110 protein-coding genes (2 of these 110 cut by a window edge) are annotated in these 110,175 nt (G+C 57.8%); 58 read left to right on the top strand and 52 right to left on the bottom strand.

Going from position 1 to position 110,175, the window contains the following annotated elements; genetic code table 11:
• Positions 1-193, bottom strand: the 5' portion of a protein-coding gene (locus tag ACQ4N7_RS06005; RefSeq protein ID WP_430710704.1) for a Uma2 family endonuclease. Its footprint begins 443 nt before the window's first position; the window shows 193 of its 636 coding nt (coding positions 1-193); it begins with the start codon at positions 191-193; the stop codon falls past the left edge of the window.
• 174 nt (positions 194-367) lie between these two features.
• Between ACQ4N7_RS06005 and ACQ4N7_RS06000 the strand changes: the two genes are divergently transcribed.
• A complete protein-coding gene (locus ACQ4N7_RS06000; protein WP_430710703.1) occupies positions 368-973 on the top strand; it encodes a YHS domain-containing (seleno)protein in 606 nt (201 codons plus the stop codon).
• A gap of 1 nt (position 974) precedes the next feature.
• Here the strand turns inward: ACQ4N7_RS06000 and hpxO are convergent, their stop codons facing one another.
• The gene (hpxO, locus tag ACQ4N7_RS05995; protein WP_430710702.1) at positions 975-2,138 is read right to left on the bottom strand and encodes an FAD-dependent urate hydroxylase HpxO; all 1,164 of its coding nucleotides are present in this window, start codon (positions 2,136-2,138) and stop codon (positions 975-977) included.
• A gap of 323 nt (positions 2,139-2,461) precedes the next feature.
• Between hpxO and ACQ4N7_RS05990 the strand changes: the two genes are divergently transcribed.
• A complete protein-coding gene (locus tag ACQ4N7_RS05990) occupies positions 2,462-2,665 on the top strand; it encodes a hypothetical protein (protein ID WP_430710701.1) in 204 nt (67 codons plus the stop codon).
• On the opposite strand, the gene ACQ4N7_RS05985 is transcribed toward ACQ4N7_RS05990, so the two are convergent.
• Entirely contained in the window at positions 2,662-4,629 is a 1,968-nt protein-coding gene (locus ACQ4N7_RS05985; RefSeq protein WP_430710700.1) for a tetratricopeptide repeat protein, read from the bottom strand. The two genes, ACQ4N7_RS05990 and ACQ4N7_RS05985, sit on opposite strands and share 4 nt — an antisense overlap.
• A gap of 273 nt (positions 4,630-4,902) precedes the next feature.
• On the opposite strand from ACQ4N7_RS05985, the gene ACQ4N7_RS05980 reads away from it, so the two are divergent.
• Positions 4,903-5,328, top strand: coding sequence for a thiol-disulfide oxidoreductase DCC family protein (locus tag ACQ4N7_RS05980; protein ID WP_430710699.1), 426 nt, complete (start codon positions 4,903-4,905; stop codon positions 5,326-5,328).
• A 111-nt stretch (positions 5,329-5,439) separates the two neighbouring features.
• On the opposite strand, the gene ACQ4N7_RS05975 is transcribed toward ACQ4N7_RS05980, so the two are convergent.
• Positions 5,440-6,207, bottom strand: coding sequence for a YHS domain-containing (seleno)protein (locus ACQ4N7_RS05975; protein ID WP_430710698.1), 768 nt, complete (start codon positions 6,205-6,207; stop codon positions 5,440-5,442).
• A 296-nt stretch (positions 6,208-6,503) separates the two neighbouring features.
• On the opposite strand from ACQ4N7_RS05975, the gene ACQ4N7_RS05970 reads away from it, so the two are divergent.
• Complete coding sequence (locus tag ACQ4N7_RS05970) at positions 6,504-6,911, top strand: hypothetical protein (protein WP_430710697.1); 408 nt, start codon at positions 6,504-6,506, stop codon at positions 6,909-6,911.
• 96 nt (positions 6,912-7,007) lie between these two features.
• Here ACQ4N7_RS05970 and ACQ4N7_RS05965 read toward each other — a convergent pair whose 3' ends face one another.
• Positions 7,008-9,311 carry a GAF domain-containing protein gene (locus tag ACQ4N7_RS05965; protein WP_430710696.1) on the bottom strand — a complete coding sequence of 768 codons (2,304 nt, stop codon included), beginning with the start codon at positions 9,309-9,311 and terminating at the stop codon, positions 7,008-7,010.
• 297 nt (positions 9,312-9,608) lie between these two features.
• Between ACQ4N7_RS05965 and ffh the strand changes: the two genes are divergently transcribed.
• On the top strand, positions 9,609-11,084 hold the full coding sequence (ffh, locus tag ACQ4N7_RS05960) for a signal recognition particle protein (protein WP_430710695.1): 1,476 nt from the start codon (positions 9,609-9,611) through the stop codon (positions 11,082-11,084).
• A gap of 68 nt (positions 11,085-11,152) precedes the next feature.
• Here ffh and ACQ4N7_RS05955 read toward each other — a convergent pair whose 3' ends face one another.
• The 4 genes from ACQ4N7_RS05955 to ACQ4N7_RS05940 all read right to left on the bottom strand — a co-directional run bounded on the left by ACQ4N7_RS05955 (position 11,153) and on the right by ACQ4N7_RS05940 (position 13,850).
• The gene (locus tag ACQ4N7_RS05955) at positions 11,153-11,803 is read right to left on the bottom strand and encodes an SDR family NAD(P)-dependent oxidoreductase (RefSeq protein WP_430710693.1); all 651 of its coding nucleotides are present in this window, start codon (positions 11,801-11,803) and stop codon (positions 11,153-11,155) included.
• Positions 11,804-11,832: 29 nt separating this feature from the next.
• Positions 11,833-12,384, bottom strand: a complete 552-nt coding sequence (locus ACQ4N7_RS05950) for an antibiotic biosynthesis monooxygenase (RefSeq protein ID WP_430710692.1) — start codon at positions 12,382-12,384, stop codon at positions 11,833-11,835.
• Positions 12,385-12,388: 4 nt separating this feature from the next.
• Positions 12,389-13,285, bottom strand: a complete 897-nt coding sequence (locus tag ACQ4N7_RS05945; protein ID WP_430710691.1) for an SMP-30/gluconolactonase/LRE family protein — start codon at positions 13,283-13,285, stop codon at positions 12,389-12,391.
• 118 nt (positions 13,286-13,403) lie between these two features.
• Positions 13,404-13,850 carry an ester cyclase gene (locus ACQ4N7_RS05940; RefSeq protein ID WP_430710690.1) on the bottom strand — a complete coding sequence of 149 codons (447 nt, stop codon included), beginning with the start codon at positions 13,848-13,850 and terminating at the stop codon, positions 13,404-13,406.
• An 88-nt stretch (positions 13,851-13,938) separates the two neighbouring features.
• On the opposite strand from ACQ4N7_RS05940, the gene ACQ4N7_RS05935 reads away from it, so the two are divergent.
• Both ACQ4N7_RS05935 and ACQ4N7_RS05930 read left to right on the top strand, forming a co-directional pair.
• Positions 13,939-14,856, top strand: coding sequence for a LysR family transcriptional regulator (locus tag ACQ4N7_RS05935; protein ID WP_430710689.1), 918 nt, complete (start codon positions 13,939-13,941; stop codon positions 14,854-14,856).
• Between the two features lie 259 nt (positions 14,857-15,115).
• Positions 15,116-16,351, top strand: a complete 1,236-nt coding sequence (locus ACQ4N7_RS05930) for a glycoside hydrolase family 10 protein (protein WP_430710688.1) — start codon at positions 15,116-15,118, stop codon at positions 16,349-16,351.
• A gap of 46 nt (positions 16,352-16,397) precedes the next feature.
• Here the strand turns inward: ACQ4N7_RS05930 and ACQ4N7_RS05925 are convergent, their stop codons facing one another.
• A complete protein-coding gene (locus tag ACQ4N7_RS05925) occupies positions 16,398-16,640 on the bottom strand; it encodes a hypothetical protein (protein WP_430710687.1) in 243 nt (80 codons plus the stop codon).
• A 13-nt stretch (positions 16,641-16,653) separates the two neighbouring features.
• Between ACQ4N7_RS05925 and ACQ4N7_RS05920 the strand changes: the two genes are divergently transcribed.
• Genes ACQ4N7_RS05920 through ACQ4N7_RS05910 form a run of 3 tightly spaced genes read left to right on the top strand, consistent with a single transcriptional unit; the run spans position 16,654 to position 17,511 of the window.
• Positions 16,654-16,980, top strand: coding sequence for a helix-turn-helix domain-containing protein (locus ACQ4N7_RS05920; protein ID WP_430710686.1), 327 nt, complete (start codon positions 16,654-16,656; stop codon positions 16,978-16,980).
• A 22-nt stretch (positions 16,981-17,002) separates the two neighbouring features.
• The gene (locus tag ACQ4N7_RS05915; RefSeq protein WP_430710685.1) at positions 17,003-17,317 is read left to right on the top strand and encodes a DUF4258 domain-containing protein; all 315 of its coding nucleotides are present in this window, start codon (positions 17,003-17,005) and stop codon (positions 17,315-17,317) included.
• The gene (locus ACQ4N7_RS05910; protein WP_430710684.1) at positions 17,305-17,511 is read left to right on the top strand and encodes a DUF2283 domain-containing protein; all 207 of its coding nucleotides are present in this window, start codon (positions 17,305-17,307) and stop codon (positions 17,509-17,511) included. The genes ACQ4N7_RS05915 and ACQ4N7_RS05910 overlap by 13 nt, the downstream gene beginning before the upstream one ends.
• 32 nt (positions 17,512-17,543) lie before the next feature.
• Here ACQ4N7_RS05910 and ACQ4N7_RS05905 read toward each other — a convergent pair whose 3' ends face one another.
• Positions 17,544-17,774: a hypothetical protein gene (locus ACQ4N7_RS05905; protein WP_430710683.1), complete on the bottom strand. Its 231-nt coding sequence runs from the start codon at positions 17,772-17,774 to the stop codon at positions 17,544-17,546.
• Positions 17,775-17,871: 97 nt separating this feature from the next.
• Complete coding sequence (locus tag ACQ4N7_RS05900) at positions 17,872-18,114, bottom strand: hypothetical protein (RefSeq protein ID WP_430710682.1); 243 nt, start codon at positions 18,112-18,114, stop codon at positions 17,872-17,874.
• A 104-nt stretch (positions 18,115-18,218) separates the two neighbouring features.
• Here ACQ4N7_RS05900 and ACQ4N7_RS05895 point away from each other — a divergent pair, with 104 nt between their 5' ends.
• Positions 18,219-18,449, top strand: a complete 231-nt coding sequence (locus ACQ4N7_RS05895) for a helix-turn-helix domain-containing protein (RefSeq protein ID WP_017299744.1) — start codon at positions 18,219-18,221, stop codon at positions 18,447-18,449.
• A gap of 92 nt (positions 18,450-18,541) precedes the next feature.
• Positions 18,542-18,760 (top strand): DUF2281 domain-containing protein, encoded by a 219-nt coding sequence (locus tag ACQ4N7_RS05890; protein WP_430710680.1) that lies wholly within the window; start codon positions 18,542-18,544, stop codon positions 18,758-18,760.
• 326 nt (positions 18,761-19,086) lie between these two features.
• On the opposite strand, the gene ACQ4N7_RS05885 is transcribed toward ACQ4N7_RS05890, so the two are convergent.
• The 7 genes from ACQ4N7_RS05885 to ACQ4N7_RS05855 all read right to left on the bottom strand — a co-directional run bounded on the left by ACQ4N7_RS05885 (position 19,087) and on the right by ACQ4N7_RS05855 (position 26,315).
• A complete protein-coding gene (locus tag ACQ4N7_RS05885) occupies positions 19,087-20,964 on the bottom strand; it encodes a hypothetical protein (RefSeq protein ID WP_430710679.1) in 1,878 nt (625 codons plus the stop codon).
• A 99-nt stretch (positions 20,965-21,063) separates the two neighbouring features.
• Positions 21,064-22,512, bottom strand: coding sequence for a ferredoxin:protochlorophyllide reductase (ATP-dependent) subunit N (locus ACQ4N7_RS05880; RefSeq protein WP_430710678.1), 1,449 nt, complete (start codon positions 22,510-22,512; stop codon positions 21,064-21,066).
• 27 nt (positions 22,513-22,539) lie between these two features.
• The gene (locus tag ACQ4N7_RS05875; RefSeq protein ID WP_430710677.1) at positions 22,540-22,971 is read right to left on the bottom strand and encodes a DUF5331 domain-containing protein; all 432 of its coding nucleotides are present in this window, start codon (positions 22,969-22,971) and stop codon (positions 22,540-22,542) included.
• An 85-nt stretch (positions 22,972-23,056) separates the two neighbouring features.
• Positions 23,057-23,404: a DUF5331 domain-containing protein gene (locus ACQ4N7_RS05870; protein WP_430710675.1), complete on the bottom strand. Its 348-nt coding sequence runs from the start codon at positions 23,402-23,404 to the stop codon at positions 23,057-23,059.
• Positions 23,405-23,555: 151 nt separating this feature from the next.
• Positions 23,556-24,437, bottom strand: a complete 882-nt coding sequence (bchL, locus tag ACQ4N7_RS05865; RefSeq protein ID WP_106868226.1) for a ferredoxin:protochlorophyllide reductase (ATP-dependent) iron-sulfur ATP-binding protein — start codon at positions 24,435-24,437, stop codon at positions 23,556-23,558.
• A gap of 702 nt (positions 24,438-25,139) precedes the next feature.
• Positions 25,140-25,631: a DUF29 domain-containing protein gene (locus tag ACQ4N7_RS05860; RefSeq protein WP_430710673.1), complete on the bottom strand. Its 492-nt coding sequence runs from the start codon at positions 25,629-25,631 to the stop codon at positions 25,140-25,142.
• A gap of 81 nt (positions 25,632-25,712) precedes the next feature.
• Positions 25,713-26,315: an alpha/beta hydrolase gene (locus ACQ4N7_RS05855; protein ID WP_430710672.1), complete on the bottom strand. Its 603-nt coding sequence runs from the start codon at positions 26,313-26,315 to the stop codon at positions 25,713-25,715.
• Between the two features lie 68 nt (positions 26,316-26,383).
• Here ACQ4N7_RS05855 and ACQ4N7_RS05850 point away from each other — a divergent pair, with 68 nt between their 5' ends.
• Positions 26,384-27,208, top strand: a complete 825-nt coding sequence (locus ACQ4N7_RS05850; protein ID WP_430710670.1) for a nucleotidyltransferase family protein — start codon at positions 26,384-26,386, stop codon at positions 27,206-27,208.
• Positions 27,209-27,253: 45 nt separating this feature from the next.
• Here the strand turns inward: ACQ4N7_RS05850 and ACQ4N7_RS05845 are convergent, their stop codons facing one another.
• From ACQ4N7_RS05845 to ACQ4N7_RS05835, 3 genes are all read right to left on the bottom strand, one after another.
• Positions 27,254-27,622: a DUF760 domain-containing protein gene (locus ACQ4N7_RS05845; RefSeq protein WP_106922775.1), complete on the bottom strand. Its 369-nt coding sequence runs from the start codon at positions 27,620-27,622 to the stop codon at positions 27,254-27,256.
• 288 nt (positions 27,623-27,910) lie between these two features.
• Positions 27,911-28,492 carry an SMC-Scp complex subunit ScpB gene (gene scpB / locus ACQ4N7_RS05840; protein WP_430710669.1) on the bottom strand — a complete coding sequence of 194 codons (582 nt, stop codon included), beginning with the start codon at positions 28,490-28,492 and terminating at the stop codon, positions 27,911-27,913.
• A gap of 324 nt (positions 28,493-28,816) precedes the next feature.
• Positions 28,817-29,668 carry an ABC transporter ATP-binding protein gene (locus ACQ4N7_RS05835; RefSeq protein WP_430710668.1) on the bottom strand — a complete coding sequence of 284 codons (852 nt, stop codon included), beginning with the start codon at positions 29,666-29,668 and terminating at the stop codon, positions 28,817-28,819.
• Positions 29,669-29,909: 241 nt separating this feature from the next.
• Between ACQ4N7_RS05835 and ACQ4N7_RS05830 the strand changes: the two genes are divergently transcribed.
• Complete coding sequence (locus ACQ4N7_RS05830; protein WP_430710667.1) at positions 29,910-30,236, top strand: hypothetical protein; 327 nt, start codon at positions 29,910-29,912, stop codon at positions 30,234-30,236.
• A gap of 311 nt (positions 30,237-30,547) precedes the next feature.
• On the opposite strand, the gene ACQ4N7_RS05825 is transcribed toward ACQ4N7_RS05830, so the two are convergent.
• On the bottom strand, positions 30,548-32,395 hold the full coding sequence (locus ACQ4N7_RS05825; protein WP_430710666.1) for a tetratricopeptide repeat protein: 1,848 nt from the start codon (positions 32,393-32,395) through the stop codon (positions 30,548-30,550).
• A gap of 198 nt (positions 32,396-32,593) precedes the next feature.
• On the opposite strand from ACQ4N7_RS05825, the gene tilS reads away from it, so the two are divergent.
• Complete coding sequence (gene tilS / locus ACQ4N7_RS05820) at positions 32,594-33,601, top strand: tRNA lysidine(34) synthetase TilS (protein ID WP_430710665.1); 1,008 nt, start codon at positions 32,594-32,596, stop codon at positions 33,599-33,601.
• A 151-nt stretch (positions 33,602-33,752) separates the two neighbouring features.
• Positions 33,753-34,784 carry a hypothetical protein gene (locus tag ACQ4N7_RS05815; RefSeq protein WP_430710664.1) on the top strand — a complete coding sequence of 344 codons (1,032 nt, stop codon included), beginning with the start codon at positions 33,753-33,755 and terminating at the stop codon, positions 34,782-34,784.
• Positions 34,785-34,928: 144 nt separating this feature from the next.
• Here ACQ4N7_RS05815 and ACQ4N7_RS05810 read toward each other — a convergent pair whose 3' ends face one another.
• Complete coding sequence (locus tag ACQ4N7_RS05810) at positions 34,929-35,240, bottom strand: DUF6679 family protein (protein ID WP_106868216.1); 312 nt, start codon at positions 35,238-35,240, stop codon at positions 34,929-34,931.
• 369 nt (positions 35,241-35,609) lie between these two features.
• Between ACQ4N7_RS05810 and ACQ4N7_RS05805 the strand changes: the two genes are divergently transcribed.
• Together ACQ4N7_RS05805 and ACQ4N7_RS05800 are read left to right on the top strand one after the other, a co-directional pair.
• Positions 35,610-36,359 carry a creatininase family protein gene (locus ACQ4N7_RS05805; RefSeq protein WP_430710663.1) on the top strand — a complete coding sequence of 250 codons (750 nt, stop codon included), beginning with the start codon at positions 35,610-35,612 and terminating at the stop codon, positions 36,357-36,359.
• A 5-nt stretch (positions 36,360-36,364) separates the two neighbouring features.
• A complete protein-coding gene (locus tag ACQ4N7_RS05800; protein ID WP_430710661.1) occupies positions 36,365-36,796 on the top strand; it encodes a DUF29 domain-containing protein in 432 nt (143 codons plus the stop codon).
• 54 nt (positions 36,797-36,850) lie between these two features.
• On the opposite strand, the gene ACQ4N7_RS05795 is transcribed toward ACQ4N7_RS05800, so the two are convergent.
• Entirely contained in the window at positions 36,851-37,429 is a 579-nt protein-coding gene (locus tag ACQ4N7_RS05795; RefSeq protein ID WP_430710660.1) for a GNAT family N-acetyltransferase, read from the bottom strand.
• A 259-nt stretch (positions 37,430-37,688) separates the two neighbouring features.
• Here ACQ4N7_RS05795 and purH point away from each other — a divergent pair, with 259 nt between their 5' ends.
• A complete protein-coding gene (purH, locus tag ACQ4N7_RS05790) occupies positions 37,689-39,236 on the top strand; it encodes a bifunctional phosphoribosylaminoimidazolecarboxamide formyltransferase/IMP cyclohydrolase (RefSeq protein WP_430710659.1) in 1,548 nt (515 codons plus the stop codon).
• Positions 39,237-39,529: 293 nt separating this feature from the next.
• On the opposite strand, the gene yidD is transcribed toward purH, so the two are convergent.
• The 4 genes from yidD to ACQ4N7_RS05770 all read right to left on the bottom strand — a co-directional run bounded on the left by yidD (position 39,530) and on the right by ACQ4N7_RS05770 (position 42,516).
• On the bottom strand, positions 39,530-39,772 hold the full coding sequence (gene yidD / locus ACQ4N7_RS05785; protein WP_430710658.1) for a membrane protein insertion efficiency factor YidD: 243 nt from the start codon (positions 39,770-39,772) through the stop codon (positions 39,530-39,532).
• A 226-nt stretch (positions 39,773-39,998) separates the two neighbouring features.
• Positions 39,999-40,358 (bottom strand): hypothetical protein, encoded by a 360-nt coding sequence (locus tag ACQ4N7_RS05780; RefSeq protein WP_430710657.1) that lies wholly within the window; start codon positions 40,356-40,358, stop codon positions 39,999-40,001.
• 92 nt (positions 40,359-40,450) lie between these two features.
• Complete coding sequence (locus ACQ4N7_RS05775; RefSeq protein ID WP_430710656.1) at positions 40,451-41,500, bottom strand: serine hydrolase domain-containing protein; 1,050 nt, start codon at positions 41,498-41,500, stop codon at positions 40,451-40,453.
• A complete protein-coding gene (locus tag ACQ4N7_RS05770; RefSeq protein WP_430710654.1) occupies positions 41,497-42,516 on the bottom strand; it encodes a hypothetical protein in 1,020 nt (339 codons plus the stop codon). Before ACQ4N7_RS05770 ends, ACQ4N7_RS05775 begins: the two co-directional genes overlap by 4 nt.
• Before the next feature lie 386 nt (positions 42,517-42,902).
• On the opposite strand from ACQ4N7_RS05770, the gene ACQ4N7_RS05765 reads away from it, so the two are divergent.
• Positions 42,903-43,475: a TIGR04376 family protein gene (locus tag ACQ4N7_RS05765; protein WP_430710653.1), complete on the top strand. Its 573-nt coding sequence runs from the start codon at positions 42,903-42,905 to the stop codon at positions 43,473-43,475.
• Positions 43,476-43,633: 158 nt separating this feature from the next.
• On the opposite strand, the gene ACQ4N7_RS05760 is transcribed toward ACQ4N7_RS05765, so the two are convergent.
• Positions 43,634-43,975, bottom strand: coding sequence for a hypothetical protein (locus ACQ4N7_RS05760; RefSeq protein ID WP_430710652.1), 342 nt, complete (start codon positions 43,973-43,975; stop codon positions 43,634-43,636).
• 436 nt (positions 43,976-44,411) lie between these two features.
• Between ACQ4N7_RS05760 and ACQ4N7_RS05755 the strand changes: the two genes are divergently transcribed.
• Complete coding sequence (locus tag ACQ4N7_RS05755) at positions 44,412-46,490, top strand: NAD(P)H-quinone oxidoreductase subunit 5 (protein ID WP_430710650.1); 2,079 nt, start codon at positions 44,412-44,414, stop codon at positions 46,488-46,490.
• 225 nt (positions 46,491-46,715) lie between these two features.
• Positions 46,716-48,302, top strand: a complete 1,587-nt coding sequence (locus tag ACQ4N7_RS05750; RefSeq protein WP_430710649.1) for an NAD(P)H-quinone oxidoreductase subunit 4 — start codon at positions 46,716-46,718, stop codon at positions 48,300-48,302.
• Positions 48,303-48,554: 252 nt separating this feature from the next.
• Here ACQ4N7_RS05750 and ACQ4N7_RS05745 read toward each other — a convergent pair whose 3' ends face one another.
• On the bottom strand, positions 48,555-48,959 hold the full coding sequence (locus tag ACQ4N7_RS05745) for a hypothetical protein (RefSeq protein ID WP_430710648.1): 405 nt from the start codon (positions 48,957-48,959) through the stop codon (positions 48,555-48,557).
• A 595-nt stretch (positions 48,960-49,554) separates the two neighbouring features.
• Between ACQ4N7_RS05745 and ACQ4N7_RS05740 the strand changes: the two genes are divergently transcribed.
• Together ACQ4N7_RS05740 and ACQ4N7_RS05735 are read left to right on the top strand one after the other, a co-directional pair.
• Entirely contained in the window at positions 49,555-51,987 is a 2,433-nt protein-coding gene (locus ACQ4N7_RS05740) for a hypothetical protein (RefSeq protein WP_430710647.1), read from the top strand.
• Between the two features lie 386 nt (positions 51,988-52,373).
• Positions 52,374-54,227 (top strand): tetratricopeptide repeat protein, encoded by a 1,854-nt coding sequence (locus tag ACQ4N7_RS05735; RefSeq protein WP_430710646.1) that lies wholly within the window; start codon positions 52,374-52,376, stop codon positions 54,225-54,227.
• Between the two features lie 2 nt (positions 54,228-54,229).
• Here ACQ4N7_RS05735 and ACQ4N7_RS05730 read toward each other — a convergent pair whose 3' ends face one another.
• The 3 genes from ACQ4N7_RS05730 to ACQ4N7_RS05720 all read right to left on the bottom strand — a co-directional run bounded on the left by ACQ4N7_RS05730 (position 54,230) and on the right by ACQ4N7_RS05720 (position 56,983).
• Positions 54,230-55,639, bottom strand: coding sequence for a hypothetical protein (locus ACQ4N7_RS05730; protein ID WP_430710645.1), 1,410 nt, complete (start codon positions 55,637-55,639; stop codon positions 54,230-54,232).
• A 272-nt stretch (positions 55,640-55,911) separates the two neighbouring features.
• Entirely contained in the window at positions 55,912-56,538 is a 627-nt protein-coding gene (locus ACQ4N7_RS05725; protein ID WP_430710644.1) for a trimeric intracellular cation channel family protein, read from the bottom strand.
• Between the two features lie 223 nt (positions 56,539-56,761).
• The gene (locus ACQ4N7_RS05720; protein ID WP_106922636.1) at positions 56,762-56,983 is read right to left on the bottom strand and encodes a hypothetical protein; all 222 of its coding nucleotides are present in this window, start codon (positions 56,981-56,983) and stop codon (positions 56,762-56,764) included.
• 460 nt (positions 56,984-57,443) lie between these two features.
• Here ACQ4N7_RS05720 and recA point away from each other — a divergent pair, with 460 nt between their 5' ends.
• From recA to ACQ4N7_RS05695, 5 genes are all read left to right on the top strand, one after another.
• The gene (gene recA / locus ACQ4N7_RS05715; protein ID WP_430710643.1) at positions 57,444-58,508 is read left to right on the top strand and encodes a recombinase RecA; all 1,065 of its coding nucleotides are present in this window, start codon (positions 57,444-57,446) and stop codon (positions 58,506-58,508) included.
• Between the two features lie 164 nt (positions 58,509-58,672).
• Positions 58,673-59,461 carry a tryptophan-rich sensory protein gene (locus ACQ4N7_RS05710; protein WP_430710642.1) on the top strand — a complete coding sequence of 263 codons (789 nt, stop codon included), beginning with the start codon at positions 58,673-58,675 and terminating at the stop codon, positions 59,459-59,461.
• A 93-nt stretch (positions 59,462-59,554) separates the two neighbouring features.
• On the top strand, positions 59,555-61,156 hold the full coding sequence (locus ACQ4N7_RS05705) for a CPBP family glutamic-type intramembrane protease (RefSeq protein WP_430710641.1): 1,602 nt from the start codon (positions 59,555-59,557) through the stop codon (positions 61,154-61,156).
• A 90-nt stretch (positions 61,157-61,246) separates the two neighbouring features.
• Positions 61,247-62,557 (top strand): exonuclease subunit SbcD, encoded by a 1,311-nt coding sequence (sbcD, locus tag ACQ4N7_RS05700; RefSeq protein ID WP_430710640.1) that lies wholly within the window; start codon positions 61,247-61,249, stop codon positions 62,555-62,557.
• 130 nt (positions 62,558-62,687) lie between these two features.
• A complete protein-coding gene (locus tag ACQ4N7_RS05695) occupies positions 62,688-63,650 on the top strand; it encodes a cation diffusion facilitator family transporter (protein WP_430710639.1) in 963 nt (320 codons plus the stop codon).
• Positions 63,651-63,788: 138 nt separating this feature from the next.
• Here the strand turns inward: ACQ4N7_RS05695 and ACQ4N7_RS05690 are convergent, their stop codons facing one another.
• The gene (locus ACQ4N7_RS05690; protein ID WP_430710638.1) at positions 63,789-64,415 is read right to left on the bottom strand and encodes a chorismate lyase; all 627 of its coding nucleotides are present in this window, start codon (positions 64,413-64,415) and stop codon (positions 63,789-63,791) included.
• Between the two features lie 193 nt (positions 64,416-64,608).
• On the opposite strand from ACQ4N7_RS05690, the gene ACQ4N7_RS05685 reads away from it, so the two are divergent.
• Positions 64,609-65,034 (top strand): allophanate hydrolase-related protein, encoded by a 426-nt coding sequence (locus ACQ4N7_RS05685; protein ID WP_430710637.1) that lies wholly within the window; start codon positions 64,609-64,611, stop codon positions 65,032-65,034.
• 81 nt (positions 65,035-65,115) lie between these two features.
• Here the strand turns inward: ACQ4N7_RS05685 and ACQ4N7_RS05680 are convergent, their stop codons facing one another.
• Complete coding sequence (locus ACQ4N7_RS05680) at positions 65,116-66,498, bottom strand: trypsin-like peptidase domain-containing protein (protein ID WP_430710636.1); 1,383 nt, start codon at positions 66,496-66,498, stop codon at positions 65,116-65,118.
• A 159-nt stretch (positions 66,499-66,657) separates the two neighbouring features.
• Positions 66,658-70,179, bottom strand: coding sequence for a PAS domain S-box protein (locus ACQ4N7_RS05675; RefSeq protein WP_430710635.1), 3,522 nt, complete (start codon positions 70,177-70,179; stop codon positions 66,658-66,660).
• 215 nt (positions 70,180-70,394) lie between these two features.
• Here ACQ4N7_RS05675 and ACQ4N7_RS05670 point away from each other — a divergent pair, with 215 nt between their 5' ends.
• From ACQ4N7_RS05670 to ACQ4N7_RS05650, 5 genes are all read left to right on the top strand, one after another.
• Complete coding sequence (locus ACQ4N7_RS05670; protein WP_430710634.1) at positions 70,395-70,799, top strand: hypothetical protein; 405 nt, start codon at positions 70,395-70,397, stop codon at positions 70,797-70,799.
• 94 nt (positions 70,800-70,893) lie between these two features.
• Positions 70,894-71,484, top strand: coding sequence for a DUF4129 domain-containing protein (locus ACQ4N7_RS05665; RefSeq protein ID WP_430710633.1), 591 nt, complete (start codon positions 70,894-70,896; stop codon positions 71,482-71,484).
• The gene (locus ACQ4N7_RS05660; RefSeq protein WP_430710632.1) at positions 71,481-72,677 is read left to right on the top strand and encodes a DUF4350 domain-containing protein; all 1,197 of its coding nucleotides are present in this window, start codon (positions 71,481-71,483) and stop codon (positions 72,675-72,677) included. Before ACQ4N7_RS05665 ends, ACQ4N7_RS05660 begins: the two co-directional genes overlap by 4 nt.
• Positions 72,670-73,656, top strand: coding sequence for an AAA family ATPase (locus ACQ4N7_RS05655; protein WP_430710631.1), 987 nt, complete (start codon positions 72,670-72,672; stop codon positions 73,654-73,656). Before ACQ4N7_RS05660 ends, ACQ4N7_RS05655 begins: the two co-directional genes overlap by 8 nt.
• 5 nt (positions 73,657-73,661) lie before the next feature.
• Positions 73,662-74,978 (top strand): DUF58 domain-containing protein, encoded by a 1,317-nt coding sequence (locus tag ACQ4N7_RS05650; RefSeq protein WP_430710750.1) that lies wholly within the window; start codon positions 73,662-73,664, stop codon positions 74,976-74,978.
• Between the two features lie 16 nt (positions 74,979-74,994).
• Here ACQ4N7_RS05650 and ACQ4N7_RS05645 read toward each other — a convergent pair whose 3' ends face one another.
• The 5 genes from ACQ4N7_RS05645 to ACQ4N7_RS05625 form a co-directional block, all read right to left on the bottom strand.
• Complete coding sequence (locus ACQ4N7_RS05645) at positions 74,995-75,573, bottom strand: SH3 domain-containing protein (protein WP_430710630.1); 579 nt, start codon at positions 75,571-75,573, stop codon at positions 74,995-74,997.
• Positions 75,574-75,898: 325 nt separating this feature from the next.
• On the bottom strand, positions 75,899-76,297 hold the full coding sequence (locus ACQ4N7_RS05640) for an ArsR/SmtB family transcription factor (protein ID WP_430710629.1): 399 nt from the start codon (positions 76,295-76,297) through the stop codon (positions 75,899-75,901).
• A gap of 114 nt (positions 76,298-76,411) precedes the next feature.
• A complete protein-coding gene (locus tag ACQ4N7_RS05635) occupies positions 76,412-77,176 on the bottom strand; it encodes a carbohydrate ABC transporter permease (protein WP_430710749.1) in 765 nt (254 codons plus the stop codon).
• 195 nt (positions 77,177-77,371) lie between these two features.
• Positions 77,372-78,241 (bottom strand): Tab2/Atab2 family RNA-binding protein, encoded by an 870-nt coding sequence (locus ACQ4N7_RS05630; protein WP_430710628.1) that lies wholly within the window; start codon positions 78,239-78,241, stop codon positions 77,372-77,374.
• A gap of 5 nt (positions 78,242-78,246) precedes the next feature.
• Entirely contained in the window at positions 78,247-79,125 is an 879-nt protein-coding gene (locus tag ACQ4N7_RS05625) for a S1 RNA-binding domain-containing protein (protein WP_430710627.1), read from the bottom strand.
• A gap of 148 nt (positions 79,126-79,273) precedes the next feature.
• Here ACQ4N7_RS05625 and ACQ4N7_RS05620 point away from each other — a divergent pair, with 148 nt between their 5' ends.
• From ACQ4N7_RS05620 to ACQ4N7_RS05585, 8 genes are all read left to right on the top strand, one after another.
• Positions 79,274-79,981: a uracil-DNA glycosylase gene (locus tag ACQ4N7_RS05620; protein WP_430710626.1), complete on the top strand. Its 708-nt coding sequence runs from the start codon at positions 79,274-79,276 to the stop codon at positions 79,979-79,981.
• Positions 79,982-80,181: 200 nt separating this feature from the next.
• Positions 80,182-80,505: a phasin family protein gene (locus ACQ4N7_RS05615; RefSeq protein ID WP_106869449.1), complete on the top strand. Its 324-nt coding sequence runs from the start codon at positions 80,182-80,184 to the stop codon at positions 80,503-80,505.
• A 112-nt stretch (positions 80,506-80,617) separates the two neighbouring features.
• On the top strand, positions 80,618-81,508 hold the full coding sequence (locus tag ACQ4N7_RS05610; protein ID WP_430710625.1) for an AraC family transcriptional regulator: 891 nt from the start codon (positions 80,618-80,620) through the stop codon (positions 81,506-81,508).
• A gap of 109 nt (positions 81,509-81,617) precedes the next feature.
• On the top strand, positions 81,618-82,589 hold the full coding sequence (locus ACQ4N7_RS05605) for a DMT family transporter (RefSeq protein WP_430710624.1): 972 nt from the start codon (positions 81,618-81,620) through the stop codon (positions 82,587-82,589).
• Between the two features lie 20 nt (positions 82,590-82,609).
• A complete protein-coding gene (locus ACQ4N7_RS05600; RefSeq protein WP_430710748.1) occupies positions 82,610-83,140 on the top strand; it encodes a RidA family protein in 531 nt (176 codons plus the stop codon).
• 102 nt (positions 83,141-83,242) lie between these two features.
• Positions 83,243-83,833 (top strand): isochorismatase family protein, encoded by a 591-nt coding sequence (locus tag ACQ4N7_RS05595; protein WP_430710623.1) that lies wholly within the window; start codon positions 83,243-83,245, stop codon positions 83,831-83,833.
• 64 nt (positions 83,834-83,897) lie between these two features.
• The gene (locus ACQ4N7_RS05590; protein ID WP_430710622.1) at positions 83,898-84,992 is read left to right on the top strand and encodes an alkene reductase; all 1,095 of its coding nucleotides are present in this window, start codon (positions 83,898-83,900) and stop codon (positions 84,990-84,992) included.
• A 203-nt stretch (positions 84,993-85,195) separates the two neighbouring features.
• Entirely contained in the window at positions 85,196-86,689 is a 1,494-nt protein-coding gene (locus ACQ4N7_RS05585) for a glycosyl hydrolase family 57 (RefSeq protein ID WP_430710621.1), read from the top strand.
• A gap of 452 nt (positions 86,690-87,141) precedes the next feature.
• Here the strand turns inward: ACQ4N7_RS05585 and ACQ4N7_RS05580 are convergent, their stop codons facing one another.
• Positions 87,142-87,462: a hypothetical protein gene (locus tag ACQ4N7_RS05580; protein WP_430710620.1), complete on the bottom strand. Its 321-nt coding sequence runs from the start codon at positions 87,460-87,462 to the stop codon at positions 87,142-87,144.
• A gap of 309 nt (positions 87,463-87,771) precedes the next feature.
• Between ACQ4N7_RS05580 and ACQ4N7_RS05575 the strand changes: the two genes are divergently transcribed.
• The 5 genes from ACQ4N7_RS05575 to psb29 all read left to right on the top strand — a co-directional run bounded on the left by ACQ4N7_RS05575 (position 87,772) and on the right by psb29 (position 91,105).
• Complete coding sequence (locus ACQ4N7_RS05575) at positions 87,772-88,677, top strand: LysR family transcriptional regulator (RefSeq protein WP_430710619.1); 906 nt, start codon at positions 87,772-87,774, stop codon at positions 88,675-88,677.
• 27 nt (positions 88,678-88,704) lie between these two features.
• The gene (locus ACQ4N7_RS05570) at positions 88,705-88,968 is read left to right on the top strand and encodes a hypothetical protein (RefSeq protein WP_430710618.1); all 264 of its coding nucleotides are present in this window, start codon (positions 88,705-88,707) and stop codon (positions 88,966-88,968) included.
• On the top strand, positions 88,965-89,171 hold the full coding sequence (locus ACQ4N7_RS05565; RefSeq protein ID WP_430710617.1) for a DUF2283 domain-containing protein: 207 nt from the start codon (positions 88,965-88,967) through the stop codon (positions 89,169-89,171). The genes ACQ4N7_RS05570 and ACQ4N7_RS05565 overlap by 4 nt, the downstream gene beginning before the upstream one ends.
• A gap of 26 nt (positions 89,172-89,197) precedes the next feature.
• Positions 89,198-90,193, top strand: coding sequence for a glycosyltransferase (locus ACQ4N7_RS05560; protein WP_430710747.1), 996 nt, complete (start codon positions 89,198-89,200; stop codon positions 90,191-90,193).
• Positions 90,194-90,352: 159 nt separating this feature from the next.
• A complete protein-coding gene (gene psb29 / locus ACQ4N7_RS05555; protein ID WP_430710616.1) occupies positions 90,353-91,105 on the top strand; it encodes a photosystem II biogenesis protein Psp29 in 753 nt (250 codons plus the stop codon).
• A 49-nt stretch (positions 91,106-91,154) separates the two neighbouring features.
• Here psb29 and ACQ4N7_RS05550 read toward each other — a convergent pair whose 3' ends face one another.
• Complete coding sequence (locus tag ACQ4N7_RS05550) at positions 91,155-92,138, bottom strand: putative 2-dehydropantoate 2-reductase (protein ID WP_430710615.1); 984 nt, start codon at positions 92,136-92,138, stop codon at positions 91,155-91,157.
• 932 nt (positions 92,139-93,070) lie between these two features.
• Between ACQ4N7_RS05550 and ACQ4N7_RS05545 the strand changes: the two genes are divergently transcribed.
• The 3 genes from ACQ4N7_RS05545 to gatB all read left to right on the top strand — a co-directional run bounded on the left by ACQ4N7_RS05545 (position 93,071) and on the right by gatB (position 96,667).
• Positions 93,071-94,036, top strand: coding sequence for an RsmB/NOP family class I SAM-dependent RNA methyltransferase (locus tag ACQ4N7_RS05545; protein WP_430710614.1), 966 nt, complete (start codon positions 93,071-93,073; stop codon positions 94,034-94,036).
• Between the two features lie 100 nt (positions 94,037-94,136).
• Complete coding sequence (locus ACQ4N7_RS05540; RefSeq protein ID WP_430710746.1) at positions 94,137-95,021, top strand: 4-hydroxybenzoate solanesyltransferase; 885 nt, start codon at positions 94,137-94,139, stop codon at positions 95,019-95,021.
• A 158-nt stretch (positions 95,022-95,179) separates the two neighbouring features.
• Positions 95,180-96,667 (top strand): Asp-tRNA(Asn)/Glu-tRNA(Gln) amidotransferase subunit GatB, encoded by a 1,488-nt coding sequence (gene gatB, locus ACQ4N7_RS05535; protein ID WP_430710613.1) that lies wholly within the window; start codon positions 95,180-95,182, stop codon positions 96,665-96,667.
• A gap of 278 nt (positions 96,668-96,945) precedes the next feature.
• Here the strand turns inward: gatB and ACQ4N7_RS05530 are convergent, their stop codons facing one another.
• Positions 96,946-98,103, bottom strand: coding sequence for a DUF58 domain-containing protein (locus ACQ4N7_RS05530; protein WP_430710612.1), 1,158 nt, complete (start codon positions 98,101-98,103; stop codon positions 96,946-96,948).
• A 206-nt stretch (positions 98,104-98,309) separates the two neighbouring features.
• Between ACQ4N7_RS05530 and ACQ4N7_RS05525 the strand changes: the two genes are divergently transcribed.
• A complete protein-coding gene (locus ACQ4N7_RS05525) occupies positions 98,310-98,816 on the top strand; it encodes a hypothetical protein (RefSeq protein ID WP_430710611.1) in 507 nt (168 codons plus the stop codon).
• Positions 98,817-98,876: 60 nt separating this feature from the next.
• Here the strand turns inward: ACQ4N7_RS05525 and typA are convergent, their stop codons facing one another.
• From typA to petC, 3 genes are all read right to left on the bottom strand, one after another.
• The gene (gene typA, locus ACQ4N7_RS05520; RefSeq protein WP_430710610.1) at positions 98,877-100,667 is read right to left on the bottom strand and encodes a translational GTPase TypA; all 1,791 of its coding nucleotides are present in this window, start codon (positions 100,665-100,667) and stop codon (positions 98,877-98,879) included.
• Positions 100,668-100,937: 270 nt separating this feature from the next.
• Positions 100,938-101,903, bottom strand: a complete 966-nt coding sequence (petA, locus tag ACQ4N7_RS05515; protein WP_430710609.1) for a cytochrome f — start codon at positions 101,901-101,903, stop codon at positions 100,938-100,940.
• A 73-nt stretch (positions 101,904-101,976) separates the two neighbouring features.
• On the bottom strand, positions 101,977-102,519 hold the full coding sequence (gene petC, locus ACQ4N7_RS05510) for a cytochrome b6-f complex iron-sulfur subunit (RefSeq protein WP_430710608.1): 543 nt from the start codon (positions 102,517-102,519) through the stop codon (positions 101,977-101,979).
• Between the two features lie 453 nt (positions 102,520-102,972).
• Here petC and ACQ4N7_RS05505 point away from each other — a divergent pair, with 453 nt between their 5' ends.
• Positions 102,973-103,290 carry a DUF3067 family protein gene (locus tag ACQ4N7_RS05505; protein ID WP_106870531.1) on the top strand — a complete coding sequence of 106 codons (318 nt, stop codon included), beginning with the start codon at positions 102,973-102,975 and terminating at the stop codon, positions 103,288-103,290.
• 74 nt (positions 103,291-103,364) lie between these two features.
• Here ACQ4N7_RS05505 and gloA2 read toward each other — a convergent pair whose 3' ends face one another.
• Entirely contained in the window at positions 103,365-103,754 is a 390-nt protein-coding gene (gloA2, locus tag ACQ4N7_RS05500; RefSeq protein ID WP_430710607.1) for an SMU1112c/YaeR family gloxylase I-like metalloprotein, read from the bottom strand.
• 218 nt (positions 103,755-103,972) lie between these two features.
• Between gloA2 and ACQ4N7_RS05495 the strand changes: the two genes are divergently transcribed.
• Positions 103,973-104,944: a ribose-phosphate pyrophosphokinase gene (locus ACQ4N7_RS05495; RefSeq protein WP_430710606.1), complete on the top strand. Its 972-nt coding sequence runs from the start codon at positions 103,973-103,975 to the stop codon at positions 104,942-104,944.
• 55 nt (positions 104,945-104,999) lie between these two features.
• On the opposite strand, the gene ACQ4N7_RS05490 is transcribed toward ACQ4N7_RS05495, so the two are convergent.
• Both ACQ4N7_RS05490 and ACQ4N7_RS05485 read right to left on the bottom strand, forming a co-directional pair.
• Positions 105,000-105,452, bottom strand: coding sequence for a DUF3531 family protein (locus ACQ4N7_RS05490; protein WP_106870528.1), 453 nt, complete (start codon positions 105,450-105,452; stop codon positions 105,000-105,002).
• A gap of 69 nt (positions 105,453-105,521) precedes the next feature.
• Positions 105,522-106,457 carry a Sll0314/Alr1548 family TPR repeat-containing protein gene (locus ACQ4N7_RS05485; RefSeq protein WP_430710605.1) on the bottom strand — a complete coding sequence of 312 codons (936 nt, stop codon included), beginning with the start codon at positions 106,455-106,457 and terminating at the stop codon, positions 105,522-105,524.
• Between the two features lie 285 nt (positions 106,458-106,742).
• Here ACQ4N7_RS05485 and ACQ4N7_RS05480 point away from each other — a divergent pair, with 285 nt between their 5' ends.
• Both ACQ4N7_RS05480 and rsmG read left to right on the top strand, forming a co-directional pair.
• Complete coding sequence (locus ACQ4N7_RS05480; protein WP_430710604.1) at positions 106,743-107,399, top strand: ABC transporter ATP-binding protein; 657 nt, start codon at positions 106,743-106,745, stop codon at positions 107,397-107,399.
• Positions 107,400-107,408: 9 nt separating this feature from the next.
• Positions 107,409-108,146, top strand: coding sequence for a 16S rRNA (guanine(527)-N(7))-methyltransferase RsmG (gene rsmG / locus ACQ4N7_RS05475; protein WP_430710603.1), 738 nt, complete (start codon positions 107,409-107,411; stop codon positions 108,144-108,146).
• Positions 108,147-108,256: 110 nt separating this feature from the next.
• On the opposite strand, the gene hisIE is transcribed toward rsmG, so the two are convergent.
• Positions 108,257-108,907 (bottom strand): bifunctional phosphoribosyl-AMP cyclohydrolase/phosphoribosyl-ATP diphosphatase HisIE, encoded by a 651-nt coding sequence (hisIE, locus tag ACQ4N7_RS05470; protein ID WP_430710602.1) that lies wholly within the window; start codon positions 108,905-108,907, stop codon positions 108,257-108,259.
• A 298-nt stretch (positions 108,908-109,205) separates the two neighbouring features.
• Here hisIE and ACQ4N7_RS05465 point away from each other — a divergent pair, with 298 nt between their 5' ends.
• Together ACQ4N7_RS05465 and ACQ4N7_RS05460 are read left to right on the top strand one after the other, a co-directional pair.
• Positions 109,206-109,625 carry a hypothetical protein gene (locus ACQ4N7_RS05465; protein WP_430710601.1) on the top strand — a complete coding sequence of 140 codons (420 nt, stop codon included), beginning with the start codon at positions 109,206-109,208 and terminating at the stop codon, positions 109,623-109,625.
• Between the two features lie 214 nt (positions 109,626-109,839).
• Positions 109,840-110,175 carry the 5' portion of an ABC-F family ATP-binding cassette domain-containing protein gene (locus ACQ4N7_RS05460; RefSeq protein WP_430710600.1) on the top strand. 1,374 nt of this gene lie beyond the right edge of the window, so only the first 336 of its 1,710 coding nucleotides appear in the window; its start codon is at positions 109,840-109,842; the stop codon falls past the right edge of the window.

Genomic DNA, 110,175 nt, shown 5'->3' with positions numbered 1-110,175 from the left:
CGACAAAACGGCCCGCCAGCTTTTTGTAGCGCTCATGTTCTGGGGATGGGGCCATGATCTCCAAATTTCCCCGATTGTAGGTGAGGCGTAGGCGGCGATCGCGCAGCTCATCCAGCAGTCGCTCGTAAGTCTGCCAGCTAATCCCCGTCAGATGAATAATTTCGGTAGGCGGTGTGAGTATTGTCGCAGCCATTGAAACCTCAGCCGCAGAATTACCTCAATTCTATAGTCTCAGCCAGCGATCTAGCTTTCTTCAGGTTGCTCTCAGATGGTTCTCAGCCTGTGGTGACAGTCTAGGGCTCAAGCGCGTTTGCTTGCCTATGGCAATCGTCATAGGTTCATATCCTGACTAGAGTAGAGGTTGACTATGCGAATTCAATATCTGGGCGCTGTTGCGATCGCCTCCCTCCTAACCCTAGGTGCAGTAGCCTGTGGCACCACGACCACGACCAACCCCGATGCCCTCAGTCAGGAAGCCGTTGACCCCAGTGCTGCTGCGAATCCTTGCGCTGCTGCGAATCCTTGCGCGGCGGCAAACCCCTGCGCCGGAGCTAAAGCTGGGACGCAGCCCGAAGTCTATTCCTTTGAAGGACTGGCCATTCGCGGAGCCGATCCGGTGGCCTATTTTACGGAGGGCAAGGCCGTTAAGGGCTCCGCCGACTATGAGACTAGTTGGGGTGGTGCCACCTGGCGCTTTAGCAGCGCTGAAAACATGGCCGCCTTTGAGGCCGACCCGATCGCCTACGCGCCCCAGTACGGTGGCTACTGCGCCTGGGCCGTCAAGAGCGGCTACCTGGCTTCTGTCGATCCAGAGGCGTGGAAGATTGTGGACGGCAAGCTCTACCTCAACTACAGCGCTGGGGTGCAAAAGCAGTGGCAGGCCGATATTGCGGGCAACATTGCTCTGGGCGACCAAAACTGGCCCACAGTCCTCAGCAGCGACGAGTTTAGCGAGAGCGGCAAAAGCTGGTAGCTTAACCCATTGGGCCGGTCAAAATTACCTTGGCCAGGGCATTAATAACCGCCTCGGGGGGCTCTTGCTTGAGGTCGCAGTACCACTGCTGAGTGGCCTCCGGTACATGGCCGTAGATGGTGCTCGTGCGCTTGCGGGCCTTCAGCGCCAGATCGGCGGTGCGCTCTTTGCGGGCGGCTTCGTAGCGCTTGAGGGCATCGGCCACGCCAATATTGGTGGTGGTGAGGTAGCGGGTCAGCACTTCGGCATCTTCGATCGCCTGGCAGCCCCCCTGGCCCAGGGTGGGAGTCGTCGCGTGGGCCGAGTCGCCCAGCAGAGCAACCCGCCCCTTAACTAACCGTTCGAGGGGGTCAATATCGCCAATTTCCAGGCGGTTGGTTTGCTCGGGGTCAATGGCCTGAATCAGCTTTTGCACTTTATCGGGCCAGCCCTGAAAGATTTTGGCCAGTTCGTCCTGGCGGTGAGGAGGGGCTACCTGGGTGCCTTCTGCCATTGGCGCACCGAAGAAAAAGTAAAAGCGATCGCCCCCCACGGGCATCATCGAGGCGCGCTTGCTGTCGCCCACGTAGAGCACCCACAGATCTTTTTCGCACAGTTCGGGGTCAGCCTTGACCAGGCCATTCCAGTTGACGTAGCGGGCGTAGCGGCGATCGACGCCGTGCCCCACCACATCGGCTCGCACGGCGGAGTGAATGCCGTCGGCCCCAATCACCAGGTCGCCGCTGACGCGATCGCCGTTTTCAAAAATAGCGGTGGCGCTGTGCTCGTCTTGCTCCACGCCGACGCAGTTCATGCCCAGGTGGACGCACTCAGAGCCACAGGCGTCGAGCAGCATGGCCTGTAAATCGGTGCGCGACACCGGGTAAGGACGCTGCCCCACCCGCTCAAACAGGGGGCGCAGGTCAACGTAGCTGAGGCTTTCATCGGTGTGGCTGCGGTACTCCATGGCGTTCATTTCGCCGCCAATGGCCGCCAGCTGTTCGCCCAGGCCCAGATAGTTGAGCACCTTAACCCCGTTCGACCACAGCGAAATACCGGCTCCAGCCGGGCGCAGCTCCTGGGCGCGATCGTAGACCTCGACCTGGTACCCGGCTCGGCGCATGGCAATACCTGCGGTTAGGCCGCCAATTCCGGCTCCGATAATCACCACCTTCAGGTTGTACATGGGTCGCTCCTAGCTGTTGTGATGGGTGGGGTTGTGATGGGCGGGGCCGTCGCCTGGGGCGGCTCCCATGACTTGGGCGGCCCAGGGCTTGTCATCAATACTTTCACTATAGAGAAAAAGCTGTATACAGTGCACAGTCTGTGCAAACTGGTTAGCCGCTTTGCCTAAAGACGTCAACTCCTGGAGCCGGTTGAGCAGTATTTCTACTCGATCTTCAAATGTCTGCTAAATCGTTTACCAAGTCATTAATTCTAAAGCCTAGAAATGGCTGGATTTTTTGGGTGAGCAGAGAAAAGGTAACTGTCCAGATTTGGAAGACCATCATGTGGCATCGTTTCTCTGTAGTGCTCGCGGTTGTGACTGTCGGTGGCGTGTATGGCGTCGGTGGGTTTGGCCAACCCAGTCAGGCTGGTTTGACCCTTTTTACCTCAGGCGCTGAAGTTCCTGAAATGAGCGAAGATACCGTTGCTAAAACCTACGTGCAGCGCAACCGCCGGGGTACGGGCCGCCGAGGCAGACTCGGCTAAAGTTCGCTATCTTGGGCAGCCCGGAGCTTTTCGAGCTGGTATTGAGCGTCGTCAAAACAGCCCAGGCGGCTGACATCGAGGCAGGCGGTGGCTACGGTTTCTAAATCAGCGATCGCGCTTTCAATATCCCCCAGCTCCGCATGGAGCAATCCTCTGTCGTAGTAGGCAAAAGGATGGTCGGGATTGAGCTCGATGGTTTGGTTAAAGTCGGCCATGGCTCCGGCAAAATCGCCTAGGTCTTGACGCGTTAGGCCGCGATTGTAGTAAGGCTCCGGGTTGCTCGAATTAATTTGAATTGCGATCGTAAAATCTTGAATTGCCCCCTGAAAATCGTTCAAGCGCCGCCTGACCAACCCTCTATTTTCGTAGGCCAAACTGTTGTTGGGGCGCAGGTTGACGGCCTCGGTGCAGTCTTTGAGGGCGGCGGCGTTGTCGTCGAGGTTAGAGAGCGACAGGCAGCGGTTGAGGTAGGCCACGGCTTTACTCTCGGCGTCGCTGGCCAGGTTAATGGCGGCGGTGTAGTCTTGCACGGCCCCGGCTTCGTCGCCCAGCTCGGCTCGGGCTGTGCCCCGGTTGACGTAGGCATCGGTGTAGGCGTCCTGGCGCTGTAGCGCTTCGCCGTAGTCAGCGATCGCCCCCTGCAAATCGCCCAGCTGAAAGCGCAGGTTGCCCCGCTGATAGTAGGCCAAAGCCCGGTCGGGGTGGGCCTCAATGGCATTGGTCAAATCTTGCAGGGCCTGCTCTGACTGGCCATTTGCCCACAGCAGAGTAGATCGCTGGGCCAGGGCATCGCTATTGTTGGGCCTCAGCTCTAGCACCTGGTTAAGGTAGTTGAGCGAGTCGTTGTTCTGGCCCATTTGTTTGGCGGTTTCGGCCTGCTGCAATAGGGTATTCACGGTCATGGTTTGAGGAATGCGCAGCCACACAACGCCCCCGGCAAGCAGCAGCGCCAGAGCGGCCCCAGCTCCCAGCCACAGCGTCGGTTTAGGGGGCGGGTTGGGCAGCCAGCGCCGCCGATCGCCGGTCGGGGCAGCAAGGGGCGGTCGCGGCTGTTCGGGTTCCATGGCACCGTTCTCCTGGGGTAGGGGGCGGGGGGCAGGGGCCGCTGTCACGGGGGCTAAAACAGCCTCGGGGGCCGGCAGAGCGACCAAAATATCCTTAGCCTGATGAAACTGCGCCTCAGGCTGGGGCGACACCATGCGCAGCAAAATCTCTTTGAGGGCGTTGCTCAACAGCGAGCACTCGTCGAGCTGAAGCTTGACCTGGGCCAAAAAGTCGTCCTGACTCAGGCGCGGAATCGCCTCATTGGAGAGCCCCGTGGCCATCTGCACGGCGATCATGCCCAGGGCAAAGTGGTCGGCGGCAAAGCGCGTGTACTGCCGATGCTTGGCTTGGGGCACATAGGCCGACTCGGCACTGGGAATAACCGAGGTACCGTTGGTGGTTGGGGCAGGCTCAGGGGTGCCCGTATCTTGAATCAGGCCAAAATCGACCAGAATCAAATGGCCGCGATCGCGGTGGCGAATCAGGTTGTTGGGGTGCAGGTTTTGGTGGGCAATACCGTGGCGCTGAATGATGTCTAAAATGCTCAGGCTTTCCTTCAAAAAGCTCTGTACTTCGGCCTCAGATCGGGGTTTTTGCTCCGCCAGTTCCGTCAGCAGAGAATGGCCGGGCACGTAGTCGCGCACCCAGTAAAAATCCTGCCCTTCTTGAACGGTAGAAAGATTTTTCGCGATCGCATCATGTTCGCCCATGCGCTTGAGCAAACTGACCCGCTTAGCCAGCAAATCGTTGAGAAATTTAAGCGTAATGGTGTTGTGAGCAGGCAGCTGCAAATGCTTGACAATGCATTTGTTCTTAGCCAAGCTGCCATGATCGGTCATCAGGTAAGTCTTGGTATAAGCCTTAGTACTGACAACTCGAATGAACTGAAATCGTCCATCGATCAGTCTTTTCACAACCATTAGATTTTGCCGAGGTAAATGCACCGGGCGGGGTGATAAAAACAACCCTCAACCCAAGGTAGACGTTAATCTGCTGCTGTTAGCTGTTTACTTCAGAGCCTTAGACATAGCGGATCAAACCCCAGATTGGGGGCCAAGTAGCCGCTGCGGCTCCCTGTAGTTGTAGCGTCGATGTCAGGAACTCAGGAGCAGTGAAACCGTGGGTCGTTGGGATGAAACCCAAAGACCAGACCATTAAGATAAGGATGACGACCCATCAGCAGCAATACTACTATGTACTGTGTAATTTATGACGGTAACTGTAACCTTTGCGTCAGTCTAGTGCGGCTTTTGGAATCGCTCGACCGGGGCACTCAGTTTCAGTACGTGCCCATGCAAGATGAGCCCACTCTAGCCCGCTACAACATTACCGCCGCCGACGGCGAGGCCGGCATGATCTTGCTCGACCTGCAGGCTCCCGACCGCCGCTGGCAGGGTAGCGCTGCCGCTGAAGAAATTGGTCGTCTGCTGCCCCTAGGGGATGCTTTTGTGCAGGCCTACCGTGCGCTACCGGGGGTTAAGCAGGCAGGGGATCAGATCTATGCCTTTGTGCGCGACAACCGCTACGACCTGTTTGGCAAGCGCTCTAGCCGCTACGACTCAGGCTACCCCCTCTGCACCGATCAGCGCTGCGGACCTGTGGCTGAGAGCCCCTCATAATGGCCGTTCATCCTCCCCATGGATGTAAAACCCCGGCTCAGACCGAGGGTCTGCTGCCGGGGAAGAGAGGGTTGTCAGTCAATCGGCAACCAGCGCAAGAATCTCAAGAATCTACTGCGCCCAAGCTACCGTGTTTTCGTAAAAGGTCTTCACGGTTAAGACGTCGGGCCAGTTGGCATCGCCTTTAGCAATATTGCCAGGAATATCCTGCACCCACTGCTGCTGCACATCGGCGCTGTAGTTCAGGTAGAGCTTGCCATCGACAATCGTCCACACGCGGGGGTCGACCGAAGCTAGATTGCCCTCGCTCATCGCCTTGGCGCAGTAGCCGCCGTACTGAGGGGCATAGGCGACCGGATTGGCGGCAAACAACGCTCGGTTTTCAGCGCTGCTGAACTGCCAGGTGGCCCCATTCCAGGTGTACTGGTAGGCGGCATTGCCAGCTACGGCTGCGCCCTCTGTAAAGTAAGCCACCGGATCGGCTCCGCGAATGGCCAGATTGCTGGCCGACTCTGTATAAACCGCAGGGTGAGGCGGTTCCGTAGCCCGAACGACATCAGCCCCAGCACAGGGATTGGCGCTAGCACAAGGATTGGCGCTGGCGCACGGATTCGCGCTGGCACAAGGATTAGCGCTGGCACAAGGATTGGCGCTGGCGCACGGGTTCGCGCTGGCACAAGGATTGGCGCTGGCGCAGGGATTGGCGCTGGCGCAAGGATTGGCGCTGGCGCAGGGATTGGCACTCGCGCAGGGGTTCACCGCCTCAGCGGCTCCGGCACAGGGGGCCGCAAACACAGAACTCACGGCACTGGGCAGGGCCATAGCGCCAACGGTCAAAGCAGACGAGGCCAGCAGGGCCGCCAGGTATTGAATCTTCATAGCATCCTTGGGAGTACAGCAGCGTGACTGGCGTGGGTCTGGTGATTCCCTGAAAAAACGGCAAAAATGCCGCTAGACAGCGGAAACATCTCAGTACCAAACGTTGTCATCACTAAACTTGCTGCGGCTGAGGCCGTGGTGAGCGCATTCTGAGAAATCATTGAGAAAAGGGCGCGCGATCGCGTGTATCCACAGATGCAGAAGCGCTCCGTGGATGAGTACTTTAGAAAAAATAGGCAGTTCCACCTCACATTGGCCTGCTGCCGCCCCGTTCGCTCACCCAGAGGATTCCTGCTATGTCACTGCGATCGCAACTTGCCTTGGCCACCCTGAGCGTTCTTGCCACTGCTGCCCTCGCCGCTACCGCCGCCGATGCGCGGCCTGGGCAGGGGCAGGGGCGAGGGCAGCGTCCTCAGGTCAGTCAGCCCGTGGTGCAGGAGGTTGTGCCCCAGGTTGAGACTCCTCTCACCGTAGAGGCAACCGATGTCACCACCGAATCGCCTGAAGTCACCGTAGAAATCTTTGAAACGGTTGACCAGGGTAGCCTTCCCCTGCACGGCACCGCCGCCCAAACCCCCGCAGACAACTATCAAAACCTGCCTCCTGGTCTTCAGCGTCGGGTCAACAGCGGACGGGACCTGCCCCCCGGTCTGCAACACCAGATTGACAGCGGGCGAGATCTGCCCGCCGGGTTAAACCGGTAACCGACCAAAATCTCAGCTCCAGGGACCGGGTCTCCTGTGGAATGCCACCGCGCTGGTGGACTAGCCCAGAGACCCGGTCCTTTTTGCGTCAAACCTCTACTCAGGATTCACCCGCACGCGGGCAAACTTGAGACCGCTAACCCCCTGTAAAGGCTCTACCGCGCCCTGTTCTACGTGACTATCGACGATGCCTTCACGGTGCAGGTAGCGCAGGTAGCGCTCGTACTCGTGCCACTCTTCGCTGGTGGAGTAAACTACCGTCAGCATGCCGGGCTGGGTAATGCGATCGCCCTTTTCAGCATCGCAGGCTTTGTCAATGCGCTTTTTGACAATTTCGTAGCGGGTGTCGCGGGTGCCCCGCACATCAAACAGGCGCTCGGTGGTTTCGTCGTGCACAATATCCACGGTGTAGCCCTGCACCAGCACCAGGTGGGTGATGGTCATATCGGTGTCGTAGGCGGCCTTGAGGGCAAATCCCTGGCGGGCGCAGTCGCAGACGGCCCGCAGCTGCTCGTAGCGCAGCGACTTGAGCTGAAACTCCGTGAAGGTCGGGTCAATGGCTTGCCCCGCGTAGATCATGTGGTCAATGCCGTCGGTGGCCTCCAGGTCGCAGTAGTGAGCGGTAATCGCCTGCATCGACTGCTGCCACTGGTTCCAGGTGTCGCGCAGCAGTCCGTTGATGTGGCCAATGGTTTCGTCGTAGACGGCGCGGGCGGTGTAAACGCAGCCGTGGTCGGCGTCAATGGCGGCTTTGTAACGGGCGATCGCGGCTTCGGCCTCAGCACTGTGCTGGGCAAAGTAGGCAAAATGTACCTCCACTTCTGACTGCAGGTAGCGCAGCAGCGTCACCTCTGAGTCGACTGTAACCCCTACTTCCAGGGTGGCAATGTGATCGCCTAAATCGAGGGCCAGCTGCCCTACCAGGGCGTTGTTGACCGAGCGGCCAGCGGCTTCGACCACCGCCAGGGCCAGCTGAAACTGAGCCACTAAATCTTTTTGAATAGCCCGGTTGCGTTCGTCTGAGGAGCCGCGAATATCGGAGATGCCGTACAGCGGATAGACCCCCTCAAACACAATCGGGGCCGGGGGTAAACCCAGGCCCAGGCGCTCGGCCTCCTGCTCAAATCGCCAGCGTACCGAGGGATGGATGTTGGTAAAACGGTCTTGCACGCTGTGGCGCATGGCCGCCGTCAAAGCCGGAATCAGCGTCATAGCGCGGCTGCAATCGGCTTGGTTAAAGGCGTAGGGCCTGGGGCTAGTAATGCCCACCAGACCTACCATTTGAGCGGTGCTGTCGCCCAGCTGGGCCGTGCGCATGACCAGGGGAATGAGCAGCAGCGACCTGGCCCCCTGCTTGAGCAGATCTGCCTCACAGGACGTAGTGCAGTCGAGGCTGAGGTCGGGCACGTTGACCACCTCCCGGCGCTCAGTTGCCCGCAAAATGGCCGATCCCTGCAGGTCTGCTACGGCGTAGGTGGCGATCTGCCACTCGGGTTGGTCAAGCTGGGTAAACAGCTGCGCCTGATTGTTCTCGGCGCTGAGTAAAAAGCTGTCGGTGGCGCTAAACAGCTGCTTCATCAGCGTGTTGGCCTGGTCAAACCGGCGCGTGCCCAATACCGACTCGTGGCCTACCAGCAGTTGAATTAGGGCTTTGGAGGTCTCGCGCTCGGTAACGTCGATGCCCTCAATCAAAATCTGCCCACTGACGGTGTAGCTCTCTGGTTTGAGGGTCGCCAGCAGCTGCTTAAAGGCAGGTTCTTTGCTCAACAGCTGGGTGGCAATCTGCTCGCGGCTGGGGGGCTCAGCCCAGCAGGCGGCCAGGCTGGCTTTTAGCTCAGGGCTGATGGCTGTAATGCATAGGCCTTGCTCTGCGGTGCGCAGGCGCAGCTCAACCTGGCGGATCTGGCCCGTTTCGGAGTCGGGTAAGGCCACAACCAGCGGCTCGTGGAGCAGCCGCTGGGAGACTAAGCCGCTCTGCCCGTAGGCGTGCTGCAACAGGGCACTCAAAAAGTGTCGCCGAAACCGCTCTCGCAGGGCCTTTTGGTCAATCAGCGAAAGCCGGTCAAAAAAGCTGAGATCGAGGTGGCCGCCCTCGGTAGGGATGCCCGTCAGACGGCAAAAGTAACGGTTGGCAAACAGCACCGGGTGGGCGTGGGTTGGGGCGCTGATCTGCGTAGCCACATCGACCACGGCCATGACCAGATGGCTGTAGTGCTGAATCAGCTCTAGCCAGGGCAAGATTGGCTGAGCAACGGGTTGAGCAATATCTAGATCAGGGGTCTCACCCTCCTGGCAGCATTCGCTGCGATCGCTCAAAGTATAGGAGATATCGAGCAAGAGGCCTCCCTCAGGATCAGCTACCCGGTTAGTGTCGATGCAGCGAGACAGTTCGTTAGCCATAGTTGCTCTTGATGTGCCCTTCACTAAAGTCTTACAAAGCAACTTAGTCAAATTCCGCAGCAGCTCTACTATCTTTGCGAAATTCTAGGGATTTGCAGAGATCCGGTGAAAGATATCTCTACGGCGAAACTTCAATCTACTACCCACACAGCCTACCTACGGCTGATGTTTGTTTTTAATACCTATGGTACCCAATTGCGGTGGGTCATACCTGACCATGGGGGTTGCACTCCTGGTTGGGGCCTTCACCCTTTAGAATAGAACTTGCGCCCCCAGGACTATTCTCCCCGTTAAACCATGTTTGAAGCCCTTTCTGACCGCCTTGAGTCTGCCTGGAAAAGCCTGCGTGGCCAGGACAAGATTAGCGAGTCTAATATTGATAGCGCCCTGCGCGAGGTGCGCCGCGCCCTGCTAGAGGCCGATGTCAACCTCCAGGTGATTAAAGACTTTATCGCCCAGGTCAAAGAAAACGCCCTGGGCATTGAGGTGGTCAAGGGCGTGAGCCCCGACCAGCAGTTCATCAAAGTGGTCAACGACGAGCTGGTGCGGCTGATGGGCGACACCAACGCCCCTCTGGCCGATGCGCCCAACAAGCCCACCGTGGTGCTGATGGCGGGCCTGCAGGGTACGGGTAAAACCACTGCCACCGCCAAGCTGGCCCTGCACCTGCGCAAAGAAAACCGCAGCACCCTGCTGGTCGCCACCGACGTCTACCGCCCCGCCGCCGTCGATCAGCTGGTTACCCTCGGTAAGCAGATCGACGTGCCCGTCTTTGAGCTGGGTACCGACGCCAACCCCGTCGACATTGCCCGCCAGGGGATCGAAAAGGCCAAAGCCGACGGCGTGGATACGGTCATCGTGGATACAGCGGGTCGTCTGCAAATCGACCCCAAGATGATGGCCGAGCTGGCCGACATCAAGACCGCGATCGACCCTGACGAAGTGCTGCTGGTGGTCGATGCCATGACCGGCCAGGAGGCCGCGAACCTGACCCGCACCTTCCACGACCAAATTGGTATTACCGGGGCTATTCTGACCAAGATGGACGGTGACGCGCGGGGTGGGGCGGCCCTCTCGGTGCGGCAAATTTCGGGCCAACCGATCAAGTTTATCGGCGTGGGTGAAAAGGTAGAGGCGCTACAGCCCTTTTACCCCGAGCGCATGGCCTCCCGCATTTTGGGCATGGGCGACGTGCTCACCCTGGTTGAAAAGGCCCAGGAAGCGGTCGATATTGCCGACGCCGAAAAGCTGACCCAAAAAATTCTGGAAGCCGAATTTGACTTCGACGATTTTCTCAAGCAGATGCGCTTCATGAAGAGCATGGGCTCGCTCGGCGGCATCATGAAGCTGATCCCAGGCATGGGCAAGCAGATTACCGGCGACATGCTAGAGCAGGGCGAGGCCCAGCTCAAACGCTGCGAAGCCATGATCAACTCCATGACTACCCAGGAGCGCAAGCAGCCCAATTTGCTCTCTAGCTCCCCCAGCCGCCGTCGCCGCATTGCCAAAGGCTCGGGCCACCAGGAAAAAGACGTGGGTAAGCTGGTCAGCGACTTCACCAAGATGCGCACCATGATGCAGCAGATGGGGCGCGGCGGCGGCCTACCGGGTATGGGTGGCGGTATGCCCGGCATGGGCGGCGGCTTTCCGGGCATGGGCGGCGGTATGCCGGGGCTGCCGGGCATGGGCGGTGGGGCACAGCCCGGCTTTCGCGCCCCCAGCAACAAGAAGCAGAAAAGCCAGAAGAAAAAGAAGGGCTTTGGCCAGCTTTAGGCTGGGTTAGGCGGTCTGCGATCGCTGCCACAGATTCAACTCTGGCACATCCACACTGGGCGGCAGGCTCAATAAACAGTCTCGTACTCGCTATTGTCGGCGGTGTGGAGCTTCCAGTACTCTTCGGCAATGCGATCGCTGCTGTACTTCGGGTCATCGCCATTCACCGTGCCGCAGATAGTGACAGTACCCACCTTGATCGGCGAATCTTTCAGCGCGGTATGAAGGGTATTGGCCAGCACGCGAATTCCGGCTTTGCCGAGGGAGAGCGAGACGAAGTTGGGGTCGGGGTAGAGGGCAAACCCGCCGCCCGTGAACAGCAGCGTGCCCTTTTGCTGGGTCTGCATGGCGGGCAGAACGGCCTGCACGCAGGCGATCGCCCCAGCCACATTGGCGCGAAAGTCGCTCACCAGGGTTTCTGCCTCGGTTTGCAGCACGCTCTCCATACGGGGCACGGCGGCATTGTAGACCAGTACCTCTGGCGTACCGAGCTGGGTTTGAATGGCCTCAAACGCGGCTTTTAGGGCTGCCCCGTCGCCAGCATCCGCTAGAAAATAGTGGGAGGTAACGCCTTCTGATTGCAGGGTCGATTGGTAGCCTTTGAGCTTTTCTGCGTTGCGGGCGATCATCGCGATCGCAATGCCTTCACTGGCAAATTTGCGGGCGATTGCCATACCGTTTCCTTCGCCCATGCCGACGATGACACATAGTTTAGCCATAATTTTTGTCCTTATCTGTGGAGAGAGAATTAATGATTGGGGTAGAGCCACCAGGCCAGAAGTTTAGTTAGGCGGGGCATCACCACGTAGGTCATCAGCGTGGTGGTAATTAAGATCAAAACCAGCAGGCGAATCAGCGCAGGTAGTGGCACCAGCCAGGCGGCTGGAATCAGCGCTAAGACTTGATTGATGGCAAAAATCGCGGCCCCAGTAACCAGCACCATTTTGTAGCGAGCCGGAGGTTTTAGACCCGGTTTTCCAGGCAGGGTAAACCAGGTTTCTAGTCCGGTGATAATCGAAAACGTGCCTTGATTTGCGGTTAGCTCTTTGGCCTGGTTGAGATAGTTTTGGCGAGCGGTAGAATTTTCCCAGCGCTTTAAATGCTCCAGGCGATCGAACTTAAAGATAATGCGATACTCTGACGGGTTTTGCGGGCTGGGGCGAAAGATAGATGCGCCCAGATAACCTTCAAAAGTACTGGCAGTGCCGATAATTTGCTCTAGCAAAGCGTCAAACTGGGGCTCTTTCCCTGGCCTGACACTCTGCACTACGTCTACTGTTACGGGAGGGTCATTTTGCATGGGCCTAGTCTGCACTGAGCAGCGCTGCGCCTTCAACCCCAACCTCAAGCCGCACAATTTGGGCGGGTTCAACCCCGCCCGGCGGTGGATAGGACATGCCCCCATTGTTGATGACATAAAGCCCTGTGCCGTAGAACGCTACGGCAGTGCAGCCGGTCACGCCCTGGTCGGCTTGGGCAATGATGGTGGTACTGCGATCGCGATCGATGCGCACCACGCTGTTGTAAACATGGGTAGTGCCGTAGAGGTTGCCGTGGATATCAAAGGCGAAATCATCGAGGTTGGTATTTTTGACAAATATCTCTGGGGCCTGCGGCGTCTGATCGGCATTGAGTGGAATACGCACCAGCAGCTTTTGCTGTGTGTTCGAAACGTAGAGATAGTCACCAAATCGCTTTAAGCCGTTAGCGCCTGGGAACGGATTGGTATTGTCATCGCGGGCCAGTAGTGGATGCTCTAGCCAAACACTAGAGGTTTGAGTTTTTAGATCAAATGACCAAATTGCGCCTCGATAGGAGTCGGCCATTAAGTAGTGGTGGGCTGCAATCGGCGTAATGCCATTGAGAAACATGGCCTCTGGTAGCGTTTGCAGAAACTGCACGTCGCCACCCGCTAAAATTGCCACAAAGGCAATGCCTTCTGCATTCCAGCCGTTGACCAAAAAGCGGTTGTCTTCGACCATGGCTATGCCGGTGACTTTGCCATTGAGCTTGGCATACAGCCCCAGGTTGTGCTCGCGATCGAGGGTAATGACTTCTCCAGCCTCATGGCTAGTAACGTAGATCTCGCCCGTAGGCGCGATCGCCAGGTTTTCTAAAAACGTGTTGACGGGAAACGTGGCCAGAGATTGGGCAGGGACCAGGTCAATGGGCGTAGACGCGTACAGATCGGGCAAGGTCATAGCGGTATCGCAGAGTAACAGGGCAGTAGGGGGCTTGCAAATGTCCTTGCAGGATGGTGGCCGACAAGCAGAAAATGGCATGTAGCCTAGCCGACATAACGGTAGGTTTTCACGGCAGTTAAATGAGAATTAAAGGGGTGAGAACCGGAGCCATTAGCATCTCAAACTCCAGGTTGGTGGCGCTGACAATGTTTTCGATCACCTTGCCGTTGGCAAGCCGCATGACGTGGGTTTCGTGAAAGGTAATGACGCGATCGCTCTTCGGAATACCAAAATAGTCTTTTACGTGCCGCTGAAATGACTTAAAGCGCACAACAACGCGATCGCCTGTGGCAAAACTATCCTGAATGGCCAGGGGCTCTACATCGGGGAAAGCGTCATAAAAACCTGAGAAAACCTGTTTGTATTCCTCAATACCATTAATCGCCCCAGTCGGTTTCAGCCCCGTGATCACCTGTATCTTTTTGTCAAAGATTTCCTCTGCAATACTGATATCGCCCTTGCCTAAAAACTGCTCAACATATCGATGGGCAATGGCTAAATTTTGGGTTTCTAGGTCAGCCACAATTTATTTTCCTGAATGCTTAAATCAACGATAAAGGCAGAGCTAAAATAAATCAAATTGATAATAAGAATGCAAGTCATCATTGAAAATGATAGATTTAAGCGCCACTGATTTAAATCTGCTCGTAGCCTTTGAGGCCCTGTACACCGAGCAGAGCGTTACGCTGGCGGCCCAGCGCATTCATGTGGGGCAGCCCGCTATGAGTGCGGCCCTGGGCAGACTGCGATCGCTCTTTGCCGACGACCTGTTTGTGCGGGTAGGTCGAGAGATGAAGCCTACCGCCAAAGCCGAGGCGATCGCGCCTCAGGTAACTGCTGCCCTCAATACTATTCGCTCAGCGCTGGCTGAGCCGCGATCATTTGATCCGGCCAGTTCACAAATGGTGTTTACCCTGGCCACCTCTGACTATTTTGCCAGCCTGATTTTGCCGAAACTGCTGGAGGTTCTTAAGGAGAAAGCCCCACACGTTGATTTGCGCTTAATTACTGTGGAAAAAGAGTCGTTTGTAGAACTGTTAGAGCAAAATGTAATCGACTTGGCCCTGGGTACATTTGCCAACCTGCCCTCCCACGTTCTGGTAGAAAATTTGCTGTTTGAGCGCTTCCTTGGCGTCTGTCGATTAAACCATCCTGCGCTTAAGCTCGACCAGCTGAGTCTGCAAGACTTTGTGAGCTTTCCCCATGCCCTGTTTACACTGCGGCGAGATGCCGTGGGTATTGTCGATCAAAAACTAGCTGAGCAAGGCTTGCAGCGGCGGATTGCGCTGACGGTGCCCTACTGGTTTGCGCTGCCCACGGCGATCGCGGCCTCTGACCTGCTGGCGGCTATTCCCTCCTGTTTGGAGCAGCACTTTATTAAGTACTATCCTGTGAAGTGTTTTGAGCTGCCCCTGGCGCTACCGACCTGGAGCGTGGCGATGGCCTGGAGCAAGCTCAAAGACCGCGACCCGGCTAATATTTGGCTGCGAAAAATTATCCAGACTATTAGTCAAGATCTGGATATGTAGTTGGCGGTAGTTGGTCTGAAGTGTGCCGAGTAAGGTTGCCTATCAGCAGACCTGGAGACTCAAGGCGCACAACGAAAATTCGTTTAGCCCAGCGATCGCGCCCCCTGTTACTATCGATGGTGCAACTTTGGAGTTTGATCAATCGTCCGGATTTTGGCCATAGAAATGTGTCTTGAGTATCATGACGGGATCAAGGCGATCGCGTCCAGAAGCCAACCAAAGCCAATAGAATAGCCGACAGCCAATAGCTCTTTCCCCTATGACCTCCCAGCTCCAACACAAACTCAAGCACCGGATTCTACTGTTCTGGGCCGCGCTGCTGGCGGTGGTGATGCTGGGTAGACCTGCGATCGCATTTCTGCCGCCATCGGTGGTGCCTTTGGAGTCCGAGCCAGCGGAGACTGCGCCGATTCCTCAAAGCTTTCAAAAAATCCGGGGGGTGTGGCTGACCACCAACGATATGAATATCCTGCGCGATTCGGCTCGGGTGCAGAGCGCCATGGCCGAGTTGTCTCAGCTCAACTTCAATACGGTCTATCCAGTAGTTTGGAATTCGGGCTATGCCCTCTACCCCAGCGCGGTTGCTCAGCAAGTCGGAATACCCTACATTCACCGAGGCGCGGTGGGGCAAGACATTCTGGCGGACGTAATTGACCAAGCTCACCGCCAGGGCTTGCTGGCCATCCCGTGGTTTGAGTTTGGCTTTATGACTCCGCCGTCATCCGAGTTGGCTACGGCTCACCCAGATTGGCTGACCCAGCGCCAGGACGGCAGCCAGTCCTCGGGCAGTGCGGCTGGGGAAGTGGTGTGGCTCAACCCGTTTAAGCCAGAGGTGCAGCAGTTCATCAACAGCCTGGTGGCCGAAATTGCTACCCGCTACGACATCGACGGTATTCAGTTCGATGACCACACGGCCCTGCCCAGCGACTTTGGCTATGACCCCTACACCCTAGCGCTCTACCAGCAGGAAACCGAGCAGCCGGTGCCAGGTAACCCGCGAGATCCGGCCTGGATGCGCTGGCGGGCAGACAAAATTACAGACTTTGTGGCTCAGCTCAACCAGACCGTGAAACAGCATCGTCCCCAGGCCATCTTTTCGGTGTCGCCCAATCCCTATGACACGGCCTACAACTCGTTTTTGCAGGATTGGGTCGGCTGGATCAACCGTGGCCTGGTTGATGAGCTGCTGGTACAGGTCTACCGCTGGGACATCAACAGCTTTACAAAGCAAATTCTGCGGCCCGAAATTCAAACGGCCCAAACTCAAATCCCGGTGGGCATTGGCATTCTGACTGGGCTGCGCGATCGCCCCATGCCAATGTCGATGATTCAATCTCAGGTAATGCGATCGACGGCTCAGGGGTTAGGGGTGGCCTTTTTCTACTACGAAAGCCTCTGGCACGATGCGCCGGAGCCTGTAGCCGAGCGCCAGGCCAGTTTCCGGGATTTGTTTAGCGTTCCAGCGCCCCGGGTTAGCCTCCGCAGCCAGGCTTAAGTGCGCTACCCCGCCGTGCTCAGGCTGGGCATAAGTTAAGCGTTGATTAGTACCGCAGCCATTTGGTGAGCACGCGCATGGATCTGCCGGTGTTAGGGTCGATTTGGGGCTTGCTCCACGCGCGGGCTTCGGCAAAGCCGAGGCGATGGAGAATTTTGATGACCAGGTTGATGCCGGTGGCAGAGCCGATGATGGTGATGACGATGGGTTCTCGAACGGGTGGGGTAGGGGCAGGGCTGCCGGGAGGGGCGCTGTAGATTTCGCTGTTGGGGATGAATTCTTCTGACATGGGAGTATCTTTGATGTTGTCTTTCGCGACCACAAAAGGAACAATGGCAGATGTTGTCGATGTAGACAACATTTACCCCCTTGCCATCCTTTGGGACGATCAAGGCATGGGCAGGGCAAATCAGGCATTGAAGCAGGTTTTAGAGACTTACGGCATCAGCCAAAATAAGCTGGCGGTTGCCTTGGGGATTGATCGCTCTGCTGTATTCAAGTGGGTTCACGACCAGAGAGAGCCGTCTTCGGAGACGATTGTTGAGATTACTCAGGTGCTGAAAACGCTGAATCCCTTGGCAGCTAAGGAGTTTGTGAAGCTCTACCTGGGAACCATCGTTGAGGATTAGCTAGACGGTTGATGGGGATAATATGGCAGAGGATGCCTACTTTGAGGTCACAACACCCTTAGGCAGGACGATTCGTGTTGCGGCTGCCTATTGGGATGTGATTGTCACCCTGAAGCATCCAATTATGCGGGGTAAGGAGGAGTTGGTTCAGCAGGCGTTGCAGTCGCCTACCGAAATTCGGCAAAGTAGAAGTGACCCATCGGTTTACCTGCACTATGGGGTTGAGCCGCCTTATTTGATTTGCGCCGTGGTCAGATACCTCAACGGCGACGGCTTTATCATCACGACGTACCGCACCAACAAAATCAAGGAAGGAACGGTTGTATGGACACCTTAAAGATCTATTACGACGAGGTCGGTAAAACGCTGACGGTCTGGTTTGGCGATCCTTCTGAAGAGTTTATTGCCGAGGAAACGGGTGAAGAGGTACTGCTGATTAAAAATCAGGCGGGCACAGTGATTGGGTTTGAGCGGTTGAACTATGAACTGGCAGAAGGTAGCAGCCCTGTTGTTGAACTCATCAACGCTTAGATGGTTTTTGTATGGGCTGGAGGGCGATCGCCTCACCGACCTGCCACCGTTGAAACAATCACCGTCACCGTAGCAGCGGCAATCAGGCTAAAAGCCAGTTGCACCACCCACTGGGTAGCCTTCTGGTAGTTGTCGAACTTCTGGTTAAATTCGTTATTTTTTTGGTTAGCTTGCTCAACCTCCAGGCGCAGCTCCCGCACTTCTTCGAGAATTTGCTGCGCCTGGGTAGGGTTAGCGTTGAGGTCGTCGGTGGCTTGGGCCATAGCTGCAAGGTGTGTTTTCTACTATGTTACCCAACCTCATTGCTAGAGAATTGCGGCTTGAACTATTGCTCGCTGTGGCATGTGGGCGAGTAGTCGCCTAATACCGCAGCCATTTAGTGAGCACGCGCATGGGTCTGCCGGTGTTGGGGTCGATCTGGGGTTTGCTCCAGGCGCGGGCTTCGGCAAAGCCGAGGCGATGAAGAATTTTGATCACCAGGTTAATGCCGGTGGCGGAGCCGATGATGGTGATGAGGATAGGTTCTCGGACGGGCTGGGTGGGGGCCGGACTGCTGGGAGGGGCGCTGTAGATTTCGCTGTTGGGGATGAATTCTTCTGACATGGAAATACAAAGCCAATGTAGTCACAAGCGTGACATCAGCATGAGCGCGATGTATCCACAAGTGTGACATTTACCTTCGGGTGTAGCTCTGCCAGGATTAGGGCATGGGAAGGGCAAGCGACGCACTGAAGCAGGTTTTAGACACCTACAGCATTAGCCAGAATAAGCTGGCGGTGACGATGGGCATTAGTCGCGCCAATGTGGGGCGCTGGTACCACGGGCTTGACCCCAGTGCTGAGAACATCGCCCAGATTACGCAGTCGCTAAAAACGCTGAATCCTTTGGCGGCAAAGGACTTTGTGAGGCTCTACCTAGGAACTATCATTGAAGATTAGCGCTTTATCCTCGGTATGCGGGAGCAGCTCTGACGCAAGAACGGCCTGACTTACAATTGAGATAAGTACTAAGTACAAGGACTGGCTTCGCTATGCATCCTATTGTGAATGAGATCCAAAAATTGCCTCCTCAGGCACAGCAGGAGGTGATCAATTTTGTCGCAGCGCTGGTTAAGAAACAGCGGCACAATCCCAACCATCGCCTAAAGCAAACCTGGGCTGGGGCGATGCAAGCGTATCGTGATACTTACACAAGCCTTAGCCTACAAAAAGAAACTGTAGACGATTGGGCTAACCGTGTATCTGATTGACATGGGCAAGCTGCTCTTGCGATGCATTCAGCAGGCACGAATATCAAACCAACGGCACTGCGATCGAGCACCCATCCATCAGATTGACGCTAATAGTGTCTTTAGTGAAGCGGATATCCTTCATTCGCCCATCTATCGGAAACATGAAGGTTAAGCTCCAATCAGGCGATCGACTGTGTTCTCAATGCTATTGAGCTTTCGCAGAAAGGTGGGGCGATCTTTGTACACAGATGAGAAGACCTAACTACCTCAACCACGCTTAAAGCTTAGCAAAAAGCAAAAATACAGCTTCTTCCCCCCTGACCATACCTTGGGAAGACGAACGCCTATAAAGATAGCTTTTCCTTAAAAAAGGGTCGCAATCTTTCTATGGTGCTTTCGTAATCCAACTTAAATCCCTCTAATCGCTCAGTCAAGGCGGGAATTGGGTCAAGAGAACCTCGCGAAGAAGGAATAATAATTCCGTTGTCGATTGCTTCTTTTACATTTCCTGTCGAGCGAATTTCCTTAATATATTTTCTTCCAACTCTAATATCACCCATATCTTGCAACATTGAAAAAAGTCTGCTCCTGTCTGAGTCCTTAAAGAAAATTCCACCTTTGTGCGTGATGGTTCTTGTTTCTTTAAGCTGCAAAGCTAGTTGGGAAAGGCTATATTCGCTCGGATCGTCAAAAAAATCATTAATAGCAAGCTTGAGGCTTAAAATGCTTTCCCATAAGCTAATATAAACATCAGCATTTTTCCCTTCACTAAATTGAGTAATACCGATATCGTTAACTACTTGTTGAACAGTAATGTCTCTCCCCGCGACAATGTCACTTAGGTCAACCCCAATTTCTTCACGTCCTGAATCGATTAATCCATCATTTAAATGCGGTTGATCTCCCTGATTAGAGGATAGACCAATATTACCTTGTGCATCGAGCCTTCTAGCATCAATTCCTCTGCCAGTATTGTCGTGCGCTTGAATACTTCCCTGTCTGCTAGTCGCATCCAATATATTGATGCCAGGCTTCCTAGAACTATCATTACTACCTTCTACAGTCAAACTGCCCATTGGGCCAGAAATCTGCCCTCTAAATGAGTCTTTGAACCGCAAGATGGCAAGAATAGCAAGTAGTGTGAAGAAGCCAAGTGAAGCGAGAATTATCCAAAAATTTGGGCTTGGATCTGGATCTGGATTTGAATCTGTAACATTTTCATTGATATTAAAATCGCTGCTTTCTTGCGAAAGGTTTAATCCTGATTCATAAGTCCTAATATTCTCTCTTGCTATTGCCAGCCTTGAACCTGGCTCATTCAACTTGGAAAGAACTAAATTTACTTCTCTCTGAAAAGAATTTGTATCCCCATCTCTCAGAACCGCGATACCGTATTGTTCACCATCTAGTCCAGGTAGGGAGCCTTCTTCTGGGAAAATTGAGAAGCCCAAACTTTCATAAGAAACTCTAGGCTTTCTAAAAAGAATTGTACTTCGCTGAGCTACGTTGTCTCCGGGGATTCCCTCTTTAAGAAAAGATCTTAAGATAATGCCATCACTAGCTAAAGCCTCAATTCTTCCTTCCTCTAGAGCATCTAAAGCCTGCTCAAGAGAATTCTTTCCTTCTAAGGAATCACTTCTATCGTTGACTGGTGTCTCAAAAACCTGAGTGTTTGTGTATAGCTGACTGCGATCCTGGAATTGTCTAAGTGTAGTTGTATTCTCCAGTAGGCCTATACTTAAACTTCTTAGTCTTTCTGTTAACTCATCTTCAGTCATGTTGGCCAATTGCTCTGCCAATTCATCACGCATCAAAAGCCTTATTTCGGTTTCATAGAAAGGATTTGAGAATGCAATTTCCTCTGAATACCTAATATTGCTATTAGAATTTGGATTGATTAAATACTGAGCAGATATGGAGTTGGGTCCGCATTCAGCATCAATTATGCCATCCAGAAGGCCTTGAAATCTGGAGAAAAGTCTGCCTCTATATTCGTTCTCAATCGATACGTACTTGACTTGAGAGCCTAATTGTTCGCTTAATTCTTGTTGAAATACTGTGCAAAACTCTTTGATCGGTGATACAACCTCTCGCACTCCAAGAGTCTGAATGCGAGGCAAATTTTCATCGGTGGGCGGGGTTTGCGAAGAAGCCCCAGGGGTGAAAGCAACACTCAGAATCAAAGCAATTGTAAAAACCGCTACAAACCATTGCTTCTTCATGAGGCTTGCCAGGATACGTAGATGATGTAAGAACTTTAGCATTGGCTCGCATAAAATTCAGCCTCTAGAGTTCTTCATGCTCCAGAGGCTGAATTCCGCCTAAACCTTCGCTTCTTCCTTGACTAGCTTCTCCCAGCCGAGGTCTTTGAGGTTGTTATTGCGGCGGAGGGGGCGCGTCACCAGCTCTAGAATGTCGCGGGTGTTGCCGAAGCCGTGGATTTGGGCGAAGGTAAACTCCACCGACCACTTGGTGCTGATGCCTCGCGCCTCCAGCGGGTTGGCGTGAGCCATGCCCGTTATCACCAGATCGGGGTGCAGCTCTTGAATGCGCTGGATCTGGTTGTAGTTGTCGGGCTTTTCGGTGATTTTGGGCAGGGGTTGGCCCATCTCGTTGCAGGTTTTCTCTAGCAGGGCCAGTTCCGCCGCCTGGTAGCGCTTGTCCATGTAGGGGATGCCGATTTCCTGCACCGTCATGCCGCAGCGGGTGAGAAAGCGGGCCAGGGAGATTTCCAGCAGGTTGTCGCCCATGAAGTAGACCGACTTGCCGCGAATAATCTCCAGGTAGTCTTCCACCGATTCCCAAATTTTGGCTTCGCGCTCCTCCATGCCCTGGGGCTCGATGTTGAACACCGAGCAGATTTTCTCAATCCAGGCGCGGGTGCCGTCGGGGCCAATGGGGAAGGGTGCGCCGATCAGCTTGCACTTGCGGCGACGCATCAGCGTGGTGGCCGTGCGCGAGAGGAAGGGGTTGATGCCTGCGACGTAGTAGCCTTCATCGACGGTAGGCAGGTCGGTGTAGAGCTTGGTGGGTAGCCAGCCAGAGACTTTAATGCCCTGCTTCTTTAGCTCCATCGTCATTTGGGTAACGATGGGGTCGGGCACGGAGCCAAACAGCACCAGGGGCGGGTGGTCGTGGTAAGGGGTGTCTTCTGCCACGGGGTCAGTGGCTTCTTCGGCTTTTTTACGGCCCAGGCCCAGCAGCTTTTGAATGCCGCCCTGGCCTTCTTTGGGTTCGGCTTTGGGAGCGGCAGGCTGCTTGGCGGCGGCCTCTGCCTCGGTAGGGCAGCGCTGGGCCATAGCAGCCAGCACCGTGTCTTCGCCCTGGGTAAAGGCGTAGTCGAGGCCGTTGGCGCGGGCGACGACGATGGGGATGCCGATTTCGGCCTCTAGGCGGGGAGCCAGCCCTTCGAGATCCATTTTGATGATCTCAGTGGTGCAGGTGCCAATCCAGACAATTACCGAGGGGTTGCGATCGCGCTTAATGCCCTCACACAGCCGCTTTAGCTCTTCGTAGTCGTTGAGCTGAGCCGAGATGTCGCCTTCTTCTAGCTCGGCCATGGCGTAGCGGGGTTCAGCAAAAATCATCACCCCCATGGCGTTCTGCAAAAAGTAGCCGCAGGTCTTAGTGCCAATTACCAGAAAGAAGCTGTCTTCGATTTTTTGGTACAGCCACGCCACGCAGCTAATCGGGCAAAAGGTGTGGTAGTTGCCGGTATCGCAGTCAAATTCGAGGGCAGAAGCGTTGGGTTGAGCTTGGGCCAGGGTCATCGTGGGGGTATCTCCCTAGTGAAGGACTTATGGCCTGGGTCTATCGTCCTCCCTGCCGCCTGCGCCTGAGCAGGCTTCGTCGTCGTAGGCAGGGGGCGGCGGTGTCGGAGCATCAATGGTGACGGGCTCTGGCGCGGCCAGAGAAACCTCGACTTGGGCGCTGCTGGGCAATAGCTTGTGTGCCGCCTCCAGCGCTTCTAGCTCTTTCACCGGGCTGATGTCTAAACCCAGGGCAGAAATAATGCGATCGGGGTTGCTGCTTAAATCCACCACCAGGGGGAGCAGGTTGGTCAGGTCGGGTTCTAGGGTGGCAAGCGCTCCTAAAATAAAGCCCGACGAGGGCCGCCTCTGCCCGCTACTGGTTACCCAAATGCCCAATTTGTCGATCCACTCGCGGTTGTCTCGGTAGTAGGTCAACCACTTGATTTTGAGCGATCGCCGCAGTTGTTTGCTGTTCACAGATGCCTCGGGCGGGGTTCGCCAACCTCATGTCCAGAGATTGATTAAACCAGAAAACCGCTACCTCACAGGCCTGTCAACAGGGTTACATCTCCGGTGAATCAGGCAAAAGCGGTTGCTCGTCGTTGGCCTCAATGGTTTGAGTGTGGTCGGAGTTATCCAGCACCATCTCAGGGTCAAAGTTGAGGCCCAGCACTTCTACTAGCGCATCCTCATCGGGGTTGAGCTTGTAGAACGGCACCATCAGGTTCGACAGCTTGGGTTCCAGGGCATTCACCACGCCCAGCACCAAAAAGGAGGAGGGACGGCGACCGCCATCGGGGGTTCGCACCGAGGTCTGCTGCATCTGCAGCGTCAACCAGGCTCGGTTTGACTGCACATAGTCCAACCACTTTTGGCGAATGACCTGGGTAAAGTTCTCAAAAAAGGCCATAATCCTGACTCTTTGCTAAATCGCTTGTAGGTAGCTGCCGGGTTTGAACGGCTGCGTACCGATGATAATGCAGCGCTTCAGGATTAGAACTTGATCGAGCGGGATTTTTGCAGCAAGGGGTTAAGTCGAGTGGGCAATGCCCACCGTTCGCCTAAACCATCATCAGATCCAGCTCCTCCTTCTCTTGCTTGGGGGCACCCTCGGGCGGGTTGAGGTAGAAGTCAGACAGCAGGCTAAACAGCTCGCGATCGGCGGCATCTTCGGGCACGACACCCTCGGGCCGGGCGAGAATTTGGTCGGCAATGTTCAAGTAGTACTGGCACACCGGCTCTAGCGCGGGGTCGGTTTCAGCCATTTCAAACACGGTTTTGCCCTTCACCCGCGAGATGCGAATGTCTTCAATCAGGGGCAAGATCTCCAGCACCGGCATGGGCACATGCTCAATGTACTTATCGATCAGGTCGCGCTTTGAGGTGCGGTTGCCGATTAGCCCCGCCAGACGCAGGGGGTGGGTGCGGGCTTTCTCGCGTACCGAAGCCGCAATGCGGTTGGCGGCAAACAGGGCATCAAAACCGTTGTCGGTGACGATCAGGCAGTAGTCAGAATAGTTGAGAGGGGCGGCAAAACCACCGCAGACCACATCGCCCAGCACGTCGAAGAGAATTACGTCGTACTCGTCGAAGGCGTTGAGTTCCTTCAGCAGCTTGACGGTTTCGCCCACGACATAGCCACCGCAGCCCGCACCCGCCGGAGGACCGCCCGCTTCTACGCAGCTGACCCCACCGTAGCCTTTGTAAATCACATCATCGGCCCATACGTCTTCGTAGTGGAAGTTCTTTTCTTGCAGGGTGTCGATGATGGTGGGAATCAGAAACCCGGTCAGGGTAAAGGTGCTGTCGTGCTTGGGGTCGCAGCCAATTTGCAATACCTTGCGGCCCCGCTTGGCTAGGGCCACCGAAATATTACAGCTGGTGGTGGACTTACCAATGCCCCCTTTCCCGTACACAGAAAGCTTGAGAGTCTGGTGAACCATAGGGGAGAATACTCATCTAGGGCGGATAAAGCCAAACCCAGTCCAGGGGAAGTCTTTGAGATAGAACTCTATCTGCCGGACTCGGCCACTGGACTTGGATTGACTGTTAAACAGATAGGGTCTACGCAGTTGCCTACGCGCCCAGGGTGTTTCGGCTGTTTGGATTATGGCGATATCCCGCTGGCCTTGTGAAGGGGTGCTGAAAACGGACATGCCCGCAAACCTTTGCCAGTAAGCTTAAGGAATGGCAAGCGACTGTTGAAACCCTTCAAAAAGTCATCAAGCCTAATCAAGCAGTTTTATTAGATTTTAGGTCTTTGATTTCTTTAATACAGAACAATAACAAACAAGAGAATCTTAAATCTTATGGGGGAGTGCGCCTTCTGAAGCGCCCGTCTGTAAGCAGCTTTGATCGGTGTGAGGGTGCTGGAAGGGCGCTAAGCGGGGGCTAAAGCGAAGAAATCACCCCCTAAATAGGGCGTTGCGTTCGAAGTGAAGCGTGACAGACGGGCGAAAAGAGCGCCGGAGATGCAACTGCCGCAAAACCCCAGACGAGTTTTATATACATTCGTAAACTTTCTCTCTATGCAACGCAATGTAACGAGTTGGGACTAGAGAGGGCAAAACTTGGATGGGCGGCGATCGCCCCTGTAGAGCGATCGCGGCTTTAGCTAACCGGGTTTAGCTGGCTGAACCTCTGACCTAGCTCACCAGGTCGCTGGGTGCGCCCGGAAAGAACTGAGCATCGAGTGCTTCTGCCAGGCTATAGGGGCACTGAGCTGGAAATGTGCTGTTAGGCAGATTAGTTTCTTCGTAGGCGAGTTCGATGCCTCTGCGATAGGCCTTGTCGAGGGCTGCGGCTAGGTAGGGCTTAAGGCTAGGGTTGTCGTCTAGCAGGTCAGCAATGTCTAAACGCTGAATTCGCACCGTGGCGAGCCAGCTGCGGCTGCGGTGCTCAGGTTGATAGTGCCATTTCAGTAAATGTCCCAGCAGCACACTGAGCCGATTGCGGAGTTCTTGGCGCTGCTGCTTGCCCAAAGCCTCAATTTCCTCAATCAGATTGGGCAAATCAAGCTGATCCCAGGCGTGCGATCGCAGCACCTGAGCTTGAGCCTGAGTCCAGGCATAGAAGTCGTCAGCGTAGAGGCGACGGCTAGATTTAGCGGCTGCTGAATTGGTTTTAGGCCGGGACATGGGTTGAGGATAGCCGAGTTTCTCTATTCTAGGCTGTCTTCACAGACGAGGCGCTTTGCCACTTGAATAGCTCAAATCTCGCTACTGACCCAGGAAGATAGAGGCGAGGGCTTCAATGTTGTCAAAGTCAATTTGCGAGGCGATCGCCATCACCCGCCGACCATCCACCTGCAGAGTGCTGGCTTCAATGGTGCGCAGTACGTCTAAGATCGTCAGTTCGCCGCTGGTAGCGGTGTCTAAGACAGCGTTGCGCAGCAGTTCCCAGCCAGGGCTATCGTTGTCTGAGAAGGTCATGGTAGTCGCCAACAGCCGCCAGAAAAACTGACCGGCGAACGTGTTTGAAGCGTCTCGCAAATTGTCGACATCGACCAGTACGTTTTGGGTCAGCGCCTGACGCGCCTGATCTTCCTCAATGCGGAGAATATTGAGCAGCAGCTGCAGATCGCGGCTGGGGATGCCGGTGCGGGCAAAAGATTCTAGATCGCTGACGGAGATCGGGGGTGCTTCTAGCGACCCGTAGGTAATCTGAACATTGTCAGCGGCGGTAGCCTGGGGCGCAGCTACGGCCAGCCCAGCGAGGGATGTAGCGACCAGGGCCAGCGTAGCGGTACCTTGCCCTAAACGGTGCAGCAGCACTGACGGCAATGAAGATAGCTGATCAGCGACCGGTAAGAATTGGTGCATAGTGCTCTGCTCACTCCTACTCCAAGATAATTAGAGACGACTGTCTCACTCCAAAAGTGTCTATCGCGATGACCACCTTTCCACCCACCATTGGTTTGATTCCTGCTGCCGGACAGGGGACGCGCATTTCGCCACTGCCCATGAGCAAAGAATTGTTTCCAGTTGGTTTTCGTATGGTAGCGGGCAAGGTAGGGCCGCGACCCAAGGTAGTGTGCCACTATTTGCTCGAAAAAATGCAGCGGGCCGGGGCAACCCAGGCGTTTTTTATTCTGCGGCCCGGCAAATGGGATATTCCCAACTTTTTGGGCGATGGGGCCGATATTGGTATGCAGCTGGCCTACCTGACGGTGCATGTGCCCTTTGGGGTGCCCTTTAGCCTCAATCAGGCTTACCCATTTTTGCGTGGGGCGACAGTAGTACTGGGTTTTCCAGATATTTTGTTTGAGCCAGCGCAGGCCTACCAAGTGCTGCTGGAGCGGCTGCACGGGGGCAGTGCCGATGTCGTGCTGGGGCTGTTTCCCACCCAGCAGCCCGAGAAGGTGGGGGTGGTCGATTTTGATGCAGCTGGGGTTGTGCGGGGCATTTACGAAAAATCGAGCTTTACCCACCTGCCGTACATGTGGGCGATCGCGGCCTGGCGACCGACATTTTCAGATTTTTTGCATGGGTTTGTGCGCGATTGCACCCAGGCCCTGATCGGTAGCCAAATTCCTCAGCACCTCACAACGCTGCCGCCCTACGTTGAAACGCCCATTGGCAATGTGATTCAGGCGGCGCTGGAGGTGGGGCTACGGGTTGAGGCAGAGCCTTTTGCCGAGGGCAGCTATCTCGATATTGGCACGCCAGAAAATTTGGCTCATGCCATTCAGCAGCATCCATTTCCAAGCGTTTGAGCCCGTAGTGAATGGCTTGTTGACCGCATTCATCCGTGAACGGGGCTAATCGTCGAAATTGAGGTCGTCAGGGCCAAAATCGCTGCCAAAAACTGAGCCAGATACCGTGTGCTCTAGCTCCATGCGCTGCTCCATCTGGCGCAAAAAGTAGCCCGTCATCATGGCGGAGGCCAGCAGCCCAGCCAGATTTTCGCGATCGGTAGTGACCTGAACGTTAAAGCCTTCGCTGGGCAGCACGCCTACCAGCCCTTGCACATTGTGAGCAATAATTTGCTTGATTTCGCCGCTTACCGATTGAGCCACCCGAGTTAACACCTCCGGCGACTGGTGCTGGAGATATTTGAGCAACTCATTGACCTGGTCACTATTCGGCGACATGCCAATGAATTCAGCGTCTTCAGGGTTAAATACCATAGAATCTCAGAGACCTCTGGTCACAACGTAGGCGACGGCGGGTACCGAATGCGGGGCGATTGGATTCAATGAATCCAGTGTGATCAAGGCAACCCCAGGCCTGCCTTTACCTACTTACTCTTTCCGATAATAGCGTAACGAATCGTGAAATATTACGTCTACCCTGTGGCTTAGCCTGGCTCTGCTAGGCCAAAAGCTAAGCCTGGCGGTGGTTAGAGGCGCAGCCGCAGCTAAATATTCTCTTTACAATATCTTGACAGAATGAGCCGATGTTCTAAGCTAACTTGCTTAGTCGATCTCGGCGTTTTCGGGCAGCTCAAGTTCAACTTCGTCGTCATCTTCAAGCGCGGCGTCTTCAAGCGCGTCATTGGTGGCCTGAGGAGAGGACTTGCCCTTGACCCGCAGCTCGGGCAGCTGGTCGATCTCAAAGTGCTGGTAAAACTTGTCGGTGACTTGCACTAGAGACGATCGCCCCTCGGCCTGCCGCCGCTTGCGCACAAAGCCTTGGGCTACTAGCTCTGGCACGTGCTGGTAAACGCCTGAGCCGCGTAGTTCGACTAGATCGGTCTGGCTGATGGGGCCTTTGAGGGCGATCGCGGCCAGGGTGCGCAGGGCACCTACGCCCAGGTCGATGGGGATGAGCAAATCTACCAAAAACCGATAGCGTTCTTTGAGCTGGAGGCAGTAGCCATCGACGGTTTCGACGATTTCGAGGGCTCCGTCGCGGTGGGCGTAATCATTCATGAGCTCGATTAACCCTTCTTCAACGTCTTCGCGATCGCAGCGGGCGAGTTCGGCCAGTTTGCCAATGTCGAGGGGCTGCCCTTTGAGGTACAGGATGGCTTCGATGGTGGTGGCGAGACCGGGCATAGATCGTCAGTACCGGGAGACCATTCTCAAGCCTAGCGTTGATCGACGGAAACGGTTGATTGTAGCGGGGAAGAGAGCCCAATTTGCCAGGTTTAGTGCGGCGCACAATCTGGGACAAAAGCCAAATCTACTGCTGGGGCCAATTCGCTGGCCCCAGACCCCCGTCGAGAAGGACGTTCCGTCGTCCTTCACCTCACGGAAAGGACTGGCTGATCATCGGTTTAAACCTATGTTCTGCAAATTAGCCGGTCAGAACTTTGGTTTGTTGAGGAGAAATTCGTAGGGTGCATCCGCGAAGCGATGCACCATTCTCAGGGGGAGCAATCAATCTAAATTACGTCCGGTTAGTTCTACGAAGATGTCTTCGAGGTTAGAGGGGCGGGTCATCATGCCGGTTTTGTCGGGCTGCTGGTCGAGGTGGGCGTTGGCGGCGTCCAGAGTAGGGAAGAATTGGTAGTCCCAGCGATCGCCGCGCTGGGTCATCAAGATGCCTTCGCCGTGGCGGTGGCGAAACTGATTTAGGGTGCCCAGCTCGATTAGCTTGCCCTGGTCGAGAATGCCAATGCGATCGCAGAGGTACTCGACTTCTTCCATGTAGTGGGTAGTGAGCAGCATGGTCATGCCCTGCTGGTTGAGGCCGCGAATAATCTCCCACAGGCGGCGGCGGGTTTGGGGGTCGAGGCCCACGGTGGGCTCGTCAAGGAAGAGAATTTTGGGGTTGTGGAGCAAGGCGCGAGCAATTTGCAAACGACGCTTCATGCCGCCTGAGAGGGTTTTGACCTTGTCGTCACGGCGATCGGCCAGTTCAACATAGTCTAGCCAGGTGTTAATGCTCGTGCGGCGCTGGGGGTTGGGGATGTGGTGCATGCGCCCGTGAAATTCCATGTTTTCCCACACGGTCATGTCGCCGTCGACGCTGGTCTGCTGCAGCACCACGCCAATCTGGCGGCGAACGTCGAGCTGCTGGCGGACGACATCGTAACCGGATACAACGACATGACCATCACTGGGCCGAGTGAGGGTGGTGGCCATCCGAATAGTTGTCGATTTGCCCGCACCGTTAGGGCCAAGGAGACCAAACACTTCTCCATTCGAGATCGTGAGCGAGAGGTCGTTAACGACATCGACCCCGTTGTAAACTTTGTGGACGTTTCGCAGGCAAACCGCAGCAGGCATGGCGACTGGTAAGCTCCAACCGTAGGCGTTACAGCGATCGAGGTCAGGCGAATCGGCCCTGGCTTTAGACCGTCTGTAACATAATGTGAATAGTCTTACCCTAGCACCCAACTACCCCAGTCATGCAGTTGCTTTAACGGTGGGCTGGCGAAGGTTTAGCCCTAGGCGGTTAACCTAAACCAAAATCGCCAATAGTTCGACAAGCTCACTACAAGCCCAAGATCCAAATTTAAAATTGCTCATGCGCGCCCACATTGACCACGGCATTCTCTATCTGCACCAAGACGATGTGCCTGCTTACAAAAAGTCGGGTTCGATGGTGCGCAACAGTTATTTTTGGGCGCTCAAGTCGATCGCTGATCGGGCGGGGTTTAACCACGATTGGGAGTTCGCCGATGTGGTGTGGCCAGCGCTGGGGCGGATGCTGGTGTCGTTTATGGAGTCGGGGTATTTGGGCTATCGAGAGACGGTGCTGGAGTTTACCGACGATGTGGCGATTCCGGATGCGCTGCGCCCGGCCAGCACCTGGATCGCCGCCGATGAATACGATGATGACGATCAGCCGTAGGGGCGAACCGCTGTTCGCCCAGCGCAAGGTTTATGGCTTACATCAACCGCCGTAGACAAAGATCACGGTCAAAGCCGGGCCTATCGCTGGGGGCGTTTCGATTGCCCCCAGACCCCCTCGACCAGGGCCGTGCCGCCGCCCTGGACCCAACGGAAAGGATTGGCTGATCATCGGTTTAAACCTTTGTTCTGCAAATGGGTCTGTAGGCGACACTCAACCCTACTCTCCCCATCCCCTCATCCACCCGCCTACCCATCCACCCGCCCACGCACCCACGCACCCACGCACCCACCCATCCACGCGCCACGCACCTACTCCAACGACTCCCGATACCGCGCCAAAAGCGGCTGCAAAAAGTCGTAGCCGTCAACGCCGATGACGGCGAGGAACTGGCGGCGGTGGTCGGCGAGAATGCTCTCGAAGGTGTCGGGGCCGAGCTGTCCGTAGAGGATGCTGAGCAGGGCGGCGGGCTGTCGCCATTCGGGGGAGTCGATTTGGTGCAGCAGGTACATGCCCAGGCAGCCGGTGAGGACGGCTTGTTCGAGGTTGCCGTCGCCCTGGTGGGCGGCAGCCATATTGGCGAAGTTGGAGGCCATGAGGAAGCGATCGCCGATTGCCTGAGCTACCTGAAGCCCCTGCTGGAGGGAGGCGATCGCGTCGCGGTACTGGCCAAGTTTGAGCTGGGCGATGCCGAGGCTGTTGGCGCAGAGGGCCTGGCTGGGGCGATCGCCTACCTGCTCTGAGAGGGCTAGCCCCTGTTCGAGATAGCTGAGCACGGTTTCGTACTGTTCGGCTTCGAGCAGCTGCGACTGGCCCTGGGCGACCTGGCTGTAGCCGAGGTTGGCGAGGGCGTTGGCTTGACCAATGCGATCGCCGCTCTGGCGGGCCAAAATTAGCGCTCGCTGGCTGTGGCCCTGGGCGGTTTCAAAGTCTTGCTGGGCAACGCAGGTGCGGCTGAGGTGGTTGAGGCTGGCAATTTCGCAGGGTATATCTTTGGCTTCGCGGGCTACTTCTAGGGCCTGCTGGTGAAAGCGCTGAGCCTGGCTGTAGTTGCCCAGCGCCCGCTGCGAGTAGCCCAGCAGGGTGAGAATGCGGGCTTTGACGGCGGTGTTGGCTACTTCCTGGAGGGGTTGATCGAGGTAGTCGAGCAGGGCGCGCAGGGGTTCTCCAGACAGGGCGGTGAACAGGCCGCCGTAGAGGGGAAAGTAGCTCTGGTTGGCAAACTGGCGCAGGCCTTGCAGCGCCAGCTGGAAAGACCCCCTGGCTAGGGTGCGCTGGCCCTGTTCGCCCAGGCGGCTGGATATTTGGCCCCAGACTACGGCGAAGGTGAGAAAGGTAGCGATGGAGAGGCGCTTGCCCGCCTGGGGGTCGTAGGGCTGGCGATCGAACCAGTTCACCAGGGCCAGCTGGAGCCGCTGCAAGACCACACCCCAGGCTACCCAGTCGGCCACTCGCAGGGGCATCGCTATGCCAGCGGCGGTCACGGTTTGGTGCAGGGCCAGGTCTTCAAACAGGCGCTTGAGGGCGGGCTGGCTGACAATGCGGCCCCAGTGCTGCCAGGGGCTGGGGCGATCGCCCGGTTGGCTAAAGCCAATCTGCTGCCCCTGGGCGTAAATCCAGCCGACCACATCGCCTTCGAGCTGTTGCCAGGCGGCGATGCCCTGCTCTAGGCCATCGGCCAGGGTGCCTAGGGCCGGTTCGGCCTCGGTGGCTGGAGCGGCATCTGCCGGGGCCTGCTTTAGCGCCCGCGCCAGCTGCACCAGTTGTTCTCGCGACAGGGGGCGATCGCGGTTGGGGTCGAGGGCCGCCACCAGCTGAGAGAGGCGTTCTGCGGGGGGCGCGTTCAAAATTTCTGCCTCTACCCCAGTGATAACGGCTGTGGCCTGGTTATCGGCCTGCCAGCGCTGCCATTCGCCCTGAATTGTGAGCAGGGCGCGTTGCTTACGCATTGCTTTGGCCTGCTTAAACTCATCGTCACCGGGGGCCAGGTCTGGCTCTAGGGCCGCCAGAGTAGCCTCTAAAGCCCGTTCAAACAGTTCTCCACTGCCGGGCTCTACCCCGGCCTGTAGCATGCGGTAGACCTGCTGCTTCGACTGAATTTTGCCCTTGAGGGTAGCGGCAACAATATCATCGATGAGCGTTTGGTATGGTTGGGCCATAGGTCGCCATGCCGTTCAGAGGGTGTAAAGAAAGCAGAGAAAAGGGGCTGTTGCCCAAGTGTGCCATAGATTTTTCGGAGATTCAGCCTCAATTGGGCTGGGCTGAGAGCGCTAAATCTCGGCCAAACCATTGGGGTGAGGTAATCTGAGAGGCAGACGGCAAGCCCTGAAGTTTGCCCTGAGATCTACAGGTGGAGTATGGGCGAGGTTGCCTGGAGTGCGATCCATGCCAGGGTGCATCGGCGGCTAAAAATGCGCTCGCTGCTGCCTCGGGGGGCAGCGGTGCTGGTGGCAGTTTCGGGCGGGCAAGATTCGGTTGGTCTGCTCAGGCTGCTGGTCGATTTACGGCCCAAGTGGGGTTGGTCGCTGCGGGTGGTGCACTGCGACCACCAGTGGCGGGCCGATTCTGCTGCCAACGCCGAGTTTGTGCAGCAGCTGTGCCAAGCCTGGGGCCTCCCGTGCCAAGTCGCGATCGCCGATACTAAGTACGCGACCGAGGCCGCCGCTCGCCAGTGGCGCTATCGGGTGTTTGCGGAGGTAGCGGCTCAAGAATGCTGTACTCAAGTGGCGACGGGGCATACGGCGAGCGATCGCGCCGAAACCCTGCTCTACAACCTGCTGCGGGGCAGCGGCACCGATGGCCTGCAGGCCCTGGCCTGGCAGCGTCCCCTCGCGACCGATAGTACTGTTTCAGTGGTGCGTCCCCTGCTGGATTTAACCCGCCAGCAAACCGGAGAATTTTGTCGCCAGTTCGAGCTACCCATTTGGCCCGATGCCACCAACCAGGACACCCGCTACGCCCGCAACCGCATTCGCCTGGAGCTGCTGCCCTACCTGCAAGAGCACTTTAACCCAGCAGCAGAATTGACCCTGGCCAATACCGCTGAGCTGCTGACCGCCGAGGTTGATTTACTGGAAACAATGGCGGGAGAGCTATACGAGCGGGCAGTTTTGCCACCGGCTACAGAAGCCGAAGATTGGAGAATTCAGCGATCGCCCCTTAAGTCAGCCCCGCTGGCCCTCCGGCGGCGGGTGCTGCGGCGGGTGCTGCAGCAGGCGATCGTGGCTCAGGTGGGCTTTGAACATGTGGAAAAGCTGGTGGCCTTACTCACGGCCCCCAACGGCAGCCAGAGCGATCCCTTCCCTGGCGGGGCGATCGCGGTGGTAGAAGGCGACTGGATAGTAATGAGCGGCTTTGACCCCTGAGCGGAGCCGATCCCTGAGCGAAGTCGTTCGCGCTAGCGTCTCCCGTAGGGAGAAAGGGGCAGTCAAAGCGCAGTGCCCATGGCATGAAACCTGAGCCACCGATTTGGGTCCTAAAATAGAAAGCCATAGCCGACTTAGGGTCTGCCCAACCATGCCTCTTCCCCCCGCTGTGCGCTACCGTCTGGTACGCCTCAAGGCCATCAGTCGTCCCCTCCGCCGCCCGGTGGTGTGGGGGACTTTGGCGGTGCTGGGGCTGGGGGCGGTGGTGGTGCCCCAGTATCTCAGCCATCCTGAGTGGCGCAGCCAGTACGACTCTGCGGTTGACAGTCCGGCGGTCAACTCTGGCAGCGACCTGAACGCTCTCACCAACGAAGACCTGGCCGACCTGGCCGAAATTGACAATTTGGCGCTGCTGCTCGATGGCCTGCAGCCAACTACATCTACAGCCTTGGAAATGCCCGCTGCCGACGCCAACCGTCTAGCCCTGCCCCAGGCTACGCCGGCAGACGCCGCCAGCCCCTTTGCCCAATACCTGGAACGCAGCCGCTTTCGCTTTAGCCCTGCCCCCAGCGGTGCAGAGGGTGCAGGGGAACCTGGCATTGCCATCGAAAACCGCCCGTCAACCCTTGCCCCCGGTCAGCGCCAGTCATTTGGGGCCACGGACACTGAGACGCTGCCCCCCAGCCCTCTACAGCAGGCGCTGAGCGAAAGGCTAACGTCGCGATCGCCGCAGTTCACCAGTGCAGAACCCGCCGCAGAACCCGGAGCGCCCAGTGCTCCCGAAGCACCCACCAGCGGGTTGACGCCCCCACCCTGGATGGTGGAGGGTAGCCTGCCTGGGGTCGATCAGCGCTTTATTCGCACTACGCCGCAGATGTCGCCGCCGCCCGGCACCACGGGCTACAGGCCACCGCCGGGGTTGGCTCCTAGCCCGGCGGTACCGGCACCCGAGCGGGGAGCGATCGCGCCAGCACCGCTAAATCTAGATTTTGGTTCTCCAGTGACGGCCCCAGCGGGTAATGGGCAGGTGCGATCGCAGCCCGGCCCGCTCGATAGCAACGTCAGCACGCCGCTACCTCAGCCCGCACCGCCGCCCTTCTCGGCCCCCAGACCACCGGGCGTGTACAGCGGCAACGGCTATATCAATACCTTCTCAGACCCCACCGGGCCGCCCGCAAACTAGGGGTTTTTATCAACGGTTCGCTTAACCGCTGGGAATCAGGGGCGTTTAGCCCCTGGTCTCTCCCTAATTTGATGGTTGGGTCGGGCGTGGCAACGCCAGATTTCTCAGGCTCTTGGCCAAAATTGTTGACACGCCCCAGATTCGCTAGTCTGCGTTCGACTCGGGATAGGGGTCGCTGAGCTGCTCGGTCTCGGGGCAATCCTCAGAAACGTTGATCTCGACATCGCCACGGGGTACCGCCGCCAGGCGCTTCGTCACTGCGCCAATGCTCTCGATGCGCACCATCTCTTCCCACGAGCAAATTTCGTCGTCTTCTTCAGTTTCGTAGCGAAAGGTAACCAGGTCGCCTTCGATATCTAAAATCTTTGCCCGCTCAATCCAACGCTGTTGATCCCGTAAAAAAATCCACACATCTTGACCATCACAACAGAGTTGATAGATCTTGCGGTGTAGCATAGTCGCGGCTCCTTCACAGGTAACATCAACGCTCGTTGGCCTGGTTGGCGCAGGGGCAGGGTTGCCAACAAGCAGGAAAACTCTTGAGATTACAGACTTGGCCTTGCCTTGAGGTTTAGCGTTAGCCCCTGGGGCCAGCCTTTCAACTATCGCTCCCTATCAGTACGGGTTAGCAGTTCGGGTAGATGAACACTCGCTATCAATCTTAGCCAATCGTGGGTCTGCCCCTCAGCATTCCCCCAGCAACTCTTTCTTTCTCTTAGCAATGAAGCTGGTCTAGCAGTGTAGCAAGTCATACATCTGCTTGCCCACAGCGGCCTGGGCGCGAACGCTATAGTGGAACCCAGCCCTGTTCCTCCCCCGTGCCCTATGCTGCTGCACCTCTGCACCTGGCCAGAAGTTGAGGCCTACCTGAATGACTCCACAGGCATCATTCTGCCGATTGGCTCGACCGAACAGCACGGCCCCACCGGATTGATTGGCACCGATGCGATCTGTGCCGAGGTGGTGGCCAAAGGGGTCGGCGAGGCCGCCAATGCCCTGGTTGGCCCCACGATTAACGTGGGCATGGCCCTGCACCACACCGCCTTCCCCGGCTCCATGACCCTGCGGCCCAGCACCCTAATTGCCGTCATTCAGGACTACCTGACGCCGCTGGTGCGCTACGGCTTTACCCGCTTCTTCTTTATCAATGGCCACGGCGGCAACATTGCCACCCTCAAGTCTGCCTTTGCCGAAACCTACACGGCTCTGGCCAGCGATCGCATTCCCAACGCCGAGCGGGTGCGCTGCACCACGGCCAACTGGTTCATGGCCAAGTCGGTGTATACCCTGGCGAAAGAACTCTACGGCGATCAGGAGGGCTCCCACGCTACCCCCAGCGAAGTGGCGCTGACGCAGTACGCCTACCCCGATTTCATTAAGCACGCCCCGCTGGAGCCCCAGGTCGCTCCCCGAGGGCACGCCATTTATAGCCCCACCGACTTTCGCCAGCACTACCCCGATGGCCGCATGGGGTCGAACCCGGCCCTGGCCACCCCAGAGCACGGGCAGCAGCTCTATGAGGCGGCGGTGAAAGACCTGACCAGCGACTATCTGGCGTTTCTGGCGGCGGAGTGAGGACTATGCTCAAGAGCCTTTACGACAGCGACTTTTACGCCTGGACCCAGCAGCAGGCGAAGCTTTTGCGCAGCGCGCAGCTCGACGAGTTGGACACCCTGCATGTAGCCGAAGAACTTGAAGCTATGGGACGCAGCGAAAAGCGGGAATTGGCCAGTCGTTTAGAAGTGTTGCTGATGCATCTACTCAAATGGTGCTATCAGCCCAACCTGCGATCGCGCAGCTGGCAGCTCACCATCAAGGAACAACGCCTACGTCTAGCGGCACACCTGGCAGAAAATCCTAGCCTCAAGGCCCTGTTGCTAGATTACCTAGACAGCGCCTATCAGCTTGCCGTAGTCAGCGCCGAGCGAGAAACCGGCCTTGACCGTTTCCCCGATCGCTGCCCTTACACTCTTGATCAGGTCTTCGATCCGACCTTTTTGCCAGAGGCCTGATCCTCAGCACACCATCCTCCGGTGCAACTAGGGGAATGCATTCTGCAATGCCTTTTACAAGGATTCTGGTATTTGCCAGTGCGAGTTTACCAAGCTAGTCAGCACGTGGTCTTGCCACTGACCATTGATAAACAGGTAGTCGCGGGCTATGCCCTCGATTTGAAAGCCCAGGCGCTTGAGCACGTTGGCGCTGCGGTGGTTGTGGGGCAGGTAGTTGGCCATCAGGCGGTGCAGGTTTAGCTCATCGAAGGCGTAGGCAATTAGCCGCTGGCCCGCTTCGGTCATGTAGCCCTGGCCCTGGTGTTGCGCCGAGAGGCCGTACCCGAGGGTGGCTCCGTAGAGGGCTCCTCGCACGATGGTATTGAGGTTGATGGTGCCAATCAGCTCCTCGGGCTCAGCCTGCCGAAATATCAGCAGCTTGACCGCAAACCCATTGCGAAAGTCACTTTCGCGAGAGGCCAGCACAGATTGCCAAAATTCCTGAGTGTAAAAGTTAGCTGGGCGCTGCGGCTCGAAGGGTTCTAGATAGGCGCGGTTGAGCTGGTAGTACTCCAAAATTGCCGGAATATCGGCTGGCATACCCAGGCGCAGCAAAAGGCGCTCAGTCTTTAGCTCTGGCCGTCTTGTGATCATCGCTGCCCATAGAAGTGGCCCACCCAGGTTTGAATTGAGCAAAGCGGATCATCCCGTGGTGAGGAAGGCATTGCTATGGTGCCATAGGGGCGGGGGGATGGGTAGATGGGTAGGTGGGGAGATGGGGAAGGTGAGGAAATGAGGAGGGTGGGGAGATGGGGAAGGTGAGGGGATGAGGGAGATGAGGGGATGGGGGAGATGAGGGGGATGGGTAGTTTCGGGATAGTATAGGGTCTGCAAATTTGGGGATGAGAGAGCTATGGCGCGCCTGGCACTGTTGAGCGTATCCGATAAAACCGGGCTGTTGGAACTGGCCAAAGCCCTGGTCGAAGAGTTTGGCTTTGACCTGATTAGCAGCGGCGGTACGGCAAAGGCGATCGCCGCCGCAGGTCTCCCTGTCACCAAAGTGTCAGACTACACCGGCTCACCCGAAATTCTCGGCGGGCGCGTCAAGACGCTGCACCCCAAAATTCACGGCGGCATCTTGGCGCGGCAAGATCTGGCGGAAGACCAGCGAGATTTGGCTGACAACGGCATTCGCCCGCTGGATCTGGTGGTGGTGAACCTCTACCCCTTTGAGCAGACGATCGCGAAAGACGGCGTGACCATGGCCGATGCGATCGAAAACATCGACATTGGCGGGCCAACGCTGCTGCGGGCGGCGGCGAAGAACCACGCCTACCTGACGGTGCTGTGCAGCGCCGAGCAGTATGAACCTTACCTGGAGGCGCTGCGAGCGAGCGAGGGACAAGTCCCCTTAGCGTTTAGGCAGGAATGTGCGCGGGCGGCGTTTTGGCATACGGCCAGCTACGACCAGGCGATCGCCACCTACCTGACCGCATCCACCAGCGCAGCCGATGCGCTGCCCCAGCAGTGGGCGCTGACGGGTCGCCAGCAGGCCACCCTGCGCTACGGCGAAAACCCCCACCAGGCGGCGGCTTGGTACAGAACCGGGTCAATTCCTACCGGTTGGGCCGGGGCCGAGCAGCTCCAGGGTAAAGAGCTGAGCTACAACAACCTGGTCGATCTCGAAGCGGCGCGGCGCATTATTGCCGAGTTCCCTGCCGATCGCCCTGCGGCTGCCGTGCTCAAGCACACCAACCCCTGCGGCGTCGCGATGGGCGACGACTTGGCCACCGCCTACCGCCGCGCCTACGATGCCGATGATGTTTCGGCCTTTGGCGGTATTGTGGCGCTGAATCGCGCCATTGATGCCGACACCGCCCAGCAGCTGACGGGTACGTTTTTAGAATGTATTGTTGCGCCAGGGTGCGACGGTGCGGCGCGTGAGATTCTGGCCAAAAAGCAGAACCTGCGGGTGCTGGTGCTGGAGGATTTGCTGACGGGGCCAAAGCAGGGGGTGACTGCGATCGCGGGCGGCTTCTTGCTCCAGGCCCCCGATACCTACCGCGATGACCCGGCTACCTGGCAGATCGTCACCGAGGCTAAACCCAGCGAGGCCGAGCTAGCCGAAATGCTGTTTGCCTGGCGCGTGGTCAAGCATGTGAAATCGAATGCGATCGTGGTGACTCACCAGCAGCAGACCCTCGGCATTGGCGCTGGGCAGATGAATCGAGTGGGCTCGGTCAGCATTGCCCTGGCCCAGGCGGGCGAAAAAGCTCAGGGTGCCGTACTCGCCAGCGACGGCTTCTTCCCCTTCGACGATTCTGTCCGCACCGCCGCTGCTGCAGGCATTCGCGCTCTGGTGCAGCCCGGCGGCAGCCGCCGCGATGACGATTCGATCAAAGCCGCCAACGAGCTGGGTCTGATTATGGCGATGACCGGCGTGCGGCACTTCTTGCACTAGGAAATATCAAGCGGTGCATCGCTGCGCGGATGCACCCTACGGCTGCTCAATTCACCTTGGCCTCCCCAGATGGCCTGGGCAAACACCGTAAAGCGGCCTGGCTACGCCTATGCCCCTACGCAAGCACCCTGTTACCCATCCGCCCATCCACCCCCTTTCTCCCTACGGGAGACGCTAACGCGTTGGCGAAGCCTGTCTACAGGACAAACGACTCCGCTCCCCCTTCGACTCCGCTCCCCCTTCGACTCCGCTCAGGGTCCGTCACCCATCCACCCGCCTACTCACCCACGCACCTACTCCCGACTGATCTCAGCCTCAGCGGCTCCCTCCGGCACCGGGTCGTAGCCGCCGGGGTGAAAGGGGTGACAGCGCGTGATTCGTCGCGCCGCTAGCCAGCTCCCTTTCGCCGGGCCAAACCGTTCGATCGCGGTCAGCGCGTACTGCGAACAGGTGGGCGTAAACCGACAGGTGGGCGGAAACAGCGGCGAAATCAGCCGTCGATAGCCGTGAATGAGCAGAAGAAGAAGTTGCTTCATGGCTTCATTCTATCGAGTGGCTTTCTCGGCGGAGACCGATGGCTTCGACTTCGCTCAGCCACCGACTGATGGCTTTCTCGACGGAGACCGATGGCTTCGACTTCGCTCAGCCACCGACTGATGGCTTTCTCGACGGAGACCGATGGCTTCGACTTCGCTCAGCTACCGACTGATGGCTGAGCGGAGTCGAAGCCCTGTGTTTCTGTAAGGGAGAAGGCCAGCTTGCTCAATAGTCCAGCATCAGGGTGTTGTAGTCGTCGGGCGCTGAGGTGCTGCGCTCCGGCAGGTACACATTGGCGGTGGGGGCAAAGCTCAGGCCCTGCGGTCTAGTGGCAGTCGGAGGGGATTGAGCCGGCTGGCGCAGGATGGCGGCCTGGGCATCTAGGCCTTCGGTTTCCCGGTTGATTTCGGCCAGGCGATCGCACAGTCGCTGCCGCCGTTCGTCGATGTACTCCAGCTCTTGCTGAAGGCGCTTTTTCTCGACGGTGAGCTTGTACATGTCGAGGTACTGGGCGGCCTCGGTTTGGGGCCGTGGCATGGTGCTCACTTTAGGAAAAATTCTGCGGGGGGCGCGTTTGCTGGTCATAACAGTCTCCGGGGCGGGCCTAGACTTTACAGGGCTAGATTGCCCGCTGAGTGGCGCAAATTCCCACTGGCTGACAATTTGTAGCAATGGCGCTATGCCTCAGCTAGCGCGTGGGCTACCGCATAGGCCACATCGATCGCCACATTGTCACCTTCTTGGTTGGTCGCAGCCGCAATTGTGGTGGGGTAACCCGCCAGCGATGAGAAGTGAAAAGCTGCGATCGAGTAACCTGGCCCGCCCCCGCTGTGCCCCGCGACCTGGCCGTAGGAAGAGTCAGTATCCATAAATAGCCCTAAACCGCAGCCCACGTTCTGCAAGGGTGAATGCGCCCCCAGGCTGTGAACTGGCTGAGCCATCCTATTCACCAGGGACAAATCCAGAATTTGCCCGGTAAATAGCGCGTCTATCATGGCGGCCAGTTCTGCGGCGGTAGATACGACCACGCCGTGCGACACCCAGCCGGGATGGTAGCGCTGGGCCATATTGACCAATGCGTCGCCGCCAAAGGCTCGGGTGTAGCCAGGCGTCAGGGTGGCTGCGTCTTCCAAGGAGGTGGCGACAAAGGTGTGCTTCAGCCCCAGAGGGGTAAAGAACAGCGCGTCTAAAATGGCCTGCAGCGATCGCCCCGTGGTTTGCTCCAGCAGCGTTTTTAGCGCCAGGTAGCCAACGTTGGAGTACGACCAGCCCGTTCCCGGTGCAAACAGCAGTGCGCGGGTGCGGGCTACATTCAAATAATCGTCAAACGACCAGGGAAACCCAGGGGAAACTTTCACGGCGTCGTGATAGGCCGGTAACCCGCCGTAGTCGGGCAGCCCGCTGGTGTGGCTCAAAATCTGGCGTAGGGTAATGGGCGTGTCCACCGGAAAATCTGGCCAGTACTGCTGAATCGGGGCATCCAAATCGAGCTTTCCGGCCTTTACCTGGTGTAGGACTGCGGCTGCAATCAGGGTTTTGGTGACGCTGTAGATGTAGAAGGAGGCATCGACGGACAGCGGTACGGTGCGCTGTAGGTCGCGATCGCCAATGCTAGTTTCGAGGGCAAGCTGTCCGTCGATGTAGGCCGCGATCGCCGCTCCCGGCAGCCCAGCGTCGCGCAGTATTTGGCCAACCGCTGCCCTCAACTGTCCTAAGATATCCCTCACATCTCTGGAAAAATAGACGGCGAAAACATCTTCAGCATGGCGTTGTAGTGCGGGTCATAGTACTGCACATTGATAGACCCCACGCAGGCCGAAAGCTCCTGGTCGAGCAGGTTCACCATCAGTCGCACCAGGCCCCAGTTCACTTTCAGTGTGGGGTACAGCATCACGCAGAGCGGGAAGAGTTCCTGGGCGATCGCAGAGATATTGTTCTCCAGCATGCAGGTCCACAGGTAAATTTGAAACATTTCCACATCGCGGATGCTGGAGGTGCGGACAGTGGCGCTGCTCAGGGAGCCGGTATAGCTGGCGTATTCAGGACACAGCTTAATTACCTGATTCACAATGCTCTTGGCAATGCGGCTGGTGGCAGGTAGCGCCAGCCGCACAGTCTCTAAACGAGGATGGTGGTAATCGTATTTGGCGGCAGCGGTGTAGGCCCGGTGCAGAGGCATGTACAGCAGATCATCGACCACCTTAAAGTAGCTTTGCAGCGTCTGACGCTCGGTTTCGACGGCTTCTGCCGACAGCAGTTGACCGCAGTAGTGAAACTGCATACTGACAAACCCAATCACTCTGGGGTCAACCGCCGTGTGTTTTTGGCGAATAGTGCCCAGCCGCTTTGAAGCGGCTACCGAAAATCGCTGAGGCGTAACACCCTTGGCGTAGGCGGCCAGCGCTTCTTCGTAAACTAGATGAACATCCTTAGAAATGGTCCAGGGATCAACTAAATCAGGGCTAATCTGGTGTCGCCTAATTTCGTGGGCCAACAACATTTCTGTTTTATTCCAGGCTCGGGCGCTGACCGATCGCAGAATGTCAATCAATTTTTGAGCCACATTCAGTCTGGTTTGCGACTGATCTAAATGCCGCAGCACCTGGTCTTGACGGTGCAGATCTTTGATGTATTTCTTGGCCCAAACTTCTGAAAGAGAGAGCACTTCAGACTTGTCTGGAGCATCGCCTTTGTTTAGTAAATCAACTTTTGGGCGGGCTGACGCTGAAAAGTTTGTCACCATAGGAACACAACAACGACGTTAGGGAACGGCTGGAACGAAGATAAAAGCCATATTAAGCCCAGAAGGATGAGCGAACTGAATGCGATCCCGGAAAAAGGGAGATCGAAGTTACTAAACTTTAGTATTCGCAATCTTTTGCAAGGAATCGCAACATACGAAACGCGGTTTGCAGATTTTGGACTGCGATCGCGATCAGAGCCGTTCTGCCTCGGTGCAGAGCTGTTGCCAGACGCCTTGAGTAAAGGCAGAATTTGCTCTCCGCCTGCCGCAGCAAGAACTGTGACCCAGCGGCTCTCAGCTCTATACCCTTGGCGCAGGCTTGAGCATAGATTACTCGTGAGAACCGTTATTCTGAAAGACGTAAGGCGTTGCGGCAGGAGCAAACTATGGGCCTCTTTGAAGACCTGAGCCGATTTCTCGAAACCCGGCTCGACGAATTTCTTAAGGCCAACCCCCACCTAGAACTCTGGGGCCTGGAGGACCAGCTGCGGGGCCAGGAGCAAGACGCGATCCACCTCTTGGGCGATCTCAAGCGCCGCGAAAAGCAGCTCGAAGACAGCATTCTCGCCACGGCGCAAGACATTCAGCGCTGGCACAGCCGCATTCAGCATGCCCAGGCTGCCAACCGCCTCGACCTGGTAAAAGCGGCCCAGGAGCGCGAGGCTACGCTGCTGCGCCAGGGCAACCAGTACTGGGGCCAGCTGAAGGGGGTGAAAGACCAGATCGGGCAAACCCGCACTCTGCAAAAAAATATCCACGATCGCCGCCGCGAACTCAAGGCCAAAATTGCCGAAAGCCAGGCTCAGCGGACCGCCCAGCGCACCAGCTGGGATACCGGCTGGGCCAAGACCACCTTCGATGGGTTTGGTCGCGATCCTATGGATCCGTTAGAGGAGTCGTTTCAGCGCTGGGAGACAGAGCAGGAGCTGGAGGAGCTGAAGCGGTCGATGGGGCGGTGAGGAAGGTGAGGGGGTGGGGAAGTGCAAAATTCAAAGTGCAAAATTTTGTTCGCGCAGCGTCTCTGGAGGAGAAATTCTCAATTTTGAATTCATCCATCTCCACTCTACGAGAAGCCGCTCCACGTCTACACCCGAGATCCCTTTATCTCCCCATTTCCTCATCCCCTCATCCCCTCAGCATCTTTGCTCCCCTGCGGTTTCTTGATCTCAAACGAAATCGAATTTGTTCTGCGACTGCCTTTGGGCGGCGGAACTGAAGCGGCGACCGTTGTACTGGGTGGCGGCGAAGCCGTTGGCAGCGGTGGAGCCTCGGCTTTGGCCGCGATCGCGCCCAGGCCGGGCCAGTGGCGGTAGTTGGAGGCGACAGCCAGGCCAATGCCGCCTACCACGGTCAGCGGCAGCGATAGTTCAGCGCTGCCTACCCAGGGCAGCTGCCCCAGCCATTGGGCGGTTTCGGCCCCAAAGAACAGGATTAGAAAGCAAACTAGCCAGAGCTTCATAGCAGCCAAACAGGTTCTTCAGACAGCTTGCCCAAGAGCAGGACGCTCAAGCGCAGCATAGAAACGTCTAACAATCGCAGCGATCGCTATAAATCATTCAGGGGTCAACTATTGGACTATCTATATAGATCCTAAGGCAGATTAATTATGGCCTAAGGGCAGAGTTTTGCTGCTGTGATTAATTGCGGCCAGAATCGGACATCTTTCTTAAGAAAAAGGCATCTCTGGCTCTCCGATCGCCAAAATAGCCTTGAGGCAAGCCTTTTGAGGCATCGAGGTGCCGCTTTGACGGGCTCTGGCGGGGGCTATTGGCGGGGCGATCGCGCTTCTCAGGCCTCAGCTTTGCTACGACGCCGACTTTTCCTTGGGGAACGGTATGTCAGAATGTAAGCGGTTTTTTGCCAACTCACTCAAGCTCTTGGAGTAGGCAGTCAAGATGAATTCTGTAGACACGCTTTATCAATACGCCTGGCTGATACCAGTGCTGCCGCTGATTGGGGCAACCATTGTCGGCGTGGGGTTAATTTCCTACGGCGAGGCTACCAGCAAGCTCAGGCAGCCTTCAGCGGCGCTCATTGTCTCCCTCACCGGGGCGGCAATGGTGTTGTCATTTTTAATTTTTTGGAGCCAGTGGCAGGGGCACGCCCCCTACCAGGCTATGTTTGAGTGGGCCTCGGCGGGCGACTTTCGCATTGAGATGGGCTATACCATCGATCACCTGGCGGCGCTGATGCTGGTGGTGGTCACCACCGTCGCCTTTCTGGTGATGATCTACACCGATGGCTACATGGCCCACGACCCGGGCTATGTGCGGTTCTACGCCTACCTCAGCCTGTTCAGCTCCTCGATGCTGGGGCTGGTGATTAGCCCCAACCTGCTCCAGGTCTACGTGTTTTGGGAGCTAGTAGGGATGTGTTCCTACTTGCTAATTGGCTTCTGGTACAACCGCAAGCCCGCCGCCGATGCCTGCCAAAAGGCATTTGTTACCAACCGGGTCGGCGACTTTGGCCTGCTGCTGGGCCTGCTGGGCCTGTTTTGGGCCACCGGCAGCTTCGACTTTGGTGTTATGGGTGAGCGGCTCACCGAGCTGGTGAATGTGGGCAGCCTGCCCGCCAGCATTGCCGCTGTCTTTGCCATTCTGGTGTTCATGGGGCCGGTGGCCAAGTCGGCCCAGTTTCCGCTCCACGTGTGGCTGCCCGACGCTATGGAAGGCCCCACCCCCATCTCGGCGCTGATTCACGCGGCGACGATGGTGGCGGCGGGGGTGTTCCTGGTGGCGCGCATGTACCCCGTGTTCGAGCACATTCCTGCGGTAATGACCGTAATTGCCTACACCGGGGCGTTTACCGCCTTTATGGGCGCGACCATCGCCATTACCCAAAACGACATTAAGAAAGGGCTGGCCTTTTCGACCATGTCGCAGCTGGGCTACATGGTGATGGCGATGGGTGTGGGGGCCTACAGCGCCGGTCTGTTTCACCTGATGACCCACGCCTACTTCAAGGCCATGCTCTTTTTGGGCTCTGGCTCCGTCATTCACGGTATGGAGGCGGTGGTGGGCCACGACCCGGCCCTGGCTCAAGATATGCGCCTGATGGGCGGCCTGCGCAAGTACATGCCCGTTACGGCCATTACTTTTTTGATTGGCACCCTGGCGATTTCCGGTATTCCCCCCTTTGCCGGTTTCTGGTCGAAGGATGAAATTCTGGGGGCTACCTTTGCCGTTAACCCTGCCCTCTGGGCAGTGGGCTGGCTGACGGCGGGGATCACCGCCTTCTACATGTTTCGCATGTACTTCTCGACCTTTGAGGGCAGCTTTCGCGGCAACGACGAAGGCATTCGCCGCGACCTGAAGCGGGCGCAGCTTCAAAAAATGGGCGCATCCCTCGGCCCTGGGGCAATGAATCCTCAGGAACTCACCCTGGATGCAGACCATGACGATCACGACGATCATCATCACGCCCACGAGCCCCACGAGTCGCCCCTGTCGATGACCTTTCCGCTACTGGCGCTGGCGGTGCCCTCGGTACTGGTGGGCCTGGTGGGTACACCCTTTGCCAACTACTTTGAGGCTTTCATCCATCCCCCTGGGGAAGTTGTAGAAGCCCTGGAGTCGGCTGAGGCCTTTGACTGGAACGAGTTTGTGCTGATGGCGGGTAGCTCGGTTGCGATCGCCACTGTCGGCATCATCATCTCGCTGCTGATGTACCGCACTAAGGCGATTGACCCGAAGGCGATCGCCGCCAAGATCCCCTTCCTGTACAACCTGTCGCTGAACAAGTGGTACATCGACGACATCTACGACGTCGTCTTTGTGCAGGGCAGCCGCAAGCTAGCCAAGCAGGTGCTCGAAATCGACATCCGCATCGTTGATGGCATCGTCAACCTGGCGGGCCTGGTCACCCTGGTGACAGGCGAAGGGTTGAAATACCTGGAAAATGGCCGCGCCCAGTTCTACGCGCTGATCGTGTTTGGCGCGGTGCTGGGGCTGGTTTTGCTCTCGGGAGTGACGTAAGGGTGTGAGAGTGGATGGGTGTATGGGTTCTGATGCCGTACTGCTTAATGCTTTAAGCTTCACAGACCCCCTTGCCCATCCACCCACCTACATCACCCACTCATCCACTTTTTTCTTCCCTTCGTATAAAAACTCGTTTAATTTTCTCTCCCCCTTAATTGCTTACCCTTAGAGTCATAGCTAAGCCCCGTTTTTGCCCCTTTTGATACCGCGACGAGAAGCTCTATGGATCCCGCGACTTTTCCCTGGTTGACTGTCGTTACGCTGCTGCCGCTGGTGGCCTGCATAGCGATCCCGTTTTTGCCCGACGACAACGGCAAGACGGTGCGCTGGTACGCCCTCTCGGTAGGCCTGATCGACTTCGTGTTGATTGTGACCGCCTTTTACCTCAACTACGATTTTGGTCAACCCGGTCTACAGCTGGTCGAGAGCTACACCTGGGTACCCCAACTCGACCTCAAGTGGTCGCTGGGGGTCGATGGTCTCTCGATGCCCCTGGTGCTGCTGACCGGCTTTATCACCACGTTGGCCACCCTGGCGGCCTGGCCGGTGACACTCAAGCCCAAGTTCTTTTACTTTCTGCTGCTGGCCATGTACAGCGGCCAGATTGGGGTGTTTGCCGTGCAGGATATGCTGCTGTTCTTCCTGTTTTGGGAACTGGAGCTGATTCCGGTGTACCTGCTGCTGTCGATTTGGGGCGGCAAGAAGCGGCTGTACGCGGCGACCAAGTTCATTCTTTATACGGCGGGTGGGTCGCTGTTTATTCTGGTGGCGGCCCTGGCGATGGCCTTCTACGGCGATACCATTACCTTTGACATGCAGCTGCTGGCCGAGAAGGTCTACCCGCTGCGGCTACAGCTGTTGCTCTACGCCGCATTTTTGATTGCTTACGCGGTCAAGCTGCCGATTATTCCGCTGCACACCTGGCTGCCCGATGCCCACGGTGAGGCGACGGCTCCGGTACACATGCTGCTGGCCGGCATTCTGCTGAAGATGGGGGGCTACGCCCTGATTCGCATGAACCTGGGCATGCTGCCCGATGCCCACACCTACTTCGCTCCCATTCTGGTCATTTTGGGCTGCGTGAATATCATCTATGCGGCGCTGACCTCCTTTGCCCAGCGCAACCTGAAGCGCAAGATTGCCTACTCCTCGATTTCGCACATGGGCTTTGTGCTGATCGGAATCGCCTCGTTTACCAACCTGGGCCTGAGCGGCGCGGTGCTGCAAATGGTCTCCCACGGGTTGATTGGGGCCAGCCTGTTCTTTTTGGTGGGGGCCACCTACGATCGCACCCACACCCTGATCTTGGATGAGATGGGCGGCGTGGGCAAAAAGATGCCCAAGATTTTTGCCATGTTTACCACCTGCTCGCTGGCCTCGCTGGCGCTGCCGGGCATGAGCGGCTTTGTGGCCGAGCTAATGGTGTTTGTGGGCTTTGCCACGAGCGACGCCTACAGCTTTACCTTCCGGCTGATTGCTGTCATCTTTATGGCGATCGGGGTAATTCTCACGCCCATCTACCTGCTGTCGATGCTGCGGGAGATTTTCTACGGTCCCGAAAACAAAGAGCTGGTGGAGCACGAAGTGCTGGCCGATGCTGAGCCCCGCGAGGTGTTTATCATCGCCTGTCTGCTGGTGCCGATCATTGGCTTTGGCTTCTACCCCAAGATGCTGACCCAAATCTACGACGCCACTACCCAGAGGCTGACGGCGCGGCTGGGCGATGTGTTTGTCAGCAGCGCCGGTACTGAGAGCGCTGTGCCGCTAGCCGCCCTGCCCGTGCTCAAGGCACCATCGGTGAGCCAGTAGAGCCTCCGCCTCAACAAATACAACTCTCTTCTGAGCGAGCAGACAAGTCCTCCCCCTAAATCTAGGGGGAGGACTTGTTATTGCTGGGACGTTGCCAGGTGCGCAAGCGCCCCAGTGCGGCGTCAAGCCTAAAAACTAGGGTTCCTGTGGTTGGTGCAGTGGAACCCAGCAGCAGTCAGCCTTGTTGGGTTTTGCTGACGCGCCACCCAACCTGCAACGTTAGGAGTGACAGACTACTGGTTACGAGGACGTCTACTTGTCGGGAAGGCTGGGCTGAGCCATGCTGGGCTCAACGGTGACGTTGGTAGGCCCTGGTGCCGTGATTGTAACCGTGGATGGGCCACCTGTAGCCCCCTCGTAGGAGATGGCGCTGCCGTTGGCAATGCCCTGAGACAGGCCTGCGTTGCTGAACTCTAGGTTGGTATTAGAGGCAAAGGCTTCGGTGTAGACGCCGCCGTTGTTGCTGATGGCAGAGCTAAAGGTGTAGGTATCGCTTAGCGCCGTAGACAGCGTGAGGCTGCTAACCGCGCCGTTAGGAGCCAGAGTAAAGCCAACCGAGGTGGAAATTTGAGAGGGTATTTCTTGCGCCTGGATAGGGTTGGCAAAACTAGCGATCGCAAGGGTTGCAAACACACTTAAAACGTTGATCTGAGACATTGAGAAAGCTCCTTTTGAGAACCGAAAAGCGATTTTAGTAGCGCTGCAAAAGCTCGACGCGCTGCTTGATAGACGTTAAAAACCCAAGCTGTTTGATGAATGCCTGAGAATGTATCTAAGTTTTTGGGTACTGGTAGTGCGCTTCCCACTGACTAACTTAAGGGCTGCGGGACATTTTTTTCGTAAAGGAACCAAAAAACATCGGTGAGTTCCGCAAAGATTAGCTCTTTCCCATGAAGATAGTGTGAAACAGAAAATTCTTGCGGATCTTGTTTTTGCTGGACTGAAAGACTGAGCGTTAGGCGACAAGAATCTATTGTTTAAATGGCAAGATCCGGCATTTTTGAAGAATCTCGACATCAAGCTTTTTCGGTCTATAGAGAGTGAGGTTTTTGTTGGGTTTTTTGGTGAATCGGCAGCAGTATTGCTGCTGTTTTTTGTTGGGGTTGGATAAAAGAACCCGGCTTGAAGGCGATCGCATCAATACAGTCTTTCCCAAATGAAAAAGAGCTTGATTTCCTCAGATTTAGTCTTTAAACCAGTTGGGTTTACTTCTACTCCCCTTGTGTGGGCGCTAGAGGCAGGGGTTTTTGCCGTGGGCCTGTCAACGCCAGCCTGGGGTAGCGTCGTCGCCCTGCCTGCGGAAGCTGAGGGTTTGCCTAGCCCAGTGCCACCTGACCAAACGGTGCCAGCGCAGGCACCGGCAGCCGCGGTCGCATCGGCTACGAGCCCTATTTCCCCAGAGCAGGCTGCTACGGTCGCGTTTTCACCCAGCTCGACCGAGAGCGCATCGGTGCCGTCTGGGGCCGGAGAGAATACTGACGGGCGATCGCACGCCAGCGGCTCGGTGGATGCCGTACTGCTCGAGGGTGAAGCTAGCGTTGAATACCCTGCCGCTCAAACTGTTTTAGAATCGGCGATCGCCCCACCCTGCCCCCCATCAGACTGCGCTGAGGCCGCGATCGCCGCCCCTGCTGTGAAGCCCTTGCCCAGGGTAAGCACCCAGGCCAGCGATCTGGCCCCGCCTCAGCCGGAGCTGATGGCCCAGCCCCGGTTCTCGCGATCGCCGACGGCTGGCCGCGCCTCTGACGCGCCGGTTGCTCCCGTGACCGAGCTTGAGCATCGGCCTCAGGGGGCCTTGCCTACGGCGATCGAGCCGGGGGCGCTCAGTCCGGTGGTGACCAGCATTCCTATCGATGGTGAACTGATTGAGGCCGGGCAGACGGGCCAGGCGGCAGTTGGGGTGCGGCTGGGGGGCGATCGCAGCACCAACCTCGGCTTTGCGGGGCGAGCCGTCTTCGATCGCACCCTGGAGAGCAGCACTACGGCGGGCAATATAACGGTTCTACGCCAGTCTCAGCGACTGCTGCGGGGCCAAACCGTGCTGCGCCAGCGGCAGCTCAGCATTACTCGCCAAGACCCCGTCACGGTGCTGGGGCAGCAGATTCAGACGACGCTGCTGGCCGACTGCCTGGATGGCAGCGGCGCGGTGTGCACCTTTACCCCCGGCCTGGTCACCGATCGCGATCGCATTGACCCCGACACCCTACAGCCGACCCAGATCGACCAGACCAGCAACGTGGGCGATGTGGTTAGCCCGGCCTCTTTGGCAGCCATTCAAGCGCCTGGGTTTCAGGGCGGGGCCGAGGGGCAGGCTCTGGGGCTCGATCTGTACTTTCCCAACACCACCACCCTGGCGGGCAACGGTCGCGCCGCTGGAGGCACCGCCCAGCGCTACGAACAGTTTGATACCGTGCCTGCGATCGCCTACTCTGAACTGTTGCAGACGGTAGTTGCCAACGCCAACCAGGCCGCCCTGGCGAGAACTATTCGCGGCCCTGCCGTGGTGCTGGATGCCGACCAGCCCGTCGTCAACCTGGCCCTGGCGGCGATCGCCCTGCTGCTGCCCGAGGTGCAGCCCTTCGTGCCCAATAGCGCAGCGCCTAGCAACCCCAACCTCAACCAGGGGCTCTTCTTCGCCGCCAACAATACCCGCATTCCAGCCAACAGCCTGACGCTGTACCAGGCGGGCGTGGGATCTTCGGCCACGCTCTCCGCCGCAGAGACCGAGCAAAACGCCCCCTGGGCCAACTTCAACGCCGTCTGGCTGGGGCTTTCGCCCGTGACTGAGCGGAGCTACCAGGCCAGTCGCCGCTTCGCCAACGCTGGCCCGCCGAGAACCCTCTTGGCGGCGGGTGGTGAGGGCGGTGGTCTCAACGCGCCGCCGGTACTCTCGGTGGTCAACGGCGAAACCTTTGCCAGCAGCAGCCTGAGCAACGCCTATACCCAAAACTATTTCACCCTGTTTGCCCAGGAGGGCGATCGCCTCGATCGCTTTGTGCAGACCGATCGCATCAGCTACCACCCCCACCTCAGCCTTACCGGCAACGTCACCGGGGAGTCGAGCATTTTTCGCTACTATGCGGGCACCCTGGCTGGCCCCACCCTGCAGGCCTACGGCGGGGCCAACGTGCAGGGGCAAACCGCCGCTGGCTTCGCCTACCAGGCCGGGCTAATCGGCTACATCAACCCCAGCTACGATCGCTACAGCAACCTCTCAGCGGGCGTGAGCCAGCGCTTGCCCCTGGGCGATCGCCAAAATCTTACCCTGGGCACCGGCTTTAACTGGGCACTCGACCAGAACACAACCCTGCAAGATATTGAGCAGCAGGGGCAGGGCAGTGACGTAACCCTCCAGGCCCGTCTGGAGCTGGGCGATTTTACCCTGGGCGCTACTCAAGTGGTGGGCGACCTACTGCCCAACTCCCAGGCTAGCCGCACCGTTCTCGATGCGGTCTTGACCCTCAGCCCAGATCTAACCCTGGCCGGGTTTTGGGCTCCCTTTGACAACGCCGCCAGCGCGCCCCAGTACGGTTTGGCGGCCAATATAGCCCTGCCAGGCAGCCTCAGCCCACGCCTGATTGTGTCCTGGCAAAACACGCTCTACCGCTACGGCGCAGACCTGGTGGGTAATGCCCTTTCTACCCGCAGCAACACAGTCGAGGTACTGCTAAAGCTCGACTGGTAGGTGGTACGCAGAATGACTCGGTACAGGCAGGGAGCTTCAGCCCTTTGTTTCTGGTTGGCTTTGCGCTATTCCCTACCAGGGTCTTCACCGCTTCCGGGCCAGTCTTTTTGTAAAGTAATGCGGCGTAGAGCAATGTGGCTAACTCTTCCGTGAGTTTTTTCAGGCGAGCTTGTTTGGATGCATCCATGGGGCTGACGAGTAGCGCGGACGATGCCCAAAACTCGGTGCTCGTACCGCCATCTAAACATAAGTATTAATGCTCATTATGTAGCTGAGGTGTGACCCCCAAGAGGATGCGATCGCCCAACATTGCCTAGCACTGTAAAAAGCTCAACTTCGCCAAATGGCCCAATAAGATACTCTTGGTGAAAAGTAGCTTACCTGCAATGGACTCTCCTCAGCCTCGCCCTCTGCCGTCGCTAGACCAGCTGATTGACGCCTACGAGTCTGCCATCGCCACCCTTGAAGGCATGACCGTTAACGATAAAGCAACGGAGAAATCGCATCAGCTGGTCATTGACACCCTGCTAACCAGAGATGCGGTTGAAAAAGTTCGCCAAAATGGGGAAAAATCTGCCGCTACTCCTTTACCTACAGAAGTTTATGCGCGGCTGATTAGGCTTGATCAACGGCTTAAAAGCAAGACAGACCTGATTGCAGCCCACGGCGATTTAGAGAATACTCGCCAGAGTATTAACCCCAGTGATCAGGCCTGGTGGTGGTTTTTGGCCCCTGTTCCCAAGGCGGCTAAACAGCATGCACAAGATCGCTTTGACTGGGTTTGGAATGGCCTTACCGTCGTCTTTTTAGTCACCGCGACCAGCTTTGCAACCAGCACCGCCAAAGCCTTTTCAATTCAGGGTTTTGATGTGCTGGGGCTATTTAGCAGTTTTATTCAAGGGGCAGGCTTAGCGGTTGTCGCTGGCGGCGCTTTTACCGAAAAAGGGCAGCGGGTGGTGCAAAATGCCCTGCGAAGCGTCAATATTCCCAGCCATCACCATGCTGAGGCCACCTGTTTGCTGTCGGCCAGTTTGCTAACGGTGTCGTTCTTAGGGTACTCAAACCTGTACCGACTCGGCAACCTGTACTACGTCTGGGGCCAGGGAGAGCGGGATCGCGGCGACAATATCTCAGCGTTTCGCACCTTTCAAACAGTTTTAGACTTTGCCCCCAATAAAAAAGAGGCTTACTCTGCCCTGGGCCAGGTGGCCGAAAAGATGGGCCGGTTAGACGAGGCTGCCACTTATTACGAACAAGGGTTAGCTCTGTCAGATCCAGCTTCCGCCTTGGGAATGGCTCGATTGGTGCTGCTTAACAGTCTCAAGGAAAACGGCTGGACAGCACCCATGGACAATCAAAAAGTTCGCGAGGTCGATTTTTTTCTGGAGCTAGCCTCTCAATTTAATCTGGGTTTTGACAAGGCTGGCAACCCTGTAGAGGTGGTCGATGTCGTTATCGATCAGCAGACTCACTACGGATTGCTAGAGCTAGCTAAAATAGACTTTCAAAGCATTCGCTCTGTCCCTTCTACCAATAACCTAACGGAAGAGCAAAAGCGATCGATTCGCAAAGCTCAAACCCACCTCAGACAGGCGCTCACTCATTTTCAAACAGCCCATTGGGAAGAGTCGATCACCCTGGCTACTCAGCGGCCAGGGGACACCCAAAAACTGTTAGAGCTAGCCCTACAGCGTCCTCGGTGGGTGTATGACCTCAGAACATTTCAGATCGACCCTCAACTGTCTCAGGATGAGGAAAGACTGCTGAGCCGCGCCGTTGCTCAAGTGTCTGACGAGCTCAGTTTTAGCCCAGAGTTTGCCGAACTCGCTCAACTTTTAGAAACATTTTCTTACCAGGAACGAACGTATTTGATTGATCGATTTGTGGGCAGTCTGCCCGCCGAGCATCAAAAAAGGCTAAAGGAAAAGCTGGCCCTAGATCTGGGCAAGCCGAGATGCTATATCGCCATCATTTTTTTGATTGATTTTGCCATTGATGACTATTTAGCTCCGGGAGCCAAGGAGAAGGCTAGCCGCCTTGACCTGCTGCGATCGCGGCGGCAGTTTAGCGATCGCGAATGCGGCAGCACCGACGTTTCTACGGCAGCAGCGACACTGTCTCCGCCTGCCTCTGCTCCGCCCCTCAATCGGCTCGACCTCTACACCCTCAGCATCCACGAAAAATCACTCATGAGTGAACTGCTGAGCGTTCCAGAACCCCTATTTCCAGCCGCCGAATAGCATCATGGCCGTCGCCAGGTTCGCCACCAGGGCCGTCGAGGTGGGTCACTGCGACGGCGGGCGGGTTGACACACCCGGCTATTGGCCGACGATAGGCACACCTCTGACTTGCTTCGCGACAGCTGTTTGACAGCGTGAGCCTGAACTGGAGCCGCGATCGCAGGTCGATCAGCGCCTCGGTGGGCCTGATTTTCGAGGCCATACACCAGCGTATTGTTGTCGAGATTACAGAGATCAATGCCTGGCCACAGCACCGGTTCTAGGTGCTCCACCCGGTTCGGGTTGACAAACACGGCGCGCACATCGTGAATGCATCGGTCAGTGGTGTCTACAAAGGCAACCTGATCGGCGCTGCCGGGGGCAATGGCGCGAGACTCCAGCAGGTTGTAGCCCCAGGAGGTGCTTTGGGGCGGGGTAATGTAAATTTCCTGAAGCACCAAATCTTTGTCTGTGGGGCTTTGGTCAGTGGCATTGACAATGGTAAGGCGGCGGGGTTTACCCTGCTGGGGCTGGCCAAATGTAATCTTGTCGCGATCGCATAAATTTACCCCCAGTTTCTTCTCCTGCTGGCCGTTGGCAAAGGTAGCAGTGATGTCATACCGCTGAATGGTGGCACAGCTCAAATCGGCTGTATCGGTCAAAATCCAGGCTTCTGTTTGGGGCCGAATGGCATAGCTACCCAGCAGGCCCACTTCCCTGAGAAACCGCTCGTCACAGGTGCCATCGGTACAGTTTCTCGACGATTCAACGCGGGTGCTCCTGCCTTCGCTCAGGCTGCCATTGTCCGACGGTTCGAGGTCAACTTCGTCGTCCATTTGCGTCAGTTCGTACAGGGCTTCGTAGCAAACCTCGCGCACGGTCGGTGAGCTAAATTGTTCACACAGGGCCGCCTGGGCATCGCCGCTGTCAGAATTTTGCTCGGCTTCAGGATCGAGTTCTTGCCCCTCCTCCGCTGGGTTCTGCTCGGCAGCAGGGGCTTGCTGATTCAGGCTAGCGCCCTCGATCAGAATTTCTTGGAGGGCACTGGTGGTGCCGTTAAATACCACCAGTTTGCCGCCCTCGCTCTCAGGTGAAAACAGGGTGTAGGTACCGCCGTCGATCGCGCAGACGTTGACGCTGTAATCAGCGACAGATTCGCCATCGCTAAACACGCTTAAAAAGTCGTAGTCGCAGCTGCCTGGCGATCGCTGAAATAGCAGGGAGCCCCTGGGCTCAACCGCCTCTCTCCCCAACTGATTGGGGCCAAAATTAGTCTGACCAGAAGGCACTGCGTACAGCCCCACCAGCGGCTTTGGGGTTTGATTGACAATTTTGACCCCAGTCTCCTGACCAGCTACTGAACTACTTAGCAATAGCGTTGCGGGAGCCAGGACAAACGCTGAAAAAACGCAGGACAACCGTTTCTTGTTCATAGATTGTGGTGCACCCCAAGCCCATATGACGATGTTTCAAACATACAGGCCTGTAGCGGATTAAGCGATCGCAGGGGTAACGAATTAACACAATCTAAAGAAGCTGAGCCTGACAAATTGCCGCTTCTCGAAAGCCATCAGAACCACTCGCTAGCCCAGTACACCCTCACCAAACTCAGGTCTGGAGATTATCTACCAAACCCTCTCAGGTGACTTGTTCTGAGTTAGCAGTACCGAGCAGCTAAAGTTCTGCAAAGTGCCAGCATTGAAAACTAAGGGTTGTCCTCGCTGAGATCGATTTTGAGGGTCAGTCGCAGGGGCAAAAACAGCTGCCAGCGAATTGCGATCGCCCGGATGCCAAAAATTACCCCCATAGCCACAAAGCGGCAGACGGGTGAAGGCATCAGGTGCAGCATCACCACGTAGAGAATGCCCCCTAGCACAATCGGCGTCGCGTATAGCTCCCGCGACAGCAGCAGCGTGGGTCGATGGGTCACCACATCGCGAATAATGCCCCCGGCAATGCTGGTAATCAGACCCATTACCACGGCCACGGCTGCAGGATGGCCAAACAGCAGCGTCTTATCAATGGCCTGCACAGCAAACAGGGCCACGCCCATCGCGTCGAGATAGGAGAGCAGCCGCAGCGGCAGCTTGAGAATAAAGCGAATGCCCACAAAGGTGGCAAAAGATGCGCCCAGGGCCACCCAAAACGCCGTGAGATCCAGCAGCCAAAAGACCGGCACGTTGAGAATCACGTCCCGCAGGGTGCCGCCGCCGACTGCCGTCAACAGACCCACCACCACAATGCTAAAAATATCGAGGCGCTGGCGGGCTGCCGACAACACCCCAGAAACGGCAAATACCGCCACCCCCGCCTGGGCCAGAAAATATTCCATCGGGTTCTCCAACTCGGGACGGCTTCAACTCCATACAGTCTGAGGGCAGCTTCGACTCTGCGCAGCTGCCCCAAGGGCGTGTCATCAATTGTGGCCAAAAGCCCAATATTATCAAGCTTTGCCACGCCCGACCCCAAGCACAGGCTAGGGGCTGTAAACCTTGACTTTGGCCGTTTAGCAGCTAATTGATGACAGCCCCAAGTTGGCGTTAAAGCTCTGCTGATTATCCCTTACTGCCCCGATCGGGTTCAGCCCCGGTAGAGTGATGAATGAACAGACGCCCGGCGGCGATCGCCGCCTCACTGCTGGGGTAGACTTCGCCGTCGTTGAGCACCGCCAGCTCGGGGTTAATCACCCAGCAGCGGTACCCCAGCCCCTGATGGTACGTGACCCCGGCCACCCAGCCAGGGAATACCGAAACGTGAATTAAACGACCTGTATCCATCGGTATTGGCCCCTTTAATCTGTGACTCAATCCGTGCCTGCTGGGGTTAGCGCCGCCTGAGCGAACCGGTTCTAATCGTTCGCGAGTCCACCTGCACTGGCTCTACGCCAACGGTAGCCCACACCACGACCATGCTTAGACACAGCTGATGGCCTGCGCCTTTAGGACTACCTATTTTGGTTCAAGAGTACTATACTAGTCAAGCAAAGACAACGCCAGTCAACAGCACCTTTTTACCGCTTCCTTACGCCAGGCCTGCCCCCAGCAGGCAGCCCCAATTAGACAGACCCCAGTAGACCTTTTTGCCCCAGGACGACTAAACTTCTCAGCTGAAGTGGGGTTTACTAGGGGCATTGTTTGAACTACGGCCCCAGGCCAACCTATTTCTCTGCATTCGCCCGCCCCGCTACCCTTCGCCAGTTCGCTCACGATCGCAATTCCGTTTTATCCCCAGGCAGCTATGGCATCTAAAAACAACGACGTCACCGAAAAGCAGAAAGCTCTCACTATGGTGCTCAGCCAGATTGAGCGCAACTTTGGCAAAGGCTCGATCATGCGTCTGGGCGAAGCCAGTCGGATGACGGTCGAAACTATTCCCACTGGCGCTCTCACCCTGGATCTGGCCCTGGGGGGCGGCCTGCCCAAGGGTCGCATCATTGAAATCTACGGCCCCGAAAGCTCGGGTAAAACCACCGTTGCCCTGCACGCGCTGGCCGAGGTGCAGAGGGCAGGCGGGGTTGCCGCCTTTGTGGATGCCGAGCACGCCCTCGACCCGGTCTATGCCAAGGCGCTGGGGGTCAATATTGACGAGCTGCTGGTTTCCCAGCCCGACACCGGCGAAATGGGTCTGGAGGTGGTCGATCAGCTGGTGCGATCGGCGGCGGTTGATGTGGTGGTGGTCGACTCGGTGGCGGCCCTGGTGCCCCGCGCCGAAATCGAGGGCGAAATGGGCGATGCCCACGTTGGCCTGCAGGCTCGCCTGATGAGCCAGGCGCTGCGCAAGATCACCGGCAGCATTGGTAAGTCGCACTGCACGGTTATTTTTCTCAACCAGCTGCGGCAAAAAATTGGTATTTCCTACGGCAACCCGGAGGTGACGACCGGCGGTAATGCGCTCAAGTTCTACGCCTCGGTGCGGCTCGATATTCGCCGCATTCAAACCCTCAAAAAGGGCACCGAAGAGTACGGCATTCGGGCCAAGGTCAAGGTGGCCAAAAATAAAGTGGCTCCGCCCTTCCGCATTGCCGAGTTCGATATTCTCTTTGGCCAGGGCATTTCGACCATGGGCTGTCTGGTCGATTTGGCTGAGCAAACCGAGGTCATTACCCGCAAGGGGGCCTGGTACAGCTACGAGGGCGACAATATTGGCCAGGGCCGCGACAACACCGTGCAGCGCCTGATCGAAGATGCCGCCTTTGCCGCCAGGGTCGAAGCCCAGGTGCGCGAAAAGCTCTCTATCAACGGTGCGCCCGTTGTCGTTGAAGAACCCGATGACGAGGCCGACGACCTGCTTGATGACAAGTAGGGGCAAACGACCGTTTGCCCCACAAGAGGCGTTGATTCTCTAACGCGTACCTATGTTCAGCAGCGCCTCGATCTTTTCACCCTGGGGTTAGACTCTGACCGGGGGGAGTAGCGTTAAGGCCTCGCTCAAGGGAGGATAGGGCTACGCTACCTAACCGCAGGTCCATGGATACTCCCCAACGTTCTAACTCTGGCACTGGTCTGGCGATCGCGGCGGCGATCGCCATTGTGGCTGCCGTAGTCTTCAATACCCTCTTCAACCGCTTCCCCCCTAGCGGTCGCAATATCGGTGAAATCTCTAACACGGTTCTGAGCGAGGTGCTGATTACCCCTGCCAGCTACGCCTTTGCTATCTGGGGAGTGATTTACCTGGGGTTGTTTGCCTACGTAATTTATCAGTTTCACCCCGAACGGCGACGAGAGCCGTACATTCAGCGGGTCAACGGGCTGCTAATTTTTGCCTGCATTGTGCAAACCGTCTGGATTTTGCTGTTTACCGCCCAGCAGTTTGGCTGGTCAGTTTTAGCGATGGTGGCGCTGCTGCTGGCGCTGATTGGCATTTACACTACGCTGGATGTTGGCCGAGTTCGCGTCTCCCGGCAGCGGCGCTGGATGGCCCACATTCCCTTTAGCCTCTACCTGGGCTGGATTTCGGTAGCGACCGTCGTCAACATCGCCTCTGCTCTCTACGCCTCGGCCTGGGGCGGTTGGGGAATTTCGTCGGTAACCTGGACGGTGGCGATGATCGCGGTGGCGGCGCTGATTGGCGCAGCAGTGATCTACAGCCGCTGCGATGTGGCCTTTACGCTGGTGCTTGTCTGGGCGTTTGTGGCGATCGCGGTGCGTCAGAGCGATATTCCTGCCGTGCGGTGGACGGCACTGAGTATGGCCGGGGTGCTGCTGATTTGGCTGGCTGTGGCTAAATACGCCCTGCCCAAGCCAGCCCACTCCTAGCCGGGGGCGATCGCCGACAGTTCACCCTTCGGTAAACCCAGTGGAATAATGGAAAGGTAGCGTTTTTCGCTGCTGACCTTTAATTACTGGCCCATGACCTCTGAACCCGACTCGAACCGGCCCTGGCTGTCTATTAAACGCCTGGTTTTAATTGTTTTGACAGCCCTGGTTGGGCTAGTGGTGGTGCAATCGCTGTTGAGCAGCTGGAAAGAGCCGCAGGTGGCCAGCCGCCTACAGCTCTACCAAACCGACCTGCTGCTAGAGGGCAGCGCTTGGGATGGGGAGGGGCTGCCCGCTGACCAGTGGCAGACGCTGCGCGAGGGGCTGGTGGGCAAAGACCCGGTTGCCACCGCCCAAAAACAGTATGAAGAGGTGCGTCAGCAGGCCGCTGAAGGGCTGGTCGAGGGGCGATCGCTCCAAGCCGAAACCGCTCCAACCGCCAACGGTTCTCTGGCCGACGAAGCCAACGCGGGCAAGCCCCTGGCGCGACGGGTACAAACCGCGCTCACCCAGCAGGAGCTGCTGATCGATCGGCTCGATATCCGCCTGGGCCTGATGGAGGTCTACCAGGGTAAGCCCGAGGCCGCCATTCGTCGCTGGCAGCAGGTACGCGACAGCGAAACCGCCGCTGCTTCAGCCATGCGCACTGCCGACACGCTAATTCGGCTGTGGCAAGACCAGCAGATCGCCCCGGGGGATGATGTGTGGCTTCAGGAGACGCTAGACGGCTGGTTTGAGTACCGCGCCCTTGAAAAGGTCTATGAGATTCAGGCTCAGACCAGCGACAGATCTGGCGACAGCTCCAGCGCTGACCGTCTGGCTCAGCTGCAGGCCCAGGAGCAGGCGACCGCTGAGAACAAACTGGTTAAGCTGGTGCTGCTGAGCACGGTACCGGCCCTGGGGGCCGTGATTGGCCTGGGGCTGCTGATTTGGCTGGGGGCACAGCGAGTGCTGCGGGGCAGCCAGTCGGTGCTGCAGCACAACGCCGGGCGCGGTTGGGAGGTGCCCTGGACGGCTGAAACAATCTGGCAGGTCTTGATTGCCGGGTTTTTCTTTGTGGGACAAATTTTGCTGCCCCTGGTGCTGGGGGGGCTGGGCCTGGGCGGGGCCGGGCTCAGCAGTCGGGGTAAGGCGATTTTCTCGCTGGTGTACTACCTGCTGATGGCGGCGGGGTCGCTGGGCGTGCTGTGGTGGTCGATTCGCCCCTACCAACCGATTCCCAAAGATATGTTTCGCATCAAAGCCTCAGGGTCGGGGCTGCTGTGGGGCCTGGGCGGCTATTTTGTGGCCCTGCCGCTGATGTTTGGCGTGGCCCTGCTCAACCAGAAGATTTGGCAGGGGCAGGGGGGCAGCAACCCGCTGCTGCAAACCGTGCTGGAAGAGCAGGACGGCGTGGCCCTGCTGGTGTTCTTTGCGACGGCGGCGATCGCGGCTCCCCTGTTTGAAGAAGCGCTATTTCGCGGCTTTTTGCTGCCCTCGCTGACCCGCTACCTGTCGACGGGCTGGGCGATCGCCCTGAGCGCCTTTATCTTTGCCGCCGCCCACCTGAGTTTGTCGGAGGTGCTGCCGCTGACCGTGCTGGGGGCCATTCTGGGGTTTGTATATACGCGATCGCGCAACCTGCTCTCGCCCATGGTGCTGCACAGCGCCTGGAACAGCGCCACCATGCTGGGCCTGTTTATTTTGGGCGGCTAGAGGGTGAAAGGTGTAGGGTGCAGGGTATAAGGTTTGAGAATGGCCTGAAACCCTACCCCCTGAACCCTTTCTAGCCGCTATCATGGCCCCATGATCACCCTCCTTCACCTGTCCGATATTCACATGGGCAGCGGGTTTGCCCACGGTCGCCTCAATCCCGAAACCGGCCTCAACACCCGCCTGGAAGACTTCATTGCCGCCCTCACCCGCTGCATCGATCGCGCCCTGGCCGAATCGGTCGATCTGGTGCTGTTTGGCGGCGACGCCTTCCCTGATGCCACGCCGCCGCCCCTGGTGCAGCAGGCCCTAGCCAGCCAGTTTTGTCGGCTGTCGGCGGCGGGCATTCCCGCTGTGCTGCTGGTGGGCAACCACGACCAGCATGCCCAGGGCTTGGGAGGGGCAAGTCTTTCCATCTACAGAACGCTGGGCGTGCCAGATGTGGTGGTGGGCGATCGCCTCGAAACCCACCGCATCGACACCCGCAGCGGCCCGGTGCAGGTGGTCACCCTGCCCTGGCTGACCAAATCGACCCTGCTCACCCGGCCCGAAACCGAAGGTCTGTCGATGACCCAGGTGAACGAGCTGCTGCTGGAGCGCCTGCGGGTGGCCCTAGAGGGCGAAATTCGCCGCCTCGACCCCGCTATTCCCGCCATTCTTTTGGCCCACGCCATGGTCGACACCGCCAGCTACGGAGCCGAGCGGTTTTTGGCCACCGGGCGCGGCTTTACCATCCCTATGGCCATGCTGGCCCGGCCCTGCTTTGACTACGTGGCCCTGGGCCACGTTCACCGTCACCAGGTGCTCTGCCAGCAGCCCCTGATGATTTACCCCGGCAGCATCGAGCGAGTTGACTTCAGTGAAGAAACCGAGGATAAGGGCTACCTGCTGGTGCAGGTAACCAAAGGACAGGCCGAGGCCGAATTTTGCCCCCTGCCGGTGCGCCCCTTTAAAACCATTGAGGTCGATCTCACCCAGGCCGAGTCTCCCCAAACCCGGCTAGAGCAGGCCATTGCCAGAGCCGACATTGCCGATGCCGTAGTGCGCTGTCTCTACACCCTGCGCACTGACCAGGTTGACCAGATCGACCAGAGCAGCCTCGAAACTGCCCTGGCCGCCGCCCACACCTACAGCCTGCAGCCTGAGCTTAAAGCCCAAACCAGCCGCAGCCGCCTGCCCGAGCTGGGCACCGACAGCAGCCTCGACCCCCTCACGGCCCTGAGCGCCTACCTGGCCAACCGCAACGACCTCGGCGATATCGCCGAGAGCATGCTAACTGCTGCCGCCGCCCTGATGGCCGACGACAGCGACGCCGAGGTGCCCCTCGACGACGTTGATTTGTCTCTCGACGACATCGATAGCCTTGCTCTTGAAGAAACGGCCCAGCAGCTGCGTTTGCTATAGCCAGTTTGCCGTCCCAATTTTTGCCGTTGACCATTGCCGATGTCCTAAGCGAACTGGCCAGCGCGATAAGACTGCTTTCGGAATCACCCCGTGCAGTACCATTGAGCCCAGACCTTGAGCCCGGTGGCCCATGAACGAGGGCGAGTATCAACGCCGCATTAGCTATCGCCTGCTGCTGACAACCCTGTGGGCGACTCTGCTGCTGCTGGCTGTGCAGGCCATTGGGGGATGGGCCACTCAGTCGCTGACGCTGCTGGCTGAGTCGCTGCACACCCTGGTCGATGGCTTTAGCACGGTGCTCAGCCTGGTGGCTGTGACCTCACCCCAGCGCCAGATGGGCCGCGAGGTGTGGGGCCACGGACGAGCCGAGGTGGCGGGCACCCTCATGCTGTGCGCTTTTTTGGGCTTTACCGGGGTCAGCCTGCTGTTCATTGCCCTGGGGCAGCTATTCAGCAGTCTAACCGGGGCCGAGAACCCGTTCCCGGTGGCGATCGACCCTCGGGTGCTGCGGTTTACAGCCGCCATGGTCATTCTCAACGTGGCCCTGGGCATTTACGCCAGCTACCAGGCCCGTGGCCTCAGCAGCCAGGCTCTAAAGCTGAATACCAAACACTTTCTGGCCGACGCCTGGCTGAGCATTGTCATGGTGGGGGTGCTGCTGGCGATCTGGCAAAATCAGCGCTGGCTCGACCCGACCTTTGCCCTGGTGCTGCTGCCCCTGGTGGCCCGCAGCCTGTGGCGCGTGCTCAACGACCAGCTGCCCATGCTGCTGCGCCCGACCGCGATCGCCCCCGAGGCCATTGCCCACATTGCCACCCAGGTCGACGGCGTCACCCGCTGTACCCGCATTCGATCGCGGGGCATGGTGGGCCGCCAGGTCTGGATCGAAATTCACCTGGTGCTGCACCCCGAGTTTGTGGAGGCCGCCGAGGCGATCGGCGAACAGATCGACGCCCTACTGCGCCAGCGCTACGGCCCCCTGCGTACCCAGGTCTGGGTCGAGCCCGCCCGCACCAGCCGTGACGCCTACTTTGAGCCAGGCATGCCGAATTACCTGCCGCCTTCGCCGGGGAATGGCCAAGACTGGGCCTAGAGATTTTTCTTGGTGGTGCATTGCTAACGCGCGGGCGGAGCCTCGCCTCAGCGTTATGCACCCTACGTCCCACCTCCCTTATCCTCTCATCCACTCACCTACCCATCCACTCACCTACCCATCCACTCACCCACCCACCTACTCACCCACCATTGGTCCACTCTGCATCGGCCCCAGGTAGCGGGTCAAATACGGCGAAAAAACCTCATAAATCAGCGTCAGAGGCTTGCCCCGGTGCCAGAACAGGTAGTGCCGCCCCCAAAACGGCCCGGCCTGGCCAAAGGCGTCTTCTAGCGCCTCCGAATCGCCGTAGTAAAGGCCCTGAATGTCGCGGTACAGCTCGGTGCGCAGGCGGGCCAGACTGGCCCAGATCGGCAGCGACTTGTTTTGCAGATACTCATCGACGTGGCTGGCCTCCCACCAGGAGGTGGCGTAGGCGAGGCGCTGGCCTGAGGCGGTGCGCAGCCACACCTGACGGCGCAGGCGCGGACCCGGCACCACGCGGATAATATCGGGGGCACCGTCGAGATCCATACCCACGGGAGACATATCGATCACGTCGACTTCGGTGCGATCGCGCGTCAGCAGCTGCAGGTGGCGCGTCGGTGAGCCATCCCCCAGCAGCAGGATCTGCCAGGCAGGGGCGAGCTGGTCGTGGGGCAGCCCTTTTTGCACGGTGGGCTGTCCGGCTTGCCAGCGGGGGTGGAGGGCGTGCCAGCCGCAGGGCACCGCTGGGTCAATTAAGGGCTGTAGGGCAGAGGCCAAGGGTGTTACAAAAATTCACGTCTTACCCCTATGCTATCGCGACAGCAAGGCCGTTTCCAGCCGAATCTAAAGAATCAGCCTGGGCTACAGTAGAACCTATTCGACAACGCCCTGTAACCTTTGGATTTTGGCCTCAGAAACCTGGTTTGCGGATAAGTTTTAGGTAGGTCATCACCAAGAGGAGTGCGCCACCATGGCGGAGGGGATCAAGCTAGCGGTCAACGGCACCCTGATGCGGGGGCTGGCGCTCAACACCAACCTGCTGGCGGTAGGGGCCGAGTTTCTCTGCGAGACGGCCACCACCCCCGACTACCGGCTGTGGTCAATCGACGACATTCACCCGGCGATGGTGCGGGTGAGCGATGGCGGGGTTGCCGTTGCCCTGGAGGTGTGGCAGGTGCCCCCGGCGGGGCTGGTGCAGGTGCTGCTGCAGGAGCCGCCGGGGCTGAGCATTGGCAAAGTGACTCTGGCCACGGGCGAAACGGTGCTGGGGGTGCTGGGCGAACCCGTGCTGTGCGAAGGCCAGCGGGAGATCTCAGCCTATGGCGGCTGGCGATCGTACTACGGTTCCCTACAGCGCGAGAGCCAGCCACAACCCCAGCGATCGCAAACGCCTTGACCTGGTCTCAACAGGGGTCTCGTAGGGGCACTGCACTGCAATGCCCCTGCCAACCGGGTGCAGCCAAACTCGGATTCAGGATCACTCTACCGTCAGCAAATAGCGCCCGCGCCCGCCGCGCTGATAGCTGTTGACCAGCACGCTGTAGGTGCCGTCGCGGGGCAGCTGGACGGCAATCTGCGAGTTGGTGGTGTTGGGGTTGGCGTCGTCATTTTCGCCCACGCGGTTGCGGGCGTCATCGACCAAAATCAGGTAGGTGTCAAAGTCGGGGCTTTCGAGACTAATCAGCACGTTCTGGCCGGCTCGGCCCTGGAAGGTGAATTCTTGGTAGTAGGAGCCGTCTTGCAGGGTGCGATCGCCCGGTCCCAGCGCCCCCTGCTGCCGCAGACCCACGCCGCTGGGCCGAGTTGGGGCCTGTCCATTGCTGACCTGGCCACCGCCGCCCTGGCTCAGGCGCAGCTGGTAGCGGCCCGATTCTCCCTGGGAGACCGTGTTGGCCAAAATCAGGTACGACCCGGTGTAGGGCAGCTGCGTGGAGATGCGGGCGTTGAGGCTGCCGCCGCTGTCGTCGTCCTGGATGGAAAAGTCGTCGCGATCGGGGGCGAGCAAAATCAGGTAGGAGTCAACATCCTGGCTGCTCATGTCGATGGTGACGGTTTGCCCGGCCTGTCCCTCAAAGCGGTAGGGGTTGTAGAAGCTGCCGTCGGGCAGCACGTTGCTGCTGTCGTCGAGCTGGCCCTGCACCGTTGCGCCCGCTGCGATCGCGGCAGGCTCGCGGTTGATGCGGCTGGCGGGGGCCGAAGCGGTGGCCGTACCGGCTCGCACCGAGGCCAAGAACGTCTGCACCGCATCGACCGGAATGGCAAAGCCAATGCCCACGCTGCCGCCGCTGTCGCTGGTGGTAAAAATTGAGGTGTTGACGCCAACTAGCTGACCGCTGCTATTGAGCAGTGGCCCCCCCGAGTTGCCGGGGTTAATGGCGGCGTCGGTTTGAATCACGTTGCGCTCGGTGTCGATGCGGCTGACAATACCCACCGTGAGCGTGCCCTGAAGCCCAAAGGGGCTGCCAATGGCAAAGGCGCTCTGGCCCACCCGCACCGAGTTGAGCGGCGCAATGGGCACGGTGGGCAGGCCCGTAGGGTTGCCCCGCAGCCGCACCGCCGCCAGGTCGAGACGGTCCTGGCCGTAGCCGACGACGTCGCCCTCAAAGGTGCGCCCGTCGGACAGGCGCACAGTGACGACGCGATCGCGGCCTACCACGTGGGCATTGGTCAAAATTAAACCGCTGGCATCGACAATGCTGCCGCTGCCGCCGCCAGTGCGCGTGTTGATAGCCACCACCGCCGGGCTGGCCTGATCGTATACCCGAATGGTCGTGGCTTCATCTACTGTAGACTGGGCCTGGGCCGGGGGTAGCCCCGGGTTGAGGCGACTGGGCGGAGCGATCGCCGTAATGCTCGCCATTAGAGTCCCTAGAGCCAACGAACTCGATGCCAATCGCTTCACTATTGCCTGTGCCATATAGACCTTGAATGACTCTGTAAAAACCCACTACCGAGCTGGGAAGAGGTAGTGCCTGATACCTACTATCTACCTGGCCTCCCCCTACTGTCAGGATATATCTCAGGCTGAGGATGCACCGCAGCGACGGGCCACTTTTGCCGCAGGCACCGTCGCCGCGACAACCCGGTTGCGGCCCTGAGCTTTGGCCTGGTAGAGGGCAGCATCCGCAGCCCGAATGACGTTTCCCTCGCTCAGGCCGTGGGCAGGGTAGCTAGCGATGCCCACGGATGTCGTCAGGGTGCCGAGGGCAAGCCCCTCGTAGCTCAGCTGCAGTTGGCCAATCACCTGACGAATTTCCTCAGCCCGCACCAGGGTGACCTCAGGGGACGACCCAGGCAGCACCAGAATCATCTCTTCGCCGCCGTAGCGACAGGCAATGTCTGAGCCTCGGACGCTGTCGAGCAAAAGCTGCCCCACCGCCTGCAGCACGCGATCGCCCGCCTCATGACCATAGGTGTCGTTAAACCGCTTGAAGTGGTCGATGTCGAGCATAATCACCCCAATCGGGTATTGGTGTCGCTGTGCCTCCTTAATGGCTTGGGCCAGAGATTCCTCCAAGTAGCGACGATTAAACAGTCCGGTCAGCGGATCGCGAATGCTCTGCTGCTTTAGGGTTTCGCGCAGGTGCAGGTTGGCCAGCGCCAGCGATAGCTGCTCGGCCACAATATTGGCCAAATATCGCACTGGCTCAGAGATGTGGGGAGCACTGAGGTAAAACAGGCCCAGCGGTTCGTTTTGAGCCAGCAGGGGCAGACACAGAGTTGCGATCGCCTGATTACTTTCGGCGTGGCTGCATTTCAGGCCCAAACAGGCGAGGTCAACCTGATGCAAGTCTCGCTCACCCAGAGCGCAACAGCCGGGAGGAATGAACTCTGTCACGGAAGATGGCGCTTTGCCCCACGCCGCAACTCGCTCAACTCGATAACGGACATCGCTGAACATAAAAAATCCGCCACTGCTGCCCGGAAACAACGGTGCCACCAGGTCCGACAGAGCCTGGTGGGCCGCCTCTACCGACGGACAGGTCTGAAGAAAATCGCTCATTTTTCTCAAAAGCCGCATGTCTTTATTGCGCTGCTTCAGCTCATTGAGGCGGCTTTCTAGCTGTTCGTTGGCCTGCTGCAACGCCTGCTCAGACTGCTTTAGAGGCGTGATATTGCTAAACGTTACGGCAAAGCCATCCCCCAGCTTGACGGCCATATTCTCAAACCAGGTATCGATGCCATCGTGCTGATAATGAAACTGCCGCTGCACAGGTTCTCCGGTTTCAACCACCTGCACATAGAGGTCAAACAGCCCATCGGTCTTGTTGCCGGGCAGCTCATCGAGCAGGCGCTTACCCATCAGATACTCTTCTGTGCGCCCCACCGTGGTGCAGGCGGAGGGGTTGCTGAGCAGCCACTCAAAATCGACGATCGTGCCTGTCTCATCGCGCACCGCCGCAAAGGCCATAATGCCGTCGAGGGAGCTATTCAGCACGCTGGCGAGCTGCATTTCTGAGGTTTGCAGTGCTGCCTGTATGTCCACCATAGCTGTCACATCCAGGTGGCTACCCACCATACGCACCACCTGCCCCTGGGCATCTTTGAGGCGAATAGCGCGGGAGAGCACATGGACGGTAGAGCCATTTTTGTGGTGAAACCGCTGCGTAATTGAGAATTCCTTCACCCTGCCGCTGTTGTAGGCGTCAATGAGGCGCAGGGCAATGTCTCGGTCGTCGGTAAAAATGACGGATTCCCACATGGCCAAGCTGTTTTCCAGCTCGTGGTCGGCGTAGCCCAGCATCGCTTTCCACTGAGACGAGAAGTAGATGTCACCTGTCTCCAAATTCCAGTCCCAGTAGCCTTCAGAGGAAGCTTGAAGCACCAAATTGAGCTGGTCTTTAGTGTTTTTGAGGTCCAGTTCAGCCTGCACGCGATCGGTGATGTCTCGGGCTGCACCGTAGACCAGGTGGCCCACGGGCACCGATCGCCACTCAAGCCAGCGGTAAGACCCATCGCGACAGCGGTAGCGATTGACGAAGTTCAGTACCTCTTGCTGGTTTAGCAGCGTAGATAGCGCCGCCAGCGTAGCGTCTACATCGTCAGGATGCACATAGTCGAGGTACTGGGTGCCCGCCATCTCCTGGGCCGAGTAACCCAGCGTCTTTTCCCACTGGCTGTTGAGGCGACGGAAATAGCCGCTGGTATCGCCAATGCAGAACAGGTCTAAAGAAACCGAGAAAAAACGGTCTAGCTCTTCAATTTTCTCGTCTAGTGCGATTTCAATCGCTTTGCGATCGCTGATGTCACGCACGATCACTAGGCATTCATCAGGGCCACAGGGAGTTAAACGCACCTCTTCATAGAGCATCTGGCCATGCTTCTCAAATTCGTGCTCCCAAATCTGCAACGTGTCAGTGGCTAGCGCTTGCTCAATGCGCTCTAGTTGATTAGCCAGTAAGTCAGCGGGTAGCACCTCTGACAGATGTTGATGAATAGGGAGAAATGTTCCAGCAGCGGCAGCCGATGGCGGACGAAAGTCATAGCAGGTGCCATCGCGTCCCATCCGCAACAGCAAATCAGGTATGGCGTTGAGAATGGCCTGGTTTGTAGCTTCGCTCTGGTGCAGAAGCTCTTCCATCTGCTCCCGCTGAATTTCTGCCTGCTTACGCTCGCTGATATCAGAATGGGTGCCAATCACCCGCAGGGGTTGGCCGTGCTCGTCCCGCTCCATGACCTTGCCCCGGTCTAAAATCCAGGTGTAGCTGCCATCTTTGCAGCGTATTCGGTACTCTTTCTGGTAAACAGATCGCTCGCCATCAAAATGCTTTTCCATATCGGCGTAGCACCCGGCTCTGTCGTCAGGGTGTACGCGGCTGTCCCACTCGTCTAGGCTGGTGCCAATTTCATGGTCTTCGTAGCCCAGCATCGCCTTCCACTGGCGAGAGTAAAACAGCTCGTTGGTCTGTAGATTCCAGTCCCACAGGCCATCGCCTGCCCCTTCAAGGGCAAACTGCCAGCGAGCCTCGCTGTCCCGCAGGGCCGCCTCGGTTTGTTTTAGCTCGGTAATATCTATGGCAATGCCCCCTATCGAGGCGATCGCCGCTCCCGCAGAGCGCACCGGAAACTTGCGCACTAAATAAGTATTAGTGGTGCCATCGGGCAATAGGGCCTGTTCCAGGGTTTCTAAAACCGCCTGGTGGTCAAGCACCCACTGGTTATTTTGGTGATAGGCCTGGGCCAAAGCGGTAGGAAACAGGGTATCGATCGAGTGACCTATGGCTTCCTGCTCAGTCAGGTTGACCACCGCTAGCCAGGCCGGATTGGCATAGGTCATCGTGCCCTGGGCATCGGTGATCCAAAACAAACCCGGCGCATGGGCGACAAACGCTTCAAACTGGGCCTGCAGCGGGTCAGCGGCTATGGGCAATGCGGTGGAAAAGGGCGGTGCTTGACGCTGCGAGCCATTCTGCCCCTTTTGCAGTGGGATCTGGGGCTGATTTTGGCTAGCCTGGCGCAGGGTCGCTACCTGGTGTTGCAGGTCAGCCTTCTCAGCCTGTAGCTGCTGCACCAATCGCCTTAGATCATCCACCTCAGCCATCATGCATCTGAACCTCTAAACCCTGTTGCCTATCTGCTTGTGTTCCCCAACACAAGGCCTGAGGTCATCTCAGCGAAAAATTCTTAAACATTCTCCAATGACAGTTAACAGTTCCTCATCAATTCGTGACTTACGCGTAGACCCAGGATGGGGCGCATCCCAGTTATGTGATGGGCAATGGTGCTTGGGCTGAATCAGGGCTTTGAGCGCAAGCTTTGAGCCGTTCAGCCTGGGGCAATCATCGGCTTAATCACAGTGCCGCAGTTCGGCCCATCTACTTCCTGGCTACACTGAGAATTAGCGCCCTCATTACCCCAGGCCATGCAAAACACCGCCCTGGCCCCCTGGTCGAACGCATCACCCAGCAGTTGGGCAATCTCTCAGAAGCCGAGCTGCTCACCAGCCAAGACTTTGTGGACTACCTGATTTGGAAGCACCACGGCGAGGCGGAGCCGCCCTCAGCCAAGCGATCCGCCGAAGTGCGCGCGATCGATCGCATTTCTGACCTCGACGACCCTACTCAGTGGGTAACGGTGATTGACGAGGGCGAAGAGGTCGATGTTGAGGTCTTACACCAGTGGTTAATAGATCGTGGCTTTCAAATCGAGACCCCGGATTAAGCGTCAAAAACCCCGTCCTGAATCTCCTCGGTTCTAAGGTTAGCGCGAGCGATCTCTGAGCCATAATGGGGCCAGATTTGGCAGATTGTCATCCATGGCCGACCTTCCCCACCGCACCAATTCCCTGGCCTGGCAGATTCGTCAGGGGTGGCAAAACCTGGGGGAGTGGTTTGAGTACCAGTTTTCTCGCGTCGATGTAGATGCGCCCGCGCTACCCCGCTGGCCCTGGCTAGAGCCTCTGGCCCAGGTCTTGTTTTGGGCGCTGGCTGGGGCTTTAGCTCTGTGGGTTGGCTGGCTGGTGTATCGGGGTCTGACCGCCTACCTGAATCAGCGCCAGCCCAAAGGACCAGGGGCAGCGCAGAAAACCGCCGCTTCAGAGGCCGCTCTTAAGCAGGCGGCCTACTGGTGGCGCGAGGCCCAGCAGCTGGCTCAGCAGGGCGACTACGCTGCCGCCTGCAAAGCGCTCTACATGGCGGGGCTGACCCGGCTCAACGACAGCGAAACCGTGCTCTACCGCCCCAGCCGCACCGACGGCGAATATTTAGACTGCCTGACCGCCAACCCCAGCCGCCCCTACGAGCTGCTGATTCGCACCCACGAGCGGATTACCTACGGCAACGCCCAGGTGACTGAAGAAACCTACCAGCGCTGCCGCCGCGCCTACCAGGAGATCGCCCAGTCGTGACGCGCCCAGCCGTAATGCGATCGCTGCCCTTCAACCGCCGTACCTTACTCCTGGGACTGCTCGGGTTAGCTCTGCTGCTGGGGCTGCTGCTGTTCGCTGGCCCCGCCACCAGCCCGCTGGAAAGCGGCTCGACCTGGCATCGCGGCCCGGCGGGCTACAGCGCCTGGTATGAGTCGCTAGAGCAGCAGGGCATTGCTGTGCAGCGGTGGCAGCGCCCGGTAGATGACTTGCTCAAACGGCTAGGCGAGGCAGAAGACGCGACTGTCACCCTGATGCAAAACTCGGCCAGCTCAGAAACCCTGGTGGCTGTGCTGCCTGGGTTCATTGACGAGTCGGAGCTGCCCGCGCTGCTGCCCTGGCTGCCTGACTGGGTTGAGGCGGGTCACCAGCTGGTGATCCTGGGCGTCAAGGCTCCAGCGACGGCGGCTCCCTTTTCGCAAACCCTGTCGAGCCAGGCTGGCCCGGTGCAGATCGATACCCGCCGCCGCTACACCGCTGGCTCAAGGCTGGGTGTTGAGCTAGCAGACGACTACGGCGCAATCGTCTGGCAGCAGGCGATCGCCTCAAAGCCGGTGACTGTCGCCGCCACACCTCACCTGGGGGCCAATGCCTACCTCGATCGGCCCGGCAATTTTGCCCTGCTGACGGCGCTCGTGGCGGGGGCAGGCCAGCGGGTGTGGATTGACGAATACCTGCACGGCTACCGGGACGAAGAGGCGATCGCGGCGGAGGTTGGCGGCGACAGCTGGCTCAACTATCTGGCCCGCACGCCCCTGGTCATTCTGCTTGCCCAAATTTTGGTCGTCACGCTGATTGCATTGCTGGCCTTTAACCGCAGGCTGGGGCAGCGGCGATCGCTGGCGGCCCCTACCATCGACAACAGCCGAGCCTACATTCAGGCGCTGGCCGGGGTGCTGCACAAGGCGAACAGCCACGACTTTGTGGTGCAGACCGTTAGCCAGGCCGAGCGCCTACAGCTGCAAAAGAACCTGGGCCTGGGCCATACCCTGCTGCCTATTGAGCAGCTGCAAAGGGCCTGGAATGAGCAGCCTGGCCGTCCTAATATTGATCTGGCGGCGATCCTCAATCCGCCCCTGCCCAAAACCGAAAGCCAGCTCCGCGACTGGCTCCAGCGGGTACAATCCCTTCATTACCCCGGCGATAGCACAGGAGACACCAGCGGGCATGACTGAGCGCCAGAGTGACCAACAGAGCGATCGCCAGAGCGACCTACAGACGGCGATCGCGCGAATCAGCAAAGCCCTCAACGGCGTGGTGGTGGGGCAAGAACCCCTGGTGCAGGAGCTGCTGGTCGCCCTGCTGGCCGGGGGGCACGTGATTTTAGAAGGGGTGCCCGGCACCGGCAAAACCCTGACGGTGCGCGCCCTGTCGCGGCTAATTCAGGCCGACTTTGGCCGCATTCAGCTCACCCCCGACATTCTGCCGTCGGATATTTCGGGCACCAACGTCTTTGACCTCACCAGCCGCACCTTTACCCTCAAAAAAGGGCCGGTGTTTACCGAGGTGCTGCTGGCCGATGAGATCAACCGCACCCCGCCCAAAACCCAGTCGGCCCTGCTCGAAGCCATGGAAGAACAGCAGGTCACCCTCGACGGCACCAGCCACCCCCTACCCGACCTGTTTTGGGTGGTGGCCACCCAAAACCCGCTGGAATTTGAGGGCACCTACCCCCTGCCCGAAGCCCAGCTCGATCGCTTCCTGTTTAAGCTGGTGGTGGGCTATCCGGCCCCAGCGGCAGAAAAGCAGATGCTGCTCAACGCCCAGGCCGGGTTTGAGGCCAAACGGCTCGATATTGGCCAGCTAAAACCAATCGCCGCCGCCAAGCACATTCTCGCTGCTCGCCAGGCGGTCAAAGCCATACCCGTGCAGGAACCCATTCTCGACTACCTGCTGGCCCTGGCCCACAAAACGCGCCAGCACCCCGATCTGGAGCTGGGTACCTCCCCCCGTTCTACAGTGCAGTGGCTGGCCGCCAGCAAAGCCCACGCCTGGCTCCAGGGGCAGGCGTTTGTCACCCCTGACAATGTGAAAGCCGTGGCCATGCCCCTGCTGCGCCACCGCCTGATTTTGGCGGCTGAGGCCCAGCTGGACGGGCTGAGCTGCGATCGCGTCATTCAGTCCGTGCTCGACAGTGTGGCGGTGCCCCGCTAATGGCGATCGTTCCCACCGGGCGCACCTACGGGCTGCTGCTGGCAGGCGGCGTTGTCGCCACCCTGTTGACTAATTTCTTCGGCTCGCCCAATCGTCTTGCCGCTGCCCTGCTGGCCCTGCTCCTGTTCGACGGGGCTGTGCTGGCCGTTATGGTCTGGGATGGGTTGCGGGTCAGAACCCGCCGCGCCATCATCAAGCGAGATCCACTGCACCGACTATCCATCGGGCGCGACAACCCGATCTCGCTGCATGGGGAGGCCTCCAGCCCGGTTCGCCTGCGCCTGTTCGACAACTACCCTACCCAGTTCGGCGGTACCCCCATGCCGCTGGAGCTTGCCCTCAACGGCCAGGAGCCTGAGACCATCGCTTTCTCGGTCAACCCCAAGCAGCGGGGTGAGTATGCCTGGGGCGATCTGCAAATCCAGCAGCGCAGCCCCCTGGGCCTGGCCTGGGCCGACTGGATGGTGCCCGCCGCCGAAACCGTAGCGGTTTATCCTGACCTGATCGGCCTCAACCAGCTTTCTGTGAAACTCGCGCTGCAAGCGACCGGCACCCTCAAGCAAAAGCGGCGCATGGGCGTGGGCACCGAGTTTGCCGAACTGCGCGAGTACGGCACGGGCGACGACCCCCGCTTTATTGACTGGAAGGCCACGGCTCGCCTCAGCCAGCCCCTGGTGCGGGTGCTGGAACCGGAGCGCGAGCAAACCCTGCTGATTCTGCTCGATCGCGGTCGGCTGATGACCGCTCAGGTGCAGGGGCTGACCCGCTTCGACTGGGGCATGAATGCGGCCCTGTCGCTGGCCCTGGCGGGGGTGAGTCGGGGCGATCGCGTTGGCCTGGGCGTATTCGATCGCACCCTGCACACCTGGATTCCTCCTAAGGGCGGGCGGGCCAACTTTCAGCAAATGATCGAGCGCCTTACCCCGATCGAACCGGTGCTGGAAGAGTCAGACTACCTGGCCGCCGCCACCCACGCCGCCCAGCAGCAGCACCGCCGATCGCTGGTGGTAATCATTACCGACATTGTGGATGAGACCGCCAGCGCCGAACTGCTCTCGGCCCTGGCCCGTCTGCGCCCCCGCCACCTGCCCTTCTGCATCACGTTACGGGATCCGGCCATTGACCACCAGGCTCACCAGCCCACCGCCCAGGTCGATGCCGCCTATCAGCGGGCGGTGGCGCTAGATTTGCTCAGCCAGCGCGAAGCCGCCTTTGCCCGCCTCAAAAAACGCGGTGTGCTGGTGCTCGATGCCCCCGCCCACCAGATCTCAGAGCCGCTGGTCGAGAGCTATCTGCGCATTAAAAGCCAGGGCAGGCTGTAAGCCTTTTCAGCATGGCCTACTGGGGCTGCTCGATCTCGGTTACTACGCCGGTTTCTAAGGGGCGATTGCTGGTTTGAATTGAGCAGTTGGTCGGTGAGCTTTGGCTTTGCAAGACTCGTGTGGTCTGTTCGCCGCGAATATTGACGTAGCTGGTTGCCCCAGCGCTGGTATCCATACGGGCAGGGGTATCGAGCCAGGTCAGGTTGTCGAGGCGATCGTGCACCCGCAGCTTCAGCTCGCCGTTTTGGCGGTAGACGCGGGCCGTGGTGCGGTTGGTGCCGTTGCAGACCATAACGGTCGTGATCGGAGCCTCGACCCCAGGCCCTGGCTGGTCCAAAACGGTGACATAGGCAGAATACACCCAGCCCTCAATGGGGCCGGTGACGATGTACAGCCAGAGGCCCTGGGTTTGAATGATTTTGGCCTGCGTTCCCTGGGGTATGGTGCCGCGCACGGCAAAATTAGTGCCAGGTCCCGATCGCACGTTGAGTAGATCAATACTCACCTCTGCAACCTGGGCCAGGGCCGTCGATACAGATAGGCTAACGGCGGCGGCGGCGGAGAACAGCGCTACGGCCAGGGTTTTAAGTTTCATAGTCTGTAGGTCTCACAAACATAACAATCAGCCGCTACCTCACAGACAACGGCCTTGCAAATGTGATTGTCAAATAAATCACAGCATCAACCTAGGCGATCAATCTAAGGAACTGATAAAGCCAGGTCGTGCTGCGTCACCCTACGGACTGTCATCAATGGTGCGCTAACGGTCAGCGCATCGGGTATTGCCTGCTCTGACCGGGGACAGGAGCGGATGTGGCAGCGCTGATTTCACAATCGGCTCAGTCAAAATTAATGCCGCGCCCTGGGGAATCTACGCTGTAGCTTGGGCCGTTCAGCCGCGATCGCTTCTCTCCATTCACCTAAGCCTGACGAAACGCTTCCAGATGAGCAATTTTCTTAGACTGCTGCTGAATCTGCGCCGATAGGGAATCGCATACTAGCTCGCACAGCTCGAACACAAAGACGCTGGCAATTTGGTAATACACGCAGACGCCCTGCTGCTGGCGGCTGACAATGCCCGCCTGGGCCAAGATCTTCAGGTGCTTAGACACGTTGGCCTGGCCCAGCCCCGTAGCCTCAATAATTTCGGTGACGTTTTTTTGACCCGTCTTCAGGGCGCACACAATTTGCAGCCGACTCGACTCCGACAGCACCTTAAAAAAGTCGGCCACCAGCTGCAGCGTTTCGGGCGACAGCCGCATCAACTGACAGTCATCGCCATTACTAGACGCTGGCAAAACCGAGGAAGAAAGGGTCATAGGACTATAAATAATGGAGCTGAGGGTAGAGCGCAGTCTCTATTTATTACTGATTAGTAGTATAACAACATCAGCCGCAGGTCAGGGGTTATCGTCTGCGTCAGGTCAAAGCTCCTAACCTTTCACGCCGCTGCCCGTCTCGGTGGGCACAATGTAGCGCTGGAGCAGAATGAAGACCGCGATCGCAGGCAGCACCGACAAAATTGACCCCGCCGCAATCAGTCGCCAGTCCAGCGAAAAACTGCCCGCCAGCCGGGCCACCCCCAGGGGCAATGTGTAGCGCTCGGGGCGATCGAGCAAAATCAGCGGCCACAAAAACTCGCCCCAGGTGCCGATAAACACAAAAATGCCCAGCGTCACCAGGGCCGGGCGGGTGGCGGGCAGCATGACGTTCCACCAGATGCCCAAGTCAGAGCAGCCGTCCATACGGGCGGCTTCTTCTAGCTCCTTGGGTACGCCCTGAAACGCCTGACGCATGAGAAAAATGCCAAAAGCCGAGGCCAAATACGGCAGCACCAGCCCCAGGTAGGTGTTCCGCAGGCCCAAATTCACCGCCAAAATGTACAGCGGAATCATCACCACCTGAAACGGAATCATGATCGTGGCGATAATCAGCGCCAGCAGGGTGTCTCGGCCCACAAAGGTCAGCCGGGCCAGGGGGTAGGCCGCCAGCGAGCACAGCAGCAGGTTGGCCGCCACCGTTAGCACCGCCACAACGGTGCTGTTGAGAAAGTACTGGCCAAAAGGGTTGGTCTGCCACACCTGACGGTAGTTGGCCAGAGTGGGCTGCTGGGGCAACAGCTGGGGCGGGGTGGCCAGCAGGTTTTCGGTTGGCCCCTTAAAAGAGGTGCTGAGCAGCCACAGGAGAGGGAACACCATCACCAGGGCGATCGCCAGCAGCAGCGCGTAGATGCCCACATTGCGCCAGTGGGGCCACTTCCTTAGGTTCTGCAAGAATGCCGATTGCTTAGAATCCTGCATCACCAGTCTCTCCAGGGAGAAAGCACTAGATCTCCGGGTTCTTCAAGAACCTGGAGATCTGAGAATCGAGCAACCTCTCGTGCGGCCATCGTCTTACCCCAGCGGCAGCTCTTGCAGCAGCCAGAACCCAGCAAAAGACTCGCTTTCGGGGCTGGTCTGAACACCGATGAAATGCACCTGGCTGGCCCTGGCCTTAGCGGCCTCGAAGGCCTGAGCTTCGGAGAGCAACTTGGCATTGGGCAAACCCGCTAAAATCCAGCTGTCGGTGGCCCCGGTTTCGAGCACGATCGCGGGGTTTTTGCCCGCCTCGATGCGCCAGTAGGCTATCTCCAGGCCCGACATCCAGGCGGCCAGGGCCGTGGCGCGGGGCGAAAAAATCAGCAGACCCGGAATAGGCGTGTTGGCGACCAAATCGGCCAGGGGAAAGGTTTCGCCAAAGCCGATATCCCACTCAGGCAGGTCGGCAAAGGCGGCGGCCTCTAGCGTGACAAAAGCCCACTTCTGGCCCAGCAGAGCGTCGGGCAGCGGCTGGGGATTGGGGGGCGGGGCCGCCACTGAGGGCGAAGGGGCGGTGGTGTAGCCCTCCATCTGGGGGTAGACGCTCTGGTTGCGATCGCGCAGCCACTCGTGTAGCGCCATCGTGCGGCGGCTGGGCCGGGCCGGAACGCCCGCCTCTTCGCAGCCACGCAAAATCATGTTCTGCATCTGGTAGCGAAAGAAGCGGATGCGGCTGGGGGGCATAATGCCCTGGCTGGTGGCCTCGGCGATCGCCGCCTCAATGGCCCCCTTGAGCGTAATCGAGTTGACCTCGCTGCTGGGCACAAACTGGCTGTAGCGAAAGGTCTGGGCGCTGTCGGTTTGGCTATCGACTAAGCCTTCGCAGAGCAGCACTTCCCACAGTTTTTTCTGGTTCTCATCCAGCACGGGCCGGGAGTAAAAGTCGAGTTCCCAAACGGTGCCCATTGGGGTTAGGCCTCGCTATCGCCGAGCATGCGGCTGATGTCGCCCAGGCGGTTTTCGGCGTCTTCAAACACGGCCTCAGATTCTTTGAGCAGTTCGCCGGGGTACTTTTCGAGCACCTTAGTCGAGAGCGAAATGCGGTTGCGATCGGGGTCGAGACCGACGACCACCGCTTTAATGGGCTGGCCCACCTTCAGCACCGCCGGCAGCGACTCAACGTAGTTTTTGCTGATTTGCTTGATGTGCAGCAGCCCGCTGATGCCGTCGAACTCCACAAAGGCCCCAAAGGGTTTAAGGCTGGCCACGGTGCCGTGGATCAGCTGGCCCAGCTCCAGGGTGCTCATCACCTGGCTGCGGGCGGCTAGTCGGGCCGACATCACCAGCTTGTTAGCGCCGGGGTTGACTTCTAAAAAGCCCACGGTGAGGCGCTGGCCCACGGCATCTTCTAAATTTTCGTAGGTGCGGCCCAGGTGCGATCGCGGCACAAACCCCCGCAAGCCCTCCACATCGACCGTCACCCCGCCCTTGTTGTAGCCGGTCACCTTCACATCCAGCACCGCGCCCTCGTCGGCCTGCTGGGCCAGCTTATCCCACAGCCGCTTGAGCTGCAGCTTGCGAATCGAGAGCAGCACTTGGCCGTCGGCATCCTGGTCGCGAATCACCTGAAACGAGTACTCAGCGCCGGGTTCGAGCACCCCCTCCAGGGAACTAACGGCCCGCACCGCCGCTTCCCGGATGGGCAAAAAGGCCGCTGACTTGCCGCCAATATCCACCGTTGCTCCGTCAGAGGCAAAGGAAATCACGGTGCCCCGCACGGTGCTGCCCATCTGAAAGTCGTAGTCGTGGGCTTCAAGGGCTTTGGCAAAATCTTCGGCGGAAAAAGTCAAGGCTGAGGCTCCTGGACAATAGACAGAATTTGACTGGCTTTCTACTATACAACGCTAGCCCCGAGTACCGTCGGCCTGAGCCCACGACCGGGCCAGGCCGAGACCCCTTACAATAAAGCTTGAGAGGATGATGTAGCCCCCAAAACCGATGGCCGACGAGCAATTTACCCTATTCGATGCCGGTGAGAGCGCTCCAGCGGGAGCCCAGTCAGACCCCAGCGGCGTCGATTTTGATGCTATCCCCACCAGTGCTGCGGTGCCTATTCCCCCCGGCATCTACCCCGACCTGGAAACATTGGGCACGCACTGTCGGGGCTGCCTGCGCTGTGATCTGGCCGAAACGCGTACCCATGTGGTGGTCAGCCGGGGCAGCCCGACCGCCCCAATTCTCATTATCGGTGAAGGACCAGGCCAGCAGGAAGATGAGCAGGGGCTACCCTTTGTGGGCAAGTCGGGCCAGCTTTTAGAGAAAATTTTGGCCTCGGTGCGGCTCGACACCGACAAAGATGTCTACATTTGCAACATCGTCAAATGTCGCCCGCCGGAAAACCGCGTCCCCACAACTGCGGAAGTGGCCGCCTGCAAGGGCTACCTGCTAGAGCAAATTCGCATGGTTAACCCCAAAATTATTTTGCTGACCGGGGCTACAGCGGTCAAAGGACTGCTGGGGATCAAATCAGGCATCAGCAAAATTCGCGGCGAGTGGATGGAATGGGAAGGCCGTCTGTGCATGCCCATCTTTCACCCCGCCTACCTGCTGCGCAACCCGTCGCGCGACAAAGGCAGCCCCAAGTGGCTGATGTGGCAAGACATTCAGGCCGTGCGGGCTAAGGTCGATGAACTAACGGGCAGCTGAGGGCATCCGGCAGGCTTGGGTACGGCTTTCAATACCCAGGGGCTAGAGAAATCTTTGACAGAATAGACGAGTGATGATCAGTCGTGAGAAGGGGCTCAGGTTTCAGGTCTAAGGCATCCGCTTAAACCTCGCAGCTGACCTTAAAGCCTCGCTCAACTGCAACCTGCTCACGTTAGCCCGGGACATAACAAGGAGATCTAATGGACACCAATAACCTTTTGCGCCAGCTGCTCATGATTGGTGTGGGCACCACTTCCCTGGTGGCTGAGCGGGTTAGGCAGGTGAGCGAGGAATGGGTGCGCGAGGGCAAGTTTAACCCCGAGCAGGCCAGAACCCTGATGGATGAGGTGATGGCTCAGCTCAACGAGGGCAACGGCGCGATCGAAGATCAGTTTCAGCGGCTGTTTCGCAATACCCTGCAAGATTTGGGCGTGCCCCGCCAGGCCGAAATGGATGAGCTGCGCGGTCGCCTCGATCGCCTGGAGCGGCAGGTGCGCGATCTCGAAAATCGGGCCTGGAAGTAGCGCCCGATTGCCTTTGCGATCGCCACAATACGGTTTTGGACCCAGATCAACGCTATCGTGGGGCCAGGGAAGGCTGCTTCCCTGGCCTCAACTTGTTTTGGCGGCGAGGGACATGCCTGTTAATCCGCTGGATCTGTTTGCGACTAAGCCCGCGATCGCCCGTCACTCCATCCCTATTGACCCAGGGTTAACGGTGCACTACCGCCACGACCTGCCGGGCGGGCTGGATGCACCCCAGGGGCTGAGCCACCACATGCTGACGTTCTTTCTGTCGCAGAACGAGCGGCAGGTTACCCATGTAGACGAGGGCGGCGAGTACGACGGCGAGATGGCACCCGGCGACTTTTACCTCTGTCCGGCGGGGCGCTCCGCGTTTACCCGCTGGCAGTCGATCGACAAAACGCTGCACATCGTCTTTGAACCCGAATTTCTCAGCCGGGTGGCCCGCGAGGCCGACTGGGTCAACGCTGGCCGCATTGAGCTGCGGCCCGTGGTCAAGACCCGCGATCGCAAGCTGGAGAACCTGGTGCAGCTGTTTCTCACCGAGATCGAGCAGAGCGTCGCCAGCGATCAAGGCTTTGGCGACAAGCTCTACCTCGAATCGCTGGCGTCTATTTTGGGCATTCACCTGCTGCGCCAGTACTGCAACCTGACGCCCGCCAGTCGCCCCTACGTCGCGGGCCTGGCTCCCTACCAGCTGAAGCAGGTGCTGGAATACATTCAGGCCCAGCTCAGTCAGGAACTCAGCCTGGATAGGATGGCGGCCCAGGTGGGGCTGAGCCGCAGCCACTTTGCCAATCAGTTTAAGCAGGCGATGGGGGTGGCCCCTCACCAGTACGTCAGCCAGCAGCGCATCGAAAAGGCCAAGCAGGCCCTGCGATCGCCTCAGCGCTCCATCACCGACATTGCCCTGGAGTGCGGTTTCGCCAACCAGAGCCATTTAACTAAAGTCTTCAAAAAACAGACCGGCACCACCCCCAGGGCCTACCGCCAGCAGCTCTAACAATCTACATTGGCCGCAAGAATTGACAAGCGATCGGAGGCTTGGGAAAGATTTCAACCCGCCACTGACGGTAGCGTAGCGCTGTTCACCCTATCCGTGCGCGTATCCCATGGTTCTACCCCGCGCTGGGGCAGGCGTTCGTTCTGCCCCAACTCCGACCGGCGCTTTCTCCGACGTGTTGCTGACCGCCCTGGCCCCAATGTCCTGGGGCACCACCTACGCGGTCGCCACTGAATTTTTGCCCCCCGGCCATCCGCTGCTGGTGGCCTCGCTGCGATCGCTGCCCATCGGCTTGTTGCTGATCGTGGGCCTGCGCAAGCTGCCCAAAGGTATCTGGTGGTGGCGCATGCTGGTGCTGGGCGGCCTCAATATTGGCGTGTTTCAGGCGCTGCTGTTTGTGGCGGCCTACCGACTGCCGGGCGGGGTGGCCGCTACCGCCGGGGCGATTCAGCCGTTGCTGGTGGTGCTCTTTTCCTGGCTGATTTTGAGCGAAAGACCGCGCAGACCGTCGATGATAGCGGCGATCGCAGGCTTTATTGGCGTGGGGCTGCTGGTGCTTGGCCCCAGTGCCCGGCTGGATGCGGTAGGGCTGCTGGCGGCGATCGCCGGAGCTGTGGCCATGGGCCTGGGCACCGTGCTGACCAAGCGCTGGCAGCCGCCCGTCTCGCTAATTGTGTTTACCGCCTGGCAGCTTGCGATCGGTGGGCTCATGCTGCTGCCCGTGGCCCTGCTGGTCGAAGGCCCCATCACCGAGCTGTCTAGAACGAATCTCTGGGGCTTTGTCTACCTGGGGCTGATCGGCACGGCCCTGGCCTACGCCCTCTGGTTTCGCGGCATTCAGCGGCTCCAGACCTCGGCGGTGGCGGCCCTGGGGTTAATGAGCCCGGTGGTGGCCACCCTGATCGGCTACCTCTTTTTGCAGCAAACGCTGACGCCAGTGCAATTGCTGGGCGTTGTAGTCGTGTTGGGCAGCGTTTTACTGGGGCAGCAGGCTCGTCAGGCACAGCCCCTGCACCACTGCTGTCCCTGTCCTCAAGCGCCTGCCTTTGAGATCACTCACCAGAACCACAAGTTGAATTGAGAGGTTTCACCGTGAATCATTTGGACGTTCGGCACATCTTTCACCGTCAGGGATTTTGGGCTATTGCTCTGCTCAGCACCCTCGGGGCGATCGGGTTCACCGCCCACCCTTCCTTTGCCCAGAGCATCATCCGCTACCCCATTCCCAACTCCACCCTGCCGATTTCCCAGGCGGTCGAGCTACCGGCCAATGCCACCCTTATCTATCTGAGTGGGCAGATTCCCCCGGTGATTGATGCCACCGCCACACCCACCTCCATCACGGCTTTTGGCGATACCCAAACCCAAACCGTCAATATTCTCAGCCACATCCAAACTATTCTCGCAGGGCTGGATTTAACCCTGGGAGATGTAGTGAAAATGCAGGTTTTTCTGGTTGGCGATCCGGCGACCGATGGGGTGATGGATTTCGATGGGTTTATGGCTGGCTACACCCAGTTCTTTGGCACCGCCGAGCAGCCCAAGCTGCCCAGTCGATCGGTTATGCAGGTGGCCGGGTTGGTCAACCCCGGCTGGCTGGTCGAAATTGAAGTAGTGGCCGTGCGGCCCTAGGTCGGCCTTTGCTACCTCTGGGGTTGCTGAATAACCACAAAATCGCCAAAACCTGCCTTGACGGTCCAACATTCAACTTCCTAACACTCAAACGAGGACATGATGACCGAACTCTTTACCGCTCAAAATACCGCTTTGCTCTTAATTGACCACCAGATCGGCACCATGAAGCTGATCAAAACCCTGCCTCTAGACATGGTCATTCGCAACACCATCGCGCTAGCCAAAACCGCTAAAATCCTCAATATTCCCGTCATTCTCACCTCCAGTCAGGAAGAAAATATGCAGGGGCCGCTAATCCCTGAGCTGGCGACCCTACTGCCTGAGGCCTTTGCCCAGCGCATTAAGCGAGCAGGTATTGTCAATGCCTGGGTGGATGACAACTTCAGGGCGGCGGTGAAAGCTACCGGGCGCAAGAACTTGGTGATGGCGGGTGTCACCACGGACGTTTGCCTGGTGTACCCCGCCATTAGCGCGGTGAATGATGGCCACAACGTACAGGCTGTCATCGACGCTTCGGGCTCGCCCTACGACATTTCTGAAGAGATGTCGCGCCGCCGCATGGAGAGCGCAGGGGTGGTGATGACAGCTACCAATACGCTGATGGCCGAACTGGCTCAAAACTGGAGTTCATTCGAGGGTTCCCAACTCCTCCAGGTGTTGTTTCAAGAGGTGCTGCCTGCGATCGCCTAATCACAAGTCCTCAGCGCCATTAAGCTACCCCCCTCGCTCTCCTTCACCCCTCAAACCCAAACCTATGAACTCCAAGCCCGATCTACTTTCGCCGATTCAGCTCGGTGCCCAAACCCTCAAAAACCGCGTTGTTATGGCCCCTATGACTCGGCTGCGGGCGGTGAATTCAATACCGACTCCACTGATGGCCGAATACTATGCCCAGCGAGCTTCGGCAGGGTTAATCATCACCGAGTGCACGATGGTATCGCCTTTAAGCAACGGTTACATGAACTGCCCCGGCATTTACTCCTCGGAGCAAACCGAAGCCTGGAAGCAGGTGACCGAGGCTGTCCATGCCCAAGGCGGCAAAATTTTTCTTCAGATTTGGCATAGTGGCCGAGTTGCTCACCCGGCGCTGCTCGGCGGTGAGTTGCCGGTGGCCCCCAGCGCGATCGCAGCCGTGGGCGATGTTCACACTTCTTTGGGAAAGGTGGCGCTAGAAACACCTCGTGCTCTCGAAACTAGCGAAATTCCGCAGATTGTCGATCAGTTTCGGCAGGCGGCTACAAACGCCATGGCTGCTGGGTTTGACGGTGTTGAAGTGCACGGGGCCTTTGGCTACTTAGTCGATCAGTTTTTGCAAGATGGGGCCAATCAGCGCACCGATCAGTACGGTGGCTCAATACAAAACCGCGCCCGCTTTCTGATGGAGGTGATTAACGCAGTTTGTGGCGTTTGGGGCGGCGATCGCGTTGGCATCAAGCTCTCCCCCAGCAACACGCTGCACGGCATGGCCGACTCAGACCCTAAAGCCCTCTTTAGCTATGTGATCGACCAGCTCAACCTGTTTAAGTTGGCCTACGTTCAACTCATGGAACCGGGCGAGCACGACCTGGCTACCCGCGATGTGATTCAGCCTGTGATCTCTACGTTTAGCCAATTTTATCGGGGTCTGGTAATGGCCAACGGCGGCTATGACCAGGAGAGAGGAAACCAAATTTTGGCCTCTGGACAGGCCGATTTAGTCTCTTTTGGCACCCTTTTTATTAGTAACCCCGATCTGGCACGCCGCTTTGCCGCCCGTGCCGCTTTAAATCCGCCAGCGGTGGCAGGGTTTTACGGTCAAGGCGATCAAAATCTGGAGCAAGGGTATACCGACTATCCAGTTATGGTCTAATTCATCAGGGGCAGATTGTTCCAGACTCTATTTAGTATCTGCTTAGTATCTGCGGCATAAGAGCATCCTTACTGCTAGACCACGAACCGCCAGGCCACGAAATGTTACTAGCCGTGGTTAACCGCCCTCGTCGGTGCAACACTAAATAGAGATCATAGGCTTCCCGACAATGTACGGGTGAGGCCGCTCCCTGGAGGTTGTTCATGACTGGTGCTGTGCTCTCCCCTGTCGACTGGCCCGCCTTAGAGGATGGGCTACCGCCGCTGTCGGGTCGCGAAGCCGACATTGCTGCCGTGATGGCCAGCGACGAGCCGGTGTTTTTGCCGCGCACCAACCTGAACCTGGCAGATATTTCGGCGGGGTTTGCGATCGCCCTGCACATGCACCAGCCCAGCATCCCGGCTGGGGCCACGGGCGAGGTGATCAACCACCTCCAGTACATGTTTGAGCACCCCTACGACGGCGACAACCACAACGCGGGTACCTTCGCCTACTGCTACGCCCGCCTGGGCGACTTCATTCCCGAACTGGTCAGCCAGGGCTGCAACCCCCGCGTCATGCTCGACTACTCAGGTACCCTGCTCTGGGGCCTGCAGCAGATGGACCGGCAGGATATTCTGGCCAAGCTGCGCCGCCTAGCCTGCGACCCCACCTATCAGCCCTATGTAGAGTGGCTGGGCACCTGCTGGGGCCATGCGGTGGTGCCCTCTACGCCCGTACCCGATCTGAAGCTGCACATTCGCGCCTGGCAGCACCACTTTGCCGCTCTGTTTGGGGCCGAGGCTTTGGCCCGAGTGCGGGGCTTTTCACCGCCGGAAATGCACTTGCCCAACCATCCCGACGTGCTTTACGCCTTTGTGAAGGCGCTCAAAGACTGCGGCTACCGCTGGATGCTGGTGCAGGAACACACCGTGGAATCTCCCGAAGGCCACGGTCTTTCGCAGCCCCACTTGCCCCACCGCCTGGTGGCCCGCAACAGCCAGGGCGAGGTGGTCGAGATAGTTGTGCTGGTCAAAACCCAGGGGTCTGACACCAAGCTGGTGGGCCAGATGCAGCCCTACTGGGAAGCCAAAACCCTGGGGAAAGTTCCCCTGGGCCATGCCACGGTGCCGCAGCTGGTTAGCCAGATCAGCGACGGCGAAAACGGCGGCGTGATGATGAACGAGTTTCCCAGCGCCTTCATGCGATCGTGGTACGAAATGCGCGACAACGGCGGCGGTCGCCGGGGCGTGGTGGGCTTTAACGGCACCGAATACCTGGAGCTGCTGGCGGCGGCGGGGTGCGGCCCGGAGACTTTTCCCACCTGCCAGGCGGTAGGGCAGAGTCGCCTGTGGGCCGCCATGGGCGACGCCACGGGACCCGAGGCAATGGCGAATGCGATCGCGGCTATCCACGCCGAAGATCAGGGCTTTTCAATGGAAGGTGGCTCCTGGACGGGCGATCGCAGCTGGGTGCAAGGCTACGACAACGTGCTCGACCCCATGCAGCGCCTCTCCGCTCAGTTTCACCAAACCATGCAGCGCCAGAGCGAGCAGGGCGACGCACTCGAGCGCCAGTACCGCTACCGCAATGCCCTCATCCACAACCTGCTGCTGCAAACCAGCTGCTTCCGCTACTGGGGCCAGGGCACCTGGACGGGCTACGCCGAAGAACTCTACCGCCGCGGCCAGGCCATTCTTGCCCACGATTTTGCCTAGTTTGCCCAGGGCAGAACCTCTATCAAATCCTGTTTACATACCCCCCGATGGATAAAAGTAAACGATCATCTGCCCACGGAACCCATACAACAACTATCCGCTACCACAAGGTTTATAGAGTCCTACCCGTTCCTTGGCAGGACAATGGTTTAAACCGATGATCGCTCACTCCTTTCCGTTGGGACCAGGGCGGCGGAACGGCCCTGGTCGAAGGGGGGCTGGGGCCAGCGAAATGGCCCCAGCGGTAAGTCAGGCTTTTACCGACTGCCTTAGCTTGCGCACCCTTGTCTCTACAGCAACAGGAACACTGTACGAATATTTAGGTCCACAGTTGGTTTGAGGTCACGTAGCAAAAAAGGGCAACAAGCCTGACTTGCTGCCCCTGAGTGAGGTGATCATGCGTTTTCTAAAGCACTGGGTCGCTCGCCCAGGCGCACTAGACTAGACACGCGCTAGTCGTAGTAACGCTGGTCGAGCCAGGTGCGCACGTCTTGCTCAGAGTAGAACGAGCGGGTGCGGTTGGTGACCGGGTCGTGGGCAAACCAGAGCGGTTGACCGTTGCGGGTGCGCTGCCAAATGCGCAGTTCGTTTTGGCCGGTAAAGAATCTCATGGTTCGATCTCCTAACTGTTTGAGGGCCTGCCCTAAGCCATCAAGGGGGCCGTGAGTGGGACTGGTGTGAACGGAGCGATCGCCCAGGGTAGGTTGCACCAGGGCTTCTAGGCGTTGACGCTGCTGTTGCAGGTCACGATTGGGTCTGCGGGTAGTGTCCATGGTTTGCCTCCCTAGAATTAGAATGGGGCTCCAGACTTGGAGCAGACGACACTCAGGCAGCAGGCTCTGTGACCCACCAGGGGCCATATTGAGCTGCAAAGGTTACAGTGCTGAAGCTAGGAGCTAGGGTCTTAACCCGAGCTGGGAGCGCAGTGGTAACTGAGCTGCTGTCGTCGATATACCCAATCTATGCGGGCAACCAGAATGTAACAAAGCATGACGTGAATAGGTTCTATGCAAAAAATCGATAGGCTGGAGCTAAAGTCAGCCCTTAGCCTTAGAGTCAGCGTTTAGGGGTTTCAACCAGCCATGAACCTCAACAAAGTCAAGCTTTCTCAATTGCGCGCTCTGGTTGCGATCGCAGACTGCGGCAACTTTAGCGAAGCCGCCCTGCAGCTCGAGATCACCCAGTCCACCGTCAGCCACGCCATCGCTACTCTAGAAGACGAGCTGGGCATTACCCTCTTGCAGCGCGGTCGCCACGGGGCGCGGCTGACCCCAGTGGGCGATCGCATTACCGCCCACGCCCGCGCTATGCTGGGCCTGCTCGACACCATTGCCAGCGAGGCCAACCAGGCCCGTGGCGTGCAGGGCGGCACCCTGCGGATTGCCTCGTTTCGCAGCGTGGCGACCCACGTGCTGCCGGGGGCGATCGCGCGACTGCACCGCAGATATCCGGCGATCGCCATCAGCGTCCACGAGATGGATGAGCTGCACCAGCTCAAGCAGGCCCTGGTCAAAGGCGAAGTTGACCTCTGCGTCGCCGAAACCATCGACGGCGATGACGTGGAAACCCTGCCCATTTTCGACGACGACTACGTAGCCCTGCTCCCCCCCGGCTATCGCTCCATCACCGGCACCCTCAGCGTCGATGAGATGCGCAAAATGCCCATCATCGGCTCCAGCCACAGCAGCTGCGGCCTGCGCATTCGCACTGTGCTCGGTGCCCAGTCCCAGCCGTTAGACATTGCCTACTGCATTCGCCACGACTCATCCATGGTGGCTATGGTGCAGCAGGGATTGGGCCTCGCCATTCTGCCCCGCCTCGCCGCCCAGCCCGTGCCCCCCGAGGTGCAGGTCTGCTCGCTGCCGTTCCCGATCTCCCGCCCGATCGGAGCCACCATTCTCAAAGATGCCCTGCACACCCCGGCCCTCTACGCCTTTTTAGACGCCCTGCGGGAAGTTGGCGAGTTTAGCTGTATCAAAGCTGTTTAGAATGATGAGCAGCCGATATCTACGACTATGCTCAAGACCACGGCTTACTTTGAAGATTTTGCCGCTCAAAAGCATCCGGAAGTGCAGCGAAAGTGGATTCAGGCCGTACTGTTAAACTCTGTAAAAATAGCCAGACAATCCAATGGCCGAGTGTCTTACTGGGGCAATATTCCAGATGCCGAAAACCGTGTTCTGAGAGTGATTGCTTTAGAAGACGGTGAAACCGTTCACAATGCCTTCTTTGACCGCAACTTCTATAGACGCCAACAGCGAGGAGAAGAACCCGGATGAAAATTCAGTATTTTCCTGAGACAGACACCCTAGCCATTGAGTTGACAACAAAATCAGTGGCCAATACCGATGCCATAACCGACGACTTAGTTCTCGACTATGACACTGAAGGTAAAGTGGTCGCGATTACCCTAGACAACTACTCTCAAAATGTTGAAACTGTTGACCTTTATGCCCTTGGCGTTCCTCTATTAGCTGCGTAAGCCCCAAAGATGTTCCTGTGAACCAGATGCGTCACCTCTATTTTTTGGTCCCTGGCACCGGCAAGCGCTTCCACTGCGGCGGGCTGTTTGCCGAACTCAAGACCCTGAGGCTGGCCCAGCAGATTTGTTTCGCTGAGGTCGTCACCTACGACCAGCGCGAACCCGACACCTTATTTCTAGACGATCTGCTTCAGCAGCCCGGTCTGGACAACAGCATTTTTGTAATTAGCTGGGGTTTTCACATACCCCGCCTGGCGAAGCGGCTGCGGGGGCAGCAGGTGGTGTACCACGCCCACAGCAGCGGCTACGGGTTCAGCCTGCCGGGCGATGTTCCGATTGTGACCGTCAGCCGCAACTCGATGGGATACTGGGGGCAAAAGCGGCCCAATGGGCTAATTTTTCACCTGCCAAACCACATTTCGCCCGAATTCACCAATCGACAGCAGCCCAGAGACATTGACGTGCTGGTGCAGGTGCGTAAGTCGTCGAGCTACCTGCTCAACCAGCTGGTCCCGGCCTTAGAGCCCCACTGCAATCTAGTCAAGCTGGAGGGCTTTGTGGATGATCTATCGATTTTGTTTAACCGCAGCAAAATTTTTCTCTACGACTCAGCGGAATACTGGGCGCTGAGCCGGGTGAGCGAGGGGTTTGGCCTGCCGCCGATGGAGGCGATGGCCTGCGGCTGTCAGGTGTTTACCAGCGTCAACGGGGCACTGGCCGACTATCTGGATCCAGGCTTTAACTGCTACAAGATTGGGGTGTATTCGACCGGGTACGACTGCGATCGCATTCTCGCCGCCCTGCAAACCCCCAACCCCATCGCGATGACCCCAGAGGATCTAAAACCCTACCGCGCCGATGCCCTGCTGCCCCGGCTGGAGGTGATTTTGGCCGAGATCAACCATTTCTTTGACTACCGAGCCAAACACAGCGCCGATATCCCCGATCTCACCAAACCTCGCCTGGCCCGTCTCTGGCTGCAGCGCACCGCCCACAAAGTAGTTAAAAAGCTAGGAAGGTAAAGGGTCAGATGGTAAAGATGAGGGAGTACCAACGCCCCATGCGCTACGCCCCACGCACCCACGCACCTGCACCGCGATCCCCACCTTCATGCTGGTAGGTTGGCAAAGGCACAGTCACGCGAGACAATATAAGAACTGTAATATTTTGAACCCTAGGCTGTGAATAACGCTCCTGTACGCACGGTATCTGACGCCAAGCGCGACTTTTATACCCACCACACTCGCCCTATCAACTCTATCTACCGGCGCGTGGTAGACGAGCTGATGGTAGAAATGCATCTGCTCTCGGTCAATGTCGACTTTGCCTACGACCCGATCTACGCCCTGGGCATTGTCACCACCTTTGATCGCTTCATGCAGGGGTACCAGCCCGAAAACGACAAAGCCTCGATTTTTAACGCTCTGTGCCGTTCTATCAACAGCACCCCCGAGCACTATCGCGGCGACGCCGAAGCGCTCAAGGCCTCGGTTAGCGGCATGTCTCTCGACAATTTGAAGGGGCAGTTTGAAAACCTCTCCGAGGGCGGCGACGGTTTGCGCGGCACCCTGGCTGCTGTGGCCAATAAAGAAAAATTCAAGTATAGTCGCCCCTTTGGCGTCGGCCTTTACACTCTGGTTGAAACCGCCGCTTCCGAAGACGCGCTCAAAGAAAAAGACGCCGTTGAGGCTCTGTTCAAAGACCTGAGTGCCAAACTCAATATCTCTACCGACAAGCTGCAAAAAGATGTAGAACTCTACCGCAGCAACCTGGAGAAATTTGCCCAGGCCCAGGAAGTCATGAAAGATATGCTGGCTGCCGATCGCAAAAAACGCGAAGAGCGCCAGAAAGCTGCCGAAGCCGCCGCTGAAGCCATCAATGAGTCGGTCGCCACTGCCCCTAAGGCCGCCGAATCGGGCGAAGCAGCAGAATAGCGGTTCGCTATGACGTGCTCAATACGGCGTGGCTGCCAGATAAGCTGGCTCAGTTTAGAGGCTTGCTTTGGCGGCGATCGATCGCCTTGAGCTGGTGGTACAGCATTTCAATTTTGGGTACTGCTGCCCCAGCGGTCTGCGCGGCTCGCATGGGGTTGCCGTAGATAGCTTCAACCTCCAGGGGCCGACCCTCGTCAAAGTCAATCTTCATGCTGGTGCGGTAGGGGGTCATCTGCTCGGTGTGGGCCAGCATACGCGCGACTAGCTCCTGGGGCAGGTGCCGTCCCTGCCCGGGGGAGAGCAAGTCTCCATCCTGTCGCGCCGCCTCTAGCACTTCGACCATCAGCTGCTCAGCCAGCTGGCGAATGTCGGGGTCGGCCATCATTTCGGTGGTGGTGGCGTTCATTACTACCGAGAGGCCGTTAAACGGAATATTCCACATCAGTTTGCGCCACCGAGCCAGGCGCAGGTCATTTACCAACTCCACGGCTACCTGCCCGGCCCGAAAGTCTTGTCCAATGGCTTCGAGCTGTGGTGAAATTCCAGCGGGCTGGCGATCGCGGCTGTACTGGCCTAGCAGCACACTGCCGTAGTCAAGATGGCGAATAGCGCCAGGACCAACTTTGTTAGCGCAAATAATGCACAGGCCACCATAGATGGCGCGATCGCTTTCCGCCGTACCCGTCCACGCAGCCAGCTCATCTTCAACGCCAAAGCCGTTTTGCAGTGTCAAAAGCGCTGTTTTTGGCCCCAAAATGGGCGGCAATAGCTCAGGCAACAGCCCATTTTGGGTTGTTTTAAGGGCAATAACGACCACATCAATAGGGGGCATCGTAGTGGTACTGCGGTGGGCCTGCACCTGGGAGAGGGTAAAATCGCCAGCCACCGATTCAACCACTAGGCCATGCTGCGCCACATGGTCGTAGTCACTGCGCAGCAAAAAGTGCACCTCAGCCCCGCCTCGCTGCAAACAAGCGCCGTAGTAGCCGCCAACGGCCCCGGTACCAATAATGGCGTAGCGTCGCGGTGTCATTGGGCTATTACAGGTCGAAAGTTGCCCAATGTGCCGAGCTTGGCCACCAAAACAGGCTGATAGATCATTAAAACTTGGGTTTAGATTAACCTACACGCCCTAGCATTTTAGTGCTTCGTGCTGGTGTTTTCAGCGTCGTATGCGAGCAGGGGCTGGAGTCGGATAGGCGGTTTTGATTTGACGTCCGGGCACAGATGGCGCATCGAGTGCTGCTTCTAGTAACGCTGCTTCCAGCAGAACGTCAGGAAACGTTAGCTCCATTGGCTGGGGCAAAAAGTCGAGGGGCTTCATCTCGACCAGCGGTTTTGAAAATACTGGTACAGCCAAAGAACAGGGAGCCCAACGGCTCTCTACGGGCACTCCAAGCTGGCTACACTGCCCTCCCCGGCGACCCTCTGGGGCATAAAAACGGCAGCGGCTGCAAGATGATACCTGGCACTGCGCTGATTTCATAATGGCTTCCTAAAGCTGCTCATAACCCCTACATTTTCACTCTTGAAAAAATGGGGATCATCTGCCCTAAGGCTCAAACGTCTGGGTTTCAAAAGGCTTCAGCCGCTAAAAAATAAGAACGGCATTCATGATTTCTTTATATTTGCTTTAAGCGAATTCACAATTATGTGAATGAACAATTCTAAAAACTTTAACGACCGTAAACTTGCCGGGGATCAGCTGAAACGAGGGTAATATCCCTCTTGACTAACGAAGAACATGCTGAATTTATGGATCTTGTTCTCGGCAAAAGTCGACTACGGCTAGCTTTGCAAGTGCTATGTTGTTTTCATGATGATAATTATAAATCGCATCCTTCTTTGGTTATAGCTTGAATCGATGGGTGAGCTGTCTAGACCCAGGCATGCCGAGAACAGGGCTGAAGGTCTGAGTCCTGCATCGGTGCTGTAAAGCTGCATGCTGTGGCATAATCCTGCCCTATGGATCAACCATCTAAGCTGCTGCTAAAACTGAGTCGTCGGCTGTTTGTCGAGGAGCGCGATCGCGATGCTTTTGTCGAGACGTTAACCAATCCTCAGCCCTTTCCCTCGGCCATTGTGTGGGTGCAGCCTCGCCCGGAGCAGATTCCCTTTGCGATCGCCCCCGCCCTGCCCTGGCAGCCCGCCTGGGTCGATCGCCTCACCCCCGATCAGCGCCCTGGTCAGCACCTGCTCCACCAGTCTGGAGCTTACTACTGTCTGGATATGGCGTCGGTGTTCTCCGCTGCGGTTTTTAGCGCCATCCCTACCCCCGTCGAAGCCGTGCTCGATCTCTGCGCTGCCCCCGGTGGCAAGAGCCTGCTGGCGCGGCAGGCCCTACACCCCAATCGCCTCTGGTGTAATGAAGTAATTCGCAAACGGGTCAGGATTTTGATTTCTAACCTCAAGCGCTGCGGGGCTACAGAAGCTCTGGTGTTTAACCTCGATCCCCAAGTCTTTGCTGAGCAGCTTCCTCACGCCGCCTCGGTAGTCGTTGTCGACGCTCCCTGCAGCGGGCAGTCGCTGCTGGCCAAAGGCGATGCCGCCCTGGGCTGTTTTCACCCCGTCAACATTAAAAAAAACGCCAGCCGCCAAAAGCGCATTTTGGCTCAGGCGACTCAGACGGTAGCTGCTGGGGGCTACCTGGCCTATATGACCTGCACCTTTTCCTCCGAAGAAAACGAGCAGGTAGCCGCCTGGCTGATGAAAAAAAATCCACAGTTTGAGGCGGTGGAGGTGCCAGCGCTGAGAGATCATGCGTCACCGTTGGCCTCCTTTCCCTGCTACCGCCTCTGGCCTCAGTCGGCTCTAGGGGCTGGGGGGTTCACGGTTCTACTGCGCAACCGAGGCGATCGCGTTGAACCCCTTAACCTTGATTTCCTCACGGCCCATGGCATGAAAATCTATCAGTCAGAGGCATCGTCCTGATCGGTCTTTTAACTTACCCAGCGCCCTGAATGCAGAGCTTTTGGCCCGAGCCCAGGGCCGTTATGCTAAAGACTGTACCTATAAGCGATCGCTGGCGACTATGGCCAATCCGTCTACCCGTCCCCAACCCTCAACGCTGGATGCCATTGTTCGCCTGCTGCGCTGGGATAAACCGACCGGACGCTTGATTTTAATGCTGCCAGCCCTGTGGTCCGTGGTGCTGGCGGCCCAGGGACGACCTCCACTGCCCCTGGTCGGGGTCATCATTCTAGGTACGCTCGCCACCAGCGCCGCTGGCTGCGTCGTCAACGACCTGTGGGATCGCAACATCGATCCCCATGTGGCCCGCACCCGCACCCGCCCTCTGGCCGCCCGCGATCTCTCAGTACAGGTCGGCATTGGCGTGCTGCTAGTGTCGCTGCTGTGTGCCTACGGACTTTCGCTCTACCTCAATGCGCTCAGCTTTTGGTTGTGCGTACTGGCGGTGCCGTTTATTCTCTTCTATCCCCTGGCCAAGCGGGTGTTGCCCGTGCCGCAGCTAGTGCTGTCGCTGGCCTGGGGGTTTGCAGTGCTGATCCCCTGGGCTGCAGTGGCCAACAATTTAGATCTGCCCGTGTGGATTTTGTGGCTAGCCGTCGTGCTGTGGACCCTGGGCTTTGACACCGTCTACGCCATCCCCGATCGCGACGACGACCGCCGTCTGGGCATTAACTCGTCGGCTCTTTTCTTTGGCGACTATGCCCCCCAGTTCATTAGCTTTTGCTTCTTTGGCACCTGGCTGCTCTTGATTTGGCTGGGCCTGCTGCTTTTTCTGGCCTTTCCCTACTGGCTGGGGTTAGGTGCCGCGCTGCTGGTGTGGTCGCGCCAGTCTTACCTGCTCAGCCGCTATAAGCCCCCCCTTCAACTCTACGGGCAAATCTTCAGGCAAAATGTCCAGCTCGGTTTTGTGCTCCTGATCGGCATGATTTTAGGTTTCCTGGTGTAGCGCCAACGTCTGTCGAGCACGTAACTCCTTGTCCTCCTTCACCTCTCACCCCCCTCACTCCCTCATCCACCCGCCTACCCACCTACCCATCCACCCCCTCCCCCACTCCCCTGCAAAGCTACAATAGGAGCTGATGCAATTCCCCGTTGGAGCGGTTTATGACCACTGCGGCCCCCGCCAAAACCAAGTACGAAGCCATCATTGGTCTTGAAACTCACTGTCAGCTGTGCACCGAAACCAAAATTTTCTCCCCGGCTTCTACAGCCTTTGGAGCAGATCCCAACACATACATTGACCCAATTGTGGTCGGCATGCCTGGGGTATTGCCGGTGCTCAACCAGCGAGTGCTGGAGTACGCCGTCAAAGCGGGGCTAGCGTTAAACTGCCAGATCGCACCCTACTCCAAGTTCGATCGCAAGCAGTACTTTTACCCTGACCTGCCCAAAAACTACCAAATCTCTCAGTACGACCTGCCCATCGCCGAGCACGGCTGGCTAGAGATTGAGCTAATCGACAAGAAGACTAAAGAGGCCACCCGCAAGCGCATTGGCATCACCCGTCTACATATGGAAGAAGACGCTGGCAAGCTGGTGCATGCGGGCAGCGATCGCCTGGCCGGATCCACCTACTCTCTGGTGGATTACAACCGGGCCGGGGTGCCGCTGATCGAGATTGTCTCCGAACCCGATATTCGCACTGGCCAGGAGGCCGCTGAGTACGCCCAAGAACTGCGCCGTATCGTGCGCTACCTGGGCATTAGCGACGGCAATATGCAGGAGGGCTCCCTGCGCTGCGATGTCAACATCTCCGTGCGTCCGGTGGGCCAGGAGGAATTTGGCACCAAGGTGGAGATCAAAAACATGAACTCCTTTAGCGCTATTCAAAAGGCGATCGAGTACGAAATCGATCGCCAGATTAAAGCCAACGAGTCGGGCGAGAGAATCGTTCAGGAAACTCGCCTTTGGGATGAGAGCAGCCAGCGCACCAAGAGCATGCGCTCTAAGGAAGGGTCTAGCGACTACCGCTACTTCCCAGAACCCGACCTGCCGCCGATTGTGGTGTCGGTTGAGCAAAAAGAGGGCTGGCTAGCGGAGCTACCTGAGCTGCCTGCTCAAAAGCGTACCCGCTACGAGACCGAGTTTGGCCTCTCTCCCTACGACGCCCGCGTGCTGAGCGACGAGCGCGCTATTACCGAGTACTTTGAAGCCACTGTAGCCGCTGGGGCCGACCCCAAACTCACCTCCAACTGGATCACCCAGGACATTGCCGCCTACCTCAACAACGAGAAACTCTCCATTGATGCCCTGCCCCTGACGCCCGCCAGCCTGGCTGAGCTGGTGCAGCTGATTGAGGCAGGCACCATCAGCAACAAAATCGGCAAAGATCTGCTGCCTGAGTTGCTCACCCAGGGCGGCTCACCCAAGGCTCTGGTAGAAGCACGGGGGCTGAGCCAAATTTCTGATCCCGCTCAAATTGAGGCCATGATCGACGAAGTACTGGCCGCTCATCCAGAGGAGCTAGAGGCCTACCGCGGCGGCAAGAAAAAGCTCCAGGGGTTCTTTGTGGGCCAGCTCATGAAGCGCAGCGGCGGTCGGGTAGATCCAAAACTGAGCAACCAACTCCTCAGCCAAAAGCTAAATGCATGATGCCTGTCAAAACGATTGATAAAAATCAATAAGGGGTCTCACCCCCCATGTAATTTTTGGGCTATTATGGTATCAGATGCACCCTGATGGTAGGGAGAGCTATTTTGGGCTCTCCTTTTTTTTGTCTTTTTTTGCCCTTCGCTTTGCTTGAGATGTCTCAGGGTGTCGCCTAAGCGAGGGGTTGCCAAATTGAAGTGTCTACAGCAAGGCGATGCTTGTGTGCCTGTTGGCGTTTTAAGGCGATTTCAGGTATCCGCTCTTGTCTACGGCGATCGCAATTAAGTAACGTTGACCTGAAGCTGAGTCTCTAGCGGCTCATTGGGGTTAACCCTCAACGCGCTTAGGCTGCCTGCCGCTGTCTCTGCCACAGAGCCATTGCCCCAAACGACCTGACGACTGCCTGCGGGCAAAACGGCCGCCTCTGCTCCGGCTGACGTGAGCCAAATTGTGGCTCTTTGGGGCAACGAGGTCATGTTTTGAGCCGAGGCTGATTCTACTCCAGCCAGGGCGTACATCACCCGATTGCGCTCTCGCAGCAGGTTATCTTGCCCAGCTGAACTGGGTAACCAGAGTACGGCGGTAAAGCCCTGCTGAAGGGCATAGGTATAGAGCGAAGCGGCGGCAACTACCGCCTGCTCAAAACTGGTCTCATCCCAGCGGGCGGCTGTGTTGAGGGCAATAACAACTTCGCGGCTAGCGGTCATGGTTTCGAGTTCACGCACCCGTAGCTCGCCGTAGCGGGCGCTAGTGCGCCAGTGAATGAGCCGAGTCGGGTCGCCCCAGCGGTAGGGGCGCAGCGATCGCGTTACCCCCTGAGTATCGGCCTGGGCTAGCGGGTTATAGCGCCAGTGCTGCCCATTGCGGAGACCAACGGTATCGATCAGAGGGCAGCGCCTGAGGGGCAACACCTGGGGATAGATCACCGCCGTTGCAGGCGCTTCTATCGAGCGGCGGCACCAGAACAGTCCCAAGGGTGCCGCCGTCCGCAAATCGGTTCTGGGCCAGTGATAAATACCCCGCCGCCGGGTGGGGATCGAATAGCGCCAGGTATAGGTCTGACCAGGCAGGAGATTGCTGATCGCCTTCACCTGAACAGCCCCCAGGCTTTTGGGCAGAGGATCGATAACCTGAAAGAGCCCCTTCGCCTGCCGCTGCGGATTGTGAATTTGCAGCTCGATCGCCAGGGGCACGGTGGCGGTGACGGGCTGAATGGGCGATCGCGTCACGACCAGCCCGTTCAGGTTGCGGGGCGGCAGCAGGGCCGCCACCATGAGCAGCGCCAGCATCACCCCGCTAATCACGTAGAGCCAGCCCGCTAGAGTATTCGTTGCCGCCGCAAAAAAGAACAGCGCCAGCCCCAGCAGTACCCAGCCCACGTAGGCGGGGTTAACCCAGCGCTGTTCTAACCAGTTGGTGAAGCGTGCCGCAAATTTCATTCAGTTGCCTTACCCTAGCTATAGCGGTGGCCAGTTCGCTCAGGACATCAGTAATCGCCATGAGGCCAAAACGCGGGCGGCGAACTGGCGTACAGCCATCGCTCCAAAACCTCTAGAGTGTTCTATCGTGCTGGCGATGGCTATAGCAGAGCATACCCAAACACTGCGGTATCAGGAATCAGTTCATAGAGGTTAAGCGTGAGCACATGGAAACGCTGAGTCCACTACTGCCGCTAATTGGCTCTTTAGTCGGGGTGCTGCTGACTGGCGCGATTGGGGCGGCAACCTATTCATGGCAGGAGAGGGCCAAGCGACAAACGGAACTCACTGAGCGCAGACAGAGGCTCTATGAAGACCTGAACGGAGCCCTGTTTGGGCTGATTTTGGCTAAAACTAGTCAAGATCGGCGCAGAATCTTGGCTGATATCGAGAAAGGTTGGCTGTTTGCCTCAGATGATGTTCTGGCAGCTTTGTTTAGCTACATGGATATCTACGATCGCCACTGGGTTCATGCTCAAGGCGATATCCAAAGCCTCATTCAAGCTGACGAAGCCGTCCGCCGCGAGATTGAAATGGCTATGGCCGACATTTTCTTAGCCATGCGCCGCGACCTGCGAGCCACCCAGATTTCAGAAAGCCTGGCCAAAGACTACATGCACTTTTACCAGTGCGGCATGCTGGCGGGCGACCCCGTCGAGATTGCCCACCAGTAGACCTTTAATAAAAATAGGGCGGCTGAAGGCCAGCCACCCTAAGTCTTAGAACTCTGCTAGTTAGCGCTTGACCAGCTTCTTAGAGAGCTTGCGCAGACGAATTGACTCGGGGGTGATTTCCACCAGTTCGTCGGGGCCAATGTACTCTAGGGCCCGCTCCAGGCTCATATCGACAGGGCTTTGCAGCTGTACCAGTTCGTCGCCGCTAGCGGCCCGGTGGTTGGTCAACTGCTTAGTCTTGCAGATGTTGAGTTCGAGGTCCTGGTTGCGGTTGTGCTCACCCACAATCATGCCCTTGTACACCTTAGTGCCGGGGGTAATGAAGAACACGCCGCGGTCCTCAGCGTTTTTGAGGGCGTAGAAGGTGGCCACCCCTTCCTCAAAGGCAATCAGAACCCCGTTGCGGCGAGCCTCAATGTCGCCACCGAGGGGGCGATAGTCTAAGAAGCTGTGGTTCATAATGCCTTCCCCTCGGGTCAGGCGCATGAACTCGCCGCGAAAGCCGACCAGGCCCCGAGCCGGAATTACAAACTCCAGGGTGGCGCGACCGTCACCCATGATTCGCATATCTTGCAGTTCACCCCGGCGCTGGCCAATGCGCTCCATGCAGCCGCCTACGCCGTCTTCGGGTACGTCGAGCACCAGCAGCTCGTAAGGCTCGCAGGGCTGACCGTTGACTTCGCGGTAGATCACCTGTGGTTGGGAGACCTGAAACTCGTAGCCTTCCCGGCGCATGGTTTCAATCAAGATGCCCAGGTGCAGCTCGCCCCGGCCCGATACAGAGAAGCGATCGGGGGAGTCGGTAGGCTCGACCCGCAGCGCCACGTTGGTTTCAAGCTCACGCATGAGGCGATCGCGCAGCTGCCGCGAAGTGACAAAGCTGCCTTCTTGTCCGGCAAAGGGCGAGTCGTTGACCACAAAGGTCATCTGCAGGGTGGGCTCGTCTACCTTAATCAGCGGCAGCGCTTGGGGGTTAGTGGGGCAGGTGATGGTTTCACCAATGTTGGCATCGGCAAAGCCCGCCACCGCCACAATGTTGCCCGCCGAAGCCGATTCAATCTCGATGCGACGCAGGCCCTCAAAGCCCAACAGCTTAGAGATCTTTGACTTCACCATGCTGCCGTCTTCTTTTACCAGGGCGGCTTGCTGCCCCGCGTTGATGGTGCCGTTGTGAATTTTGCCGATCACAATGCGGCCCAGGTACTCGGAGTAGTCAAGGGTGGTGACCTGAATTTGCAGAGGCTTTTCAGCATCACCAACCGGCGGTGGCACGTGGTCGAGAATTGACTCAAACATCGGCTTCATGTCGATGCCTTCGTCTTCGAGCTTGGTTTTGGCGTAGCCCGCCAGGCCCGAGGCAAACAGGTAGGGGAAGTCGCACTGATCGTCGTCGGCCCCAAGCTCAATGAAGAGATCGAGCACTTTGTCTACCGCTCCGTGGGGTTCGGCTTGGGGACGGTCAATTTTGTTGACCACCACAATCGGGCGCAGCCCCTTCTCCAGCGCTTTTTTGAGCACAAATCGAGTTTGGGGCATCGGGCCTTCGTTGGCATCTACGATCAAGATGCAGCCGTCGACCATACCCAGCACCCGTTCCACCTCGCCGCCAAAGTCGGCGTGGCCAGGGGTGTCGATGATGTTGATCAGGGTTTCGCCGTAGCGAACGGCGGTATTTTTCGACAGAATGGTGATGCCACGCTCGCGCTCCAGGTCGTTAGAGTCCATGACGCAGTCGGGTACATCTTCCCCTTCGCGAAAAATGCCGGACTGCTTTAGCAGGGCGTCTACCAGAGTGGTTTTGCCGTGGTCAACGTGAGCAATAATTGCAACGTTGCGAATGGGAAGCGTCATAACTGTGTAAACCTAGGCGACAGTAAGCGGGCGACGAAACTACCCCCGAGCGCCAAACGTTAGGAAGCTCAAGACAAGTTCCGAATATGCAAAAAGACTTAACAATTGTAGCTCACCAAACAGACCCCTGACGAAAGTCGTCTGGCCAAATTGAAGTTACACATCGAGCCGCAAAAAAGGGACGTCAGCTGACGTCCCTTTTCAGTTGGGCTGCTTTACCTAAGTGTAACGAAACAGCCTCAGCACTGCTTGGTGGATCACCACACCCAGCTACATGGTCATACCTGCAGCCTGTACTCGCTCCACCTGCTTCTTCTTCAGCACCAGCATAATCTGGGTCAACATAACCGCCGCCAGGAAGGCAACTAGACCCTTGATGCGGTTGGGGCTTTGCAGCACGATTTCGGTATCCATTTGACCAAAGCCGCCCACGTTGGGGTTGCTAGTCAGAGGCTTACCGGCTTCTACCACATCCCCTGCGGCAACCAGCAGTTCTGGGCCAGCCGGAATGGTTTCGGTGACGGCATCGCCAGCTTCAGACTGAATGGTGACCAGATAACCGCCTGCCGCCTGGGGTTCGACATCGGTTACGGTGCCGCTGGCGGTGGCGTTGTAGACGGTGTTGTTGCTGGCCTGACCAGTGGGGTATACCTGGCCCCGACCCCGGTTGCCGCCCACGTGGATTTGATACTTACCAAAGGAGACCGACTTATCCTGGCTGGGGTCGGGAGACAGTACAGGGAAGACAATTTCCTGGTACTGCTCGCCGGGCAGAGGGCCAACCAGCACGATGTTTTCCTGGGTGTCGCTGTAGGGCATGAAGTAGGTGCTGCCGACTTCTTCCTTGAGTTCTTCGGACATGCGATCGGGGGGCGCAATCTTGAAGCCCTCGGGCAGCACGACCACCGCGCCTACGTTCAGGCCGCCACGGCTGCCGTCGCCCAGCACCTGCTGAGTGTTGAGGTCGTAGGGAATTTCGACCTTGAGTTTAAAGACGGAGTCAGGCAGCACGGCCTGGGGAACCTCTACCTTGGTGGGCTTGGCGGCCAGGTGGCAGTTGGCACACACAATGCGCCCGGTTGCTTCGCGGGGGACAGCGTAGTTTTCTTGGGCCCAGAAGGGGTAAGCCTCGGCAGTTTGAGGAACCGCTAGCCAGCCTGCCAGCACGGTCAGCAGAGCAACGCAGGTGATGGCAAAGGGGCGCAAGCCGTTGATAAATGACGTCAATCTATTCATGCGTTCAGAACTTGTGTCAACTGGAGTATGTCGTCGCAGGTTGCCAGAATTTAGGCCAAGCCTGGGGATAACCCTAGGCCCACCAGGGAGATTCACCGGTGCGGAAGTCAGTTTCAGTCCAATCGGTCAAAGACACTTTGTCGTCTTCGGTGACGTTGGCGTGGGCCAGGGCCAGAGACAGAGGGGCCGGGCCACGCACCACTTTGCCGGTGGCGTCATACTGGGAGCCGTGGCAGGGGCACATAAACTTGTTTTCGCTGGCATTCCAAGGCACCACGCAGCCCAGGTGGGTGCAAATGGAGCTAATGCCGTAGCTCTCTAGGGAGCCGCTTTCTTGAATGACCAGGTAGGTGGGGTCGCCCTTGAGCCCCTGCACCAGAACGCGATCGCCAGGGTTGTGAGCCGCCACAAATTCGCTGGCAATGACATCGTTGCCCAGCTCGTTTTTAGCGGTTACCCCACCCCCGCCTGTGCCGCTAGAGGGAGGAATAAAGTACTTGATAACGGGATAGAGCATGCCCCCAACGGCCCCAGTTGCGGCCCCCAGGGTGAGCAGATTCATAAATTGACGTCGCCCCAAATCAGGGACATCGGAGGTTCCAGAAACTTGAGTCATAATCCAGACTGGTATACCTGTTTCAAATGAATAACAGCTATCAACGGCGGTAGCTGAGCCTAGATTAGCAGCAGGCCTGTCGCCTTTGCCGCAATTAGGCAAACCCTTAACGGGGCACCAATTTGGAGCAGTCCCGATGTCGCTGACCACGCCTTTAGCTTTACCAATCGTATTATTGCACCTTGCTGTTCTCAGAAAATCCTTGCTACTGATAAATGAACCGAGGCGATCGCAGGTTTTTTTGCTTTGTTCACTAGAAATTGCAGGCAAATAGGGCTAGAAAGGGACTAGGACGGCAAGAAAACCAGTTCAAACGCAAGAACGTCCTTTATTTGCTCGATTGCCGAAAATTTTGGTCAATTTTGGCGGGCGTGGCAGTGGTTTGACCGGGGCTGACCACCAGGGCGTATCGTAAAGAAATGTATCGAGCGTGGCGATGGTAGGGCTAGGGCAATGACAGGGGCAGATTTGCAGACCCTTCTGATCGAAAAGTGGGGCTATTCCTTTGATATTCAGTTTCGGCGCACCCAGGGCAAGATTTTTCTTCAGGTGATGTGGCGTTACCTGGAGCAGGCGTCATTCCCGCTCAGCGAGGAGGAGTATTTGGCTCACCTGAGTCAGGTGATGCTGTACCTGCATGAGTGGGGCCAGGTGGACTACGTGCAGCAGTGGATTGCCCAGACCCGCGATCGCCCCCGCCTGGGCAAAGCCGTCAGCATTCCGCTGCCCCTGGGTGCCCGCGCGCTGGAGTGGTTGACCGACGAATTTTAGGGTGTGTTACCAAGTCTGGCCAAAACTCTTATTCAATCAGCATGGCTATACCTGACCCAAGAAACAGGCTAGCCTTAGCGCTCGTACAGCTCGATGGGCAGGTGGTCGGGGTCTGGAAAGAAAACAAAGCGCTTGCCGGTCAGCTCATCCAGGCGAATATTTTCGGTGGCTACCTGATGGTTGTGAAGATGCTGAATGGCCCCCTCCAGGTCATCTACCGCCAGGGCCAGGTGCCTGAGCCCCCGAGCTTCTGGGCGGGAAGGCCGCGGCGGCGGGTCAGGAAAGGAAAACAGCTCGATTTGGGTGCTATCCCCCAGGCGCAGGTCGAGTTTGTAGGACTGCCGCTCGGCTCGGTAGGTTTCTCGGAGCACCTCGAACCCTAGCACCTGGGTGTAAAAATGCTTCGATCGCGGATAGTCGCCGCAGATGATCGCAATGTGGTGGATGCCTTGAAAAAACGACATGGTTAAACTACACAAGTAGCCTAAAAAAGCAATATCTGCAGATGAGTGACAGCTGCGCACTGGCGTGGGAACGCTAGGGCTCAGGTGTAGCGAAGCCGCCCGTGCGATCGCAGCATTTTTAAGGATAATTGCTCAAAAGCTTTTTAGGTTGGAATGCTAGGATTTCCTAGGTGAACATGCTCAGAGGGCCTGATGTGATTCGTTCTGCCACTTTGCCGATGCAAACTCCGTCGCTACCACACTTCGGAGAGAACAACCGCCTCAAACTATTTTCGGGCTCAGCCAATGTTGATTTGGCTCGCGAAGTGGCTCGTTATCTAGGGTTAGATCTTGGCCCTATGGTGCGCAAGCGCTTTGCCGATGGCGAACTTTACATTCAAATTCAGGAGTCGATTCGCGGCTGCGATGTCTATTTGATTCAGCCCACCTGCCAGCCGGTGAATGATCACCTGATGGAGCTGCTGATTATGATCGACGCCTGCAGGCGCGCTTCGGCTCGGCAAATTACCGCTGTAATTCCCTACTATGGCTACGCCAGGGCCGATCGCAAGACCGCTGGGCGCGAGTCAATTACTGCCAAGCTGGTGGCCAACCTGATGACGAAGGCGGGGGCCAGCCGGGTTCTGGCCATCGACCTGCACTCGGCGCAGATACAGGGCTACTTTGACATTCCCTGCGATCATGTCTACGGCACTCCGGTGCTGATCGACTATATCGCCAGTAAAAAACTAGAAGACTTAGTCGTGGTCTCTCCCGACGTCGGCGGTGTGGCCCGCGCTCGTGCCTTTGCCAAAAAGCTCAACGATGCGCCTCTGGCGATTATTGACAAGCGCCGCCAGGCCCACAATGTCGCTGAGGTGATGAACGTGGTGGGCGATGTGCACGGCAAAACCGCCGTGCTGGTTGACGACATGATCGACACCGCTGGCACCATCTGCGAAGGGGCGCGGCTGCTCAAGCAGGAGGGCGCTCGCCAGGTCTATGCCTGCGCCACCCACCCAGTCTTCTCGCCGCCAGCGGTGGAGCGTCTGTCGGCGGGGCTGTTTGAGGAAGTGATTGTGACCAACACGATTCCGATGACGGCGGCGCGTCAGTTTGAGCAGCTAACCGTGCTGTCGATGGCCAATCTGCTGGGTGAGGCCATCTGGCGTATCCACGAAGAAAGCTCAGTCAGCAGCATGTTTCGTTAACAGGCTTAGTGCAGAACACGTTGTTCTGCACTAAGCCTGTCCTGCCTAAGGTTATCTAGGCGTCTTCGTCGACGAACTCAGGTCGACCGCTGCCCGGAATCGGCCAGTCGGGGTTTTCGCCGCCGATGTAGCAGGTTTCAACCACGACGTATTCACGACTGAACTGCTCTAGAGTGTTAATCAACACATCGAGGGCCAGAGCATCGCTGGTGCCCAGGTCGAACCAGCAGCGGGCCCAGAGCCCCTGATACTCGACCTCGCCCATGTTGTGCATGACCGAGAGCATACTGTTGCCCAACTGATTTTCGTCATAGGGCAGGTAGCTAATATCTAGGCCTGTGTCCTGCACCTGCAGGTTTTCGGCGTTAAACCCGCCCAGCTTGCCCAAAAAAAACCACGACGAAAAGACTTCGTCGATATACTGCTGCTCCATGTTTGAGGGCACGGTTTCAAACTTGAGCCAGATCCAAAGGTTAAAGAAGTCGCACTCGCGAAATTCGACCTGCATAACAAAGCCCTACGCTGCACTACTCAGCATAGGGCTTAACCCGCACGAACTCGCGCTAGCTTGCGATCGCTAGCTTTCGTTAATTTGGGCTCGCTCAGCGCACACCTCGCCAGGAGTACCCTCAGCCTGGCAGGCCTCAAAGGCAATCTGCCGCGCCGTCGCTGTCGGCAGCTGGTCTGCATAGGCCAAGGCCGAGCGATAAAACGGCAGACTGGCCGAGTACTGCTGCTGTAGAAATAGAATCTGAGCTTTTAGGTAGAGCAAGTCAGGGTTTTCGGGAGCGGCGGCCAGGGCTTTATCGACTTCTGCCAGGGCCTCGCTGTAGCGGCCCAGATCGCGCATGCCAATGGCAATACCCCGGTGGGTGAGGTAAGCGGGATGGCCGTTTTGCAGACGAGCGATCGCCTGGTCTGGGTTAGCAAAGGGTAGATTGACCGCCAGCAGTAAGTCCATAAAGCCCTTCAGCAGGCTGAGCTCTGGGTCGTTGGGGTCGATCTTCTCGGCGGCATCGAGTTCGCTAAAAACCCGCTGCAGCAATCGCAGAGCGGTGGGGGTGCCGCGGGCAATGCCCTGGGTTTGCAGGGCGTGGGCCCCTTCCATAAAGATGCCGACGGCGGTGTAGAGGTGGCCACGGAGCGGATCGGTCGCCTTCAGGGCGGTGGCAGATTGCTGGGTGAGACGGGCCTGATCGGCCAGTTCGTTGAGGTCTTTGTTGAGGTAGCCCAGAGCTGCCGCAATGGCGTAGTTCATGGGTTCATCGGGTTCTGCGGCGATCGCCTCCTCCACCAAAGACTCAGCGGCTGTGTAGTTGCCTTCGTAAAACAGCGCGTTAAAAACAGCTTCGGTCTTGTCGCCAATCTGGTGGGGATCGGTCGTGCGGAATGGATCTCCGGCCTGTGCCGCTGTGGGCGCTAGAGCCAAAAGAGCGACGGTAAGCGTTCCGGCTGACAGCGCTTTAAAGCGCGACCCCAGACGAAGTGAGGCAAGGCGAGCGTGAAGAACCATAGTAAATTTGTCCGTTACGACCTAAACATGGGGAAGGAAACAGGCTGTTCTGTAAGGAGGGGGGGCTGAATAGGTGATGGCGTACCTGATGGCCTAATTGTGGCGAATTCTAAGGGCGTTTGCGGTAGTAATGTTACAGAAGCTACACTGGCCTAGCTTCCACTGAACTGGGTCTAGCCGCTACCAAGGGCAACTCCGTAGGGCACACTGGATAAGGACATCGCATCGTGTCTGCGATGCTGGTTTAGCTTAGCTGTATCGTCTGCTGTTTTACTGTCGGGTAGAATGCTCTATCTTCGCCAGCTTACCTATCATCCGCCAGCCAGCCCAAGGGCTATTCTGAGAGATATTTCTTTAGAGCTGGCTCCCCAGCAGCTAGGGCTAATCTACGGACCCAGCGGGTCGGGCAAGAGCACGCTGCTGGAGATTATGGCGGGCTTTGCCCAGCCTACGGTAGGGGCGATTCAGTGGCGGCAGCAAGATTTGGACCCCGAAGCCCTGCGGCAGCTAGCGGGGCTGGTGTTTCAGTTTCCGGAGCGCCACTTCTGCGGGCATACGCTGCTCGAAGAACTGCGCTTGGGGCACCCAGAACTGGCCCGTAACGAGATTGAGCAGGCGCTACAGGCCGTAGGTCTAGAGCAGCTTTCACTCAAAACCTCGCCCCAAGACTTAAGCGGTGGCCAGCAGCGGCGATTGGCCCTGGCGGTACAGCTGATTCGCAAACCCTACCTGCTGCTGCTCGATGAACCTACAGCGGGCCTAGACTGGTCGATGCGGCGGCAAATTATTGGGTTGCTCAAGCAGCTCAAGCAGCACTGGACGCTGCTGGTGGTCTCCCACGATGCCGAGGAACTGGCTGAGCTGGCCGATCGCTGCTGGCAGCTTGACCACGGCAGTTTGACCCCAGTGCCCCAGACCTCGCTCTCGTCGGCCGCAGGCTAAGGTAGCGCTATGGATCGGCTACCCTTCAACGACGATCGCTGGCAGAGTAGCCTGCAGTGGCAGCCTACTGACCCCCAGCAGCAGCGGTTTCAGCAGCTTTACGAAGCGATTTTGGCGGCCAACCAGCAGGTCAACCTGACCCGCATCACCACGGCTGACGATTTTTGGGAAAAGCACCTGTGGGACTCGCTCCAGGGCGTAGCACCCTGGCTGAGCGATCTCCAGGCCGATGCCGCCGGGCTAAAGGTGGTTGACATTGGCACGGGCGGCGGGTTTCCGGGGCTGCCGGTGGCGCTAGTGTTTCCTCACTGGGCGATCGCCCTGATGGATGCCACCCGCAAAAAAATTGCCGCCCTCGAAATCGTCTGCCAGAACCTGGGGATCGCCAACGTCAGCTTTTTGCCCCAGCGGGCTGAACAGGTTGGCCATCAGCCCACGCACCGCGAAGCCTACGACCTGGCCCTGCTGCGCGCCGTTGGCCCGGTCAACACCTGTGCCGAGTACGCGCTGCCGCTGCTGAAGCTGGGGGGGCAGACTGTTCTCTATCGGGGTCAGTGGACGGCAGCAGAAGAGGCTGGCCTGACGGCGATCCTGCCGCGTCTGGGCGGGCAGCTACGGTCGGTGCGATCGCAGATCACGCCCCTGACCCAGGGCGTTCGTCACAACATCGTTCTTACCAAAGTTGAGCGCACCCCCGACAAGTTTCCGCGCCTGCCGGGGATTCCGGCCAAGACACCGCTGGTGTAGGGGTGGATGGGTAGATGAGTGGGAGGGTGGATGAGTGGGAGGGCGAATAACTTCAAAAGTGAGAATTCAAAATTTTGAGTTTTCACGTTCGAATTTTGAATTCGTTCCCCTCACCGCCGCCGCGCCTGAAGCTTGCGGTACACATCCTTAATATCAACTCCGTGGTGGGCCAGGGCCACCAGGGTGTGATACATCAAATCGGCGGCTTCTCCGGCGATCGCGTCGGCATCGTCGTCTTTGCAGGCCATCACCACTTCGGCGGCTTCTTCGCCAATTTTTTTGAGAATTTTGTTGTCGCCGCCCGCCAGCAGTTTGCAGGTGTAGGAGTCGGGGTTGGGGCGATCGCGGCGATCGCAGATTACCTCAAATACCTGAGAAAGAGTGTCGGCGGGAGGTGCGACTTTGTGGTCATCGACTTGATGAAAGCAGCTGCGCTCGCCCGTGTGGCAGGCGACGTCGCCCAATTGTTCGACGGTGACTAGTAGAGCGTCGCTGTCGCAGTCGTAGCGAATGGCCCTGACCCGCTGCACATGGCCCGAGGTCGCCCCCTTGTGCCAAAACTCCTGGCGCGATCGGCTCCAGAACCAGGTTTCGCCACTGTCTAAGGTTTTTTGCAGCGATTCGGCATTCATCCAGGCCATCATCAGCACAGTGCCGTCGAGGTGATCCTGCACGATCGCAGGCACCAGACCCTGGTCGTTGTAGCGAATGCGATCGACGGGCACAGCGGCGGCCAGGGGCGAAGACGGAGAAGTAACCATAGTACGGGCGGCAAAACATCCTTACCCACTCTAGTATTTCTTGGCCGTTGCCCACTCGGAGGCCGAGTTAGCCGTTTGCCCCAGCGCACGTCTATCGCAAACGGCTCTCATAAATAAACCAACCTGATGCAAACTGCGGATTTGGCTAATCTCACACCTACTTTTATTCCAACAAAAGTTAACATAGTAGTTAACAAACCTTCAGCTAAGTCCAGTCTGGCTATCTGCCCCGCTCAGGGCACTTTGCCTGCGGGCTTGGCCCCTTCGACCCTACTATTTACAGACGCAGGAGAGCTTCATGACTGGATTTATTCGCGGGCTGTTTGGCGGCAAAGCTAAGAACCCTGGGGAGGCAGACCGGCCCGCGCGACAAAAGCCCGCGCCCAAGCAGCCCACCATCAAGCAGGTTGGCGGAGCTTATTTCTTGAGCGAGGACGACGCGAAAAGCTATGGCAATATAGAGTACATGCGGTCGTCTAAGACCGTGCGACGCACCTACGCCAAAAAACGGGGCGAAACCGGAGAAAAAGAGAGCATTCGACAGATTTCTGCGCTAGAGGCTAAACGCTTGCAGGAGCAGGGTGCACCCGTGCAAAAGCTCTCTTCCTCGGAGGTCTCTATCCAGCCCGCCGTCAAGAAAGACGCCAGTTCCGAGCGTCGCAAGGTGGATACCAACCTCGATATGTTTCGCAAAATGGCGAAGGACATCAAGAAGTAGTCCGTAGTCCTTACCTGGGCATCAGCCCTGCCAATGAATAAATGGGGACGTAGCCTGGCTGCGTCCTTTTTTTGTGAAAGCTCAGGAATAGATTTTTCTCTGGTTAATGAATAAACCAGATAGCGCCAGAGTAGACAACCTGGCCCCATTTTTCGTTACCTTTGGTAAAGATTCGTTTACTTCCCGTCCGTTGAAGTCTGCCTTGGAGCCACCCATGCTGCGTTTAGAGCACATCAGCAAGATCTATCCCACTGGGGAAGTCCTTAAGGACGTGAGTTGGGAAGTGAAGCCGGGCGATCGCATTGGTTTGGTCGGCGTCAACGGCGCGGGCAAATCGACTCAGCTCAAAATCATCACCGGCAAAATTGAACCTACCACGGGTACCATTGTGCGCCCTGCCGACCTCAAGATTGCCTATCTCTCCCAGGAGTTTGAGGTTGACCCCAGCCACACCGTGCGCGACGAGTTTTGGACCGTATTTAAAGAAGCGAACGAGGTGCAGTCGAAGCTGCACCACATCCCTGTCCTGATGGAGCAGGCCGACGCCGAC

It is taken from the genome of Nodosilinea sp. AN01ver1 (genome assembly GCF_050565655.1).
GTDB lineage: Bacteria > Cyanobacteriota > Cyanobacteriia > Phormidesmidales > Phormidesmidaceae > Nodosilinea.
The sequence above is the reverse complement of the archived record's forward strand: the minus strand, read 5'-3'. Positions and strand labels throughout refer to the sequence as shown.

Excerpts from the sequence above, each read along its gene's own strand:
- ACQ4N7_RS06000 (WP_430710703.1), top strand. The coding sequence starts at position 368 with ATGCGAATTCAATATCTGGGCGCTGTTGCGATCGCCTCCCTCCTAACC.
- hpxO (WP_430710702.1), bottom strand. The coding sequence starts at position 2,138 with ATGTACAACCTGAAGGTGGTGATTATCGGAGCCGGAATTGGCGGCCTA.
- ACQ4N7_RS05990 (WP_430710701.1), top strand. The coding sequence starts at position 2,462 with ATGTGGCATCGTTTCTCTGTAGTGCTCGCGGTTGTGACTGTCGGTGGC.
- ACQ4N7_RS05985 (WP_430710700.1), bottom strand. The coding sequence starts at position 4,629 with ATGGTTGTGAAAAGACTGATCGATGGACGATTTCAGTTCATTCGAGTT.
- ACQ4N7_RS05980 (WP_430710699.1), top strand. The coding sequence starts at position 4,903 with ATGTACTGTGTAATTTATGACGGTAACTGTAACCTTTGCGTCAGTCTA.
- ACQ4N7_RS05975 (WP_430710698.1), bottom strand. The coding sequence starts at position 6,207 with ATGAAGATTCAATACCTGGCGGCCCTGCTGGCCTCGTCTGCTTTGACC.
- ACQ4N7_RS05970 (WP_430710697.1), top strand. The coding sequence starts at position 6,504 with ATGTCACTGCGATCGCAACTTGCCTTGGCCACCCTGAGCGTTCTTGCC.
- ACQ4N7_RS05965 (WP_430710696.1), bottom strand. The coding sequence starts at position 9,311 with ATGGCTAACGAACTGTCTCGCTGCATCGACACTAACCGGGTAGCTGAT.
- ffh (WP_430710695.1), top strand. The coding sequence starts at position 9,609 with ATGTTTGAAGCCCTTTCTGACCGCCTTGAGTCTGCCTGGAAAAGCCTG.
- ACQ4N7_RS05955 (WP_430710693.1), bottom strand. The coding sequence starts at position 11,803 with ATGGCTAAACTATGTGTCATCGTCGGCATGGGCGAAGGAAACGGTATG.
- ACQ4N7_RS05950 (WP_430710692.1), bottom strand. The coding sequence starts at position 12,384 with ATGCAAAATGACCCTCCCGTAACAGTAGACGTAGTGCAGAGTGTCAGG.
- ACQ4N7_RS05945 (WP_430710691.1), bottom strand. The coding sequence starts at position 13,285 with ATGACCTTGCCCGATCTGTACGCGTCTACGCCCATTGACCTGGTCCCT.
- ACQ4N7_RS05935 (WP_430710689.1), top strand. The coding sequence starts at position 13,939 with ATGATAGATTTAAGCGCCACTGATTTAAATCTGCTCGTAGCCTTTGAG.
- ACQ4N7_RS05930 (WP_430710688.1), top strand. The coding sequence starts at position 15,116 with ATGACCTCCCAGCTCCAACACAAACTCAAGCACCGGATTCTACTGTTC.
- ACQ4N7_RS05925 (WP_430710687.1), bottom strand. The coding sequence starts at position 16,640 with ATGTCAGAAGAATTCATCCCCAACAGCGAAATCTACAGCGCCCCTCCC.
- ACQ4N7_RS05920 (WP_430710686.1), top strand. The coding sequence starts at position 16,654 with ATGTTGTCTTTCGCGACCACAAAAGGAACAATGGCAGATGTTGTCGAT.
- ACQ4N7_RS05915 (WP_430710685.1), top strand. The coding sequence starts at position 17,003 with ATGGCAGAGGATGCCTACTTTGAGGTCACAACACCCTTAGGCAGGACG.
- ACQ4N7_RS05910 (WP_430710684.1), top strand. The coding sequence starts at position 17,305 with ATGGACACCTTAAAGATCTATTACGACGAGGTCGGTAAAACGCTGACG.
- ACQ4N7_RS05905 (WP_430710683.1), bottom strand. The coding sequence starts at position 17,774 with ATGGCCCAAGCCACCGACGACCTCAACGCTAACCCTACCCAGGCGCAG.
- ACQ4N7_RS05900 (WP_430710682.1), bottom strand. The coding sequence starts at position 18,114 with ATGTCAGAAGAATTCATCCCCAACAGCGAAATCTACAGCGCCCCTCCC.
- ACQ4N7_RS05895 (WP_017299744.1), top strand. The coding sequence starts at position 18,219 with ATGGGAAGGGCAAGCGACGCACTGAAGCAGGTTTTAGACACCTACAGC.
- ACQ4N7_RS05890 (WP_430710680.1), top strand. The coding sequence starts at position 18,542 with ATGCATCCTATTGTGAATGAGATCCAAAAATTGCCTCCTCAGGCACAG.
- ACQ4N7_RS05885 (WP_430710679.1), bottom strand. The coding sequence starts at position 20,964 with ATGAAGAAGCAATGGTTTGTAGCGGTTTTTACAATTGCTTTGATTCTG.
- ACQ4N7_RS05880 (WP_430710678.1), bottom strand. The coding sequence starts at position 22,512 with ATGACCCTGGCCCAAGCTCAACCCAACGCTTCTGCCCTCGAATTTGAC.
- ACQ4N7_RS05870 (WP_430710675.1), bottom strand. The coding sequence starts at position 23,404 with ATGGCCTTTTTTGAGAACTTTACCCAGGTCATTCGCCAAAAGTGGTTG.
- bchL (WP_106868226.1), bottom strand. The coding sequence starts at position 24,437 with ATGGTTCACCAGACTCTCAAGCTTTCTGTGTACGGGAAAGGGGGCATT.
- ACQ4N7_RS05860 (WP_430710673.1), bottom strand. The coding sequence starts at position 25,631 with ATGTCCCGGCCTAAAACCAATTCAGCAGCCGCTAAATCTAGCCGTCGC.
- ACQ4N7_RS05855 (WP_430710672.1), bottom strand. The coding sequence starts at position 26,315 with ATGCACCAATTCTTACCGGTCGCTGATCAGCTATCTTCATTGCCGTCA.
- ACQ4N7_RS05850 (WP_430710670.1), top strand. The coding sequence starts at position 26,384 with ATGACCACCTTTCCACCCACCATTGGTTTGATTCCTGCTGCCGGACAG.
- ACQ4N7_RS05845 (WP_106922775.1), bottom strand. The coding sequence starts at position 27,622 with ATGGTATTTAACCCTGAAGACGCTGAATTCATTGGCATGTCGCCGAAT.
- scpB (WP_430710669.1), bottom strand. The coding sequence starts at position 28,492 with ATGCCCGGTCTCGCCACCACCATCGAAGCCATCCTGTACCTCAAAGGG.
- ACQ4N7_RS05835 (WP_430710668.1), bottom strand. The coding sequence starts at position 29,668 with ATGCCTGCTGCGGTTTGCCTGCGAAACGTCCACAAAGTTTACAACGGG.
- ACQ4N7_RS05830 (WP_430710667.1), top strand. The coding sequence starts at position 29,910 with ATGCGCGCCCACATTGACCACGGCATTCTCTATCTGCACCAAGACGAT.
- ACQ4N7_RS05825 (WP_430710666.1), bottom strand. The coding sequence starts at position 32,395 with ATGGCCCAACCATACCAAACGCTCATCGATGATATTGTTGCCGCTACC.
- tilS (WP_430710665.1), top strand. The coding sequence starts at position 32,594 with ATGGGCGAGGTTGCCTGGAGTGCGATCCATGCCAGGGTGCATCGGCGG.
- ACQ4N7_RS05815 (WP_430710664.1), top strand. The coding sequence starts at position 33,753 with ATGCCTCTTCCCCCCGCTGTGCGCTACCGTCTGGTACGCCTCAAGGCC.
- ACQ4N7_RS05810 (WP_106868216.1), bottom strand. The coding sequence starts at position 35,240 with ATGCTACACCGCAAGATCTATCAACTCTGTTGTGATGGTCAAGATGTG.
- ACQ4N7_RS05805 (WP_430710663.1), top strand. The coding sequence starts at position 35,610 with ATGCTGCTGCACCTCTGCACCTGGCCAGAAGTTGAGGCCTACCTGAAT.
- ACQ4N7_RS05800 (WP_430710661.1), top strand. The coding sequence starts at position 36,365 with ATGCTCAAGAGCCTTTACGACAGCGACTTTTACGCCTGGACCCAGCAG.
- ACQ4N7_RS05795 (WP_430710660.1), bottom strand. The coding sequence starts at position 37,429 with ATGATCACAAGACGGCCAGAGCTAAAGACTGAGCGCCTTTTGCTGCGC.
- purH (WP_430710659.1), top strand. The coding sequence starts at position 37,689 with ATGGCGCGCCTGGCACTGTTGAGCGTATCCGATAAAACCGGGCTGTTG.
- yidD (WP_430710658.1), bottom strand. The coding sequence starts at position 39,772 with ATGAAGCAACTTCTTCTTCTGCTCATTCACGGCTATCGACGGCTGATT.
- ACQ4N7_RS05780 (WP_430710657.1), bottom strand. The coding sequence starts at position 40,358 with ATGACCAGCAAACGCGCCCCCCGCAGAATTTTTCCTAAAGTGAGCACC.
- ACQ4N7_RS05770 (WP_430710654.1), bottom strand. The coding sequence starts at position 42,516 with ATGGTGACAAACTTTTCAGCGTCAGCCCGCCCAAAAGTTGATTTACTA.
- ACQ4N7_RS05765 (WP_430710653.1), top strand. The coding sequence starts at position 42,903 with ATGGGCCTCTTTGAAGACCTGAGCCGATTTCTCGAAACCCGGCTCGAC.
- ACQ4N7_RS05760 (WP_430710652.1), bottom strand. The coding sequence starts at position 43,975 with ATGAAGCTCTGGCTAGTTTGCTTTCTAATCCTGTTCTTTGGGGCCGAA.
- ACQ4N7_RS05755 (WP_430710650.1), top strand. The coding sequence starts at position 44,412 with ATGAATTCTGTAGACACGCTTTATCAATACGCCTGGCTGATACCAGTG.
- ACQ4N7_RS05750 (WP_430710649.1), top strand. The coding sequence starts at position 46,716 with ATGGATCCCGCGACTTTTCCCTGGTTGACTGTCGTTACGCTGCTGCCG.
- ACQ4N7_RS05745 (WP_430710648.1), bottom strand. The coding sequence starts at position 48,959 with ATGTCTCAGATCAACGTTTTAAGTGTGTTTGCAACCCTTGCGATCGCT.
- ACQ4N7_RS05735 (WP_430710646.1), top strand. The coding sequence starts at position 52,374 with ATGGACTCTCCTCAGCCTCGCCCTCTGCCGTCGCTAGACCAGCTGATT.
- ACQ4N7_RS05730 (WP_430710645.1), bottom strand. The coding sequence starts at position 55,639 with ATGAACAAGAAACGGTTGTCCTGCGTTTTTTCAGCGTTTGTCCTGGCT.
- ACQ4N7_RS05725 (WP_430710644.1), bottom strand. The coding sequence starts at position 56,538 with ATGGAATATTTTCTGGCCCAGGCGGGGGTGGCGGTATTTGCCGTTTCT.
- ACQ4N7_RS05720 (WP_106922636.1), bottom strand. The coding sequence starts at position 56,983 with ATGGATACAGGTCGTTTAATTCACGTTTCGGTATTCCCTGGCTGGGTG.
- recA (WP_430710643.1), top strand. The coding sequence starts at position 57,444 with ATGGCATCTAAAAACAACGACGTCACCGAAAAGCAGAAAGCTCTCACT.
- ACQ4N7_RS05710 (WP_430710642.1), top strand. The coding sequence starts at position 58,673 with ATGGATACTCCCCAACGTTCTAACTCTGGCACTGGTCTGGCGATCGCG.
- ACQ4N7_RS05705 (WP_430710641.1), top strand. The coding sequence starts at position 59,555 with ATGACCTCTGAACCCGACTCGAACCGGCCCTGGCTGTCTATTAAACGC.
- sbcD (WP_430710640.1), top strand. The coding sequence starts at position 61,247 with ATGATCACCCTCCTTCACCTGTCCGATATTCACATGGGCAGCGGGTTT.
- ACQ4N7_RS05695 (WP_430710639.1), top strand. The coding sequence starts at position 62,688 with ATGAACGAGGGCGAGTATCAACGCCGCATTAGCTATCGCCTGCTGCTG.
- ACQ4N7_RS05685 (WP_430710637.1), top strand. The coding sequence starts at position 64,609 with ATGGCGGAGGGGATCAAGCTAGCGGTCAACGGCACCCTGATGCGGGGG.
- ACQ4N7_RS05680 (WP_430710636.1), bottom strand. The coding sequence starts at position 66,498 with ATGGCGAGCATTACGGCGATCGCTCCGCCCAGTCGCCTCAACCCGGGG.
- ACQ4N7_RS05675 (WP_430710635.1), bottom strand. The coding sequence starts at position 70,179 with ATGGCTGAGGTGGATGATCTAAGGCGATTGGTGCAGCAGCTACAGGCT.
- ACQ4N7_RS05665 (WP_430710633.1), top strand. The coding sequence starts at position 70,894 with ATGGCCGACCTTCCCCACCGCACCAATTCCCTGGCCTGGCAGATTCGT.
- ACQ4N7_RS05655 (WP_430710631.1), top strand. The coding sequence starts at position 72,670 with ATGACTGAGCGCCAGAGTGACCAACAGAGCGATCGCCAGAGCGACCTA.
- ACQ4N7_RS05645 (WP_430710630.1), bottom strand. The coding sequence starts at position 75,573 with ATGAAACTTAAAACCCTGGCCGTAGCGCTGTTCTCCGCCGCCGCCGCC.
- ACQ4N7_RS05640 (WP_430710629.1), bottom strand. The coding sequence starts at position 76,297 with ATGACCCTTTCTTCCTCGGTTTTGCCAGCGTCTAGTAATGGCGATGAC.
- ACQ4N7_RS05635 (WP_430710749.1), bottom strand. The coding sequence starts at position 77,176 with ATGGTGTTCCCTCTCCTGTGGCTGCTCAGCACCTCTTTTAAGGGGCCA.
- ACQ4N7_RS05630 (WP_430710628.1), bottom strand. The coding sequence starts at position 78,241 with ATGGGCACCGTTTGGGAACTCGACTTTTACTCCCGGCCCGTGCTGGAT.
- ACQ4N7_RS05620 (WP_430710626.1), top strand. The coding sequence starts at position 79,274 with ATGGCCGACGAGCAATTTACCCTATTCGATGCCGGTGAGAGCGCTCCA.
- ACQ4N7_RS05615 (WP_106869449.1), top strand. The coding sequence starts at position 80,182 with ATGGACACCAATAACCTTTTGCGCCAGCTGCTCATGATTGGTGTGGGC.
- ACQ4N7_RS05610 (WP_430710625.1), top strand. The coding sequence starts at position 80,618 with ATGCCTGTTAATCCGCTGGATCTGTTTGCGACTAAGCCCGCGATCGCC.
- ACQ4N7_RS05605 (WP_430710624.1), top strand. The coding sequence starts at position 81,618 with ATGGTTCTACCCCGCGCTGGGGCAGGCGTTCGTTCTGCCCCAACTCCG.
- ACQ4N7_RS05595 (WP_430710623.1), top strand. The coding sequence starts at position 83,243 with ATGACCGAACTCTTTACCGCTCAAAATACCGCTTTGCTCTTAATTGAC.
- ACQ4N7_RS05590 (WP_430710622.1), top strand. The coding sequence starts at position 83,898 with ATGAACTCCAAGCCCGATCTACTTTCGCCGATTCAGCTCGGTGCCCAA.
- ACQ4N7_RS05585 (WP_430710621.1), top strand. The coding sequence starts at position 85,196 with ATGACTGGTGCTGTGCTCTCCCCTGTCGACTGGCCCGCCTTAGAGGAT.
- ACQ4N7_RS05580 (WP_430710620.1), bottom strand. The coding sequence starts at position 87,462 with ATGGACACTACCCGCAGACCCAATCGTGACCTGCAACAGCAGCGTCAA.
- ACQ4N7_RS05575 (WP_430710619.1), top strand. The coding sequence starts at position 87,772 with ATGAACCTCAACAAAGTCAAGCTTTCTCAATTGCGCGCTCTGGTTGCG.
- ACQ4N7_RS05570 (WP_430710618.1), top strand. The coding sequence starts at position 88,705 with ATGCTCAAGACCACGGCTTACTTTGAAGATTTTGCCGCTCAAAAGCAT.
- ACQ4N7_RS05565 (WP_430710617.1), top strand. The coding sequence starts at position 88,965 with ATGAAAATTCAGTATTTTCCTGAGACAGACACCCTAGCCATTGAGTTG.
- ACQ4N7_RS05560 (WP_430710747.1), top strand. The coding sequence starts at position 89,198 with ATGCGTCACCTCTATTTTTTGGTCCCTGGCACCGGCAAGCGCTTCCAC.
- ACQ4N7_RS05550 (WP_430710615.1), bottom strand. The coding sequence starts at position 92,138 with ATGACACCGCGACGCTACGCCATTATTGGTACCGGGGCCGTTGGCGGC.
- ACQ4N7_RS05545 (WP_430710614.1), top strand. The coding sequence starts at position 93,071 with ATGGATCAACCATCTAAGCTGCTGCTAAAACTGAGTCGTCGGCTGTTT.
- ACQ4N7_RS05540 (WP_430710746.1), top strand. The coding sequence starts at position 94,137 with ATGGCCAATCCGTCTACCCGTCCCCAACCCTCAACGCTGGATGCCATT.
- gatB (WP_430710613.1), top strand. The coding sequence starts at position 95,180 with ATGACCACTGCGGCCCCCGCCAAAACCAAGTACGAAGCCATCATTGGT.
- ACQ4N7_RS05530 (WP_430710612.1), bottom strand. The coding sequence starts at position 98,103 with ATGAAATTTGCGGCACGCTTCACCAACTGGTTAGAACAGCGCTGGGTT.
- ACQ4N7_RS05525 (WP_430710611.1), top strand. The coding sequence starts at position 98,310 with ATGGAAACGCTGAGTCCACTACTGCCGCTAATTGGCTCTTTAGTCGGG.
- typA (WP_430710610.1), bottom strand. The coding sequence starts at position 100,667 with ATGACGCTTCCCATTCGCAACGTTGCAATTATTGCTCACGTTGACCAC.
- petA (WP_430710609.1), bottom strand. The coding sequence starts at position 101,903 with ATGAATAGATTGACGTCATTTATCAACGGCTTGCGCCCCTTTGCCATC.
- petC (WP_430710608.1), bottom strand. The coding sequence starts at position 102,519 with ATGACTCAAGTTTCTGGAACCTCCGATGTCCCTGATTTGGGGCGACGT.
- ACQ4N7_RS05505 (WP_106870531.1), top strand. The coding sequence starts at position 102,973 with ATGACAGGGGCAGATTTGCAGACCCTTCTGATCGAAAAGTGGGGCTAT.
- gloA2 (WP_430710607.1), bottom strand. The coding sequence starts at position 103,754 with ATGTCGTTTTTTCAAGGCATCCACCACATTGCGATCATCTGCGGCGAC.
- ACQ4N7_RS05495 (WP_430710606.1), top strand. The coding sequence starts at position 103,973 with ATGCAAACTCCGTCGCTACCACACTTCGGAGAGAACAACCGCCTCAAA.
- ACQ4N7_RS05490 (WP_106870528.1), bottom strand. The coding sequence starts at position 105,452 with ATGCAGGTCGAATTTCGCGAGTGCGACTTCTTTAACCTTTGGATCTGG.
- ACQ4N7_RS05485 (WP_430710605.1), bottom strand. The coding sequence starts at position 106,457 with ATGGTTCTTCACGCTCGCCTTGCCTCACTTCGTCTGGGGTCGCGCTTT.
- ACQ4N7_RS05480 (WP_430710604.1), top strand. The coding sequence starts at position 106,743 with ATGCTCTATCTTCGCCAGCTTACCTATCATCCGCCAGCCAGCCCAAGG.
- rsmG (WP_430710603.1), top strand. The coding sequence starts at position 107,409 with ATGGATCGGCTACCCTTCAACGACGATCGCTGGCAGAGTAGCCTGCAG.
- hisIE (WP_430710602.1), bottom strand. The coding sequence starts at position 108,907 with ATGGTTACTTCTCCGTCTTCGCCCCTGGCCGCCGCTGTGCCCGTCGAT.
- ACQ4N7_RS05465 (WP_430710601.1), top strand. The coding sequence starts at position 109,206 with ATGACTGGATTTATTCGCGGGCTGTTTGGCGGCAAAGCTAAGAACCCT.